Raw genomic sequence first — 100,930 nt, forward strand, 5'->3', positions numbered from 1 at the left:
GCTGTGGCTGTGGCTGTGGCTGTGGCTGTGGCTGTGGCTGTGGCTGTGGCTGTGGCTGTGGCTGTGGCTGTGGCTGTGGCTGTGGCTGTGGCTGTGGCTGTGGAAGCAAGGGTGGCAGGTCCTGCACCGGGATGTGCAGTGGGTCCGGCATGTCGAAGTCGTAGCGCTTCGGTAGGTGCGGGATGTGCGATCGCAACGACGAACCGGGCGGGTAGGAACGGCCCGGAGTGTCCTGCGGGTTCGGCTGCGAGCCTGGCGGTTCCGCGCCGTCGTCGCCGTTCTCGCCAGTGGTTCCGCCCGGCGGGTTGGGCGTACCGCCGCGCTCGGAGCGTGCTCCCGTCTCGGGGTTCTCCGACGACTGCGCGTCCGGCTCCTCCGTGGACTCGGTGTCTTCCTCGTCGGCCCGCGGCTCGTCGCGGCGGGCGGTTCCTTCCTCGGTTGGTTCGGCCGAGTCGTCCCGATCCGAATCCGATTCTCCTTCCGAGAGATCCATCCGGGGTCCATCCCGCTCGGAAGAAGCGCTATCGGAGTCCTCCCCCGCAAGACCGACACCATCGGACGAGCTGCGTTCGTCACCGGCGATAGGCGTGACATCCTGCCGCACAAGCGGTTCTGCGGCGGTACCCGAGTCCGGCCGATGCGGTTGCGGATCATACGGCGCGACCGTGCCCGCACCGCCTTCTTCCGGTTCGCTGTCGCCGCGGTCGGTCTCGGAGTCGGCGGGACGGCGCGGGCGCACGGATTCCTCCGGCGCATGCCGCGACCGGTCGGCGGCGCCCTGCGTTCCCTCGGGGGGCGCCACCTGCTCGACCGGTTCGCCAGCGCGCCGGGCCGCCTCCGTAGCTCCTTCGTCCTCCGCGGGTCGCGAAACAGGCTCGGGACCTGTGATATCCGCGCCCTGGATGCCGTCGGCACGCCTGCCTGACCCACCCGGCTCGATCGCCGAACGCGTGGGCTGCGCGACACCGTGCTCAGTCCCCGAATCCGATAGCAGACGACGCGACTCCACCGAACGCTCCGGCACGCCCTCCGGCTGGTTGGCAACACCGCCGGTCGGATCGGGGGGCGTCATCTGCTCGGCCGGCTGGCCGACGTGCGCGACAGGGTGCGTAGACGCGTCGTCCCCCGGCCGCGGAATACCTGCGGCGGCCGCCGTGTCCGTTTCCGGAGTGGCGTTCGGACGCGGGACCGGGTTGGTAACGGCGTCGTCCGGTGACGCGCCGCGCGGCGGATCCGAGGCAGCACGGCCGGTGGACAAAGTTTCTGCGGCAGCGTCTTCGGATAAACGGCGCGGGAGCGGCTCCGCAGAACCATCAGGAGCCGCATCCTCTCCCGGCATCTCCGAACGCGAGCGTTCGGGGCGTTGGTCCGCATGCGACACCCCATCCTCTGCTGGAGGAAGCGCGCTCGGCGGAGTGTCAGGCCGTGGCTCTGGGCTGGGCGGCGGCTCCGGTGTGTCCGCGCGGGGTGGGAGTTGGCGGTCCGGTGTGAGCGACGCGGGCGCGTAGGGGATTCCGGCGCGCCAGCCGGTCAGCGGTGGGCGGTTGGCATTCCAGTCCAGGCCGATCATGATGACGTGCTGGTTGGCGTCGCGCCAGGTGGCGGTCGGGTTGGCGCGCAGGTAGTTCGACTCGGCCGAGCCGTCCCGCAGCATCAAGATGTCCTGCGGCAGCGGCGCGCCCGCGATGAGCCGGTTCCATGCCTCGGCGACGTCGGCCACCGCGTCCAGCGGACGGCGGACCAGCACGCCGTCGCGCGGGTCGCGCATCAGGTGCTCGTCACGCATCAGGTGATTCTTGATCCGCTCGATCTCGTCGCGGGTGAACTCCGGCGTGCTGTCGGCGAGCTGATCGGCCACCGGCCGGGCAAGATCCGCGAGGTCGACCACGCCGGCGGCCTCGCGCAGCACGTCGCTGATGTCGGTGACCAATTGCATCGCGTCGCCCGGCTGTTCGTCGCGCAACTGACCGGCCAAGCCTTCCGCGAGCCCGTCGACGTCGAACTCGCCTCTGGTCGCGAGCTGGTGTGCGATCTGGGCAATGAGATCCCGTGCGCGCGCGGTCCGGTCGGCCTCGCGGTGCACGGCGAGGTTGTCGGTGATCGCATCGATGTCGCTGTCGTCGGCGCGGAAACGCTGGTACTCGCCATCGGCCCACTCCTGCACCCGCGCCCAGTTCTCCTGCGCCTCACGCTGTTTACGCAGGAACGGCTCGGTGAGGTTGCCGTGGTCCAGCACCTCATCGCGGACGTCCCACTCCCGCGCCATCGGTTGCACGTCGAGGCGCGGCGCCCGGAACCACGGATGGCCCTTGAAGCCAGGGCGGATCCGTCCGGGATGGTTCTTGTCGCTGAACCAGGTGAACCCGGACAGCTTCGCCGACTCCAGGATGATCCGCATCGTGTTGTAGAAGACGTCGGCGAATGGCAGCTCATAGGTGGGCACGCCCGGGTCCAGCGGCTTGCCACCCGGAATGACCGGCAGCAAGTCCGCGTTGACGCCGGGCCCATTGTCGACGAACGGATCGACCAGCGCTGCCTGGAACGGATCGACCGCCCACCCGCTGACGCCCTCGGGCAGATCGCGCGGGGAGAACTTCTTCGGCACGGTCCCCGAATGCCCGCGCTGCTCCCAGCCGGGCCGGTCCGGGTTCACCGGATGCCATTCGCCCTCGGCGTCCTGCCAGCGGGTCAGGTGGATGCCGGGGTCGCCGTCGCGCCACCGCGAGGTGACGAACTCCCGGCGCGGTGGCGCCAGATCCTCGGTGCGCCATCCCCCTTCGCGATCGGCGATGAGCTGCCGGTATTCGATGGTCGTCTCCGGCCGGGTGAACGCCTGCACGACGCCGGCATCGCGCCGCAACGCGTCGTGCAGCGCCGCGTCGTGATCGGCGCGCGAACTGTCCAGCGCGCCACGCGGACCGACGACGATGATGCGCGGCCGCTCCCCGTCGACGATGCCGACGCGATCGGTGATGCGGCGCGCACCCGCCTCGGCCAAGACGTCCCGGAAGGCGCCGCCCAGCTCGGCGATGCGGTCCTGGAGCCTGCCGATCTCGTTCTCGGCCCGGTTGACCCGTTCGGCCGCCTCGCGCAGCAACTCCAGATTCCTGGCCCGTTCGGCCACCTCATCGGCACGAATGGTGCGACCGGCCACCTCGTCGAGCGTGTCCGCCAGATCATGCGGACCCAGCCGGTCCGGATCGACGCGCAGGCGCGCGGCGATGTCGTCGCGCATCACCCGCCACGGTTTGATGCCGAGCACCAGGTCGGCGCGCTCGCGTCCGAGCCGGTCGAGTTCGGCGGCGACCTCCGCGGACAGCAGCGGCTGTTGCCGCGCGAGGTCGGCACGCAGGGCGTCGATGCGCCGATCCAGTTCCGCGAGCGCGACCTCCGGGTCGGCGAACTTGTCCTTGGCGTTCTTGATCTCGGCGCGTTTGGCGACCAATCGTTCCAGCTCGGCCACGGTCTCCGGGTCCGGAGGCCGATGCGGACCCGCGCCTGCCGCTTCCAGTCGCGCGATGCGCTGATCCAATTCCGCCAGCCGCTGGTCCGCCTCGTTGAACCGCTCCGCGGCGGCCTGGAGTTTGAAGATCGACGCCAAGCGCTGCGCGCGCTCCGCCTCGCCGACCACTTCCGGGATCTGCGTGTCGGTTTCGTCACCGAAACCGGCGACGTCCCGGACGCCGACCAGCTCCGCGGTCAGCTCCTCGATCATCGCCGTCGAATTGTCCTGGTTCAGTGCCTCGTCCGGGTCGTGGATCGTGCGGCCGGGGGTGTCGAACCGAGAGAACCGGTCATCGCGCTTCGCCCGCCAGAACTCGCGTTCCGAAGCCAAGGCGGCACGCTCACGCAGCAACGCGCGGTAGACGCCTTCGGGTGTTCCCGCCAGATACGTCGTCTCGATCTGCTCGTCCAGCGCGGCGACGCGCTCGTCCGCCTCGTGGCAGGCCCTGGCGGCGTCTTCCAGGGCATCGATGGCAGCGTGCCTGCGCGCCATGTCGTCGACCCGCATCGTCTTGCCGCGCAGTTCCGCCAACGTCGCGTCGAGCCGCTCGGGGGTGAGGTCGGTCCCGGAGTCGACCGGCAACAGTTCGGCGCACTGATCACGCAGGGCGCGTAGTTCCTCGCTGCGCGCGACCGCTTCCGCACGCTCGGCGCGCAGACGTTCGAGTTCGGCCCGTGCCTCGGGTGTGATCTGATCGGTGCGGGTGTCCTCAGGCGCGGAGGGCTGCCCGGCACGTGACGACTCCGCGTCCGGATCGTTTCCGTAGCCGGGCCGGGATTCTGGGGCAGGCAATGCGGTTCCGGCTTCCGCGCGAGGCGGCGGTGAAGGCGATCGATCCATGTCGGTCGACCGCTGATTTTCACGTGGCTGTTCGCCGCCGGACCGCTGACTCGGCTCGCCCGCGATGCGTGGCGGTTCGGACTGCGGCCGGGGCGCACGCGACTCGCCCTGCGCGGGGCCGGAACCGGGCGTATCCGGTGCGGGCCGCGCGGGCGATCGCCCCTCCTCGGGCGGCCGGATCGTGGTGACGTGTACGCCGTTCTCGTCCACCGTGACGAGGCGGAAGTCGATGCGCACGCCCTGATCGGTCAGTTGCCGCCTGGTCTCCTGCGCCAGCACCGGATCCGGCTCGGCCAGCGGTGAGGCCACCACCACCCGCTGCCCGTCCGGCAGCACACCGACGCCCTCGGCGACCATCCGCGCGCCCTCGGCGACCAGCACGTCGCGAGCGGCGAGGATCCCGGCCTCGGTCCTGGCGTTGTTCTCCTCGGCGACCGCTTGGTGCAGCCTGTTCAGGTCCGACCGGATGGCGCGGACGGCAGACGTGAGATCGGCGACGCGTCGCTCGGCCGCGCGAAGATCGTCGAAGTACTGCACCATCTCCTCACGCGGCACGTGCTCGCGGTTGCGCAGGGCCTCCGCGCGCCCGATCTCCGTCTGCATCAGCGTGTCGACCGCACGCGAGATCTCGTGCGGCATCATCCCTTCCGGACGCAAACCGAGCAAACGCGCGCGTTCGGTGATGCTTCGATCAACCGCCGCTCGGGCGGCCGCGGCGTCGGCAATCCGCTGCTGCAGCTGTGGCAGCGCGTCGCGCAGTTCCGGCGTGACGGGTTGGTGCGAGCGCGCCGGTCCGTCCTGCCGCCATCCACTCGGATCGAGCTCGGGCTGCGCCGCGCTCGGCGGCTCGTGCGGTGGATGCTGCGATCCACCCGCACCATGCGGTTCCGGCGCCACCTTCTGCTCCGCGCCATCGGGCGGCCACACCCGGATGTCACCGGGCTCGCCAGTGTGCCGAGACGCCGAATCCGGCTGCCGCGCAGAAGGTTCCTCGGCGTTCCCGACCTCCGTGCGCGCAATCGCGTCCGGTGTCCGCTTCCCGGGCTCAGTCTGCTCGCCCGCACGTCGTACAGGGGTGGGGTCGTCAGCGCGGATGGCCGTTTCACTTTCGTCCACCGGATCCGGGTGGGCGTCGTCGGTCTCGCTCGGCTCTCCGGGACCCATTGTGTCGCTGGTTCGTTCGGGCTGTGTGTCCGAAGAAGCGGGTTCCGGCGCAGGTTGCGCGGGTGTCTCCGCCGCGCTCCCGGGGGAATCCGCGCGCGGCGCGACCGGTGCACCGGGTCGCCAGGAGCGGGGCGACCCGGTGGAGGGTTTCCCGGCTCCAGGAGCGGATTCCGGTCCCCTTTGCGGGCCGAGTTCCGGTGTGGCAGGGCGTCCTTCGGTCGGTTCCGTGCCCGAGGGTTCCGGTAGACCCGCCATATCCCGCAGCCAAGCGGCGCGCTCGGCGCCCATGCGGGCTTCCCATTCGGCCTGCTCGACACGCATCCGCTCGAACCAGTCGTCCGGGCGGATCGGGAGCTCCGCATCCTCGTCGGCCTGCGACGAGGCGTCCGGACGGCCGGAGGACGATTCCGACTCGGGGACCCCTGGTCGGGGCTCGGCGGTCCGGCGGGCGGCGGCGAGATCACGCAGCTCCTGCACCCGCTGCTGCGCCACGCGAGCCGCCATATCGGCGTTCTCCGCGCGCATCCGGGCGGCGAACTGCCGCATCTCGTCGACGATCGTCGCGTCCGGCGGCAACGGCTGCTCGGCCATCTCGTGCAGCCACGCCGCGTGCTCGGCCGCCATCCTGGCGTTCCATTCGGCTTGCTCGATCTGCATGCGGAGGAACCAGTCCGAGGGTTCACTGGGCAACCCGGGTCGCGACGGTCCATCCTCGGGCGGGGGCGCCGGCGTCGGCGGCCCGCCGGGCGGCTTCTGCGCTCCACCACTCGCATTCGTCTCAGGGCCCTCAGCGGAACTCGACGGATCCTGCGTCTCGCCGGGTTCCGGCGACGGCACCCGCGCCTTCCCGGGCTCACCGCTCGCACGCTCCGGATCGCCGGACACATCTTCCCGACGACCGGTCGCGGACTGGTGCGGTTCATCAGGCCCAGCCGGCCGCCCGGACGAAGAGTCGGGCGCATCCGTGGTTTCCGGCTGACCCGGAGTTTGCCGCGACTGCGGCGGCCACACCCGCACATCACGCGGCTGGCTCGCCGAACGCGCCGGGTCCTCGGACGCGTCATCCCGACGACTGGTCGAAGACTCGGGCGGCACGCCCGGCTCGGTCTCGCCGGGCGCGGACTCGGGCGCCTGGTCCGGACGAATCGCCGGGGGTTCGTGCAGCGGAGTCTCGCGTCGACCCGTCGCAGGCTCCGGCGATCCGGCCGCATTCGGATCGGCGGGTTCAGGACGTCTGGTCCCGCCGGAACTCGGTGTGTCCGGTCGCGGTGGAAGCGCGGCAGGTCGCGTTCCGTCGGGCGGCGGCAGTTCAGGGCCGTCGGTTCCCGACGTGGGCGGCAGCCAGGCGGGATTCTGCGCGACCGGATCGACCGCATACGGGATGCCCGCGCGCCAATCGGTGAGCGGCGGGCGGTCCGCGTCCCAGTGGTAGCCGAGGCCGATGGCGTGCATGTTCGCCTCACGCCAGCCCGCACTGGGATTGGCGCGCAGGAACTCCGACTCGGCCGAGGCGTCTTGCAGCAGCAGCAGGTCTTGCGGCAGCGGCTCGCCCGCCATGAGGCGATTCCACGCCTCGGCGACATCGGCGAGCCGGTCCATCGGCCGCCGCACATACGCGCCGTGGGGGTCGGTGTAATCGCGCACCCGATGCTCGTCGAGCATGAGATGGTTCTTGATCTGCTGGAGCTGGTCGCGGGTGAACACCGGGACGTCCTCGCGCATGTGCTCGGCGAGGACGGCCGCGATGGCGTCGGGATCGGTGCCGAAGTACAGCAGTTCGCGAATGTCCTCGATGGTGTCGCGCACCGCGTCCCGGTCGTCGGAGGCGAAGCGGTCGGCCAGCCGCTCCGCCACCCGGTCGATCGCATCCTGCAGGCGCGACAGCTGGGCGTCGACGTCGAGCAGCGGGTTGACGCCGCGGTCCCCCGAGACCAGCTCGTCTCGGACGACGTCGACCACATCGCGCGCGGCCGCCTGCTGCCGTGCCCGCCGATGCGTCTCCAGCCCCTCGGCGATCCGGTCCACGTCGGTACCGTCGGCCAGGAACCGGTCGTATTCGCTGTCGGCCCATTCCTGCACGCGGCGCCAGTTGGCTACATCCGCATCCCATTCGCGCTGTAGGGATTCCGGGATCTCCACGCGGTCGGCGGGGTTGCCGTGCTCGGCCGGATCCCACGGCCGATGCATCGGCTGGATATTGCGCTCCGGCGGCGCGAACCATTCGTAGTCGCGGAAGACCGTGCCGAACGGCGGAATCTTCTGCAGCCACGGCCGCGCCTGCACCCACTCGCCGATCTCCGGATGACGCTGGATCCATGCCTTCACCGCGGGGTGGTTCGGCACCAACGCCGCCATCAGGATCAGGCGCGCGATGTTGTAGGAGTCGGCGCCCCAATGCTGCGCGAATACACTCATCCCCGGCGGCACATGGGAGGTGTCGTACTGCACCGGAGCCTGCGGCATGTGCACCGGCAGCGAGCTTTCCGGGATCTGACCCTGCGGAACATCATCGGTGGGCAGCGTGATGTCGTTGACGACGTCCTCCATCGCCCACCCGCTCACGCCGTCCGGCAGATCCTTCGTCTTGTACTTCTTCGGCAGGGTGCCGCCGTCCCGGTTGGTTGTCCAGGTGGGGCGGGTCGGGTCGACCGGGTGCAGGTTCCCTTCGGCGTCTCGCCAGGCGGTCATGTGCAGCCGTCTGCCGTCGTGCCAGCCGCTGCTGAGACGTTCCACCTCCGGCGGCGCCATGTCCGCCGTCCGCGCGTTGCCCTCACGATCGGCCAGCACCTGCCGGTATTCGACCGTCGTCTCCTCTCGCACGAAAGCCTGGGCAACCGCGGCGTCGCGGCGCAGCGCGTCGGCGAGGGCGCGATCGTGATCGGCGCGCGGCACCGCCGGATCGCTGCGGGGGCCGAGCACGATGATCCGCGGCCGCTCGCCTTCGACGATGCCGACCCGGTCGGTCACCATCCGCCCGCCCTCGGCCTCGACGAGTCGCCGCCACACACCGGCGGCCCGCGCCATCTCGTCCTGTAAGCGGCCGATCCGGTTGTGCGCCTGGTTCACATCGTTTGCGGCATCGGCCAACCCGTCGATCTGGAGCAGCCGGGCGGGCAGTTCGTCGACGCGCAGCGTGCCGTCGCGCAGTTCCTCCCGCGCCTGCGCGTGCAGCTCGTCTATGGTGTCGCGCAACCGGTCCGGGCCCAGCGCGGCCTCGTCTGGGTGGCCCGAATCGTTGGCCGCCCCGAGCCGGACGGCGAGGTCGTCGCGCATGCCACGCCGCGGTTTGATCCGCCGGAGCTCTTCGGCCCGCTCCCGCGCCATCCGGTCCAATTCGGCGGCCGCCTCGTCGGACGGCGGGCGGTGCCGCGCGACGCCCGCCTCCTCCAGCTCGGTGAGGCGCTGGTCCACGCGGCGGACCCGCTCGTCGAGGGTGGTGAACTCCTCGGTCGCGGCCACCATTTTGCGCAGCGTCGCCGTGCGCCGTTCCCGCTCCTCGGCGGTGACCGGCTTGCGCACCTGCCGGTCGGCTTCTTCGAGACCGCCGCTCACCTCGACGACGTCGGTTCGCGCGCCCGCGTGCAGCGCCTGGATCCGCTCGTCCCGCGAATCCGCGTCCCGGCGAACCCATTCGGTGGAATCGTCCAGGCCGAGATCGGCCGCGCGTTCGTTGGCCTTGGCACGGACGAACTCGCGTTCGCGAACGAGGTCTTGGCGCTGCCGAAGCAACCCGTCGTATTCCTCGATCAGGCCGATCCGCGCCGCGAGCTCGCCGACCTCGGCGGCCGCGCGCTCGAATTCCAGCACGAGCATGCGGAGTTCCGCTACCAGGGCGTCGTCGCCTTCCTGCAGTAGTTTCCTGCTGGACAAGTCGGCAACAGTCGCTCGAATCCGTTCGGGGGCAAGGTCTTCTGGTTCCACCGAGGTCCGGAGCGCATCGGCGAGTGCCCTGACCCGCGCGGCCAGCTCATCGCGCCGGGCGACCGCATCGGCATGAGCGCGAACCGCCTCCTCATGTGCCGAGCCGGGCCGCCCGCTGCCCGGCTCACCGGGTTCGGATGCGAACGACGCTTGCGGTTCCCCGGGGGGCTTCCTGGATCCGCCACCGGCCTCCGCTACGGGGTCGCCCGCGTCATCGGAAGCACGGTTGTCCGGCCGCTCGGGCACTGCCTCCGGCGGGACGAGTCCGCGGGACGCCTCGCTCTCGCGCATGCGAGCGACCCATTCGTCCAGCTCGGCGTACATCCGGGCGTTCCACTCGTCCTGCTCGGCGTCCATCCGCCGCTTCCACTCGGAGCGGTCGTCCCGCGGTTCGGGCGGCGGCGAGTCGTCCGGTGGGACCGCCATGTCGTCGGAGTCGATGCGTGGGGTCCCGGTTCCGGGACGTGGTGTCCCGTGCTGCTCCAGCGCGCGCAGCAACGCGGCGTTGAGGATTTTCGCGGGCTCGGAAGCATTGTCGCCGTTGAGTTCTACGTCGGCGAATCCTTCCGGTAATGCCTCCGAGTTGTAGAGGGCGTCGCGCGCGTCGAAGCACAGCCCGGGCATCTGGCGCAGCCACTCGTCGTAGCCCGCGGGCGTCGGATTCTCATGCGTCGCGGTGTAACGCCGCACCAGGTCCGAGTCGACGCGGAATCGGGTCAGCGGCGAACCCGAGGTGTCCATGGCGTGGCCGACCTCGTGGACGATGATGCTGTAGACGGGCCTGCGGTTGTAAGCCGGATTGAACCGGCCGTCTTCGACATTGAGCGCGACGGAACGGCGCAGCTTCGCCGGATCCGTCGCGAGTGTTTCATGGAGAATGATGGACTCGGCATACGGCGGGCGACCGTCGGCCGGCCGGTGGATCGAGACGGTCTTCGCGAAGATTCCGTCCTCCAGCGGTTCGATCCGCACGCTGTCCAGGTGGATCTGCGGGAACCGGATCAGGCGTTCATCGATCGCCCTGGCGAATTCTCTGAGGACGTCGACATCGGCCCTGGGGCTGTCGAACCCGATGACCTCGAGCCCATGCCGCTGTTCCAGCGTTCGCTGGATCTCGGCGGCGTCCATGCGCGACCATTCGTCGTCGAGTACGGGCTGCTCGTCGGGCGCGTCGAGGGCGTCGTCGTCGCGGTGTAGTCCGTCGTCACCTGCCTGCGGTGGTTGCTGAATGCCGCCTGGGTCAGCGAAATCCGGCCGCGGAGCGATACCGAGACCGTCCGGCGGCAAGCCCGCGGCGCGGCGCACCAGGTCGTAGACCAGCCGGGCGGGCTCGCTGGCGTTCGCGCCGCGCAGCACCACATCACGGAATGCCTCGGGCACCGCCTCTTTCGGGTCGAGTGCACCGTGCTCGTCGAAGCTGTAGCCGCTGAGCCGGCGCAACCACGCCTGGTAACCCTCGACGGTCGCCGGATCGTGGTTGGTGGTGTAATGCCGCAGCAGCGCGTCATCGACCACGTCGTGGACCGCCCGGCCGCCCGCGTGATCCATCGCGTGCCCGTACTCGTGCACGAACACGCTGTACATCGGGCGGTCGAGGACACTCGGGTCGAAGCGGCCGCGGTCTACATTGCGCTGCAAGCGATCCCGGAACGCGCCAGGATTCGACAGATCGCGGTCGCTGAGCACGATCGAGTCGGTGTAGGTCCGGCCGGTCGCCGGATCGATGGCCGAATACGCCCGTCCCGCGACCCAGCCGCGCAGTGGCCCGATACCGACCCGGCGCAGATCGACATCCGGATGAGCCGTGCGCATATCCGCGACGGCTCTGGCGTATTCGCGCACCGCTTCGGGATCCAGGCCCGGCAAGTCGAATCCGAACGTCTCGAGACCCGTCAGCTCGGTCAGGCGTTCGCTGACCTGCTCCGGATCGAGTCGCGACCATTCGTCCCGGATCGGTGCGTCGGTCCGGTCCGGCACGTGGCCCGTGCCGTCGTCGACCGCCATCTCATCCGGCCGGTTCGGGTTTGTGTCCCTGTCCGGGTTCCTGGCCTGCGGGTCCGGCAGAGCAGGCTTCTGGTCAGTCCGGGCCGACTCTGCGTTGTCATCCTGGCGCGATCCGAAGGGCAACCGATCCGCGACCCGGCCCAGCACACCACGCGGCGCACGGCGCTCGCTCAGGTCCGCCGAACCATCTTGCAGTAATCGGCCGATCCGGGCCGCAAGCCGTCCCGGGCTTCGGTCCGACAAGCCCTGGAAGTGACGCGCCAAGGCATCGGAGATCGTGCCGGAACCCCTCGGCGGCGGCACCAGCCACCCGCCGTTACCGTCGCTGAGGAGCTTGATCGGCAGCGATTCTCCGCGGGCCTTGACGTGTTCTACCACCAACCGCATGTCGGACGGTCGGCCGACTCCTGCTCCGCGGACCGGCATCATCAGCTGACGGGCGTACAACCGATGCGCCACCTCGGCGGGATGCGGCGGCCCGAGAGTCGGGTCGGCTCGGAACGCACGGTGGCCGACCGCCATGAAGTTCTCACGGAGCCTGCCCGCCGCACGCCAGGCCTTCAACGTCGGGCGGGCATCCCGCTCATCGGCCTTGGTATAGAAGGCATCCCCGTCGAGCTGTTCGATCCAGGCGTCGTAGCCGAGGTCGGTCCGGCCTTCCGCGCGGTAGCGCAGGTAATGCGCGAGCATTTGTGCGACCGCCTCATCCCGGTTCGGGCGGCGCTGCGGTCCCTCGGCCTCGCGTGCGGTGATCTCCTCCGTCACGAGCTCACCGTCGGGTCCGCTGGACACCTGCCGGTAGTCGAGCCAGTGCGTACCGTCCCACAGCGCATTGCTGTACTCCGGCCGGTTCGCCGCCAGCTCGCGCAAGGCGTCCAGGTGCCGCCCCTCGGTGGCCACGACGACCAATCGGGGGACTCTGCCCCAACCCTCCTGGCGCGGATAGGCCAAGACGTGGCCGGTCAGCGGCTCACCGCCGGGTTCGTGGCGCAGCTGCCCCTCGACGGCAGGGCGAACGAGGTCGGTGGCGTCGGACTCCGACAGCTGGGGCGTCGTGTGGGCCGGTTCGCGAATCGGGGCGCTGTCGGAGACGTTGGGCTCCTCCTGGCGGGGGTTCGCCCACCGAAGGCCCTCATTGTCGACCGAACGCGCGACGTCGAAGGCGATTTCGGCCGCCTCCGAGCCGACCTTGTCGATGTAGCGCCGAAGCGCCGCACGCCCGGCCTCGTAGGCGACCCGTTCCGGCGGCGGCGCGTCGGCCGAACGCGCGGCGGCCCGGCTCGCCTTGCGATACGCCTTGTCGTAGGCATCGGCGTACGCGCGTTCCGCGGGACTGATCGGGACGAACCGGCCCGCCTCGCGCAGCATCCGGAAGGTCTCGATATCCAGCGCGTAATCGCGGCTGCGCTGGTCCCGCATCGCGGGGGTGTCGCCGCGATGAGCCCGCGGAGCATCGGACGATGTCACGGCGTCCGGGCCGGGCCTGATGCCATGGGCCCGGTCCCACTCCGCCCCGTACCGCTGGGCGTAGTCGAGGCCGTCGACGAGCGGGCCGAGATCGCTCAGGTGCGCGCGCACCGCGCGGACACCGGCACGGTGCGCCGCCGCGTCGAGCCACTCCGCGGCGATGATGAACCGATTGCCGTAACGCCGCCTGCGGTAGATGTCACTCGCCGTCTGCCTGGCCTGCTCGTGCGCGGCCAGATACTCCCTCGCCAACGGGTCCGCCAGCGATCCGATGGCACCGGTGGTGTCCCGCAGCTGCCTGCTGAAGGCGAAACCCGCGGCCTGGGCCTCGGCCTGGCGGTCCAGCATCAGGGCCAGGTATTCGTCGCGCGACAGCGTGAACCGCTCCAGCGCGTGGCCTTCGGTCACGCTCAGCTGATCGGCCAGTACGGCCGCGTGCACCAAAGCTACCGCTTGCTGACGCGCATTGTTCGAGAGGTCGAGCACCACGGTGTTCGTGACCGGGTCGTAGCCGGCGACCCGGCCCAGGTCGAATCGGCCACCGTCGCTTCGCTGGACCCGCGCTTCCGGCTCGGTGCTGTACCGGATGCGCACCCCGTGCCGCTCCAGCGCGTCGGCCGCCCAGCGACCGAAATCGTTGGAGACAAGCAGCTTCCGGGTCCGGCCGAGCGCGTCTTCCGCTCGATCGGTGACGGCCGTCAGGTTGTTCGGCAGATCCGCTTCCGGTGGCGGCGCGACGTCGGCCGGTCCATCGGATCGCACCGGCTCCGCGCCGTCACGAGACACGAAGAGGACGCCGGATTCATCCACGTGGATCCGGACAGGTCCGGTCGGCGCGGGCGTATCGCGCTGAACGGCCGTGGAGATCGCGTCGATGATCCGGGTGCGCTCGGTTTCGGCCTGGGCATGCCGCCCGGCCAGATCGGCCAGCAACCGCATATCGACATCGGAGTTCCTGAAGACGACGAACCTGGAGCGATCCATCAGCAGGTCGAGCACGGCCTGCCGGTCCGGTCCGACCAGGTCGTCCGGAACGCCGAATCCACCTTGCAGGCGCCGCACGAGTCGATCCCATTCGGCATCGATCCGCGTCATCTCCCGCAGGAGAGCCGCGTGCTCGCGCACCAATTGCTGCAATATCCGGGCGGATTCCGGCGACGACGGGACATGCTCGTGCATGCCGTCCGGCGCGGTGTTGCGATGCTGGGCATCCCATTCCCGGCCCGCCACATCGCGGTGGCTGTGCCCCGCGGCCGGATAGTCCGGCGAATCGAACAGTTCGCTCGCCAGCAGGTCCGCCACACCGGCCTCGCGACCGATACGCCGCAGCCGATCGGCGTCGATGCTCGGATCTTGCCGGCGGGCGGCGGCGACCGCCGCGTCATAGGCATCGAGATACGTGCTTTCCAGCGCCCGGCGGTACGCCACTTCCGTCACGTCGGGCAGCGGCCCGGGTGCCGGATCGTAGCCCGCAGTGCGCAGTTCCCGGTTGAACTCGGCCTCGCAACCCAACGCGGCAGCCTCCGCACGCAGGTGCGCCGCGACATGATCCGCAAGATCCATTGCCCGGATCCCCGCCGGTGTCACCTCGACTCGACCGGCGAGCACCGCCTCGGCCAGCGCCGCGGCCCGCACCACCGCGGCGGCCTGAGCCAACTGGCTGCGGTCCCGAGTCCCGACGACGACGTCCATCGTTCTGCCGTTGAACGAATCCGGCCGCACCGCGCTGTCACCGGATTCGCCGAACCGAACCGCCGCCCCGGCCTCCCGCAATGTCGCCGCGGCGGCGCGGCCGACCTCGGTCTGGTCGAGCACCTGCCAGACCTGCGCTGCCTCCTCGTCCGGCGGCCTGCTCAGCCAGCTGTCCGGTGGTTCCACCGCCATGTCGTCGGAGTCGGAAGACCGGCCGCGCGGCACATCGAGATTCGGATCCGTGCGAGCTTCCCGGACCAGCAAGTCGTGCAGGACCCGCGCCGGTTCGCTCGCCCGATCGCCGTTGAACTCGACATCGAGGAAGGCGTCCGCCATCGCTTCCGGGGAGAAGAAATCGCCCCGCCGATCCTCCGAATCGCCGACCCGGCGCTCGTCCCGGTCTCCCGTCCGGTCGCCGGACCACACGGCATCGGAACCAGCGGGATGCAGCGGATTGCCCTGCGCGTCGTACAGGATCGCGGAGACGCGGCGCAGTTCCTTCGGCACGTGCGGCGGGAATCCCTCGCGGATACCGGCGCCGGGATCGGACACCTCCACGAAGAGCTCGCCGGTCTGCGGATGCCGCCGCACCGTCAGCACATAGGCGTGCGCGCCGACGCCGTGCTCGTCGGTCGGGCCCGCGTATTCGTCCACCACCAGGGCGCGCGCGCCCTCCTCGCTCCGCGCCAGCAGCGCGTCGGCGATCGGCTGGTGCCGCGGTTGGCCGGGCTCCGCCTCCGGGACGTCGCGCAGTGGAGCGCCCGACGCGTCCGCTACTTCGCTCCGCGACATGCCCGCGGGACCCACCGGCTCCTCCGGCACACGGATGACGTCGCTGCCGGTGCCCTGCTGGATCTCGTCGAGCGCCAACCTGGCGCATTCCCCCCGGTTGGCCGGATCGACGTGCGGCACCGCGGGTTCGGCCGTTCCGGTCGGTTCCGCGCGGGTGACACTGTTCGTGTCGCTGCCGGGGTCGGCCCGCGGCCCGCCACGCGAGGACAGACCCGCGCCGGTGTCCGCCGCAGGCAGCGGCGGGACGACCAGCAGACTCTCCGGCGGAATCGAGACATCCGGGTCCGCGTCCACCCGGGTTCCGAAGATGTCGACGGCGTCCGTGCGGCCACGGGCTTGCGCTGCGTCCGCGGACCGTGTCCGGGGCGCCTCGGAGTCGGCGACCCGCGCCTGTGTCGCTCCTTCGCGGGCAGCGGGCCCGGCGGCGCGCTCCGCGGAACCTGCGCGGCTTTCCGGCACGCCCGCCGGCCTGCGCGTCGGATCACCAGCTCCGGTCTGAGTGCGCGGCTCACTCGTAGCGGCTGCATTCGTGCGCGTATCGGAGGCCGCCTGCGTCGGGGTGGCGGACGGATTGTTCGCTGCACCGGCCGTGGCTGCTGCGGGTCCAATGGACTGCGTGGGCGCGGATGGCGGCGCGGCGGTGGCCGGTCCCTGCGGGGTGGGCGGACCTGCGGGCATAGCGTCCGTCCGCGGCACAGTGCCGTCGATACCGATGCCGTTGACGCGGGTCCCAGTGGACTCGGGACTGTGCGACGCCGTCGTCTCCGGGTTGCGCGTGGGAGCGGCATCCTGCTGTGCCGCGGCGATATTCGTGTCCTTCGGCGCGCTCGGTTGGCTCGCGCCTCGGTCGGGGTCAGCCCCAGGACGCGCCGCGTCGGAACTGGCCGGTTCCGATCGCCCCACCGAATCGTCGGCGCCGCGCGCCTGCATGTCACTCGCGGCTGGATGATCAGCCGCGACCTGGTCATCCGAACGCGTGCCGCCACCGTCATCCTGCGTCTGGGCAGCGGTGTCGTCGCCCGCTCCGCGTCCATTCGCGGTGCTGTCACCCGTCTGCCCGCTCGTGTCCCCGTCAGCGGTCCGACCGTTCGTGGCGGCGTCACCCGTGGTGCCGTTCGCGGCATTGCGATCGCCCACGGAATTGTCCCCGGCTACAGGCCCATTCGCGTCGCCGGCCCCGTGGCCATTGGCCGTCGCGTCCCCAGGCCCGCGCCCGTCCGCGTCGCCTACACCCCGACCGTTCGCGGTCGCGTCGCCAGCCCCACGACCGTTCGCGGTCGCGTCGCCAGCACCGCGACCGTTCGCCGTCGGATCTCCAGCCCCCCGGCCATGTGCCGTCGGATCTCCAGCCCCCCGGCCATTCGCATCACCCGCCCCGTGCCCGTTCGCCGACCCGTCGCCCGCGGCAGGTCCGCCGTTCGCCGGTTCGCCGGAGCCAGGCGCGATTCCGTTGCCGGCCGCGGGAGTGAGCGCACCGTCGTTACCGAAACCAGCACCATCAGGCCGAAATCCGATTCGCGGATCCGGAATGGGGGCGTTACCCCCAGGCGGCGTGTACCACTCCGGGTGCCGGGAGCGGTAGAACACATCCGCCTGCGCGCGGCTCGCTCCGGACATCGCGCCATTGGACACACCGGCCGTGATCATCCGCGGGTCGAACTCCGTGTTCTTCGCGTTCGCGACCGCCGCGTCCCAGCCGTCCTGCGCCCAGTCGATACCGAACTGGGTGACCACGCTGGCGCCGAATCCCGCGACCGCGCCCGCCCCGCCCGCGGAAGCACCGGTGATCGCACCGCGCAACCAGGGCCGCATCTCCTGGCCGAGCTTGTTGCCGATCCAGTCACCGAACGGGCTCGCCGCACCCGCGCCTGCCGCCGAGCTCACCGCGGTGACCGCGACCTGCTCCCAGTTGACCGCGTTCCGATGCCCCGCGTTCATTTGGTAGGCCTGGATGCCCAGGTCCTGCATGGTGCCGATGATCGTGTCGAGAGCGAGGTGGCGCACGAGGAAGGTGGCGAGCTTCTCGCCGAGGAATCGCGAGGTCCACTGGATGATCTTGGTCATCACGCGCTGGGCCAGCAGCCTGATCCCGATGCGCGTGAAACCGATCGCGGCCGCCTCCACCGCGGGCGCGGTCGGCGGGAAGATCCAGGCCGCGGCGATCTCCGCCGCGAGCAACGCCAGCGACGAGATCATCATGATCTGCGCGTATTCGATCTCGGTGCCCACTTGGTAGGCGCCCTCGCCGACGTTGTCGAACACCTCGGCCAGCTTCGCCAGCGACTGATCGCCACTGCGCAGTTCGCCGAACAACTTCATGGCCTCGTCGCTGCCCCGGCCGTCCGGATACGCCGCCAGCGTGGCGCTCTTGGCGGCGTCGATGTCGGCCAGGATGTCGCGCAGACCGTCCGCGGCGGTACGCCAGTCTCCGGCGAGGGCCCACATGCCGTCGGGGTCACCTGCCGGCCAGTCGGAGCCGGCCACCCATTCCAGCCACCGCAGATATCCGGGCAGCTCAGCCATGCGCAATTACCTCAGATCACCAGCTGGAATCGGTGACTCCGCGGTCCGTGGCCCCGTCGTGGTCGTAGGCCTCCACATTGCTGAATTGCATTGCGGTGCTGCCGTCGTCCGGACCCGCGGCACGCGCCTGTCGCTCAGCCGCTCCCGGCGGCGCGGTGGACGCTCTCGGCGGCTGCGGGATCTGACTTGCGAAGTCCGGCATGTCTTCGATCAGATCCGACAACTTCGGCAGCCGCGCCCGTCGATCGTGCAGCGGCGCCATCAACTGCTGTCCCTTGCGCGCGACGTCCACGGCCGCCGCTTGCGCGGCCTCGGTGATCGCCTTGGCGATCTCCGCATAGCTCAGATCTTCGATGCCGGGCCCGAACCGCGTCTCGATGACCGTGCCGTCGGCGTTCACGAACACGGTCACCCGTTTTCCGCGCGCCGAGGCGCTGCCGACCAGCTGGGCGCGCTCCTGCTGCACCTTGGCGACGGTGCGCAGCTGCTCCTGGACTTCCTCCAGCAGCGCGGCCATCTCCGCCTTGGCGAGTTCGTTCGTCATCGTCGGTGCCGTCTCGCCGATCAGCGGCGGAAACCGTCGGCGTTGCGGCGGTCCTGACGCTCCAGATAGTCGGCGGTCCGGGTCTGGTTGGTGGAGAAGTTGCCGAACGTGGTCGACATGTTCGTCGAGTTCGTGGTCAGATTCTTGCGCGAGGCCTGGTAGCCGTCATTGCCGTTGGGCCCGTTGTAGAAGTTGTCGCCTATCTTGTCGTTGCCCCACGGTGCTCCCCGACCGGCCAGCGAGGTCTGCAAGGTGGACATCACGGAGTTGATGCGGTCGCGGACGTGGCTGGTCTTCTGCGCGGCCTGCCGCAGCAGGTCGGGGTCGAGTTCGATCCTCTCCGCCATTGCCTCGCTCCTCCTGCGCTCGCGCGGGCCGGACCCGCCCACGCATTCGACTCGTGTCCTCCGACGATGACAGTCGAGGGCAACTCACCCGTAGCCCGGACATGAACGGAAAGTGCCGGTGCAGTGACGTGCGACGGCGGCGTACACCTATCGACGGCTACGTCGAATCGCGGTATCGCCGTGCGATTTTGGTAATCGGCGACACCCGGACCGCTTGGCGAGCCCGGTCAGCCGTTCACATCTCCACCATCAGGGTGACCGGGCCATCGTTCACCAGATCGATATGCATATGCGCTCCGAATTGCCCGGTGGCCACGCGGGCGCCGAGCTCGCGCAGCGCCTGCGCGAAAGCTTCGACGAGCGGTTCGGCGACGGCGCCGGGTGCGGCCGCCGACCAGGACGGGCGCCTGCCCTTGGTGGTGTCCGCGTACAGCGTGAACTGACTGACCACCAGAATCGGGGCCCGCAGATCCGCGGCCGATCGCTCCCCGTCGAGGATGCGCAACCGCCATACCTTGTCGGCCAACGCCTTCGCGGTGGCTTCGGTGTCGGAATGCGTCACGCCGACCAGGGCGACCAAGCCGTGCGGAACGCCGTCGGCCACCGGGTCGATGCGACCGACCACCCGGTCGTCGACGGTCACCTGCGCCGAACTCACACGCTGCAGAAGGGCTCGCACAAAGCTCGATCATGCCGCCCCGCCCAGCAGGGGCGACCACACGGGTGGCCACACGCCGTCTTACCCGATCGGCCTGGCCGGATACAGGTGCGCGCGGGCGGCAACCATGACAAACTCGGTGCGCAGAAGGATGTGTGCGCGGATGCCGTGCGGTGGCGGAGGATCATGCTGGAAACGAGGAGCGCGATGGATCTGGACGCGTTGGAGCGCCAGATCGCGGCGGATCGGTATGCGGCACTCGACCGTTCGGTCGATTCCGAGCTGCGTCTGGCCACCTCTCTCGGCGAACTCGCCAAGGGTTTGATCGCCACGAAGACCAACGGGTCGGTGCGCGACCGGACCAGGGAGGCGCTGGCGCCCGCCGAGGAAGCGGTGGCGATCCGCCTGCGCCTGCTGTCCCGGGGCCAGGTGCTGACCGCGCGCCTGGCCGGGGAGCTGAACGACGCGCTGCGCTCCTTCGAGCAGGCGGCCCGGCACAGCGGCCGCCGGGAACTCGCGACCACGACGATCCGCCGGGCCTGTGACGTCTACCGTCAAGTGGCGCGGGCGCATCCGGAAGTCGCGGGTCCGTGCGCGGACGGATTGTCCAAGTGCGGCGTATGGCTGGGCCGGCTCGACCAGGATGCCGCGGTAGCGGCCACCGAGGAGGCGGCCCGCATACGCGCCGGCCTGGCCGCGGCGAACCCCGAACTGTCCGGCAAGTACCTGGCCAGCCTGAGCACGCTGCTGCGGACACTCATGATCGGTCGTTCGCGCAAGCAGGCCATCGCCATGTATCGCGAACGGTACGCCGCGCTCACCTCGACCAGCATGTCGATCCGACTGCGCGCGTGCGGCATCCAGGACCTCGATCTCACCCCGAAGTCACACCGGGCGCTGGTCGAGCTGAACTGCCGCACCCTGGAGCAGGCCGGAAGGCTCACCCAGCAGCAGGTCATGTTCAAGTCCTCCGGCGATCTGTCCACCGTCGAAGAGATCAACTGGAAACTGGCCCTGGTCGGCCTGCGACCGCTCGCACCCGGCGCGGAGCCGGATCAGCCGTCGATGCCGGTGCGTATCGGCGCGACCTTCGGCGCGCTGAGCGTCTACTGCCCGGAACGGGATGCCATCGCCCAAGTGCGCGCCGCGATCATCGCGGCATACGCCATCGATGACGCCTACCCCCTCGACCGCGAGAGTTACCTCGGTAAGCACGAGTCGACGTGGAAGATCGGCGAACCCGACCTGAACACCTCGACCACCCTCGGCGACGACATCGTGCTGATCGATCAGCCCTACGGCGGCTGGGTGACGGTCATGAGCCTGAACTGGGAGCTCACCCCGGTGGCCAAACATCCACTGGCATTGCGCCTCTCCCAGGACTGGCCGGTGGCGGCCATCACGGTCACCGAGAACGTGGCCTACGAGCTGTGCTGGTACGAGCACGGCGCGGCCACCCAGTACGCCGCGCTCGGCCGTCCAGCCGGACAGGCTCCGCTCGACAAGCCGCTCGCGCCACTGGACTTCGAGACGCTGGCCCTCTACAACCCCGACCGGGCGACCGAGAGCAAACTGCGCGCGGCCTTCGGCAACACGAAGGTGTTCGCCAACCTCACCTATCTGCCCGACAGCGGCCTGCGCCAGATCAGTGTCAATACGCCGTTGTCCGAGCACGGCGACCGCGTGCTCTTCTTCCGCACGACCCCCTGAGCGGCCTCGAGAGGGCGCCCGGTCCGGCCGATCCGCGCAAAACGGCGCGCCGGTCGGATCGGCGGTGAACAAAATGCCGGAGGTCCGGCTTCCGGTTCTACACAGGTCATTTGACCAGGTATTACGTACTTCGACGTGGACACGGCACTTCCTGCCGGACCGTACCAATTACCGAAACTAACGGTAACTGGTACGTGGACAAAATTCTCGCGAACTAATTGAACGGAACGTTAATCTCCCACCATGGAGTGCTCTACTGAGACAGCGCCCAATGGTGAACCGGATCACAGCACTGCTGCCACATCACCAACCGGGCGCCTGGAGAAAAGTCACACGAAGTTACCCCGAGGGCCCCATGGACCAGCTGGCGTTGGCGGATACCCCGACCGCCCGATGCGCCTACTATCGACACACTTGCGATCTGCCCGCCGGAGTCCATCCGGAGATCGGCCGAATCACCGTCCGCGCCGGATTCGTCGGCGCGATCACGATGCCCGCCATGCTAGGCCGAAGAGTTCGCGATGATCTCACCGACCGCCTAATCGGACTGGGTCCGATCATCTGCCACGAACGGTCCAAACGATGGACCTTCCTGACCCGTCCTGATCTATCCGACGACGTCCGGCTGTTCGCTGAGCTGTTCCGCCACAACGTCTCGATCGTGCCATGCGGCGGCGAGATCGCACTGCCCTCGCCCGACGATGCCAACGCACGGTACCGGCACTGGATCGTTGCCCCACGCAATGGTTTCCGCCCCTCCGGCTCGTCCATCGTCGAGGCCATCCGATCCTGCGCGAGAGCGGGGAAGCGATGACGACCGGCGCCCTGCCCGCGAAGCACCAGGTGCTGCAAGCATGCCGAGGTGAACTCAAGGAAGGCAACCCGCTACTGCGCTGTGCACACGAGCTCACCACGTTGCACGAGCGCAGGCTCAGCGCGGAATGCGAGTCGTTGAACGAGATCGACGCGTTGCGCGCGAGGCTGGTTCGCGATATCGACCGCTGGATCACCGTGCAGCTGCCGCCCGCGCACGGCGCGGCCCACGTGCACACCGAAACCATGGGCGCGGTGATCGACCGCCTGGCCCAGCTCACCGCGCACGCCTACGCGGCACTGACCAGTTCCTCGGAATGGGACCTCTGGGACGCCTGGCAGCGCTTGGCCGAACTGGCCGTCGGCTACGACGACCTGGCCGCCGAGGTCTGCGCGGGCATCCGCCGGCTACCGGGCGCCTCCTAGGGTTCGGCCACGGCGTCCCATCCATAGGGTGGGCCGCCGCTGTGCGCCATCGGCCGACTCGCTACCTACGCACACGAAATATGCACTCCACGGCGGTTTCCGCCGCTGCAAGCGGCCCGCCGCACCGGCCGCACCGAATCGAACCGCGTGGTCCCCCAGGCGAATTCGAGTAGCGATCTACTCACGTGCCCCGCACCGGACCGGCCATACGCTGACGGCATCGTTCAGGACAGGTTCGGCACGAAGGAGGAACACATCCCGCACCGGCACCGCCGCGGGCATACCGCTTCGGACGGACGCACAGGACGCGGGTGCAAGGAACGACGTCACCGATCCAGCGCGAGCTGGGTATCGTCCGGTGGTCGCGGTCGGCGCATGGTGCCGAAACCGCGCACGCGGCGAGATCGACCAGGATGACTGGCGTCGGTGCGGCTCGGATCCTCGCCGCGCAGCGTCACCGAATCGGGACGTCCGACCGGCGACGGCCGGGCGCTACTCCGGACGCAGGGTCAGGATCCGCGGTCCGTCCTCGGTGACGGCGACGGTGTGCTCCCAATGTGCCGCACGACTGCCGTCCACGGTGACCACGGTCCAGTCGTCGTCGAGCACCTTGGTCTGGGTGGTGCCGAGCGTGAGCATCGGCTCGATCGCGAGAACCGAACCCAGCACCAGCTTCGGGCCCTTGCCCGGCTCACCTTCGTTGGCGAGGAAGGGATCGAGGTGCATTTCCCGGCCGATAGCGTGCCCACCGTAACCGTCGACGATGCCGTATGCCCGCCCGTGTTCCTTCTCGGCTGCCCGGGTGCCCAGTTCGATGGCGTGCGAGACGTCGGTCAGCCGGTTACCGGGCACCATCGCCGCGATCCCGGCCTCCATGGACAACTTGGTCGCCTCGCTGAGCAACCGGTCGGCCTCGATGATCGTGCCGACACCGAAGGTCCAGGCCGAATCACCGTGCCAGCCGTCGAGGATCGCCCCGCAGTCGATGGACACCAGGTCACCCTCGGTGAGAATCTCCTCGCCGGTGGGAATCCCGTGCACCACCCGGTCGTTCACCGACGCGCAGATGGACGCGGGGAAACCGTGGTAGCCCTTGAACGACGGCACCGCGCCCGCGTCCCGGATCACCTGCTCGGCGACCTCGTCCAGTTCCAGGGTGGATACTCCGGGTTTGGCGGCCGCGCGCACGGCGACCAAGGCCTGACCGACAATCGCGCCGGCGGCCGCCATGGCATCCAGTTCACCAGCCGTCCGGAACGGCACGACCTTCTTCTTGCGGTGGAAGACCATGCGGCCTCAGCGCTCCATCGTGAGCGGCATCAGTGGCCGAGCGCGCGCAATGCGCGCGTGTTGACGTCGTCGACCTCGCCGACACCGTCCACCGAGACGACCAGGCCGTCGTAGTGTTCCAGCAGGGGCTCGGTCTCCTCGCGGTACACCCGCAGCCGGTTGCGGATCACGTCTTCGTTGTCGTCGGCGCGGCCGCGGGCGAGCATTCGATCGACCACCGTGTCCTCCGGCACGACGAAGCACAGCACCGCGTCGAGCTTGGTGTCCATGTCCTTGAGGATCGTCTCCAGCGCGTCGGCCTGGTCGACCGTGCGCGGATAGCCGTCGAGCACGAAACCGTTCGCGGCGTCGGGCTCGTTGACCCGAGCCTCGACCATCCGGTTGGTCACGTCGCTGGGCACCAGATCGCCCGCGTCCATGTACTTCTGTGCTTCGCGACCCAGCGGCGTCTGCTGGCTGATATTCGCACGGAACAGGTCCCCGGTGGAGATGTGCGGAACGCCCAGCTTCTCCGACAGCAGGACAGCCTGGGTGCCTTTGCCGGCGCCCGGCGGACCGAGCAGTACAACTCTCACTTGAGGAACCCTTCGTAATTTCGATTCATCAGCTGGCTCTCGATCTGCTTCACGGTGTCCAAACCAACGCTCACCATGATCAGCACCGCTGTACCGCCGAACGGGAGGTTCTGCACGCCACCGGCGGAACCGATGTCGAGGAACACGTTCGGCAGCACCGCGACCAGACCGAGATAGATCGAGCCGGGGAGGGTGATACGGCTCAGGACGAAGTTGAGATAGTCGGCGGTCGGCTTGCCAGGGCGATAGCCCGGGATGAAGCCGCCGAACTTCTTCATCTCGTCGGCGCGCTCCTCCGGGTTGAAGGTGATCGCGACGTAGAAGTAGGTGAAGAACACGATCAGACCGAAGTAGATCGCGATGTAGACCGGGTTGCTCGGATTCACCAGGTATTTCTGGATGATGTCCTGCCACCAGCTCGGATCCGGATTGTTCTGCGACGAGGTCAGCTGCGCCACGAGGTTGGGCAGATACAGCAGCGACGACGCGAAGATGACCGGGATGACGCCCGCCTGGTTCACCTTCAACGGCAGGTAGGTCGAGGAGCCGCCGTACATCTTCCGCCCCACCACGCGCTTGGCGTACTGGACCGGAATCCTGCGCTGCCCCTGCTCGACGAAGATCACGGCGGTGACGATCGCCAGCGCGGCGACACACACCAGGCCGAAGACCAACCCGCCCCGGCTGTCCAGAATGGCCTTGCCCTCGGTCGGGATGCGCGCGGCGATACCGGCGAAGATCAGCAGCGACATGCCATTGCCGATGCCGCGCTCGGTGATCTGCTCGCCGAACCACATCACCAACGCCGCGCCCGCGGTCATCACGAGCACGATGATGATCATGCCGAAGATGCTGGTGTCGGCAAGAATGTCCTGTTGGCAGCCTTGCAGCAGCTGACCGCGGGCCGCCAGCGCGACCAGACCCGTGGCCTGCAGGATCGCCAGCGCGATCGACAGGTACCGGGTGTACTGCGTCATCTTGGTCTGGCCTGCTTGGCCTTCCTTGCGCAGTTCCTCGAACCGCGGGATGACGACGGTGAGCAGCTGGATGATGATGCTCGCGGTGATGTAGGGCATGATGCCGATCGCGAAGACCGACAGCTGCAGCAGCGCACCACCGGAGAACAGGTTGATCAGCTGGTAGATACCGGCGGATTCACCGCCGGAGACCAGGTCGATGCACTCCTGGACCGCCTGATAGTCGACGCCGGGGGACGGCAGCGCGGCGCCTACGCGGTACAACGCGACCAACCCCAGCGTGAAGAGAATCTTCCGCCGTAAGTCCGGGGTCCGGAAGGCCGATACGAAGGCGGAAAGCACTGATCCTCCTGGCGCGAACGACATGGTCATGACATGGGTTATTCAGCGATTATCCAGTCCCTGCTAGCACAGGAGGGACGCCGAAAACCATGACGAGGCTTGGCAGACAACAATTGAACTCTAACAGTGGCACCGGACGAGCCTTCACTCGTCCGGTGCCACTACTTGCAGAGTACCGTCAGCCCAGCTCGGTGACGGTGCCACCGGCGGCGGTGATCTTCTCCTTCGCCGCGCCGGTGACCTTGTCCACGGTCACCTGGACCGCGACGCCGATCTCACCGTCGCCGAGGACCTTGACCAGCCGGTTCTTCCGAACCGCGCCAGCGGCCACGAGCTCGGCCTTGCCGACCTCGCCACCCTCGGGGAACAGCTTGGCGATGGCGCCGACGTTCACGACCTGGTATTCCGTGCGGAACGGGTTCGTGAAGCCCTTGAGCTTGGGCAGCCGCATGTGAATCGGCATCTGCCCACCCTCGAAGGCGGCAGGCACGTTCTTGCGCGCCTTGGTGCCCTTGGTACCGCGGCCCGCGGTCTTGCCCTTGGAGCCCTCACCGCGACCCACCCGGATCTTCTCGGTCTTGGCGCCGGGAGCCGGACGCAGGTGATGCAACTTGATGGTCATGTCAGACCTCCTCAACGGTCACGAGGTGGCGCACGACGTTGATCAGCCCGCGGTTCTGGGCGTTGTCCTCACGGACCACGGTCTTGCGAATGCCACGCAGACCGAGCGTCCGCAGACTGTCCCGCTGATTCTTCTTGGCGCCGATCGAACTCTTGATCTGGGTCACCTTGAGATCTGCCATTACTTGACACCTCCGGCAGCCTGAGCGCGCGCACGCAGCATGCCGGCAGGAGCGACGTCCTCGAGCGGCAGGCCACGGCGAGCCGCGACCTCTTCCGGACGCTGCAGCTGCTTGAGGGCAGTAACAGTCGCGTGCACGACGTTGATGGCGTTGTCGCTACCGAGCGACTTCGCCAGAATGTCATGGATACCGGCGCATTCCAGCACGGCACGAGCCGCGCCACCGGCGATCACACCGGTACCCGGCGAGGCCGGACGCAGCATGACGACACCGGCCGCCGCCTCACCCTGAACCGGGTGGGTGATGGTGGAGCCGATCATCGGGACGCGGAAGAAGTTCTTGCGAGCTTCCTCGACACCCTTCTGGATGGCCGCGGGAACTTCCTTGGCCTTGCCGTAGCCGACGCCGACCAGACCGTTGCCGTCACCGACGATCACCAGGGCGGTGAAGCTGAAGCGCCGACCACCCTTCACGACCTTGGAGACGCGGTTGATCGCGACGACCCGCTCGAGCTGGTTCTTCTCGGCGGCACTCTCGCGGCGGTCACCGCCACCACGACGGTCGCCGCCACCGCGACGGTCGCCGCGGCCGCCCTCGGGGGCGCTGCCATTCTGTCCGGCGGGTCCGCTTCCGCCGTCACGCCTCTGACGTCCCGGCATCAGACGTTCCTTCCGTTCTTGTTGGTCACGATCATCAGAATTTCAACCCACCTTCGCGAGCGGCGTCGGCCAGTGCGGCGATCCGGCCGTGGTAGTCGTGGCCACCACGGTCGAACACGACGGCCTCGACACCGGCGGCCTTGGCACGCTCGGCGAGCAGCTCGCCGACCTTCTTGCTCTTGGCCGACTTGTCGCCGTCCAGCGCGCGCACGTCGGCCTCGATGGTCGACGCGGCGGCGATGGTCTTGCCGATCGAGTCGTCCACCAGCTGCGCGTGCAGGTGCCGCGAGGAGCGGTTGACCACCAAGCGCGGACGCTCGGTGGTGCCCTGGACCTTCTTGCGCAGACGGAAGTGACGGCGCGTCTTCGACAGACGACGCGTGGTGGACACGTCCTTGCCCCGCGGAATGCGCTTGGCCTTCTGGTTTTCGGTTTGCGCCATGATCACTTACCCGTCTTTCCGACCTTGCGGCGAACGACCTCGCCGGCGTAGCGGATGCCCTTGCCCTTGTACGGGTCGGGCTTGCGCAGGCCGTGGATGACCGCCGAAATCTGGCCGACCTTCTGCTTGTCGATTCCGGACACGGAGAACTTGGTGGGCGATTCCACCGCGAAGGTGATGCCCTCCGGCGCCTCGATCGGCACCGGGTGGCTGTAGCCGAGGGCGAACTCGAGGTTCTGGCCCTTGAGCGCGACGCGATAACCGACGCCGAAGATTTCCATCTTCTTCTCGTAGCCCTGGGTCACACCGACGATCATGTTCGACACGAGGGTGCGGGTCAGGCCGTGCAGGGCGCGGCTGCGGCGCTCGTCGTCCGGGCGGCCGACCTGGAGCTGGCCGTCTTCCTTGGCGACGGTGATCGGCTCGGCGACGGTCAGCGACAGGGTGCCCTTGGGCCCCTTCACCGACACGTCCTGGCCGTCAATGCTGATATCGACACCGGCGGGGATAGCGATGGGCTTCTTACCAATACGCGACATTAGTCCTGACCTCCCTTACCAGACGTAAGCGAGGACTTCGCCGCCCACGCCCTGCTTGGCCGCCTGCTTGTCGGTCAGCAGGCCGGAGGACGTGGAGATGATCGCCACGCCGAGGCCGCCGAGCACCTTGGGCAGATTGGTGGATTTCGCGTACACGCGCAGACCGGGCTTGGAGACACGGCGCACGCCGGCGAGGCTGCGCTCACGGCTCGGGCCGTACTTGAGGTCGACGATGAGCGTCTTGCCCACGGCCGCGTCCTCGGTCCGGTAGTCGGCGATGTAGCCCTCACGCTTGAGGATCTCGGCGATGTTCGCCTTGAGCTTCGAGTGCGGAGCCTTCACCTGATCGTGGTACGCCGAGTTGGCGTTGCGCAGACGTGTCAGAAAGTCTGCGATCGGATCAGTCATGGTCATGGTTCGACCTAGACACCTTTCTCGCCGCGGTTCCCATACAGCGCTGACATGCGTACCCGCAGGTCAGCGGTGGGCCTACGACAATTCGGATGGTCCGGCCTGCACTTGCCGACCGGATAAGGTATGTATCGCCCGAGCGCACGCACGCGGACATGCAGCTGCCCAGGCAACCGCTCTAGTGTAGGCAAGGGCGTCACCAGGACAAAATCGGGGTCCGTCGGCGGCCGCCTTCTTGTGCATCCCATGACCAGCAGAAACAGCCTGTGATCGACATAACATGTCACCATGTCGAGCCCAGGCATCCAACGACCCGACCTCCCCGAGACCATGACGTGGGAGGAACTCGAGCAACTGCCCGAGGAGATAGCCGAGCAGATCGAGCTATGGGATGGGCGGGTCGTGTGGCGAGAGCGCGGACCGGCCGAGCACCAGGAATTCACCAACCTCCTTTGGAGCGGGTTGCGCCGATGCCTGCGCGAAGCGGTGGTCACGGATCCACAGCAGTGCTGGAATGTCCACACTCGAACGGACGTCTTCTTCGACGCTTCGGAAAAGTCCGACTTCATGACGCCGGACATCCTGATATGCCGCAACTCCCGAGGCCCCTACCAGGATGTTCGCGCCGACGATGTGCTGCTGGTCGGCGAGGTGTTGTCACCAAACCCGCAGACCGACCTGGCGGCCAGCAAAGCGCGCTACGCGAAGGCGGGCATCACTTGGTACTGGGAAGTGGCGCTCGAGCGCGAGAGGAGCTCCATCGAGATAGTCCGCGCGTTCGCATTGGAAACCACCCACGGCGAACTACCGCAAGGCACGCGCCCGCTCTACCCGGCCAACTATCTACTCATCGACAAGTGGTCGCCGAAGGATTCCGACGCCATCGAGATCGACTTCCCATTCCCGATCCACATCCCTTGGTCGGAGTTGGCGTTCTGAATCGGCAAAGGTGGCAGCATCGACAACCAAGAGCTTCGCCGGAGTCCTTCTTGTGGCGGTATCGCCGACGCTCTCACGCGGGACCTTGCATGAGGGCCGCAAACATGTCGTCAACGACATATAGACTGTCGAGGTGGAGTCGCTGTACTCGATCGAGATCGAGCCCGAAGTCCGGGCCTGGTTGGAGTCACTGCCCGCCAAGCACTTCTTGAAGGTCGAGGAATACGTGTCCCTACCAGCCGAACGCGCCACCACACTCGGCGAACCCTTCTCCCGCTACTTGGGTGAGGGCGTGCGTGAACTCCGACCCACCCTCGACGGAGCGGCCACGCGGATCACTTACTGGTTCCGATCCGACCGCACAATCGTATTGCTGACAACATTCCGCAAGACCAAGGACCGCGAGGACGCCGAGGTCAAACGCGCTATCGAAAGCGCGAAGAACCTGCGAGGCCGAACACGGCCCCGCTCACGAAGAGTTCCTGCGCACTATCGAAAAGGGAGAGCTGTGATGCCCCACAGTCGATGGAAGACGAGGAAAGACGGCGAGCTGACCGAACCCGAGGCCGTCACCGAAGCGCGGCATGAGATCCGACTGGCCATGGAGCTGGCCGCCGCCGTCTACAACCGCCGAACCGAGCTCGGACTCACCCAGGCCGAACTCGCTGCCAGGGCAGGTCTGACTCAGGCGAAGATCTCCCGGATCGAAGGATCGGACGCCGTCCCCACCCTCCCTCTGCTGACCAAGCTGGCGCGAGCCTTGGATGCTTCGCTGAACATCGCCATCGATGCCGACGACGCCCGCGTCAGCTTCACACCACACAGCAGCGCTGCATAGGGCTGGCGAATCGGGCTCACGCGAAATCGGGCGGCGCGGGCACGGCGCCGAAGTCTTGATCGGTGGAGGATTCGAGGGTCGAGGCCAACGCGCGGTCGGCCAGGGCCTCCGCGGTGTGCCGCCAACTCTCGATGACCTCCGCGACCGGCACGGGGTCACCAAGCGATTCCCCCGCACGCAACGCGGTTACCAGCTCGAGCACGAACTCCTGGACCTCTTCGCGTGACAGGAATGCCACCCACGGGAAGACCTCCGGAAGAACAGAGTTCACGCCCAGAGTTGACTCGCACGAGCCAAAATTCAGCAAGTCAAGCAGGGCACGTGCATGTTCCGACAGATCGACCCGGCCGTCACGGTTCGAGAAAGAGACGCTCACAAGGCAATCTTGCCAATCCTATTGCGCTGCCCGGAATCACGGCGATGTCGTCAGCGGCTCGAACAGCGCACCACTCGCGCACGAACCGCATGGCGGCGGTGCGGCAAGCCGCGAAGTCCAGGCTGATGCCGCCGAGCAGGACGCGAACGTACACGTCGGGCTCGTGAGGCACGGGCTGGTCATGGTTCCAGATCGTTCGTGCCCCCGCTCCGAATGGGCGTGCCGCGCGATGCCGCGCGGAATCCGCAGCCGCACACCCCCAGCCGCCACCGCTTTCACCATGGCGTTGAACCCGTCCCAGTGCCGCACGTGATGGAGCACTTGGTCTTCGGTGATTCCGCCGGGCTGCCGCTCCTCACGCCGGCATCGCACAAAGTCCGCGGTGAGCAGGCTCACCATCTCCCCATAGGAATAGGCCATCTCATGAACATCGGGGCCGGGCTGGTAGCCGTGCAGGCGTGCCGCTGAAACCATGTCCTCGATATGCCGGTCGATTGCCCAGATATGCAGATCCATCAGATCCGCGAGCCACGGCTCATCGGCCGCCCCAGCCGCCTGTTCTCGTAGTGCCGAACCCACACTCCGAGCAGTCCCACCGCCGCCACCATCATCGCGTCAGCGGGCTCGGTACGACCGTTGAAGAGGTCGAAGAATGCGCGAGTGCCGGGCAGACGCAGCTGAGCTTGTTGCATTCCGACCCGGCCATGCGGCCGGTCATCGTTGCTCGTCTTCGACCCGCCGAATGATCTCGCTCGCCGGTACCGACTCATCCGGATTGCCGTCCAGGTCGATCAACCACGGCAACACCCAAAAGAGCAATATCAGTATCCCGGCGACCGCAGCGACGACGACCAAGACAACCGCAAGTTCGGACATGCGCAGAACCCCCTTGACGCGATGTGGCGTGGACAGCCCGGCGCCGGGAACAGGCTCGAGAGTCGCACTGGAGGCGTCGAAAAGACCATGGAACTTCCGGATCGAATCGCCGGAAGTGCCATCTCGAATGTCTTGGGGGATATCAGTATTCGAGCTTGACTCGGTCAGCCAGCTCTCGCATCTCCCAGGTCAGCGTCCGCCTGGTTGTCACGATCTTGCCGAGGATGTCGCGCGCATAGCGCTGCTGCACAAGCCATTCCGGAGCTGCCCTCTGCACACCCCACAATCCGTCCAGGGCTTCGCTGAATTGACCGCGCTGCACCTGAGCATTGGCCACGTCCAGGCGATGCCGAAGCCTGCTGGCCCCGTTCGGTTCTATCGTCGGTGCAGGGACTTGGCCAGCAATGGCGAGCGTCTTCTCTGGCTCACCGGCAATGGCAAACGACTCGGCCGAGATATACGCGACCTCCAGCGGCCCAAAGGTTCGGCCGAGCAGTCGTTCTATGTAGATTTCACGGCCGATCCGATACGCGGCCGCGCGCGCCATAGACATCGCGTCTTCGGCCTCGCCCGGCTGGTTGTCGCGCACGGCAGCGTTGGCGACCTTCAGCCACAGTCGACCCCACATCGCCACCGTCGACACGCTCGCCCGCGAGAATCGCGGCTCGATATCGTCGGCCCACTTGGTCGCCAGTGCCCGAGCGTCGTCCAGGCGCCCTTGCCGGAGCAATGCCCACAGCATGGTGTCGATGACCGTGGCCGCCTCGATGTGGGTCTCGGCGGCATCCATCGCGCGCTCCAGGACGGTGTCGGCGGCCTCGAACTGCCTGGTCTGGGCCAGCAGCGAGGCCGTCATGTGCAAGACGCGGAACCGGATCAAGCGCCCGTCTTCGACGCTATCGGCGTCCCTTATCAGGCCGGGGAGCAGCGCAGTGACCACGCGGTACTTGTCGGCGCTGATCATCGCTTGCACGGCGTCGAGCGTGGCCTGTACCCCGGCGGCCGTCGCTGGCTCGTCGGCCGCCGGGGAACTCCCGAACAACGCCGGCCACACGGGTTCCCATTGCGCTTCGGTGTCGGTATCAGCGACCTGGTAGTCGGGTTGATCCTGCAGCTGCGAAGTACGCACCTTCAGCACCACCGCCAACTTGCGCAGCGTCTCCAGGCGAGGCTCGTAGTCGCCTTGCTCGATCTTCCTGATCTGCGACAGGGACACACCCGATGCGTTGGCCAAGTCGCGTTGAGTCATACCGGCCCGCTTGCGGGCATTCTTCAATCGGTCCCCACCGTCCATGCTCATACCCCGAGGCTACGACTGATCGGTTCGCGCACACAGAGATTCGGAACAACTGCCCAGGCAGGAGCGCGTCCGAGCGAACTCTCACAGAGGCACAGATCACGTGTCAGCGACACCGGGGAGCCGACGCGCCCAGCACAGTTCATCCCGACAGACGACCTCCGTCGTTACTTTTGCAAGTCCCTCAGCGCCCCATGAGCTCGTGCAGCTCAGTTAGACCTCGTCGCGCATTGGGTGATATTTCTGATTCAGCGATTGAGGATGCAGCCGCCAGAACAGGGAACTCTCCGAAATTGTCCAGATCACTGAGCCGGTTCGCGATGTAATCGACATCAGCGTCGTCTCGCCGACCCAACTCCTCGAGAACCGACAGCAGACCCAACTCTCCGCCATGTCGGACCAGAGCCTCGGCGGCTTCGATTTGCATCGTGACTATGTCATCATCCAGCATCTCCACGAGGCGTCTGCGCGCCTGGGCATCGGAGATCCAAGCACTCAACTCCGAGATGGAGCGAAGCCGTATTAGCCCCTCGTTACTTCGGGCACGCTCCAATGCTGCGCGCAGGTCGACATGCCCAGTTCTCATTGGTCGCGCGGAGCCAAATAGCCGAAAAGCTGCTCGATCTGATTTATACCTTCGCTCACGTCAGACGGAGGGGACTGACTCAGAATTTCACGCGCGTTCTGCAAGATCGGGAGTTGGTCATTGGTCTGCAGTTCTTGCAAACGATAGGCGATATAGTCCGAATCGGGGTCATCCACTCGTCTCCCTAGTTCGCCGAGGATAGCGACCAGTCCAGCGTGGCCACCGAATCGCGCCAGAACCTCGGTTGCCTCCAACTCGACCGCCATATTCTCATCACCAAGGAGCTCGGCCAGTCGGTTCATCGCTTCGTCCGACGGCAGCAGTCGACCGAGTTCAATGGCCGCACTCTCTCGGACTTTCCAGTCCACTGAGCGCGAATCAGCGAGTGCCTGCGTCAATTCCACGCTTCTCCTATCACGGAATCTCATCCGGCGTGGCCGGACGGACTTGCTTCGTCAATTCTCGCACGTACACTGTCCCGTCCGGCGCGACGTCGTGGACGATCTCAACTACATGCGGTGTCGGCACGGTGCCGTGCGGCCGACCTGTCAGGTCAACCCGCTTGATGCCTCGCCCGTTTTCGTCATACTGCACATAATTTGTAATGTTTCCATTGGCATCTTTCTTCACGACGTAGCCGTTTGGCGGACCGTGCGCAATGTCGATTTTGCGATCAGTCGTTACGGTAGCATTGTCCAGTTCCTGCCGCAGAGACTTTTTCGGCGGTTCCGGGGAGTCATCGACCTTCTTCCGCAACCGATCACGAAGGTCGGTAACCACCTTCCTCGCTTTGACAACCGCGTCTTTGGCATCCTGCTTGAGGCCAGCGATCTGGAGCGCCTTGCGGGCTCGCCAGGCGATGATGCCGTCTTTGATCTTCCCGGCCCAGTGGTGAAGCGTGTGGACAGCCTTGGCGGCGGTGACCGCGCCAGCGCCGAAGCTTATCAGCGCGAGCCCGACCGTGATCGCGGCGTCGATGGCGAGGTCTTTGGCGAGACCCTCTAGAAAGACCTTGATCTCGGCGCGGAGCTCGTTCAAGGCGTCCCGGTATTCGATGCAGGACTGGCTGATCTGCTTGCAGGCGGTCAACAGTTGATCGATGGAGTTGGCCAGGGATTTGAGATCGTCTCGGATGTAGGAGGCGTCGTCGGCCGTGACGGTGTCGAACAGTCCGGCGGAGATGGTGATTTTGTCGCGGGCGTTTGTGTTTTGGTAGATCGTGCCGAGCCGGTCCCAGGCGTCGGCCGCCTTGGCGAGCTTTCCGGTGTCACCATCGGGGATCGGTATGCCGATGTGGCTGGCGATATTGATGCCCTTGTCGACGATGCCTTGTCCGGGACCGCCTGCCGAGGCGGGGACCGAGAACGGCCCGAAGACCGGCATGCCGGGAGTCGTTGGCTTGTCCGGCTGCGGCGCGCCCTTCATCGAGGCGTCGGCTTGGGCGTGCGTGAAGCCGATGTCGTTGAGGGCACCGCCATATGCGTACAGGGTCGAGTGGACATCCTGGAAGAACCCCACAGCCTCGAACGCGGAGGTGTTGTACGAGCCCGCCCACTGTTGGCCGTTCTCGTCCACACCCGCCATCGACCCGCAGTCAGACAACTCCGCGAAGATGTACAGAAAACTGTCACGCAGCGCCGACGCGGCATCGAAACAGTTGGTGGCCGCCTGGTAGTAAGCCTTCGGATCGACAGCCAGAGTCATATGCCGAGAATCCGCAAGCCCTCGGCTACAGCGCCGGTGTAGCTTTCGTGGGCCTGTTTCACCGCGTCCTCCAGGGCCGTGAGCCCTTCCCGGATATCGGTTGCACCCGCCAGCCACTCGCCGTGCGCTTCGCGGTAGGCCGCCATCACCGCACCGGCCGAGCCGGCATCGACTTCTTTGGCCTTCTGGTCGATTGCCGCCAGCTGGTCGGCAAGCAATCCGGCGAAACCGCGGATTCGGGCAGCGAGGTTATCGAGCTTGTCGAGATCGACCGAAAAAGCTTCCGCATCCGCTGACATGAGATTTCCGTCCTCGCTCAGGGCAGATCGAGCGAGCTGACGCCGGTGGCGAAGGCTTGATCGGTCTGACGCACGGTATCGGCGGTCACCCCCAGCTTCTCCGCCAACTCGAACAGTGCGTCCCACACCTGCACCGCCCCTTGGTGGAACTCTTCCCAACCGGTTGAGAACGCGCGGGCGTTATTTCCCGCCCAGCTCGCCAGCATGTCCCGAGCATCGGTCTCCAAAGCCGAGTAGCCATCACGGCATTGCGTCGCGACATCGAATGCCAAGCGCCCCAAGGCTTTGACATCATCGGTGTCGACCGACAGCGATGGCACTTCCCCCGCCAACCCGGCCCCCTCTATCACAGAGTAGTTCAGCCACAAACGTACCCGAAGCCTGGCGGCAGCGAAACCTGCAGCTCTCCTTCCCTACGACGCTTCGGGAGGGAGCTCCATGATCTATTGTTCCTCAAGACTTTCCGTATGTCCCGAAGTCCGCGAGGACGCGGAGGCTGGACACGCTGTCGATCGCCGCCGCTGACCGAGACCCCATCCGCCCGACGCTTCATGCCCTAGCGTCGACGCAGGTCGTCGTACTTACGCGACAGCGAATCCATCTTCCAGATATGCCAGCGCTCCCTCAGCCCGAGCCCGGCGCGCCGCTGCCACGCGCCGAGTCAACACATCCGGCAGTCTTTTCGCGGCCTCAACGTCATCGCACCACGCCCAGCCCCGAAGCTCCTCAGTCTGAAGGTGAACCGCCCCCATCCGCTTACGAGGCAGTCTGGCGATATCTTCAGCTCGTTCGGACTCCATGGAGCACAACACTATCCGTGGCACATCACCTCAGGACCAACGTCCTGCGTTCGATGAGCCCGCCTATGAAGGAGCCCAGGCGCATGACGGTGCACAGCCGATACTGGGGCGTTCGTTAGCCACCTCGCGGGTGGGGCGGCGCGGCACCGGGCGATTCGGGCGTGAGGCTCACGTATCGCCGTCCGGACTAGCACGCCGCCGTTCCAGGGCGGTGAACGCGGTGATCGCCTCGGGTGACTCGAATGCCCGGTTTCGGCGGCCGACATATGCCACCTCCTTATTTAAGGTTAGCGTTCAACCTTAAATAAGGACGACTGGAATAGAAGCGCCATTTCACACAGGCACACGCGCCAGAGGCCGAACTGGCGGTACACCGCGTGCGTGCTGCCGCACCGCTGGCGGCAGGTGTAGGCGCGGACCCGCGAACTCAGGCTTGGCGTTGGCTAGGTTGACCAGCGCTTTCTCCTTGAACGGGAAGCCGTGGTGCCCGAGCAGGGCACGTCCTTCTTCGTTGTTGGTCGCGGCGGTCACCATGCTGATGTCCGTACCGCGCGGGCGCTCGATCTTGCGCGCCGCCGACCTCCACGCCGCCCGTATCGGCGACGTTCACGCCAACTCAACTGATCACGCAATCCGGCTGGAGTATCAGATTGCTGGACAACTCCGAGACGCACGGGCAGACCGAGAACGCACCGAACGATATCGGCATGCTCGCCCCGGAGCAGTGCGTCTTGACAGCGCCGAAACGAAAGTTTCGGGCAGTCGCCCGATGTGGCGGCGGGGCCGGCGACAGCATTCGCTCTCAGTTTGCCGAACCATCATGTCGGCAGCGAAATATCCTGCTGCTCAATCGGTTCCACATTGTGGACAATGTCACAAGGTTTGCGTTGACGATCGTGTAGTCGCTACCAATAGTGCGTTCGGTTCACACGATACGACGTTCGAATCGTCCACGTCGGGGGTGATCGGGGGTCGGGAGGGAGAATGAATTCAATGTTCTATCGCGCTGCAATGCGTATTGGTCGTAAGGCGCTCATCGGTGCGCTGCCGCTGGCCGTGGCGACTACGTTCGCCGGTGCCGGAGCCGCATCGGCCACCAACTACGCCGATCAGCAGGCGAAGTTGGCCCAGGCGATCTCGACGTCAGGCACGTCCGCGGACATCGGCTACCACACCACGGTCGCGCCGGACCTGCGCAGCGTGTCCGCCACGCTGGATGCAGGCACGTTCCAGCTCGGCGAGGCCTCGATCAAGGTCGTGGACAAGGTCGGCGCGGCGGTCACCGAGCTTCCGCGCACGCTGGCCACGCCGTCCGGTACCACCATCGCCCTGGATGCCAAGGTGTCCGACGACGGCCGCACGCTGTCGGTGACGACACCTGAGGTCTCGGCCGCGACGGGCGCGGAGCTGAAGGACATCGCGACCAATCCGGGGGCGCAGTACCCGGATCCGGTCATGAACGGTGCGGCCGCGGGCGCGGGCGTCGGCGCGATCGCCGCCCTCATCACCTGCATTCCGACCGTGGCCGCCTTCGTCGTCGGTTACGTGCTGTGCGCCGCGGTCGGCGTGGTGACCACCGCCATCCTGGGTGCCGTGGTCGGCGCGGTCGTGGGTACGGTCGCGCCCGATGTCATTCCGCAGGTGCTGCCCTGACGATCAGCGATTGACCTGCTGAGCTGAAGTCGCGAAAGGCGCTGCGGCGGAAACCATCCGCCGCAGCGCCCTTCTTCGCTCGACTGCGATTCGCTACTTGGCGCAGGCTCGGTGGTCACACCGTCGCCGCGCGGGCTCTGTCGCGTCCGCAATTGCCGGTGGCTTCAGGAAGCTGGCGGCCCAGGAATCCCTCGCGCTGGTGCTGGTGGCCAGATCGGCCCAGTGATCGACATCGGTCGAGGAGGTCGCCAGATTCCTCTTCCGGCAACCTGTCGGTGCGACAGCGCCCGGCGTGCCATACGCCAGCTGCGGAATCAACGGGAAGATCACATCGGGTACACCGGGTGCTTGCGCGGGTTGAACTCCGGCTTGACCGGCGGCTTGTCCCGCAACAGGCGCAGCGCGTTCCGGATCTCCAGCCGGGTGCGCGCCGGTTCGATGACCGCGTCGATGTAGCCGCGTTCGGCGGCGATCCACGGGGTGGCGATCGTCTCGTTGTACTGGTTGATCATGAACTCGCGCGCCGCTGCCCGATGCTCCTCCGGCACCGCCGCCAATTGCCGCTTGCCGATGAGGTCGACCGCGCTGTCGGCGCCGATCACAGCGATCCGGGCTGTCGGCCAGGCGAAGCTGATATCGGCACCCACCTGTCGGGCCGCCATCATGCCGTAGGCGCCACCGTAAGACTTGCGCACGACCAGGTTGATGATCGGGACCGTCGCCTCGATGATCGCACGCGGGACCCGCCCGCCGCGGATGATCACACCGTTGGCTTCCTGCTCGAGGCCGGGCAGCACGCCCGGGGTGTCCGCGACGAATACCAGCGGGATATTGAACGCGTCGCAGAGCCGGATGAAGTAGGTCGACTTGTCCGAGCAGGCGGCGTCGATGGAACCACCCAGCACCAACGGCTGGTTGGCGATCACACCGACCGGATAGCCGTCGACCCTGGCGAACCCGGTGATCAGATTCGGGGCGAACGCGGCGCGGATTTCGTGAAATTCACCGTCGTCGAAGATCCGCAGCAGGATCTCATGCATGTCGTAACCGGCGCGATCGGAATCCGGGATGATCGTGTCGAGCTCTCGATCGGTAGCAGTGATCTCCGGCTCGAGGCCGGGGTTCACAATCGGCGGCTGCTCGAGACAGCTCGTCGGCATGTAGCTCAGGTAGTTGCGCGCCCACTCGTAGGCTTCCTGCTCGGTGTCGGCCACGTAATGCAGGGTGCCGCGTTCGGCCTGTACCTCGGCGCCACCGAGCTCCTCGGCGGTGACGTCCTCACCGTTGACGGCTTTGATCACCTCCGGCCCGGTGACGAACATGTAGGAATCCCTGGTACCGATGAGCACGTCGGTGTTGATCGGTCCGTACACCGAACCCGCCGCGCACTTGCCGAGAATGATCGACACCTGTGGCACATACCCGGACAGTTTCTCCAACACCCGGGAAATATCACCGAACGAAGCGATCGAACCCACCGCGTCCTGGATACGCGCACCGCCGGAATCATTGATCGTCACCACCGGGCATGCGTTGTCGAACGCGAGTTGCAGCGCCCGCATGAACTTGCGGGCCGATGTGATACCGACCGACCCGCCGTACACGGTCTGATCGTGGGCGATCACCACCACCGGACGGCCCCCGATCAGACCGCGACCGGTGACCAGCCCGTCACCGTAGAGAGCATCCGGTTGCCCGGGCTGACGAGCCAACGCACCGGTCTCGATGAACGTCCCGCGGTCGAGCAGCATGTCCACACGCTGGCGAACGCTCGGAACGCCCTTCTTCTCCCGCTTGGCGGCACCGGCCTCACCCGCCGGTTCCGCAGCGATCGTCAGAATCTTGACCAGTTCATCAAGCTTCGCCTCGGTACCTGTCACGCTCGCCGCCACCTTCCGAACCAACTGTTGTGCCCCCGCGACGTTAAGCGGTATCGACACAGAAAGTGTCATCGAACCGGATATCCGGGACAAATCACAGCCGAGGCCGGTCGCACATCACATCCCCAAGAGTGCGAACACAGTCAGCGGAAGGACTGGCAAGACGCCGTTCCAGTGCCGGAAGCGAGTCAGACCGTCGATGTAGCCTGTCGCTCCATGTGGCGCGGATCGGGGACACGGGCGCGCCGCCGCGTTCAGCTACACCGCGGCGGCGCAGTACCAGATGGATCAACGCTCGACCGGCTGGAGTCCGCCGGTCAAGCCGGTGACCCGAGCCAGCGGCTAGCGAACCAAGTCGGCGAAGCTGATATCGCCGAGCACCACAGGCTCTAAGCGAAGGAATCCGTCGCGGTGCAGCCGATGCAGGCGATATTCGGCGGCGTGGGCGTCGAGCCGGAATTCCCGCACCTCCTCGATATCGAACTTCGTGTCGAGGACGACAACCAGGTAGAGCGGAATACCTGCTCGAGCGTACTGAACCTTTTTGTCCAGCAAGTCTTCGGCGGCAGTGGACGGCGAAGACACCTCCACGACGATCAGCGCGTCGCCGGCCTCCGGCTTCGCTCCACGTTCGGGCAGGCAGCGATACACCGTCACATCCGGTCTCCGAAAGGTGAACTTCGGTATCCGCCAAAGGACCACATCTATATCGGTCTCGACTCGAATGCACGGCTCGGTGCTCGGCAAGTCCTCCATGGAGCCGGCCAAGCGGCGTGCCACGCGATTGTGCTCGGGCACCGGCGATTCACAGACGATCACATGCCCGTGCACAACCTCGATCTCGCGCGCGACACCCTCGGGCAGCTGCCGGTACTGCTCCTCGGTCATCTCGTGCGGCAAGTGGGCCGATGCCTGGATCGTCATGACCGAAGCCTACCTAGACCGCCGTTGCGAGCAGTCATCGTGAATGCGAACGAGGGCACGGACTCGACAGGAGTCCGTGCCCTCGTTCAGGTGTTCAGTTGGGGACGCTCAGAAGAGCGTCCGGCTCACCAGGAGCTCTTGTGCACGCCCGGCAGCTCGCCCCGGTGCGCCATTTCGCGCAGGCACACGCGGCAGAGGCCGAACTTGCGGTAGACCGCGTGGGGGCGGCCGCACCGCTGGCAGCGGGTGTAGGCGCGGACCGCGAACTTCGGCTTGGCGTTGGCTTTGTTGACCAGTGCTTTCTTTGCCATGTGCTCAGTTCTCCTTGAACGGGAAGCCGAGGTGCTTGAGCAGGGCACGGCCTTCTTCGTTGTTGGTCGCGGTGGTCACCACGGTGATGTCCATGCCGCGCGGGCGGTCGATCTTGTCCACGTCGATCTCGTGGAACATCGACTGCTCGCTCAGGCCGAACGTGTAGTTGCCGTTGCCGTCGAACTGCTTCGGCGACAGGCCGCGGAAGTCGCGGATACGCGGCAGCGCGATGGACACCAGGCGGTCGAGGAACTCCCACATCCGGTCGCCACGCAGGGTGACCTTGGCGCCGATCGGCATGCCCTCGCGCAGCTTGAACTGGGCGATCGACTTGGTCGCCTTGCGGATCTCCGGCTTCTGGCCGGTGATCAGCGCCAGGTCGTTGACCGCGCCGTTGATCAGCTTCGCGTCGCGGGCGGCGTCGCCGACACCCATGTTGACGACGACCTTCACCACTCCCGGGATCTGCATCACGTTGGCGTAGTTGAACTCGTTGTTCAGCGCGTCCTTGATCTCCTCGCGGTAGCGCTGCTTCAGCCGGGGCTGCACTTTTTCGGTCGTGGTCATGTCAGATGTCCTTCCCGTTCTTCCGGGAGATCCGGACCCGCTTGCCGCTCTCCTCGTCGGTCCGGTAGCCGACCCGGGTCGGCTTGCCGTCGGAGTCGACGACCATCACGTTGGACACGTGGATCGGAGCTTCCTGGGTCACGATGCCGCCCGAGGAGGCGCCGCGCTGGGTGGCGGAGTTCGCGACGTGCTTCTTGATCCGGTTCACGCCCTCGACGAGAACCCGGTTCTCCTTCGGGTAGGCCTGGATGACCTTGCCCTTGGCACCCTTGTCCTTGCCTGAGATGACGAGCACGGTGTCGCCCTTGTGCACCTTCATGTCAGAGCACCTCCGGGGCCAGCGAGACGATCTTCATGAACTTCTTGTCGCGCAGCTCGCGGCCGACCGGGCCGAAGATGCGAGTGCCGCGCGGGTCGTTGTCCGCCTTGATGAGCACGGCCGCGTTCTCGTCGAAACGGATGTAGGAACCGTCCGGACGGCGGCGCTCCTTGGTGGTGCGCACGACGACGGCCTTCACGACATCACCCCGCTTGACGTTGCCGCCGGGGATGGCGTCCTTCACGGTAGCGACGATGACATCGCCGATACCGGCATAGCGACGCGACGAACCACCGAGAACGCGGATGCAGAGGATCTCCTTCGCACCCGTGTTGTCGGCGACGCGCAGTCGCGACTCCTGCTGAATCACTTCAGCGTCCTCCTTGACCTGGACGTTTAGCACGCCGGATTGCCGACCCGACGGGCATGGTCGGTTGCCCTCCGGACGCGCGCCTGCCAGCGGTTTTCCTCGATCTGAGCGATAACGCGGAACCAACCACTGGGGGTTCACTGCCGGATTGCGGGCATAGCTCCCGCAGGCAACCGGTCTAGTGTATGGGAATCCGCAGGTCGTTCCCAAATCGGGCGGTCGCCGCGGCGCGGGCGGCCCCCCCGGGCCACGTTTCCGGGCTGGACCGGCGCCGCGCCGGTAGCCTCGGTGTCCTGCAAGGCTGCCTTTACGTACATCTGCGGCAACGCCGCGTCGGGGAGAGGACTCTCGTGACATCAACCGGTCGTCCAGGCAAGCTGGACCGTCGTGCGTTTCTGATCGCGCTCGGGGCGGTCCCGGCCGCCGCCGCGCTGGTCGCCTGCTCGAACGACACCGAACCGGCGAGCCAGACGCGCACCGGGGTGGACATGAGCGGAGCGGACGAGACGATCCGGCCGCAGGACGACCTGTACCGGCACGTCAACGGGAAGTGGCTGCGGGAGTACCAGCTGCCGCCGGACAAAGTCGCCTTCGGCTCGACCAGCGAGGCCGCCGAGCGCACCCAGCAGCAGTTGCGGGAGATCATCGAGGGCATCCAGGACCCGAAGCCCGGCTCGGAAGCCCAGCAGATCAAGGACCTGTACGACGCGCGCCTGGACTGGGACGAAATCGAACGGCTCGGCATGACCCCGCTGGCGGGGCTGTTCGCCGAGATCGATGGCGCCGCGACCAAGCCGGACCTGGCGAAGGTGATGGCCGAGCTGCCGATCGGCGGGCTGATCGGACTCGGCATCGGCGTCGACCGGAAGAACTCCGACGCCTACATCCCTTCGGTCGGCCAGTCCGGCCTCGGACTCGGTGAGCAGTACTACCGGAAGCCCGAGTACGCCGAGGTGCTCGGGCAGTATCGAATCTTCCTCGAGCGCATCGCGGCGGGCGCCGGGTTCGCCGATCCGGCCGGTATCGCTCAGCGCGTGTTCGATCTGGAGAAGCGCATCGCTCCCGCGCACTGGGACAACGTGCGCAACCGCGACACCGACGCGACGTACAACTTGTACAGCTGGGCCGATATGACCGCACTCGCGCCGGGATTCGACTGGGACCCGTGGCTGGCGGGGAACACCGACCGCCCGCGCGAGCTGTTCGCGTCGATCGTGGTCAACCAGCCGTCCTACCTCACGGCGGCGGGTCAGCTGTGGACCGAAGTCGACATCGCCACGTGGCGGGATTATCTCAAGCTGTACGTGCTGCGGGAATTCGCGCCTTACCTACCCAAAGCCATCAACGACGCGAATTTCGATTTCAGGGGCAAGGTGCTCAACGGTCAGGACGAGCGGCCGGAACGCTGGAAGTACGGGGTCGGCATCGTCGACGAACGGCTCGGCGAACAGCTCGGGAAACTGTATGTGGACAAGCATTTTCCGCCGGAGGCCAAAGAGCGTGCCAAGGAAATGCTCGGCGACGTCATCGCGGCCTACCGGGAGAACTTCACCAACTCCACCTGGATGTCGCCCGCGACCAGGGCGGCGTCGCTGGCGAAACTGGACAAGATCGATCCCAAGATCGGCTATCCGGACAAGTGGATCGACTACTCCAAGCTGAAGATCACCAAGGGCAAGCTGATCGAATCTTTGCTCGCCGCCAATGATTTCGAGGTCAAGCGTGCCTTCGCGCGCCTGGGCACCCCGGTCGACAAGACCGAATGGGGTATGTCGCCGCAGACGGTGAACGCCTACTATTCGGCGACCTCCAACCAGATCGTCTTCCCGGCCGCATACCTCCAGCCGCCGTTCTTCGACAAAGACGCGCTGCCCGCGGTCAACTTCGGAGCGGTCGGGTCGACCATCGGCCACGAAATCGGCCACGGCTTCGACGACCAAGGCTCCAAATACGACGGCGACGGCAACCGCCGCGACTGGTGGACCCCCGAGGACCGAACCGCGTTCGACGCCAAGGCGAAGCAACTGGTCGAGCAGTACAACGTGCTGGTCCCCGAAGGCCTCGAGCCGAACCAGCACGTCAACGGCGAACTCACCGTCGGCGAGAACCTCGCCGACCTGCGCGGCCTGCAGATCACCCTGGCCGCCTTCCGCATCGCCGAAAAACGCCGCGGGATCGACAACCCCGACTACCGCACCATGTTCCTGTCCTGGGCTCGCAGCTGGCGGGAAAAGCAGACGAAGGAACTCACCGTCCGCTACCTCGCCGCCGACACCCACTCCCCCGCCGAATTCCGCTGCAACCAGGTCGTGCGCAACCTGGAGGAGTTCTACAAGACCTTCGAGGTGAAGGAAGGCGACAAGCTCTTCCTGCCCGCCGACCAGCGCGTCACCTTCTGAGTCCGGCTGGGCGCAGTTCGAGCCTGCTCATGGCGGCAGGCTCGAACGCGACCCTGGTCACGAGAGCAGGCCCGTGATCAGGGCGCGCAGACCGAGTTCGTAGGTGCTCTGGGCGGCGAGGGTGAGATAGCCGGGGCCCAGGGTCGCCAGGCGGGGGTAGGTTTCGGCGTCCAGGTCGGCGAAGACCTGCGCGCGGAAGGTGGGGCGGTTCTCGGCGGCGCGGCGCGTGGATCTCGCGCGCACGATGAGGTCGCCCGCCGTGTAGTGCCAGATGTGCAGACGATCATCTTCGCCAATGGCCGAATCGCCGAGGTGTACCCCTTCTACTGGGACACCGCGGCAATCGCGGCAGCATGTGGAGTGCTGGACTCGTAGCCGAGGGCCGCGACCGCTTTCGGCCATTCGTGAGCGAGTTCGAGCAGATACCGCAACTCCGCCGCACGATCGCGGGGCTCGTGCACCGTGCCCCCGAGCGGGGAAAGTAGTTGCTGGTGCGTTGCCTGCACGCTTCGCCCGCACGGCTTGTGCCAATTGGCGTGTGTAGCCGCGCACGTCGGTCTCGATCGCGACGGGCGAAGGGGATAACGCCGATAACGCTGCGTAAGTGAGTCTTTCGCGTGTCGACTCCCGTCACGAAAGCAGACCGGCGATGAGGGCGCGCAGACCCAGTTCGTAGGTGTTCTCGGCGGCGAGGGTGAGGTAGTCGGGGTACCCGCCAAGAACCCGTCAGCGCGGGCTGACCAGCCGACCCTGTTTCCCGCACTCGCTTTTGCGTACGCGAAATAGGGCAGTATGGCCTCCAGCGACTTTCGGCCATTCACGGGCGAGTGCCAGCAGGTACCGTAGCTCCGTCGCTCTATCACGCGGCCCCGCCTGCGCAGTGCTCCAAGTGGGAGAGGCAGGGGCAGGCGCGTGGCCGTCGAGCTTCGCTCGCATGGCCCGCGCCAGCTGGAGTGCGTCGTCCCGCACGTCGTTGTCCATCTCGGCGGCGCCCGGCTCTGGCGATTCCGGCAGGTACGGCTTCAGGTGCAGCAGTGCGTCCCAGATCTCCACGGTCATTCGGTACAGCCGGGCGGATGATTCCGGTGGAGCTGAATGATCATGGAGCAGAACGACTTCCGGCACCGCCGCGGTCAGGTCTTGCCACAGCGGTCGCAGTCGACGGCAGGCGCGACCCGTCCGATCCCATCCCGTCCGCGCGAGCAGCACCACGATCAGCGGGATCGCAGTGAACAGGGTCACCGCCAAAAGCATGAGGAAGGCCAGGACAGCCCACACCTTTCCGGGCTCGCTCGGCCGCGTACCGGCGATCGAACGGACGATCACGATCACCGACGCGATCGCCCAGTAGACCGCGAACGCCAGTAACACCGCATAGGCGAGCCGTTCCCTGGTCGAAGAGCCCGCGACGCGCAGCTCGCGAGCACTCGCCCGGCCGAAGAGAAGACCGCCATAGATGGCCGGCAGCATCGACAGCGTCCAGATGAATTCGGCATAGTCGAACCGAAACGCGCCCTGGATAACCGGTGTGCCCAGCACCACGGAAACGCCTACGGCAGCGAATGCCGAATCGTATCCGCGCTGACGCCGGTAGGCGGTCTCCGCATCCGCATCGGCATCGGCATCGCCGACGAGCCGGGCCAGCCCATAGAAACTGGCGGTGCCCATCAGACCGACACCGAGAAACAAGCGCCGCGCGAGATCGGGATGATCCAACACGGCCGCGGCTTCGTACAGCAGGAGCGCGACCAAGGTCCAGCTCCACGTTCGGTTGATCAGTCGGTCGGCAACCGTCTCGTTGACGAAAAGCCACCGGCCGACCGTCATCAAGGCGAGGCAGACGGCAGCCGCCACTACTACCGAAGTCGGAACAGTGCTCATCGCGGTCGACAGTAGGTCGTCGAGCGGGACAGGCCAACTCCCCGCTTCGGCCGATCCGTTCATCGCCGATCAGAAGACCTACGACGAGCTCTCCAAGGTCGCTCCGACCCGGCCCGGTCCGTCCGCGGGGTCGGTCGCGCCGTAGCAGGAACAGGTCACCACCCTGGGCAGGGTGCTGCACGAGCAGGACGCGGCGACCGAGGTCATCGCGGATGTGGCCGGCAAAGATCGGTGCGATCGAGCGCTGGCTGGCGAGGTTGCGCCGATGTATCCGATCGGCCCGGTCCGGCGGCTCGACCGGGCCGGGTCAAGCGGTCGCGTCGACCAGCCAGCCGTCGGTCGTCCAGCGGGCCGACTCGCCGGTGCGGAGCAGCCGCACGCCCGGGAGGAACGGCACGGTGACGAAACGTTGTGCGGTCTCGGCGGGTTCGGCGTATCCGTGGGCGAGCGAGACGCCACCGAGATAGATCTCACCCACCATCCCGGGTGGCACGGGGTGACCCGCGTGATTCAGCACCAGCAGCCGGGCACCGGGGATGGGTCGCATCCGGCCGGTTCCGTCGAGCGGGCCGCGGGCGGCGGGACCGGCGTATTCGGGCAGTCGATACGCCGCGCGGGCGGTCGACCGCGGCGACAATGCGGTCAGCAGCCGGGAAAGCGAAGCGGGACATGCGGTTCCGGCGACATCCCAGCGCCGGACCGTCGGTAGCGTGGTGACGCCGATGTCGTCGAATGCGGCCAGCATGCCCAGGTCGGCGACCACGTGGGTCACCGAGTGTTCGGCGATCAGTTCGGCCAGGGCGGCCGGATCGGCGTGCTCGTCGTCGGTGGCGACGACAAGGGTCGCACCGTCCGCGATCGCCGCGAGCAGTTCGATCAGCAGGTCGTGACCGGCCCGGGGCGCGGCGAGCAGCCGGATGTGCGCCGAACCGGTTGCGCGGTCGGTGTTCTCCCAGCATTCCGCGGCGACGGACCGCCGGTCGGCGGCGGCAGCGGCCAGGGCGCCGGCGCCGACGAGCACGGTTCGGCCGTGCGGTGTCGGCACAGGCAGGGGTGCACCGGCTCGCACTGCCGCGGTTGCGGCGGCCACGCGCGGCCAGATCCCTGCGCGCTCGCTGCAACCGGCCACGGCGGTGCGTCGGTCCAGCGACTCGAACAGCTCTCCGTAGCTGACCGTCGTCCCACCGCAGCGCAGCGCGGTCCGGTGTGCCGGGACGAAGCGGCCGCGCTCCAGCACCTCGGCGATGCCCGCGACCTCTGTTGGTTCGACACCGGTCGACCATTCAGCGACCAGCCGGGCCAGCTCCGCCTGCGGTATCGACTGCTTCCTCTCGTGCCGGGCGCGGACAGCGGCCGTCGGCCGGTGGACCGGACCGTGGACTGCGCCTGCGCCCAGGAGTCCAGCGCTCACGTCGCGCTTCAGCACCTCATTCCTCCGTTCCGACACACCCGCTCTCGCGCCTTTGGCAATGCTAACCTAAGCGTTCAAATATTTAGGGTAGCCTCACCTACCGTACTTGGGGTGCCTCCACGAAAGAGAGTTCAACGATGAAGTCGGTTCGAATGTCCCGTAACTGGCGGCGGGTGACGGCCGCGGCACTGGCCTGCGTCGCCACCGTCGGCCTGGCCGCGTGCGGATCATCCGCCGACGAGCCGAGCTCGAGCGGTGCGGCCACCACGATCACCCACGCACTCGGCGAGACGACGATCCCCGATGTTCCGCAACGGGTCGTCGCCCTGGGCAACCAGTGGCTGGACGCGGCCCAGGCGCTCGGCGTCACCCCGGTCGGCTACCTGGACAACATCGCGGCGCTCACCAAGAGCCGGCCCGCCTGGGAGCCCGCGTCGCTGGCCGAGTCCAAGGAGCTGACCAGCGAAGGGCTGATCGAACAGGTTGCCGCGCTGGAGCCCGATCTGATCCTGGCCGACGGCTTCGTCTACCTCAGCGATCGCAAGATCTACGACAACCTGTCCCAGCTCGCCCCCACGCTGCCCGCGCTCGGCAAGGAAGTGGTCACGCCGTGGCGGGACCAGGTGACCGCGCTCGGTAAGGTGCTGCACAAGCAGGACAAGGCCACTGAGATCATCGCCGGCGTGGACAACCGGATCCAGGCGCTCGCCCAGCAGTACCCCGGACTGAAGGGTAAGACGTTCGCCAGCACGTGGCTCTACAGCGCCGCCCAACTGATGGTGCTCAACGACCCGAAAGACGGTTCCGCCGAGATCTTCACGCAGCTGGGTATGAGCATCCCGCAGAACCTCGTCAGCCTCCCCAACACCGGCGGCCGCGTTGCCCTGTCTCCGGAGCGCACCACCGAACTCCAGGCTGATTTGCTGCTGGCGGCGGCCTCCCCCGGCTTGGACCAGATGTATCGCGAACTGCCCGGCTACCGCGAGCTTCCCGCGGTGCGGAAGGAGTCGGTGGTGTCGATGTCCACCCAGGACATCAGCGCCGTGAATCAGCCGAGCGCGTTGAACGTTCCCTACATCCTGGACAAGATTCAGCCCGCACTGGCCAACGCCGCGAAGTAGCCGTCCGTCATCGAGATCGGAAAGCGAAGGTCCCCGGTTTGCGCACCGCAACCTATCCCGACCAGACCCGATACGCCTGGCGTGCGGGCGCAACCTGCCTCACGGTTCCCCGCGGTGCCGTGCTGCTCAACCCGCCGCACAGCGAGAAGTTGACCGGACTGGGCGCGGCACAGCTCCAGATATTGCGGACGCTGAACCGGGGGCCTTCGACTTTTCCGGAACTGTCCTCGGCGCCCTCCGACGAGGTCGCCCCACTCCTCGACCGGCTGGCCGCCGGTGGCTGGCTGACGATCACCGTCCGCCACGACAACCGCGACCTCTACACCATCCAGCCGTTCGGCATCCCGGCCACCCAGCCGGGAATCGCCGCGGCGACACCGCCGAAACTGTCGAAATTCTCGGTGCTGCATCGCGATTCGGCAGACTTCGTGCTCGAAAACCCGATGTCCTGGTGTGACCTGCGCATTTCCGACCCGCGGATCGTCGCTTTCCTCGGCGGTCTCGACGCCGCCGCATCCGGTCTGCCGGACGACATCGCGGCCCGCATCGCCACGGATCTGGTGTGGTGCGGCTTCGCACCGGCCGCGCCGGCCGATGAGGAACAGCGGTTCGCCACGCGGAGCTGGAGCGCGCCCGACCTGTGGTTTCATCGTCGCAGCACACTCGGCCAACGAACGGTGACCTGGGATCATTTCGGTCCCACGAAATGGGCGAAGGGCAGCTACCCGCAACCGCCCGCCCGCAAGGCGGTCTACCCGGGTGCCGCGATCGAACTGGCGGTTCCGGACCTGACGGCACTACGCGCCACGGATCCGACCCTCGCCGCGGTGCTGGAGGACCGGCGCTCCTGCCGGGCCTTCGACGACGCCGCGCCCATCACCGGAGACCAGCTCGCCGAGCTGCTCTACCGCACCGCCCGCACCCGAGAGGTGCGGCCCGCCGGCGAGGGCGAGGAACTGGTGTCCCGTCCGTATCCGTCGGGCGGCAGCGTCTACGAACTCGAGTTCTATCCGGTGGTGCGGCACGTCGACGGTGTGCCGCAGGGCATGTACCACTACGACTCGTTCGACCACGTGCTGCGCCCGGTCGCCGCCGCGGATTCGCCCGAGGTTCAGCGACTGTTGCGCGCCACCTCCGCCACCCTTGCCGAGGGCGCCGAACCGCAGCTGCTGATTGTGCTCGCGGCTCGCGCGGGACGGATGATGTGGACCTATGAGCAGATCGCTTATGCGACGATCCTCAAACACGTGGGTGTCGTCATGCAGACGGTGTATCTGGCCGCGACCGCGATGGGACTCGGCGTGTGCGCACAGGGCTTCGGCGACACGGCGGCCTTCGCGCAGGCGGCGGGCGTCGACGAGCTCGAGGAATGCAGCGTCGGCAGTCTCATCGTCGGTTCACCCGCACCGCACTGACCGGCAGAGCCGGAACAGACCGAAACAGCGCGGGCCGGAGGCGATCCCTCCGGCCCGCGCTTTTCCTCTCACTGCTCCAGTGCCGCGGCCAGTGCCGCGATGCAGCGCTGCCACAGTGCCGCAAGCCGGTCCGCATCGGACGCAGAGAGCAGGGCGTCACTCCAGCGCCAGTTGGTGATCAGCTGCGGCCCCTCGGGGGTCGCGCCGATCGCCGCGATCACATCGAGGGCGTAGCGCAGCGGTAGTTCCGGCTCGGGGTCGAGGGGCAGCGCGTCGGCGAGCGCACCGGTGAGCAGGGACCAGGCTCGGCCGCCCTGGCCGCTCAGATCCACCCGGCCCAGATAGTTGAACTCGACCTGCGGGTGCGGCGCCGACACCAGTTCGGGAACCTGATGGACATAGCGCAGGAGTCCATAGTCCAGCCCGTCGTGGGGAATCGCCGCAATATACTCGGCGACCGATCGCAACAGCGCCCTGGCCGCACCCGGATCCGACTCGGCACGCTCGACGTCGACGCCCACTGCGCCGCCACCGAGACGCACCGGGAACACGCTGGTGAACCAGCCGACGGTGCCGGTCGTGTCCGTGCCGAGCGCGGCGTCGGCCCGGCCGTGGCTCTCGAGGGCGATCAGTGCACCGGAACCCACCTTGCCCTGTTCGCGCCGCCAGCTGACCAGTGTCATCGTCAGTGCGGCGAGCAGGAATTCGCGCACCCCTTCCGAGGTGGTCAGGCCGGCCAGCATCCGCTCGGTGACCGCCACCGACGTCGGCGCCGGGGTCACCCGCAACGACGACCAGGTATCGGTGACCGGATCCGGGACCCGGTGCCCGATCGGAGGATCCGGTTCGGCCAGCTGCCGTAGCCAGTAGTCGCGCTGGGTCAGCACCTGCGGCTCGTTCGCCCGCCGCCACATGGACTGCGACCACTCCCGGTACGAGGTGACCTCGCCGAGCAACCCGGGCGCGGCGCCGGCGGTGACCGATGTCCACGCGTCGTCGAGACCGGCCAGGAGGATGTGCCAGGACACCACGTCCACGGCCAGGTGATGGATGGTCAGCAGCAGAACCTCACCGACGTCTGCGCCCGCGAACCACACCGCCCGGACCATGTCGCCGGTGCGCGGATCGATTTCGTCCAATGCCCGGCGCGCGGCGGACTCGACCGCGGCGCCGAGATCACCCGCGCCGCCGGCCTCGACCCGGGTCAGGATGTCCACGGCTCGAACACATCCGGGCGCACGTGTGGCCAGCCGCGGGCCGTCGGGCGTGTCGGCCAGGATCGACCTGAGGACGTCGTGGCCGTCGAGCAGCGCCTGCAGGACGGCTTCCAGGTCGGCGGCCGTGATTGCGGCGGGGATGCGGAGCAGGGCCGTCTGGGTGAAGCGGCGGTAGCGACCGTACTCGTACATCCAGGACACGATGGGCAGCGGAAGCACCGCACCGTAGGCGCCGGAATCGGCGGCCGATCCGGTGACGGTGGCGGTATCGATCGCCGCGGCGAGCTCCCGGATCGTCGGCGTGCTCAGCACCATTCGCGGATTCAGCGGCAAGCCGCGCCGCCGGGCCTTGTTGACCAGGGAGATCGCCACGATGCTGTCGATGCCGCGGGTGGCGAGGTCTTCCTCGACATTCGGCGCCTTACCGTCGAAGAGCTGTGCGAACACCTCACACAGTGCCCGCTCCGTGGGCGTTTCCGGCGTGGCCGCCTGGGTCGGGTCGCTGCCCGATCCAGGCGACAGCGCGCCCTCGGCGAGCCGGCTCAGCTCGTGGCCGTCGAGCTTGCCGTTCACGGTCACAGGGAACTGCGCCAGCACCATGATCCGGGCTGGGATCATATACGCCGGAAGGTGATCCGCGAGCGCCGCCCGCAACCGTGCGGGGTCGACCGCCCGTTCGCGACCGGGGATGACGAACCCGACCAGGGTGGCGCTGTCCGCCCGGCGGACGACAGTGACCGCGGCGGCGTCCACGCCGAGCAGACGCCGCATCGCCGTCTCGATCTCGCCGATCTCGATGCGGTAGCCACGAACCTTCACCTGAGCATCAGCGCGACCGAGATAGGCCAGGCCGCCATCGGGCTTGCGGCGCACCAGGTCTCCCGTGCGATACATCCGCTGCCCGGGCCGGAAACGATCGGCGACGAAACGATCCGCGGTGACACCCGGCTTGCCGAGGTAACCGCGGGCCAGTTGCGCACCGGACAGATACAGCTCGCCGACCACTCCCATCGGCACGGGGCGCAACCTGGAATCCAGGGCGTAGCAGGACATTCCGGCGGTCGGACCACCGATGGTCGGCGTGGCCGCGGCGCAGACGGAGGCGATGACGGCTTCGACCGTCGTCTCGGTCGGTCCGTAGCAGTTGTACACCGCGGTGCCGGGGAGGGTTCGCAGCCGCGCCCACAGTGCCGCATCGATGGCCTCACCGCCCAGTGCGAGGACCGCGAGGTCGCGATCGAGCAAACCTGCCGCGGTCAGCTGCGCGAACATCGACGGTGTCGTGTCGATCATGTCGATGGAGTGGACGGCCATGCCGTCGACCAGGCGGTGCGCGTCGCGCATCTCCTCGCCGTCGAACAGGTGGATCGCCTGCCCGTCGAGCAGACCCACCATCGGCTGCCAGGACGCGTCGAAGCTCAGCGACCACGCGTGCGCGATTCGCAGCGACCGCCCGAGGCGGCGCATCGCCGGTCGGTAGAACCGGTCACGGTGATCGGCGAAGTAGCTGGTCAGCGCGGAATTCGTGCCGACGACGCCCTTCGGTTCACCCGTCGAACCGGAGGTGAAGATCACGTATGCGCTCTGCCCGGGGTGACGTCGCACCGCCGGTGCCGCGGCGGGCCGCCGCGCCATCCGCGCCGCGACGGCGGGATCGTCCAGCACGAGCAGCGGCACAGCCGAGTCGTCGATCAGGTCACGACAGTGTCCGATGGTGACGATTACGGTCGGCCGCGCCTGCCGGATGACCGAGTCGATCCGCGCCTTCGGCAGCGAAACATCCACCGGCACATAGGCTCCCCCCGCGCCGAGCACACCGAGCAGCGCGATGACGGCCTGGGCCGACCGGGGCAGCATCAGGCCGACCACCGTTTCCGGTCCCACCCCGAGCTCGTGTAGTTCGACCGCAAGTCTGCCGGCCGCGGAACGCAGTTCCCGGTAGGTGAACCGGTCCCCCGCGCCGGTCGTCAGCGCGACCGCCTCCGGAGTCGCCGCGGTCTGGCGGTCGAACAGCTCCCAGACGGTGCACTCGCTCGAGGTGCCGGACTCGGCAGGCAGGGTGGCGAATTCCTGCCGTTCGGCGGCGGTCAGCAGATCGAAGGCGTCCGGGGTGGCGTCACCGATATCCGGCAGCTGACGCAGCACCGACAGCATGCGCTCGCCGATGTCCGGTCCGGCGAAGTGCGGAACCGACTCGGGAATGACCTCGACCACCACGATGAGCTGGTCGCCGTGCATATGGGACACCACGGTGACCGGGTAGTGGGCCAGGCTCTCCATCTCGATCGGACGGAACCCGACGCCGTCGTCGGTGACGACCGGGCTGATCGCGTCGTCGATCGGGGCGTTCTCGAAGACGAAGAGGGTGTCGAACAGCGCGCTGTGCCCGGTCGCGCGTTGCACAGCGGACAGGCTGAGGTAGCCGACGTCACGCATGGCCGCGGATTCGCGCTGCAGTCGCGCGCACTGGTCGAGCACGCTCACCGCGCCGTCCAGGCGATGGACGACCGGCACCGTGTTGATGAACAGTCCGATCATGCGTTCGACACCGGAAAGGTGTTCGGGGCGACTGGAAATCGTGGTGCCGAACACCACGTCGCTGCGATCGGTGAGGCGCCCGAGCACCGTTGCCCAGGCGAACTGGACAGCGGTGTTCAGCGTGAGCCCGCGTTCCCGGGTCCATCGGCGTAATCGGTCGGTTTCCGCCGCCGACAATGTGAGGAAGGTTTTCTCGGGCGCGGCCGTGCCGCGGGCGGCCCGCGTGCCATCGGCGATCATCAGCGGTGCGCTGACCGCGCCGAGGTATTCGGCCCACGTGCGGGCCGCCGCGGCGGTGTCCTGGGCGCCCAGCCACCCGATGTAGTCGCGGTAGGGTCTCGGCTCGGGCAGCCCGTCGGTGGACCCGCCCGCGCGATACACCGCGAAAAGCTCGCCGAAGAACACCGCGACGGACCAGCCGTCCATGAGGATGTGGTGTGCGGTGAAGATCATCCGCCGGCGCGGTTCGGCGCCGGGGACCGTCACCAGCACGATGCGCAGCGCGGGACCGCGGGCCAGGTCGAAGGGGCGACGCCGCTGTGACTCGGCGATGGCGTCGAACTCTGCGGGCGTCGCCTCCTGCTCGAACCACGGCAGCTCCGCGTGCGCGGGCACGATCTGCACGGGTCTCGGCACATCTTGATGCCAGAACGACGCGCGCAGGTTCGGATGCCGGTCGAGCATGGCCTGCGCGCTGCGGCGCAGCAGTGCCACATCCAGCGGTCCATCGATGTCGATGATGAACTGCATCGTGTACAGGTCGATTCCGTCGCCGGCCAGCTCCGCCAGCGAGAACAGTCCCTCCTGCAGCGGACTCAGTGCGAGCACATCCTCGATCTGCCCGGCGTCGATCGCGCTCATGAGCGGGCCTGCCACGACGCGGCCAGCGCGGCCAAGGCGGCGTCGTCCAGACCGGATGCGCTCATCGGTGCGTGCCGCCGGTCGCCGGATGAATCGTCCACCTTCGGTTCCGGCTCCTGCTGGTCGGCGACCGTGTCGAGCGCGGCCGCCAGCTCGGCGATGGTGGGGTGCTCGAACACCAGCTGCGGAGTCAGCGGCAGGCCGGCAGCGGTGGCGCGGGCCGACCACTGGATCGAGATTACGCTGTCGCCGCCGAGGGCGAAGAACCCGTCGTCGGCGCACACACCGCTGATGTCGAGCAATTCCTCGAGCAACGCGATCAGCGTCTGTTCCGTCGCAGAACCCGCTGCGGCGGTTGTGGTCCGCGCGTCGGCCGGACCGGAAGCCGGTCGGGCGAGCAACCGGGCCAGCTGCGGTTCCGGCAGCACCTCGAGACCGGCGACGGGTCGATCGGGTTCGGTCGCGAAACCATCCAGCGCCGCCACCAGCGCGTCGGCGATGAGTCCCGCCGTCTCTGGTTCGTACAGGTCGGAGTTGGCCACGAGCCGCACGTCCATACCGCCGTCGGCCCGGACGTTCAGGCTCAAGTTCAGATCCATGAAGGCGACATCGAAGTCGACCGGCAGCGCAGTCACCGTCGTCGCACCGGAGGAGGTGAGATCGACCGGCTCCGGCACCCAGTCCGCGCCCCGGAAGTGAATCATGTTCTGGTACAGCGGATGCCACGACCGCGACCGCGCTGGGTTGAGCACCTCGACCAGCCGTTCGATGGGCAGCTCCTGATGCCCGTACGCGTCGAGCACGACATCGCGGCCGCGGGTGACCAACTCGCGCAGCGTCGGGTTGCCGGAGAGGTTGTTGCGCAGCACGACCATGTTGGCGAACAGGCCGATCAGGTTCTCGACGGACCGGTCGACGCGCCCGGTGATCGGCGTGCCCAGGGCGATGTCGACACCGCCGCCGATCTTGTGCAGCAGGGTCGCGACCACGGTTTGGTACAGCATGAATTCGCTGGCGCCGCAGCTCTTGGCGAGCGTCTCGAGCGCATCCCGGGTCGTCGGGGACACCGTGCGGACCACCACCTCGCCCCGCTTGCCGAGCACCGGTGGGCGGGCGCGATCGTGCGCCACGGCGATCTGGTCCGGCAGCCCGCTCAGCGCGGTGCGCCAGTGTTCGACCAGCGCCTTGCCGTAGTCACTGGCGGGTCGTCCGGTCTGGTCCGGATCGAACACCTCCCGCTGCCACAGCGAGTAATCGATGTACTGGATCGCCGGCGGGGCCGCTTCCGGAGCCCGTCCCGTCTCGATGCGCGCCCGATACGCCGCGGTCAATTCGGTGAGGAATACGCCCAGCGAGGCGTGATCGACGACGATGTGGTGCGCGACGACCGACAGCACGTGCGTTTCGGCATCCAGCACGAACAGCTCGACCCGCAGCAACGGTTCACCGTCCAGCTCGAACCGGTGGTCGGCGGCCTCGGCCAGCCGCTGGGTCAGCTGGTCCGCCGTCGTCTCGGTGACGCGGACCGGCACCGCCATGTTCGGGTGCACCAGCTGGTACGGAATCCCATCGTGTTCGGGAAACGTCGTGCGCAGCGCCTCGTGGCGGCCCACCACATCGCCGACCGCGGCGGTCAGCGCCGCGAGGTCGAGCGGACCGTCCAAGCGCACGGCGAAGGGCAGATTGCCGATCGGGCTCGCGCCCTCCATCCGGTACTGGAACCACATCGGCACCTGGGCGTAGGACAGCGGGATGCGTTCCGGACGGGATTGGCTGCGCACCGCGCGCCGGACGCCGGACCCGACGACCGGCGCGGCGTCATCCAGCTCGGTGTCGTCGGAAACGTCGTCGAGCCCCATCAGGTCGAGATCGATATCGAATTCGTCGCGGAACTTGGCCACCAGGCCCGCGGCCAGGCCGGCCGGGGTCGGGGTCTCGAAGGCCGCGCGCACCTCGAGTTCCACACCGAATTCCGCCCGGATCCGGGCCACGAGCCGGGCGGCGAGCAACGAGTGGCCGCCGAGTTCGAAGAACGAGTCGTCCGCGCCGACCCGCTCCACGGCGAACAGCTGGGCGAAGATCGCGCACAGGCGCCGCTCGGTCGGGGTCTCCGGTTCACGGTAGCTCCGCTCGGCCGTCGGCGTCGGCAGCGGCAGCGCGCGCTTGTCGAGCTTGCCGTTGACGGTCACCGGGATCCGGTCGATCACCGCGAACGCGCTCGGCACCATATGCTCCGGCAGGCTGGTCGCGGCATGGGTGCGCACCTGGTCGAGATCCACCTCGGCTGCGGCGCCGTCGCCGCCCGCCGCGACGACGTACGCGGCCAGCATCGGCCCGGCAACCGCGTCCTCGGCGACCACCACGACGCACTGCGCGACCTGCGGGTGCGCCGCGATCACGGACTCGACCTCGCCGAGTTCGATCCGGAAACCACGCACCTTGACCTGCTCATCGGCCCGGCCGATGAAGTCGAGCTCGCCGGATTCGTTTCGGCGAGCGAGATCTCCGGTGCGGTACAGCCGCGCGCCCGGCGTGAAGGGATCGGCGACGAAACGCTGAGCCGTCAGGGCGGGACGGCCCAGATATCCCCGCGCCAATTGCGCGCCACCCAAATAGATCTCACCGACCACCCCGTTGGGCACGACCTGCAGAGCCTCGTTGAGGACATAGGCGTGGACGTTTCGGTTCGGGACACCGATCGGCACGATTCCGGTGCCCTGCGGTCCGGACACGACCGTGTGCGTCGAGCACACCACGGCCTCGGTCGGGCCGTAGTGGTTGCGCAGCTCGGCGTCGAAGATCTTCGCGAACCGGTCGGCGACCTCGCCCGGCAGTGCCTCACCGCCCACCGGCACCCGGCGCAGCGAACGCCAGTCCCGCACCTCTGGCAGCAGCAGGAAGGTACTCAGCATCGAGGGCACCATCTGCAGCGCGGTCACTCGGTGCCGGGCGATCAGATCGGCGACGTACCGCACGTCCCGAAACGCATCCGGCTTGGGAACGACCAGGCACGCGCCGGACGCGAGCGTGACGAAGATGTCGCCCAGCGAGGCATCGAAGCTCACCGACGCCGATTGCAGGCAACGCTCGTCGGCCGTCAGCCCCCACTCGGCGGCGAAGGTCGAGACATGTTCGGCGATCGCCGCGTGCGACACGGCGACACCCTTGGGTTTGCCGGTCGAACCCGACGTGTAGATGACATAGGCGAGGTGTCCCGGCGCCAGCGGCCGGACCCGGTCGTCGTCGGTGGGATCGGACTCCGGCAGCTGGGCCGCCGCCGTTTCGGCCGCGTCGAGCTCCACCGCGCCCAGGACCAGACCGGGACATGCGTCCTCGATCAGATAGTCGATGCGGTCGTCCGGATACGCCGGGTCGATCGGCAGATAGGCCGCACCTGCCTTCAGCACACCCAGGACCGCGACGATGAACTCGATCGATGTGCGCAGTCGCAGCCCGACGATGTCCTCCGCGCCGATCCCGGATCGGATCAGCCAGTGCGCCAGCCGGTTTGCCCGCCGATTCAGTTGCTCGTAGGTCAGTTCGGCGGTATCGGACAGCAGCGCGCACGCTTCCGGCGTCGCGGCCACCCGCTCCTGCAGCAGAGCGACCAGCGTGCTGGGCGGACTGTCGACGGAGGCGCCGCGCGAGAGCTCCAGGATGGCGGCGCGATCGGTTTCACCGAGCATGTCCAGTTCGCTGATGCGGTCGTGCGGCCGGGCCAAACCGCTGTCCAGCAGCTGGACGAAGTGCGCGAGCAGGTGCTCGATCACCGGCCGAGTCAGCTCGTCGACCCAGTATTCGGCCTCCACGTAGGGCTCGCTTGCATCCTGGACAACGGTCAGCGCCAAGGGGATCTGCGCGGTCGGCGCCGCGAAGTCGAGCCGCCGCACGGCCATTCCAGGCAGGGCGAGACCGTCGACGTCCTTGCGCACACTGAAGCCGAGACGCACCAGCCGCTCGGCGCCGTCGCGGCCCGCCGTCCGGTCCGGCCGCAACTCACGGACGACGCGATCGATCCCCACACCCTGATGGGCGAAGGCGCCCGCGCACATCTCCCTGGTGGATTCGACCAAAGTCGCGAAGGTGTCGCCGGGCCGCACGGTCTGGCGGATCAGCAGCGTATTGCCGAAATATCCGATGAGCCGGGCCGCCGCGGCAGTGCGCCGATCGGTCACCGGCACCGAAACCAGGAAGTCGGACGCCGCCGTGTAGCGCTGGACCACGGCCCCGAATCCAGCCAGGAGCACCATGAATGGGGTCGCCGCGTGCTCGCGCGCGAATCGTTCGACGCGGTCGAACAGGTCACCGCTCAGCCCGAGCGCGCAGCGATCGGCCTGCTTCGACGGCGCGACCACCGTGGGACCCGGCAATTCCAGGGGCTCGGGAACCGGGCGCAGCACCGTGCGCCAGTAGTCGAGGTCCGACTCGGCCGGTTCGGCCGGTCCGTCGACCACTTCGACATCGACGAACTGCGCGGTCGGCGCGGGAGCCTGATCGGTTCCGGTGTAGGCGGCGTTCAGCTCGGTGAAGAACACCGCCCATGCGTCGTCGTCCCAGCAGATGTGGTGGACCACGAGGATCAGCACGAACTCTTCGGCCGCGCCGCGCGCCAGCGTGATGCGCAGCGGCAGCTCTGTGGTCAGGTCGAACGGACGCCCGAACTCCCGGCGCGCCAGCACCTCCACCCGCCTGGCCCGGCTGTCCTCCGGCAGGTCGGAAAGATCGTGGTACTGCCACGGGATCTCGACATCGTCGCGGAAGACCTGGTAGGGCTCACCGTCGTCGTCGGCACCGTAGGTGGTTCGCAGGATGGCGTGGCGGGCGAAGACCGACGCGACGGCGGCACGCAACCGCGCCTCGTCGAGCGCGCCGGTGAGCCGGTAGGCCACCCCGATGTTGAGCGTGGTGTCCGCTGGATCGCGGGTCTGGACGAACCACATCCTGCGCTGCCCGGACGCCAGCGGCGAATGCTCGCCCGCGGACACGCGGCGCATCGGCGCGGACGTCGATTTCGAGGTGGTCAAGCCACTTTCGATCATCCGTCGGCGCAGCAGCTCGCGGCGGCGGTCGAACGCGGTCGCGTCCGTCTTCCCGGCATCGGTGTCTGACATGAATCTGGCCCCTCAGCCCTAGTTGGTTTTCTCAGCCATCAGCAGCACGACGTCGTCCAACGACGCGCCACCGAGAATTTCCACGACGGGGATGTCGCGATCGAGCTCGGATTTGATCCGCTTGCGGAACTCCAGCGCCTGCAGCGAATCCAGCCCGAGCGCCACCAGCGGAACGGAGCTGTCGAGCAGTTCGGTCCCGTCGGACCCGATGACCGTCTCGAGCTCCGCACGGACTCGCTCGGCCAACTGCCCGTCGGCAGCGTCCGCACCAGCGCTCACCGGCGCCTGCCGGATGGGCGTGGCCTCGGGCCTCGGCGGTTCCGACGGCTCCAGCAGCGCGGACAGCACCGCGCCCTGACCGAAGGCGCCGAACACCTCGTGCAGGTATGCCCAATCCGCTGCGGCGACCACAGCGTCGCCCGGACGACCGTTCAGGCCGACCGCAAGGGCGTCCGCCGGATCCATCGGGATCATCCCGGTTCCGTTGATCCGGGCCAGGCCGTCGTCGTCGAGCACGCCCACCACGCTCCACAGGCCCCACTGCACCGAGGAACAGCCGACGCCCTGGTCACGCAGCCGACGCGCGGTGACGTCCAGCACCCGGTTCGTCACCGCGTACAGGATCTGCCCGCGACCACCCAGTGTCGCCGCGATCGACGAACACAGCAGCACCCGGCAGTCCGCCGTCCGCGGCACCGATCGCAGCACAGCGTCGAGACCGAGAATCTTCGCATCGGCAGCCTTTTCGACTGACGCGGCGGTGATCTCGGCCAGCTCCAGGTCGACGTAGTTGATCGCGGTGTGCACGATCACATCGGCGGGGCGGCCCGCGCACGCGGCGGCGAAGCGGCGGACGTCCTCGTCGTCACTGACATCGCAGCGCACGGCAGCGATCTCGGTGTCGGTGCCGCGGCGAATACGATCCAGCTGTGCGGCAACGGCATCGGACTCGCCCGTCCGGCTCAGCAGGGTGACTCGGGCGGCTCCGGCGTCGGCGTAGTACGCGCAGAACTGCATGCCCAGCTGACCGGTACCGCCGACGATCACGACATGGTCCGGCGCCGGTTCGCCCCCGGCACGATCGGGGGCCACATCGGGGACGAGCCGCTTGACGTAGACCGTACCCTCGCGCAAGGCGAGCTCGGGCTCGCCGACGGTATGCAGTGCGCCGATGATCATGGCGGGTTGGGCTTGCGACGCCTCGGCCGGAAGATCCAGATGCCGGAACAGCACGCCCGGCTGCTCGACACCGATGCAGCGGAATCCCGCGGCGGCGCCCGCATGGACCATCTGCGGCGCCGGGTCGTCGGCGGTCACCGCTTCACCACCGGCGGTCAGCAGCCAGCATTCGCCACCGGGACGCAGGCCGGCGAGCACCGGCGACCACGCACGCTCGCCGAAGAACTCGGTGAGATCGGCGACCGCGCCGGGGCCATCGGTGTCTGGCAGCGGCGGCAGCACGATGACCACGACGTCTGTCTCGCCCAGATCCGCAGCGCCCGAAGCCAGTTCGGCAAGCCGGACGGCATCCACCATGGTGGCGGTGGCGCCGTGCTCCGCCGCCGCGGCGCACAGGGCGGCGGTGAGCTCACCGCACCGTCCCGTGTGATCGACCAGTGCGATCCTTCGCGGCATGGCAAGCGACCGCTGCGCCAGCGGGATCCAGCTCTCCACCAGGCGGCGTGGCTTCGCCGAGCCTGCCGCCGCAGCAGCAGCGACAACGAGGTCGGCCCGGCCTGACCTGTATGCGGCCCAGAGCTTCTTGGTGTCCATCTGCGAATGCGGGAAGTCGCGCAACGGCAGGGTCACCGCACCGTCGCCGGTGCCCACGCGCAGCACATCCCACGGATAGTTCGCGTCGTGTACCGCGACGGCGGCGAGGTTGCGGGCGAATTCGCTCAGATCCGTCGCGGTGCGCACCGAGGTGCCGACGACCCGGACATCGGGCTTCCGCGTTGCCCGCTCGGCCGACAGCCCGGCCAGGTTGTCCTGCATGGCCAACTGCAGGGCGGGGTGATCGGAGATCTCGATCAGCGTGTCGATGCCGTCGCCTACCGCGGCGGCCACCGCCCGGTCGAACCGAACCCGATTGCGCAGATTCCAGTACCAATAGTCGCGCTGCCGCAGCTCGGGGTCAATCGTGGCGCCGAGTGTCCCGCCGTAGCAGGCGATCTCGGTCCGAGCGAACACCGCATCGCCCAGTTCCTCGTCGAGCACGGTCTCGAAGTCCGCGCGGAGGTCGACGATGAGTGAGGTGTGCGCGGGATAGTCCACCGCGATCTGTTTGGCGAACTGCCCCCGCGCGGTCGCCGACGCCACGACGCCCTCGACCGCCGCGTGCTCCCCCGAGACCACGACGATGTTCGGCGCGTTCACCACCGACAGTTCGGCCCAGCCCGACTGCCGAGCCAGCAGCGCCTCGCACTCGTCTCGATCCATGCCGAGCACGGCCATGGTGTATCCGCGCTCGATCCGGTCGACCAGCCGGGCGCGATGGGTCACCACCAGCACGGCCTCACGCAGCGTCATCGCACCGGCGACGACCGCGGCGGCGAGTTCGCCCTGGCTGTGCCCGATCGTCGCGGCGGGACGCACACCGGCCGCCTGCCACATCGCCGCAAGACCGAGCATGTGGAACATGACCGCGGGCTGTACCTCCCACACGGCGTCGTCGTAGCTGCCTTGGTCACCGAGCAGGTAGTGCAGCGGCTGCGCATGGCCGAAGCGGTCCAGATGGATTGCGGCGCACTCGTCGACGATCGTCCGGTACTCGGGTGCGGCGTCGTAGTACAACCGGCCCATCCCCGGCCGCTGACCGCCCTGACCGGGGAACACGAAACCGACCCGCCGGCCGGTGGCGCGGTCGGCCGACACCACGGCCTGGTGTGCCGAGCCGGAGCGCACGGATCGCAACGCGTCACGCAGGTCGTCCTGCGGGCGCACCATGACCAGCACCCGGTGCCGGCGTGCGCTTCGGGTCCGGAACAACATGTCCGCCACTCGATCCGGCGTCACCCGGGGATGATTCTCGAGGTAGTCGACCAGCGCGGCCGCCTCGGCGCGCAATCCGTCGGCGCGATCGGAGGACACCAGGACCGCGACGGTGCCGTCCGGAAGTCGGTAACTAGACATCGGCGTCCTCCTCCACAACCGGCATCCCGACGATGACGTGCGCGTTCGTCCCGCCGACGCCGAAGGAAGACACCGCACCGTACCGAATGCCGTCCACCGGGTCCCATGGCTCGAGCGCGGTCGACAGCCGCATGCTGGTCGACGTCCAGTCGACCGCGGTGGTCGGAGTGTCTGCCCACAGGCTCGGCGCGATGTGGCCGTTCGCTCCGCACAGCAGCATCTTGATCAGTCCGAGCACGCCGGAAGCCGCCTGCGCGTGACCGAAGTTCGTCTTGACCGATCCGAGCCGCGGTCCGCAGCCGTCCCGATCCGCCGCCCCGTAGGTCCGCATCAGGGCGGTCAGCTCCAGCGGGTCGCCGACGGGCGTGCCGGTGCCGTGCCCTTCGATCAGCCCGATCAGGTCCGGAGCGAGGCCAGCGGCGGCCAGCGCATCGCGGATCAGGCGCTCCTGCGCGCGTGCGCTCGGCACCGCGATCGGAGCGCCTTTGCCGTTGTGGTTGACCCGCGACCCGAGCAGTCGGCCGTACACCCGATGGCCGAGCCGGCGCGCTCGCGACTCATGTTCCAGCACGATCACACCCGCGCCTTCACCCCACAGGGTTCCCGTGGAGCCCGCGGCATAGGCGCGGCAGTGACCATCGGTAGCGACGGCATTGTTCTTGGCGAAGTCGTAGAACGGTCCCGGCGCCCCCATGACGCACACTCCGCCGGCGAGCGCCCACTCGCATTCCCCGCCGCGGATCGCCGCCGCCGCCTGATGCACCGCGGTCAGCGCGGACGAACACGAGGTATCCACGCTGATCGACGGACCGATAAGGCCGATACTGTGCGAGATCCGACCCGCCACCGCGCCGAGCGCACTGCCGGAAAGACGGTAGCCGCTGTATTCGCTGATGCTCGCCATCAGCGGCCCGTATTCCAGCCCCGACACACCCATCCAGCACCCGCCGGGATCACCGTCGAGCGCACCGGGATTCATTCCGGCGTGTTCGAGTGCCCGCCAGGCCACCCGCATCGCGACCCGCTGCTGCGGGTCCATCGCCGCCGCCTCACGAGGCGTGACGCCGAAGAACAATGGATCGAATTCGGCTGCCCCGTCGAGGAATCCGCCCGCATCGCACAGCCGTCCCCATCCTTCGATGCGGTCCAGCCTGAGCAACTCATCGATAGGCCAGTCTCGGTCGCGGGGGAAAGGTCCGATCATCTCGCGTGATTCGGCAAGCACCGACCAGAAGGCAGGCAATGTGTCGACACCGCCGGGTGCCTCGACCGCCATGCCGACGATGACAATCGCGTCGTCCATTTCGGATGTCCTCATCATGTTCTGCCCGCGATGGTCACGCGGCCGTGCGGGTTTTCAGCTCTAAGAGCTCCGCGATGGCATCGATGTGATCGTTCAGATAGAAATGCCCGCCGCTGAACAGGGACAGCTGGGTCTGCGCGCGGCTGTGCGCCTGCCAGGCGTAGAGGTCACGGACGGCGACGAACGCGTCGTCATCGCCGCCGAGCACCTGGATCGGCGCCGCGATCGCGATATCGGACCGACACGAGTACGCGTCGAAGGCCCGGTAGTCGGCCTTCAGCACGGGCAACGCCAGCTTCATGACCTCGCGGCTGGATATCACGTCGGCGGACGTACCGTTGAGCGCCACCATGTGCTCGAGCAGTTCCTCGTCCTCGGTGGGATGGCCTGGCAGCTGGGCGATCCTGGCCGGCGCAGCGGCCGAGGAGGCCGCGAGCAGGCGAACGGTCAGGCCGTGCTCCTCGGCAAGCCGAGCGAATTCGAAGGCGACGATAGCGCCCATGCTGTGCCCGAAAACGGTGATGGGACGCCCGGTATGGTGCGCGGAGGCGCGGAATGCCTCGAACGCGCCTGCCGCGAGTTCCGTGATGGTCGCCGCCGCCGCCTCCCGCGACCGGTCCTGCCTGCCCGGGTACTGGGTGACCACGACATCGAATTCGACGGCGAGACGGTTGGACAGCGTCCGATAGGCCGAGGCGCCGGCACCCGCGTGCGGAAGGATCACCAGCGGCGCCGACGCTGCGGAACACGGGGTGTGAAATTGCCTGATCCAGCCGAGTTCCTTGGGCATTTCCTACGTCTCTCCTGTACACCACCGGTTCGCGCCGGCCGCCTTCTCACCTGATCGCCAGCCACGCCGGGTCGACGGCAGCAGCACAAGCGGCCGAAGCTTAGCATAGGCTACCCTTATTGAACTGTGGGCAAGGTTACGACCGAACGGAGCCGAATCCGATGAATCCGACCGACATGGAATACACCCTCGCGCGCGAGTTGACCGACCTTCCCGACGAGGTCCGCGCCGCGCCCGCACCGGTGATCCCGGACGTATCGGAACCATTCGGCCTTCGCCTGGTCGATTCCGCGGGCGACGACCCGGAGACCATCGCCGAATGGATGTCCCGGCCGCATCTGCTCAGCACCTGGGAGCAGCCGTGGCCGGCCAGTCGCCGCCGGGCCGACTGCCGCGCGCAGCTTGCCGGGACCTATTCCCGGCCTTGCATTCTCAGCTTGGACTACGCCGCGATCGATCGTCCCGAACTCGGACGCCGCGACATCGGCTACCTCGAGCTGTATCGCGCGGCCAAGGACGAGATCGCCCGGCTCTATGTCGCCGATCCCCACGACATCGGTTTCCATATCGCGACCGCGGATCCGGAACTGCTCGGCCGAGGGGTGATTCCGGCAGTGATGATGCAGCTGATGGCCGCGATCTTCGCGGCGGATCCCCGGTGCCGCCGCATCATGGGCGATCCCGACCACCGCAACGCCGCCGTACTCCGCGCCGCGGAAAAGGAAGGCTGGCAGCACCTCGGCCTCTTCGACGTCCGACCCGATCGCAGAATCGCCCTGGTCACGCTTCCACGCACGCCACAGGACATTCCGTCGATCCGGTAACGGAACCGGCGACGCAGTCACCGCGCGGTCCGCGCGCCCGCCGCCGCATCGAGCCGGCGCGCGGCAGGGCGCGGACCGAACGAATCCGGCTGCAAGATCCGGTCCGAAAGTTCACCCAGGCAGCTCAGATTGGGAAATCCCGGCCCCTGCGCCAGTGCGGCCAGGTTCGGCAGATACAACTTCGACCGCAAGCCGGACACGGCCAGGTCGTACCCGATCGACGATTCGATGCGCGGCAGGGTGGGCGGCGCACCGAGCGCGAGCTCGAGCAGATCCATCGCACCGGCGTCGAACAAGTCGAGGAACCACAGGGGCTGCCCACCGGTCGCATCGACAACCAGATCGAAGGTGTGCAGTTGATCGGGACGTAGGTCATTGCGCAACGTCACCGTGACACCGTCACCCGCGTCGGCGACCCGCACCACGCGACCCTGCAGATGGTGCACGCGATTGTCGTCCAACAGATTTGCCTGCACGCGGACGGAGAAAACACCCCGGTCGGTACGCCGGATCACCTCGCGGCGCTCCTGCGGACCCAGCGCGCCCCACTTGTCCGGATCACTGAACAGCGAGTTCTCGAAATAGCTCTCACCGCGGGTGTAGATCGTCGCCATCGGCGAGATAACCGAAATGGTCAGCATGTCGTGCCGGACCAGCTCGTCGAGTGCCGAGCCCGCTGTCTCACCACCGCCGATCACCGCGGCACGCGATGCAGGCGGGAGCTCACGCCGACCGGCCAGATCCCAGAACTCGGCAATGCTGAGCACCCGGGGATGCTCGGCCATGGCCTGCCTGCTCTGCCCCGGACCGGTGATCATCAGCCGATCCGCGTCGAACTTCGTGCTGTACCCGCTGTTTTCGGCAACCGACACTCGCCAGCCGTCGGGCGCGACGGAAATCGACCGGACCGTGCCCATCACCAGTTCCAGATCGATCGCGCGCCCAACCCACTGGAGGTATTTGGCCCACAGGTGATGTCGCGGGTTCGGACGGCCCCGATCCACCCATTCGGCGTAGGTTCCGTGCTCAATGAGGAAGGAAGCCCAACTGTAGGACCGCATCGCCTCGTTGATCGCACGATTCCGCCCGCGCGCCCACGTGGTGCGGTAGGGAAAGCCGAGATCCTTCTCCGGACTGGTACCGAGCCGATGCTGACCATCGGTCCAGCCACCGCTCGGCAGCCAGTTTCCACCCACCGCCTGCGCTTCGACGACCACAACCCGCGGGGCGGGCAGGCCGAGCTCGCGCAGCACTCGCGCTTTCGCGGCCACGGCAAGGGCTTTCGGTCCGGCTCCGACAACCAGAAGCGTCTCCACGGTTCTCCCACTTTCTCGCAAGCGCTGTGGCTCGCCACCGGCGTGCTCCACAGCCGTCCCGGCGACGCCGCGTACCGACCGCGGAACCCATCTGTCTTTGTATAGGCTTACCTTATATTGACCCACCGCTCGCGGATCGCACTATCGTTAGGCTAACCTAATCTATATGGGTAAAGGTTATGAAGGCTTCATGCTCAAGGTGTTCCGAGCAGACGACTACCGGCTGACGGTCACCTCGACCGACGCGATCACGGACAACTACCTCCGGCTCGGCTTCAAGACCAACGGCCTGCTCGCCGACCATCCGGTTCATCCCACGCAGTGGATCCGCCTGTGGATACCGGACCCCGACAGCGACAAGCTGCACCACCGCGGCTACACGATCATCGACCAGAACCCGGAGGAGGAGACCTTCGCGATCGAGTTCGCCCTGCACGGTGGTCCCGCCTCACAGTGGGCGCAGCGCGCGACGATCGGCGAGGAAATCGACGCGACCGTGCTCGGGTCCGAATTCGCCATGCCCGACACGGCACCCAGCGAATACCTGGTCTTCGGCGACACCGCCTCCCTGCCCGCCATCAACACCCTGCTGGACGCCATCGGCGACGCGCCCGCCCGGGTCTGGCTGGAATGGCAGTACGAATCCGATACCACGCTGCCCGTCCACAACAAGCCGCACCACCAGATCACCTGGCTGCAGCGCGTCGACGACGGCCACCTGCTGCGCGAGCAGGCTACCGAGATGGACTGCCCGAAGGACGCGTTCGCCTGGGTAGCCTGCGACGGCCACACCACCCGTTCGATCGTGAAAACGCTCAAGTCGGCCCACGGACTGCCCAAGACCGCGATCAAGGCCCGCGCGTACTGGAAGTGACCGCTGACCGGCGAAGAGAATCGTTTGACGTACCGGCCGCCGCCCGTCACCGCGGCGGCCGCGTCCCCTGACCGCGGTCAGACCGCCGCCGCCTCCAGGCGCCAGCCGGCGGCGCGCGACCGCTCGTTCCAGAAATCGGCGTAACGGCCACCCAGCGCAAGCAACTCCTGGTGTGTGCCGCGCTCGACGATCCGGCCACCATCCAGGAACAGGATCTGGTCCGCGTACGCAATGGTGGCGAGCCGGTGCGCTACGACGATCACCGTCTTGTCCTTGGTCAATTCGTGCACGCCGCGGATCACCACCGCCTCGCTGTGCGGGTCCAGCGCGCTGGTCGCCTCGTCCAGCAGCACGATCGGCGCGTTCTTCAGCAGCGCCCGCGCGATCGAAACACGCTGCCGCTCACCGCCGGACAATGCGGTTCCGCCTTCGCCGACGCGGGTGTCGAATCCGTCGGGCAGGCGCTCGACGATCTCGTCGACGCGCGCCGCCTCGGCCGCGCGACGGACCTCGGCGTCGGTGGCATCGGGCTTGCCGACCTTGATGTTGTCCGCCACCGACTGATCGAACAGGTAGACGTTCTGGAAGACGAGGGACAGCTGGCTCAACAGGGTTGCCGACGGCTGCTCGCGCACATCGTGCTCGCCCACCACCACCCGGCCGGACTCCACGTCGTAGAACCGGGCGGCCAAGCGCAGCAGGGTCGTCTTGCCCGCACCACTCGGTCCGACGATGGCCGTGGTGGTGCCCGCGGGCACGCTGAACGTCACGCCGGACAGCACCGGTTCATCGGGCCGGTATCCGAATGTCACGTCGTCGAAGACCACCGAAGGCGCTCCCGGCGTGACCGGTGCGCCTGCCTCCGGCAGGACCGGTTCGGCCAACAGCTCGGTGATCCGTTCGGCGGCCGCCGCGGCCGATCGCAGCGCGTTGCCGAGCTGCGCAGCCTGATTCAGCGGTTCGACGAACCGCGAGCTCACCGCGATCAGCGCGATCGCGGCGGCCGCCGAGATGGCGCCACCGGTCACCCGCGCCACCGCGACGTACACCAGGACCAGAAACACCGCTTGGACGAACAGCGTGAACAGGATCAGCCCCGGCACACTGACGAAGACCATGCGCGACCCAGCCGTACGCTGCCCGGCGAGGGCGGCGTCGAGCGCACGGTTACCCGCGCCCACCGCGCCGAACGCACGCAGCACCGGCTGTGCCTGGGCGAATTCGATGACGCGCGAATCGGCTTCGGCCGCCGCCGCGTGCATGCGCTGGTCGGCGCTGGTGTAGGCGCGGTTGGCCAGACCGTTCACCAGGTAGAGCACCAGCGCGGCGACCAGCATCGCCAGCGCGATGCGCCAGTCGACCAGCAGCATCCCGACCGCTACCGCGAGCGGGACGATGCTGCCGGTGAGAATCTTGGCCAGCAGATACGCGACCAAGCCCTGGAGGTCGCGCACGTTGTCGACCATCAGCCGTCCGAGCGGACCGGCGTCGCGCGTCTCGAACCAGCCGAGGGGAAGCGCGTTGAGATGATCGCCGAGCCGCGTTTGCAATCCGCGCTGCATGCCGACACCGATACGCAGGCCGATCGCCGCGTGCACGTAGCCGAACACCACCACGCCCGCGGCGGCGGCGAGCATACCGAGCGTCCAGACCCAGGCACGGCCGAGGTCGTCGGCGAACAGCGCCGTCAGAATCGGCACCAGCAGCAGATAGGCGAGCGCCTGGCTCAGCGACTGCGCCACGATAGCGGCGATCAGCTTCGGTGTCAGATGGCCGAATTCGGCCGGAACCAGGTCGAGTACCTTACGAATCATCGAACGCCCTCCACGTTGTCGACGAGGGCGATCTCGCCGAGCGCCGCCTCGTTGATTTCCCACAGTCGCTGATAGGTGCCGCCCGCGGCGACCAGGCTCGCGTGATCGCCCTGCTCGACCAGTCGCCCGCGCTCCAGAACCAGGACTCGATCCACTCCGGTGATGGTGTGCAAACGATGGGCGATGACCAGGACGGTGCGGCCTGCGACCAGTACCGCCAGCGCGTCCTGCACGGCCGCTTCGGATTCCGGGTCCGCGAAGGCGGTCGCCTCGTCCAGCACGAGCACCGGGGTGTCGGCGAGCAGGGCCCGCGCGATCGAAAGCCGCTGTGCCTCACCGCCGGAGAGGGTCGCATCGACGCCTATCTCGGAGTCGTAGCCGCGCGACAGCGCGATGATACGGTCGTGGATCTGCGCGGCGCGGGCGGCCGCTTCCAGCGCCGCGTCGTCCGCGGCGGGCCGAGCCAAGCGCAGGTTCTCCCGAATGCTGCCACGAATCAGCCGCACGTCCTGGAAGACGAATCCGACAGTTCGGTAGAGCTCCTCGCTCGAGAAGTCGCGAATGTCGCGGCCGCCGATGCTGATCCGCCCCGTTCCCACGTCGTAGAAGCGGGGCAGCAGCTTGGCCAGCGTCGACTTGCCCGATCCGCTCGGACCGATCAACGCCGTGATGGTGCCGGGCTGGAGTTCGAGGTCGATGTCGTGCAGCACGTCGTGGCCGCGGCGGTAGCCGAAGCCGACGGCCTCGAACCGGACCAGACCGGCAGGCGCCGGCTCCGGGTCAGTGGATGCCGCAGCCGCGGTACTCAGTTCCGGAGCCTGCTGCAGGTCGTGCAGGCGCTGCGCCGCGACCGCGGCCGCTCGCAGCGCCTGCGCACCGTAGCCGAGACTGAGCAACGAGCCGCCCACGCCGAGGCCGACCAGCAGAAACGGCAGCACATCCAGCGGCTCGACCCAGTCGAGACCGACCGCCGCCAGTCCCGCGACAATCACGACCAGCATCACGAAGACCGGAGTGACGACGATGTCGGAGGCCACCTGCACCTTGATGATCGGCGTCTTCAGCCGGTCCACGCTGCGCGCCTGATGCTCGACCGCGTCTTGAAAGACACTGTGCGCCTTGCCCGCCTGACCGAACGCGCGCACCACCTGGATGCCGTCGATGAACTCGATGGCCGCTTCCTTGGTGCGCTGCTCGGAGCGCGTGTAGACCACGAATCGGTCCCGGCCGTCGCGGTCCATCATCCGGCTGTAGAGCACGGCGTAGGCCAGGATCGGAAGCAGCAGCACTACGGCGAGCCGCCACTCGACGGCGGTCAGGTAGCCGAGTGTGACCAGCGGAACGGCGAGCGCGCCGACGAATTCCAGCCGGGCGTGGGCCACCAGGTAATGCAATGCCTCCACGTCGTCCTGGAGATACTTCTTGACCTCGCCGGAGGTCCGCTCGCCGAACCAGCCCAGCGGCACCCTGGTCAGCTTCGCCGCCAGCGCACGGCGCACGGCCAGCTGATATCCGCCGTCGACCAGATGCGTCCAGGTCAGCGCCCCGGCTTGGAGGAGCGCACGCGCCACCAGGATCGACACCGCGATCGTGAGCAGGCGCCACACCCGGTCGGCGTCCGCCTGGCCGAGCAGTTCCCGGCAGGCCTCGACGATCAGGACGAAAGGCACAACCGCGCACACCGACGCGACCGCCATGACGATGCTCGCGACGGTCAACGGACCGCGCACGGGCGCGAGGATTTCCCTGCGCGCCTGCGCCTCCCGCCGCTTCCGTTCTTTCAGCACCGCCTTGGGCGGCTGGTTCCCCGCGTCCGCCACCGGCGATGGCGCGACCTCCATCGTCATCTGACCTCGTCTCTCCCGTTCCGGCGTCCCTCACTGGAATCGGCACATCCTCACACAGAAGGACAGCAGGAAGAAAGGTTAGCCTAAGTTATCTTCGGGCGAGTATCGGGCTGCGCCTGGGGACCTCGACGACAGCGGACCACCGTCGGCCTCTTGGGCCATCCTCAGCGGACATCCCCCGCAGCATGCAACCGCAGCACACCAACGAGCGCGAAGCCGGACTATCGACTCACCGGCTGTTGTCCTGCGTGACTTATTTCGTCAATGTGCGAAAACTATTCCGAATCCATGGTTTTCGAGCTACCGCCGAGTCGGGGAAGCCTCCGTTAACGGTGCCGAATCGTGGTCCGATAGCGCATGTACATCGCTAACTTCGACGGAAAGCAAACCAATTGACCACATAGGAGTACCGAATATGTATGGCACCGATGTTTTTTCGATTCTGTCGAACTGCACGCGTGATCCCGGCGAACTCACCGCGGGCCAAGCGCACCGGACCATGCAGGTGCACCTGGATTGCAGCGTCGAACTGTGCCAGGTCCGGCGTCGCGCGCGCAGGACGCTGGTCGAGGCCCGATTGATGGTGCTGGACGAGAGGGCAACGCCGTAATGACGTCCGCGATGCGCGCCCCGCGGTCGTGCGCTCGGGTACCTCTGCGGGCCACGGCAGGCTCGCATACACCGAATTGGCTTTTCTGTCCCGAGCGGAATCGTCCCGGGTGCCGTGGTGTTGTCTCTGCCATGACCACAACGGCATCCGACCGATCCGCCCCCGTCGTCGACACCGAGACCGAGTTCGGTACGAAGGTAGCCGAACGCCTGAACCGCGAATCCGTCCTCTGGCTGACCACCGTCGGCCCCACCGGAACACCGCAACCGAACCCTGTCTGGTTCCAGTGGCGCGACGGTGAATTCCTGATCTTCAGCAAGCCCGGTCAGCCGAAGATCCGCAACATCCTGCGCAATCCCCGGGTCGCGCTGAACCTGAACAGCACCGTCACCGGCGGCGATGTCGTCGTGCTCACCGGCGTGGCGCGCGTCGACGAACAGCGGCCCGGCGCGGACGAAATCGCCGCCTTCACCACGAAATACACCGACGGCCTTCGCTCGATCGACCTGACCGGCGAGCAGTTCTACGCCGAGTACTCCGTGGTGCTGCGCGTCACCCCGGATCGGCTGCGCGGGTTCTGATCGGCGATGACGTTCGCGCCGCCGCCGTCCACCGCCGCCTGGCGGCATCGGACCGCACGCGAAGGGTTCGAGGTGGCCTATTTCCGGGTCACCGAGCTCGGCGTGCTCATCGACGGCTGCACGACGGCCGTCGAGGACGGCGCGGCATGGGTGGTGGACTACCGGATCGCGCTCGACACCGAATGGCGGACGCGCCGGGCCCAGGTGGCCATCCGCAAACCAGGGGGCTGGAACACGCTGGTACTCGAGTCGGACGGCGCGGGGTCGTGGTTGCTCGACGCCATGCCCGCGCCGCTGCTCGACGGCTGCCTCGACGTCGACCTGGAGTCCTCCGCGCTGACCAACACGCTGCCGGTGCATCGGCTGGCGCTGGATATCGGCGACGGCGCGGACGCACCCGCGGCATACGTGTACGCGTCCGGGGCCGCGGTTGCCCGCCTGGAACAGCGCTACGTCCGCATCGCGGACGGCGAGCACGGACCACGGTTCGATTACTCGGCACCCGAATTCGACTTCACCTGCACCCTCGAATACGACAAGTCCGGACTGGTGCTCGACTACCCCGGGATCGCGGTCCGCGCACGGTGAACCGGCGGCCTCGGATATCGCCTGTTCACCCCCTACTAGGGTCGTTACCGATGAGAAGGCGGCAACAACCGCCGTTGCCGAAGCGGCACGGCTTGGACCCGGCCCGGCTGCGACTACCGGAGCAGGGCCACTGGGCGACCATTCGGGACCACCTGGTGGAGCGCCTGCCCCGGGTGCCCGCCGCGCGGATCGACGAACTGCTGCGCACGGGCGGCATCGTCGACCTGGACGGGCCGATCGCCCCCGACGCACCGTACGTGCCGGGCGGCGCGGTGTGGTTCCACCGCGATCTGCCCGAAGAGACCGTGGTGCCGTTCGACATCCCCATCGTGCATCGCGACGACGACCTGCTCGTGGTCGACAAACCGCACTTCCTGGCCACCATCCCGCGCGGCAAACACATCGTGCAGACCGCGCTGGTGCGGCTGCGCCGGGAACTCGATCTCCCCGACCTGGTCCCGGCCCATCGGCTGGACCGCGTCACGGCGGGCCTGATCCTGTTCGTGATCAATCCGGCCCGGCGCGGGGCGTATCAGACCATGTTCCACCAGCGCACCGTCCGCAAGGAGTACGAGGCGATCGCCCGGTTCGATCCCAGCTTGGCGCTGCCGCGCGTGGTGCGCAGCCGGATCATCAAAGAGAAGCACGTGCTCGCGGCCCAGGAGGTGCCGGGCGAACCCAACGCGGAAACCGAGATCGAATTGCTGGAGCACCGCGACGGGCTCGGTCGCTACCGGTTGCGCCCGCATACCGGCCGCACCCACCAGTTGCGGCTGCACATGAACAGCCTCGGCATCCCGATCCTCGGCGACGACTTCTATCCCGTACTCACCGACAAACCGGTCGACGACTTCCGCAGGCCGCTCCAACTGCTGGCCGCCTCGCTCGAGTTCACCGATCCGGTCACCCGGGAACCACGCCGCTTCGACACGACCCGCACGTTGCAGGCCTGGACCGATCCGCACGGATGGGCCGGATAATCGATCCGGCGTCGCATGAGATGCGGCGTCTGCTGGATGACCGGTCCAGCTCCGCGTCGCGCGATGTGCGGCTTGTGACTGCGCGGAGGTCGGCGGTCGGCGGAGACGAGGGGAAATGTGACCTGTCTGGCAGTGGGAAGCATGGCCGGTAGCGAGCCGATTACCGATTCGTACACTGGTCCGGATGTCTGAGCAGGCCCGAGCAGCAGCAGCGCCCCATCCACCCCACAAGATGCACGCCTACATCGACGTCGCCGTCGTAGTGGTCGTCCTGGCAGGCACCAATCTGGTCGCGCACTTCACCACGGCGTGGGCGAACATCGTGACGGTGCCGGTTGCCGCGGTCGTGCTGCTCGCACTGATGCGCAGGCGCGGGCTCGGCTGGTCCGAACTGGGCCTTTCGCCGCGGCACTGGCGGCGCGGTTCGCTCTATGGTCTCGCGGCGGTGGCGCTGGTCCTCGCTGTCGTCGCGATCGGCGCGGCGCTGCCGGTCACTCGTCCGTTCTTCCTGGCCGATCGGTATGCGACCATCTCCGGCGCGTTGATCGCCTCGATGATCGTCATCCCGTTGCAGACGGTGATCCCGGAGGAACTGGCTTTCCGTGGTGTGCTGCACGGCACACTGCACCGCGCGTACGGTGCGCGCGGCGTCTTCGCGGCGGGCTCGCTGCTGTTCGGACTCTGGCACATCGCGTCCTCGCTCGGGCTCACCTCCGGTAACCGCGGCCTCACCGGATTCATCGGCGGCGGTGTCACCGGACAGGTCATCGGGATCCTGCTCGCCGTCGTCGCGACGGCCGCGGCCGGCGTGGTGTTCACCTGGCTGCGCCACCGCAGCGGCAGCCTCCTCGCCCCCATCGCCCTGCACTGGTCGGTGAACGGTGCGGGAGCGTTGGCCGCCGCTGTCGTGTGGCACACCACGCTGACCTGATCGGCCCATCCGGCGTGGCCGGGCAGGTCATCGGAATCTGTGCACCGCGGAACTCGATATTCTTTGCCGCGCCCGCCGGTTCAGTGGCCGGAGACCGAAACGCGACACAAGAGAATTCCGTCCCGGAATGACGTGTGAATTCGAACTGAGTTTCGACACGCGGTTGCTTCGGCAAAAGGGCCGCTCACCCGGATATTCGGGCCGGACCGGGATTTTCGGCGCCTCGGCGTGTCGCCCATCGGCTCCCGCCGACGACATTGACCACGCGCAGCGGTCGGTTTAGTCTCACTCCGATCACACATATGTTCGAGCACTCATGTCTCCACCACCCGACATGACACCTGCTCTCGGGAAGGCTCGCGATGTCCGACGCACTGTCGAACGGTAGTTCCGAGATTGCCGCGCTGGCACAGCAAGTCGAGACCGCGCGCGGCAAATTGCCCCTGCAGTACGACCCGGCACTGCTGGAAGTGCTGTCCGAGCGGGAGATCGCCGCGGAACGCGAACTCGCGGAGTGGATTCGCGCGCAGCGACGCCAGCAGCGGCGCAGGGAGATCGAAGCGGAGCTGGCCGCCGAGCAGCGCGACCGCAAGTCGTCCGCCGCGCTGCGCCGCGCCGACGAGGCCGACGCGCGCTGGCATCGGCGCGCACTGGCGGCGCGGCGGCGGGTGTCCAGCGAGGATGCGCGACTTGCGCAGCTCTACCGGCGGGCCGAGTGGTCATCGCGCGCGTTGATCGCGGTGGTCGTGCTCGGCATGGTGTGGGCCGGAGTCAATGTGCAGCACAATCTGGTGCCCAGCGGTGACATGTCGGATCCGCTGTACTGGTTGAGCTACGGCATCGAGGCGATGATTTCGATCCCGATCATCACCATCATGGTGGCGGCGACGACCGCGGCGCGATGGGGCCGCGAACTGGCACGCGGCAAGGTGATCTTCTTCGAGGCGGCGCTGCTCGGCACGACCGTCGCGCTCAACACCGGACCGCATCTCGCCGCGGGCGACCTCGGCCGCGCCGCCGAGTACGCGATCGCGCCGGTGATGGTCGGCGTGGTGATCTGGCTGCACGCTTGGGTCTCGGCCCGGTACGCCGTCCTGATCGACGGTGCACCGGTGGTCGACCGTGACACGCCGATGGTCCGGATCGACGCGGAACCCGTCTCGGGGAGGTCCGATTATCACCCGCTCGACAACAGGGACGATCCGGCGAACGGCGGTCGATTTCGTTGGGAGGCAGGTTCTGACGCGCCGCGACTGAACGGCCACACTGTCCCACCTCGATCCAACGGACGCGCATTCCCGCATGCCACGAACGGGCACGCGGTTGAGACCTCGGCAAACGGCCGCGCTCACAACCTGGTAGATGGGCACCCCACTGCCACAACCACCGGTCGCACCGCTGACACCGGCAACGCAGATACCTACCCGGACGACGAAGTCCGCGACATCTCCGCTGCCTCGGGCCGATCCGATGGGCCCTCGACCAACGGATACCCGGTCACAGCTCCCAACGGCCGTGTATTCCCCCAGGCCACCAACGGGCACAGAGTCGAGACCTCCAGCCACGGGTACGCTCACGACATTCCGGTCAATGGGCACCCCACTCCGCCGAGCACCACCAGCAACGGGCACAACGTTCCGCCCGATCGGCCCACAGCCGCATCGAATGGAAGCGCTGCACCCTCGGTCGTTGCCGGTCATAGTGCAACCCCCCTGCCTGAGGATCGCCCGGCATCCTCGATCGTGCCTCCCGCCAATGCGCGCACCACCCAGTCGGCCGATGATCCAGCGGTACTGCCTTACTCGGCTGATGCGGAAGATTCGAGCCCCGCAGTCGAGTCTTCCTCCGCCAACATGGTGAACCACCCGGAAGCATCCATCGCAGGCACACTCGAACCGCATCGCGAAGCTGCGAAGCAGCCTGCCGCGCGACAGATCTCGATGGAAGATCTGCACGGAGACTTCGTGCTCCGGTCCGGTGCGCCGAGCAACGAGGCCACCGCGAATACTCCTGTGGCGCAGCAGCTCTCGAGCTCCGAACCAGGTGGACGTCCGATCGAGCGACGATATGGCGGATTCGACAGCACGGGCCGTCCGAGCATCGGCACCACCGAGCCCACGCGTACACCGACCGCGGCAACCGCCGACGCTGCCGCTCAGGCGAATCCGAAGGCCACCGCACCGCGCGGGGCGAAACGCGGAAAGTCACTGTCCGCCGAGCATGGCGACCGCTCCTCCGACGCGGAGAGTGAACAACTCGCGCTCGACGAATCCCCCGAACCTGTGCGCCCACACCTGCGCGCCGAACCGATGCCGATCCTCGACGAAGACGACGAGGATGACGAATTCTCCACCGAGACCGACGAAGCCGACACCGACGACGACGAAATCTCGGCAATCGCCCGGGCCATCACAGGCCGACGGTTGTCGAGCCTGCCGATCGAGGAGGTCAGGGAGATCCTCACGCTCGCCGACCAAGGCGGCGCGACGCCTGCCATTGCCAACGAACTCGGAGTCTCGCGCGCCGCGGTCACCCGCGTCCTGGATTCTGCGATCAGAGTCCACCGTCCCTACCTCGTCATCGGCTGACCCGACAGCTCGGCGACAGCTCCAGGTCGCGCAGCTGGCCGCGCCGACGCGGTACCCCAGCGGTGCAGCCAACCCGGTACCTGGCGCGTACACAACGCACAGAGTGCGCTGACTCGGTGCCGCGGACTCAGCTGCTGCCTCCTCCGCAACCGCTACCCCCACCACAGCTACTGCCGCCTCCGCTGCCGCCGTCGCCTCCGGAATCACTCCCGGAATCGCCGCCACTGTCCCCGGCGGCCCAACCATCGCGCCGGCGTCGCTGCTCGCTGCCGGACCTGTTGGCATTGCCGGCGATCACGGCGATCACGATCACCAAGAAGGCGACGCCGAGCAAGAACTCCATGACCGAACGTTATCCGCCCGGCCGTCGACGCGCACCGCTTCCAGTCCGAAAAAGGGCCGTGCACTCGGCGAATTCCGAATGCACAGCCCTTGATCTACTTGCCCGCGTCAGTCGCTCATGTTGAACCCGCCGCCTCGAAACCCACTCTTCCCGGCTGTGGCCGTGCCCTGGTGGTAAGCGGGATCGTCGTACTTCGCCGACCGCAGCTCACCTGGCGCCGCACCATCGGAGGTCCGATCGCCGTGCCCTGGCCACCACGCCTTGTGCCCGATCATGGCCGTGAGCGCGGGCGTGAAGAACATCGCCATGACGAACGCGGCGATCGCGATACCCACCGAGATGGCGAAGCCCATCTGTGCGAGCACGTTGTTGCCCGCCAGCATCATCGACGCGAACGTGCCCGCCAGGATCACCCCGGCGGCCGCGATGGTCGGTCCGGTGTGCCGAACTGCCAGGGCGGCGGCCTGTTTCGGCTCGTTGCCCTCGCGCGCCTCCTCCCGCAGCCGGGCGACCATGAGGATGTTGTAGTCGGTACCGAGTGCGACCACGAACAGATACATGATCACCGGGAGGGTGAAGATCAGGCCGGACTCGCCTTGGATGTTCTGGAATACCAGCACCGCGGCGCCGAGCGTGGCCGCGAACCCGAGGAACACCGACGCTATCAGGTACCACGGCGCGACCAGGCTGCGCAGCAGCCACCCGAGCACGATCATGATCAGGATCGCCGCCACCGGGAACACGATCGCGTAGTCGCGCGCCATCGCGTCCTGGAAGTCGACGAAGACCGAGGTCAACCCGCCGACCGCCGCCGTAGCCCCAGCGGGTGCGGCCGTGTGCGCGACGTCCCGCAGCGGCCCCTTGACCGTGTCCAGGGCGGCATCCGACTCCGGCACGTCGCTGAGTGTCACCACGAAATCGGCGATCGTCTTGTCGGCGGACAGCTTCGGCTCGGCCACGTCTCCCACGCCGGGCACCGCGGCCAGCGCGCTTCGGTAGGTGCTGAGCTGCTCTTCGGTCAGCTCGCCACCGCCGGAGCGCAGCAGGACATCCGAGGGCTGTGTGGTCCCCGCGGGCATGCCCTTCACCAATTCCTTGCTGTAGACCACGGATTCGGACGCCTCCGAGGTCGAGCCGGAGCTGAGGTCGAAGGTCGGGTGGAAACCCAACGCGAACGCCCCCAGCGCGATCAGCACACCACCGGACACCACCGCGAAAGCGCCGGGCCGCCTGCCGAGCGCGTTGCCGACCGCGGTGAACCGCGCACCCTTCGGCTCGCTCCGCCACGCCTTGGACGGCCAGAACACCTTGGTGCCCAAGAGCGAAACCACCGCAGGCACCAGCGTCAGCCCGGCCACCAGCGCCACCGCGACCGCGATTGCCAGTGCCGGCCCCATGGCCCGGAACATGCCGAGTGTGGACAACACCAGTGCCATGAACGCGATGATCACCGCGCCCGCCGCGGAGGTGATGGCCTCGCCGACGCGGGTGACGGCACTGACCATGGCCGTCTTCGGATCTTCGCCCGCACGCAGCCGCTCCCGGTAGCGGAACATCAGAAACAGGATGTAGTCGGTGCCGACACCGAACAGCACGACCACCAGGATGGCGTTGATCGACGCATCGATCTGCAGGTCGAAGGCCTTGGCCACCATGGCGATCAACCCACCGACCATGCTGGAGATCGCGCCGATCACCACGATCGGCAGCAGCGCGATCACCGGGCTGCGGAAGATGACAAGCAGCAGTACCAGAATCAGCACGATGGTGGCGACACCGATGATCGCCATGCCCTTTTCGCTGGATTCCTGCTGGTCCAGCACCTGAGCCGCCTGACCGGTGATGCCCGCCTTCAGGTCGGTACCCGACACACGTTCCTTCAACTCCGAGCGCAGTGCCTTGACCGCGTCACTCTGCGTGGTGTCGTTCGGATTGGTCACCTTAGATATCCGACGATACCGGGCGATATAGGTTCATCTGCCAAAACACCACCTCCAGCGCGTCCTACTCCGACACGCTGTGACCCCAGTAACACACCCCGGCTGTACGCATATGTGGCAGCCGACAGCCGCTCACGGCTGACCACCGCAGGGGGGACACCCTGCCTACTCCCGAGGGGAAATCATGACCGGTCCGCAGTACCCGCAGCAGCCCTACGGCCAGCCGTACCCGCAGCAGTATCCGCAGCCACCGAAGAAGCGGAAAGTGTGGCCGTGGATTCTGCTGGCCGCTGTCGTGCTGATGTTCGGTGGATGCCTGGCCCTCGTCGGCACCGCGGGCAAAGAGGTGTCCGAAGCCATCGACGCCGCAGCAACGTCCATCCAATCCGCAGCCGAAGCGCCACCGGAGTCGATCCCGCCGCTGGTCCCGAAGGCCCCCACCGGCAAGGGCAAGACCGTCGTGTACGAGATCATCTCCGACTCGGACCTGAACTCCGTCACCTACTGGGACGCCAACTCCGAGATCCAGCAGGAGACCGGCGCGTCCGCCCCGTGGACGATGACGATCACCAACACCTCCACTGCCGTTATCGCGGGCGTGGGTGCGCAAACCAACGGCTCCAGCGTCACATGCCGTGTCACGGTCGACGGGCGGGTGAAGGACGAGAAGACCTCGACCGGGAAGTATGCGGTCGTCAACTGCACCGGATAGACCGAACGCAAGAAAGCCGCCCCGGACTCCATCGGAATCCGGGGCGGCTTTTCCTTCGCGATCAGTCGACGACCGACAATCTCCCGAGCACGTGGTCCCGGACCCGCTTGGAACCGGTCCGCGCGGTGTTCACGATGTGCACCGCCTCGCGGCCGGTCAGCCCCAGCCGCTGCGCCAACTCCACCGGTACCGTCTCCGCGGCGCCCACCAGGTCCACGAGCAGCCGGTTACGCGCCTGCTCGGCGGCGTGCAACTCCTCCCGCGCCTGCTTGAACCGATCCGACCTGCTCGGCGGCCGACCGCCCTCGCTGCGCGCGAACGCCTCGCCGGTCGCCAGGATGGCGGCGCGGGCGCGCTCGATGCGCGCCATCACCTTGCCCTCACGGTCCTCACTCACACAGCCACGATATCCCGGGCAGCCAACCTCAAGTCCAGCTCCCGCACAGCCAGCGACCCCGACCACGGCGCCAGCCGGGCGCGCCCATCCCGGATCGCGTTCGACAACCGCGGTGACCGGTTACGGGCGGTCAGGTCCGCGGCCTGCGCGACGGCGGCCGCCGCCTCGTCGATATCGCCCAGCTGGATCAGCGCCCTCTCCAGCTCGAGCAGGGTCATCGCGAGATCCCGGGTGCGGGTCGGCTCGATCGCGGCCACCGCCCTCCGTGACGCCTCCACCGCCTCTGCGGCATCGCCCAGCAGCGACAGACACTGCCCCCGGTAGGACTCCAGGAACGCTGCCGACACGTAGTAGGCGCGGCTGTCCGCCGGTGTCAGCTCCTCGGCGACATGCTCCATTGCACGAGTCGCGTCGTCCAGTGCATCGAGGCAGCCCCGCCGCTGTCCAGCGGTGGCGCACGCCTCCGCGGTGCGCATCGCCACATAGGCACGCAGCCCATGGTCCCGAGACTGCGCCACCCAGCTCGTCGCTGCCACCGCGTGGTCGACAGCGATGCGGGGTTTGCCCTGCCAGATCGCGAGCTGACTCAACCCGGCGAGCATGTACCCGGCGCCGTCGCCGTCTTCCGCCTCATGTGCGAGATCCCGGGCCCAGTTGTACAGCCGGGCTGCGGTGGTGTAGTCGTTCTGGTCCCACGCCAACGCGCCAGCCAGCCCGATCCACTCCGCGTACAGCGACATCATCGAAGGCCGAAGTGAGTCTGGGCATTCCCGCAGCATCGCCTCAGTGACCTGCTGTTGCGCGATCACCATCCCCTGTGCCGCCGGAGAACCGAGCGCGTCATCCAACAGCATCGCCTCGAACAGCGTGGCGCGAATGCGTTCTAGCGCCCATTCATCCGGCCTGCCAGCTCCGGACAGTAGCCATTGCGCGCGAGCCACATCTCCCGCCAGCCCCAGGGCCGCAAGCCCACCCAACGTTGTCATCATGAATCCGCGGCGGTCCACATCATCCTCTTTCTGAGTGTCGTGCAGCTGCTTGAATGCGCGCTCGACGTCTTCGGAGGCGTTGGCCAGCACCGTTGCTAGAGCTGCGGCCATCTCGTCACCGATCGGGCCGCCCTTTTCCCACCGTCGAATAGTCCGCTCGCCCGCACCGAGCTTCGCTGCAAACTCGGGCTGCGTCATGCGTAGCGCCTTCCGCAATGCGTAGGCAGCAGACCCAGTCCAGTTCACTACGACGGTAGCCATCGGACCCCTCCAGGCAGAAGTGATTGAGCAGACGATAGCCGGTTCGTGGCCGGTTTTGGCCGGTAGTGGCCGGTCCGTTAGCGGGATGGTATGTGCAGCACCCGATGTCGGGCTGAACCCGACCCCCGGCATCGGGTGCCCCTTCAACACAACACGCGCACACGCACAGGGGGTACCAGATGCCCGAGTATCTGCCCGTTTTCGTCGTCGGTTTCGCCTTGCTGATCCTGATGGTGATTGCCTACCTAGTGGCCTATCTGTGGCCCGAGCCCGGCCCGCGCCGCACGGACAGGACCGTCCGGTGACCACTCTGGCCGACGCCGAGATGTGGCGTCACTTCCACCGACACTGCCACTACGACGGCGCGTTCCGATCGTTCAATGAGGCGGAGTTCGTCGTCAACGTCCACGGCGGCCACGGACCCTCCTGCCTGCAATACCTCTCGGCTAGCGCCTACATCTGCGGATCGGGGGATGTGGCAGACCATGACTGACGAACTGATCGAACCGGAATTGCCTGTGCGCGTGCCGTTCACCGGCCCGCCGGCGGACTACACGGGCGCGCCGATCGAGACGGTCGAGGCGGTCGCCGAAGCCATTCGGGAGTGGGCGGAGCGGTCATGATCGGCTACTACGAATCCCTGATCGACGGGAAGATCTCGATCGTCGGCGACGACGGGCACATCTACACCCGCGAGGAGTACGCCGACATGCTCGAGGACGCGGTCCGCGACGCCCATGGGCCGTCTGATGACCCCGACCGAGCCCCGAGCCGAATGCGCTAGTTGCCGCTTGTGGTCTGCCAAACTTCCTGTTCAACAGGGACGAGCGAGAGGGGTAGGGCATGAGTGTCCGGAAGGCGAGCAATGCGGAGTTGCGTCGGCGTGAGAAGCACCAGCGGAACCCTGCGTATGTGGAGTGGTTGGGGCGGATGGACGCCGAGATCATCCGGTTCTTCGCCGAGGACGCACCGGCCGTCGGCGCGTTGAAGAACCCGTGGACCGAGGACGGTTTGCGCATCGCCACCGAAACAGCGCGATCCATGTTCCCCGACTACCGAGCCGTGTTGGAGCCGCAGAACGCTGATGTGGTCGAGCGATTCGGCCGCTACGTCGGTGAGGTCTTCGTGCGCGCATTCGAAGGGCGTTGGTGGAACGTCCCCGAGAACGGACCCGACAACGCCCCGTTCTGGGCGTGCGTAGGCAATGTGGCATCAATTGCGTACTTGGAGCCGTTCGTTCACGTCAAAGCCGCTGTCGCGGAGGGGCGTGTGAAAGATGTCCCGGTACACCCGGGCGGCACGCTCGTCTGGCTGTGGGGAAATTGGCGAGAGAGTTACGACGAGTGGATCGCTGCCGGTCACCCCTCGGGTGCCGAGTGGTTCGACATCAAATTCGGAAGAAGCTAGCAACACATCTCGTGGGGGATGAATGAGCTCCGATGACACGCCGGACAACCTGAGCCCGGCTGAGCGTGAGCAGTACTTCAGATACGCCGCAGGCAAGTACGGCCGCGACGAAGCGGTGAGAACTCCGTTCGGATGGCGGGACAAGTCTGCCGAGATGCGGACGCAATGGATCGCCGGTAAGGCAGTGCAGCTGGGCTTAGGCCAGATCTACGGCATGGAAGCGCTCGGTGCGAAACCGGAAGTTACCGTCAAAGCGGGCGAACAGACCATCCGTGTGGATTGGCGCATACCCGCGCGCGACCTGGTCGTCGCGATCAACATCGAAACCAAGGGCGGCAGATTCGACCAGCAACGCGACCTGGTACAGCTCCAGGGATATGCGGCGCTTCTGGCACAAGGCCAGAAGGTCGTCTACTTCATCCGCGCCAGCAAAGAGCCGAAGCTTTCCAAAGACGTTCGCGAACAGCTCGCCAAGTTGGAGAAGCAGTATCCGAAGACGTTCACTGTGCAGCGAGCGAGTGAGAAGGTCTTCGCGCGCGTGTTCCAGGCCGGCATGAGGCAAGTTCAGAGGGAGCATCAGCAGAAGCTGCGGGAAAACATCGCGAAGCTTCCGGCTCGCGAAGCCAACGCCTTGACCGTGGAGCAGATCGCCCGGGACTACCTGCGGGAGATTCAGCAGGCCAAAGCGGAGGGTCGCCCGATCGGCATCGACCAGTTGCGGTTCATGCATGAAGCGTTGCGGGACTTGTCCGGTGCACAAGGGAAACTCGACCGAGAGCAGGCAGATCGGGACCGTCAGGTGCTCGGTTTGCGCTATCACGAATCGCGGGAGGTCGAGCAGTTCCTTGCGCTCAAGGCGCAGGACCAGCAGGACCAGCGCGGCACGGCTATCGACCGGATTACGCACGAGTTGCTTGATCGCGACCGCGAGGAGCTTGCGAAGGCCGCCAAGGAGGTTGCCCAGCAGATCGCGGAGGCACAGCAGCGTGGCGCCACCCTGGAGGTGGAGCAGCTGCGGCAACAGCACCTTGCGCTGGGCAACGCGCTCGGCAACGTGCAGAACGTAGAGCGTCAGATGTTCCAGGACATCGCGAACAGTGAAGTCGCGAAGGGGCTGCCGGAGAAGGAAGCCAAAGACTGGCTACTGGCGATGGACCTCATTCAGAAGGACCGCGACCACGGCACGGCGCAGCAGATCGACAACATCCGCGAGGCGGCTGAGCGTGAGGAGAAGGCGCGTGAGGATGCGCGCGTGGCGGCGGAGCAGGCGCGGGAGGCCGCTCAGCGGCGGGAAGCTCAGCTCCGTGAGCTCGGCCAGCGTCTTCCGCCGGAGGTTGTGAAGCTGTTGGGGGATGGTCAGGCGCAGCCGCCGGATTCTGCGGTCCGGCACCGTCCCGATGACACCACTCCGCGGGTCGCGCGTAGTGGGCGCCATGGGCCGGAGCAGAGCCGGGGACTCGACCGCGGCCGATAGAGTTTCGTGCAGTCTGCTTCCTGCACGAGAGCAGCCCGCCCCGATCCCCCGCACCAGGATCGGGGCGGTTCTGTGCCCGGACACGAAAAGGTCGCCCCCGTAGATCCGGAGACCTGCGGGGGCGTTGTGCGAGTAGTGGACTACTCAGATGAGAGAATCGAAGCCATGAGCGACGGCACCGCTGGCATGCGTGAGGCCGAGTCCGGTGACCCAGGCTTCGTCTACCGCAACGGCTGGACGCACTTCGAATGTGGCGACTGCCATGAGGTGATCTACGACGGCCGCTGGATCAGTTCGGAGGATACCGAGGAGCTGAAGCGGATACACCGCGCCGCGTGCACGGGCTAGCGGACGGCGTCGAACCCCACGAGCTCAGTCCTTAGTGTCCCGTCGTTCGTTGACACGCACTGAAATGACATCTTCGCCATCTCCCCGCCTCTGGGGTTGCCCCTCCCCTGCGCGGTGCCCGTGACCGTCCATCGGCCGCCGGCCTCCACCACCTTCACGTCGAACATCTGCACCGGACGCTGGTCGGCGACGTACTTCTCCTCGATCCGCCCGCGGCACAACTCCACCGCGTAATCACGATCCAGTGGCCGGTTCGGGTCGAATGACTTCGGCGCCACACCCTCCCGGCCACCGGAGGATATCACCCGGTATTGACAAATAACTTTGGTCATCTGCACGGCAATGATCTGAATCAGCCGGTTCTCCGAGGGCGGCACCGGCTGGATCGCGGTGACGTCCTTGATCCGCGCGCCGAGCAGTTCGGTGCCGATCGATGCGACCGAGGCCGAATCACCCTCGGTAAGCGCCGCCCCGTCCTGCCTGGCGAACACGATGATCGCCGCGGGCGCAGAGCTCTGTGGAAATGCCTCCTGCTGCATCTCCAATGCCTGAATGGACTCGTAATGCGGAGGCAGGAAGGCGGATTGGTCGGTCGTTGATTTCAGTTCCGGCGCCGAAGCCACCACCGCGATGGCGAGCAGCACCCACAGGCCGATCACCTTCCACGGATTGTGGACGACCACGGCCCCCAGTCGTGCGAACATGTGCGAAGAAATCCTTTCCGGATTCGTAAAAGCTGAGAGATCTCAGATCTGGAGGTCTTGCGAACTCGGGTTCTCGGCCACGTCGACCACCGTCCGGTAGATGTGGGCCGGAATCCGGCCCTCCAATTCGGCGGGCGTATCCACGATTTCCACCGTGTAGTCACCCCATTCGCGGTCGGCGCCGGTGAACCCGACCAGGACGCGCCCCCAGTTCTTCCAGTCGGTCCAGTCGGTCGCCGCGGCCATCTCGCGCCAGTTCGATTCCTGCCGGTGCACCACGAACTTCCCCTTGCGGCTCACATAGACCCGCACCACGTCCATCCCGACCTTGGTGTACTCCCGCGATTCCCCGAGCAACGTGCCGAAGAAACGCTGCCTGCGCACACCTCCCGGCCCGACCTTCAGGACGATCTCGCGAAAATCCTCCACCCCACCCGGCTCGGTGTCCCCTTTCGTGAAGCTCACGCCACAAGCCGCCTCGTCCACGACGTCTGCGCTGGTCAGGTTGTTCGGATCGCTGGTCATGACAATTCCCCGTTTCATAGGTGAATGCGCATGCAAGCATGCGTCTACCGCCAACGGCCCCATCGCGGATCCCGTTGCACCGGAGTCGATTTGATGTTGTCCGCGACGCTGAACCCACAGCGTCCCGCTGGAACTCACTATAAGTAGATGTATACGTATAACGCAAGACCTATCCGAGACCACCCGGCCGACGAGCACGAGGACCGCACCGCCCGCTGACACTGGTCGGGCTCCGTCACCGACATCGATCGGCTGAACCGTTTGCCATCGGGTCACCTTCGCCGAATGCGGCCAGGGCCACCGCGCTGTCACTGTCCCGAGCTGACCAACCTCTGGCTCGTGCCATGCGGCCGTGCTGGCGTCCTTCCCGAACGGGCGGTTTCAAGGGGGGATTCACCTGCAGGGCAGGTCAATTCAGAGCATGGACCACGACCACCACTCGCGGGCATGAAAGTGCATCGTGCGGAACCTGACAAACACAACAGCTTCAAGGAATTCATGCAGTCGATCCTCGAACTACTGAAGAACCGCCCTGACACACCGTGGTGGTAGGCAGCGACGATCTCCGAAGGCGAATGCAGACGACCCCACGCCGAAAAGCTGGGGTGACGTTTACCCAGAATCGCCTCGCATTTTTGATAAGCGCTGCATAGGGCCGGAGAGCGAGCGTCCGTGCCGGTTCAGGTCGGCCCACGGATCGCGCTGCCCGGCCATTCGCTCGAGCACGTCGCGGATCGTGAAGCGGTCCGGCCGCATGCCACCGCTATCCAGTTCGTCCCATTCGAGCGGGGTGGCCACCGGTGCGCCAGGGCGGGCCCGCACGGCGTACGGCGCGACCGCGGTCTGCGCGTAGGCGTTGCGCATGACGTCGAGATACAGCCGACCGCCGCGCTTGTCCTTAGGCACCTCGACGGTGCGATGCGCAGCATCGTCGTCGACGACCAGCTCGGCGACTTCGCGTGCGAACTGCCGGGTTGTGTCGAAGTCGGCGTCTGCTCTGAGCGGTACCACGACGTGCAGCCCCCGCGATCCGGTCGTCTGTACTTAGGGGACCAGGCCGAGATCGTGCAGAGCGTCACCGAGGGCGCGCGCCGTCGCTCGCACCGTTGCGAAGTCGCCGTCGGCCGGCTCCAGATCGAACACGAGTCGGTCAGGATTGTCCGGCCGACGCTGCCGTGCCAGCCAGACATGCGGGGTGATGCAGTCCCTGGTTTGCCAACCACTCGAGTGCCTCGCGCCGCTCGGCGAGGGCGTGCATTACGGTGCCGCCCTCTGCCCGCTCCATCCAGTCCGGCAGTGAATCGGCGAAATCCTTCTGCACGAACCCCTCCTCCCCGATGCCGCGCGGAAACCGCTGCAGCATCAGCGGTCGGTCCTTCAGGTGCGGCAACATCACCGCGGCTATCCCGGAGTAGTAGTCGACCAGGTCGCCCTTCGTGATGCCATCGGCCGGGAACAGCACCCGGTCCGCGTGTGTGATCTCCACATCGATGCTCGCCATCAGCGTGTCTCCCACACGACCCCATTTCCGCGCCTGCCGTCCGGTGGGTCGGAGCTGCGGCCGGACCGCCCCTTGCTCCTCCGGTATTCCTTCCGGGTCATATCCAAGGCCTACCCGCCGACCAGGGCCGAAAACGCAACCGCCGCGACCGCGCAAATGCATCGTTCGATCCGCCTGGGGCTTGGATGAGGAGCCGTGCCGCACGAGCAGATCGCACCGGACAGCAATCTCGGCAAGCGCCCGTCAGTTCATTACGGCGCTGAGCTCAGATCGTCTGGCAGGATCCGGAACGCGGGGTACCGACCAAGAGGACGCAACGCCCGGAAATCACGCCTGTCCAGGGTGAGGATGGCGTCAGTGTCGAATTCGTCAGCCAAGGTCACACAGACCGCATCCACCAAGTCGAGATCCAGGCTGCCATAGCGCGCGCGGACACCGAGTGCGCGATGCAATTGCGCCGCATCGACGCTCGCAATCACTATGCGGGTTGAGGCGACTCGTCCGGCAAGCAGAGACAAGATGCTGTCGGCCACTTTGCGGCCTGCCCGAACGCTTGCCACATGGTGCACCTCGGTGAGTGCCAGCGGGCTGACCACAATGGCACTTGCCCAATCCGCAGCTCGACGCACTCCGAAATGCTCGGGGTCCGAACGATTGAACAGCGCCAGGATTCCCGAGGTATCGGCAACGACGATCATGCGGGCCGATTCATCGCGTTGCGGATGTCGTCCTTATCGATAGGCCCACCCAGATCAAAGGTCTCGTCATCGCTGAGCAGCGGAGACTCCCATTTGCGATGCCGCATGAGGTACGCCCGAACTGCGTCGCGGGTGATTTCGTGCTTCGAGCGCCCCTCGGCATCGGCTTGCGCGTTGAGCGCCGCCTCTTCGTCCTCGGGCAACCGCATCGTCCAGGCCATACGTTTATGATATCAGATTTGATACCACTATGTTCGACTCATCGAGCGACGACTGCCTACCACCTCGGGTCCGGTGGCCAGACCGAGTTCGCGCTCACGCAGGCCGTGTAGATGCGCGCGATCTCGTGACGAACGAGGCCACCCTCCTCTTCGGTGAGCTCGCGGAGCTCTGCGTCTCGGCTCACGAGCCGCCGGACTTACCGCCGCCCTGGTGCCAGGATGGGGAGATGCGCGTCCTCGTTACCGGTGCGAACGGCTACCTCGGCCGGGCGGTCGTCGCGGCACTCGAAACAGCCGGACACGAGCCGATCGCGATGGTGCATACCGCCGAATCATCGATGCACACAGCAACTCGGGTCGCCGATGTGCTCGATGAGGGCGGCCTCCGACAGGCACTCGACGGAGTCGATGCGGTATGCCATCTCGCGGGACTCACTCGTACTCGGAAGTCGGCAGTCGAGCCGCTCCGATATTTCCGGGTGAACGCGGGCGGGACAATCACACTGCTCGCAGCTATAGCCGCTGCTGAGGTGCCGCGGATCGTATTCGCCTCCACCGGGTCGATATATGGCACTCCTGAGCGCCAGCCGATGACGGAGGATCTGCCCGACGCGCCACAGCACCCGTACGCGGCAAGCAAGCTCGCGGCCGAGCTGGCGATTCACGCACAGGCGGCAACCGGGAACTTGTCAGCCGTGATATTGCGCCTGCTGAACGTGGCGGGCGGTGTCGACCCCGATCCGACGCGTCTTGTTCCCAGGGCACTGGCTGCCGCGAGGGACCGATCTGCGTTGGAAATCAACGGCGACGGCAGCACGGTCCGGGACTACCTGCACATCGCCGATGCTGCCGCGGCTTTCGTCGCTTGCGTCGATAACATGCCGCGCTTGGGCAAGCCTACGCGGTACAACATCGGTAGTGGTCACGGCACGAGCATTCTCGACGTCGTCGCTGCGGTCGAGCGGGTGACCGGCCACCACATCCGCCTTGTGCATCGCCCGCCGGCATCCGAGCCCGCAGCACTGATCAGCGATCCCGCCAAGGCGATAGCCGAATTATCTTGGTATCCAACCCATTCCGATATCGAATATATCGTTCGCGACACCTGGCACAACCTGGAACGACCGGAATCGCGATACCGATGATCTGGGAACTCGAATCCCCTGAGCTGTCTCCTGATTTAGGTGTGCCGGTGACGCCTCCAGCAAACGACGCCGTCCGAAGTATGCCCGGATGATGTCACGACCTGCCCTCCAGCACCACATCTCGTCCGGGTGCACCACCGGAATAACGAAGGCCCGCCTCCCGAAATGTGAAGCGGAGCAGGAAGCGTCTTCGGCGCTCTCGTCGCGGCCCCAGCGCCGCGCGTCGCTCCACCCTATCGGCACAACCAGCTGTCTACTCCGTATGCACCAGTGCGTGAATTGCTTTCGCAACGGCCTGTGCGTCAGTCAGGTCATCAAGTATCAGGTCAGCGTCGGCCAAACTCGATGCGGGCGTGCCTCCGGCGGCGACCGCGATGATGTGCGCCCCGCCTTTGACCGCGGTCTCGATGTCGCCGGGACTGTCGCCGATGAGAACGGTGTTCCGCTGGTCGAACTCGCTCGCGTACCGGGAGGTGGCGCGAGATTGTGCTATGGAAACCAACTCGGGTCGGTGCCCGTTGTCGTCGCCGTATGCGCCGGTTTCCAGATCGAGGAAAACGTGCAAGCCGAAAGTTTCAAGTTTTATCCGAGATACCGCTCGGGTGTTTCCGGTCAACACGGACTGCCGCACACCGTAGACACCGGCCAGGTGAGTCAACGCATCTTTGGCCCCGGGCATCACGCAACCGTGCCGACGTAGTTGGTCCTGCCGCGCACGATAGGCCGCTGCGAGACTGTCGGCGAAGACGCTGAACGGCGGCGGCCGGTGTATTTCGTGCAGTTCGGCGCTCGCCGCGTAGATGTCGGGTTCGGTGCGGCCGGTGATGTGCGGCATCTGTTCAAGGGCCCGTCCAGTCACCTGTTCGAAGGCGGCAGCGAACGCGGCACGGCCGACGCCACAGGTCTCGATCAGAGTGTGGTCGATGTCCCAGAGCACCAGCACGCTTTCGGTGTCGCAGTGCGCGTATTCCATGCGAACCCGTACCTCCCGGTCCTACTGTGACCTGCATGACCTTGTCGCCGCTGTCGAATGACGATATCGGTGCCCGGATCCGGCTGCATCGTGAGCGGAGCGGGCGTACGCAGGCGGTCATTGCTGGGTTGGCGGGTATCAGCACCGACTATCTCGGCCAAGTCGAGCGTGGTCGTAAGACCCCCAGCGCGGGGGTGTTGCGATCGCTGGCATCGGTTCTGGGCGTCCCGGTAGGGATACTGCTCGGCGATTCCCCTGCCGAAGTACCCAAATCGGTATCCACCAGCGGCGACCGTTTGGCCTTTGCGCTCATGTCCGGCCGCGGGAGCGTCGTCGATCTCGGCGAACTGTCCGACCGGGTTCAACATGCCTGGCAGATATGGCTGACAAGCAGTCACCGTTACAGCGAGTTGCTCCCGGTGCTGCCCGAATTGATCGGAGATACCGAAGCGACCCTGCGCGGTCTAAGACGAGCACCGCAGCGCCGACAGGTCGCGGTGATCGCAACCGACCTGTACGGCCTGCTTCGGACTGTCACCCGTCGAGTCGGTCGTACTGACCTGTCGAATCTAGTCGCTGACCGCGGCTTACGCGCCGCTGAGGATGCCGACGACCCGATTCGGGTGGCAATAGCGCGTTGGAATCTCGGCCACACGTTGCTGATGTCGAACGAGTATGAGGCGGCTGTCGAACTTGCTGTCGTTGCCGCTGAGGAGGTGGTGGCTGAGTCCGGTACCTCTGCGGCGTCGATCGCGCTGGCAGGTGCGCTCAATCTCGTAGCTACGGTCGCCGAAGCACGGGCAGGTCGGCATTGGGCAGCGCGGAACCGCTTGAACACCGTATGTCCTCTCGCGGTGCACGCCAAAGATGCGGGCAATGTTGGCCACACGATGTTCAGCCGATTCAATGTGGGGCTCCACTCGGTGTCGATCGAGCTGGAAGCGGGGGACTCGACGGAAGCACTTCGAATCGCGGACCAGCTCGATGCGTCCGAATGCCTCTCGGTGGAAAGGCATTTCACCCTTGCTCTGGACCTCGCGCGGGCATATGAGTTGCGCCGCGAGGAAACCGGAACGTTGCTGCATCTACTGAACGCCGAGCGTGTGGCGCCCGAGGATCTCGACCGCAATGTCGGCGCACAGGAAATGGTGCGCCGTCTGTTGCACAGCACACGCTCGGCCAACCGCGCCCAAGCCGTCGTCCTGGCCCAACGGCTCGGCATCGACACCTGACCCGGACCGAGGGGCGACCCGGTCTCCGAGACCAGGTCGTCGCGCTCACACCTTCTTAGCGTTATCCCGACGCCTGGAGTCGGTTGTGCTGCAAGCCAACTCACCATATCGGGAGCTGTAGCGGCTGAAAGGATCGGCACTGACAGCCCGGCTCCAGGCGCCTACCACGATCGAACAGGGAGGCGCTAGGGATGCAGTTGGAGAAGTTCACCGCGAGCGGACCGAGCAGAGACAGGATCGTCACCCCACCGGCGATCTGCAGGTTCGCCGATGCCGAGTTGGCACACCAGCAGATGCGAAGACACCACGAATGCCGCATCGACCGGTGTGCGTGGAAGCGGGTGGCCTATCAGACGCTGGTCCACTTCGGCAGGATTGTGCCGCCAGATATGAGCCCACGGCTAATGGCCGCACTGGCTCCCGGACTTGTCGCATGCGGCGGTAGCGCCGTGGATAAACGAGAACAAGACGACGGCCGCCAGTCCAGCTCGAGCTGCCCTGTACAACCCATGCACGATCCCCGACGACGCCATCCGCGCGGCCGGTGTCGATCCGGCGAGCCAGGAAAGTGGGATCGGTGGGGTACCACAGTCCGGGTGGGAGATCTGCGCCTGGAAAGGGGACCAGTACGCGATCACGGTGTACTCCTCGGCGCGCAGCATCGACGACTACCGCGGTAAACCAGGAAACGTCGAGTTCCAGAACGTGACGATCGCCCGCCGCGCTGGTGAGCAGTTCCGGGTGGCCGGTGGCTCCAAAGACCTCAAGTGCGATGTCGTGTTCACCACGGCGCAGGGCAGTGTGCAAATCGCATTGGTGAATCTGCCTGGAGTGGACGGCTTGCCTGATCCCTGCAAGTCGCTGCCTGCGGTCGCTGCTCAGCTGATCCCCCATCTGCCCAAATAGGAACCGACCGAACTGGGAGGGGCACATGGCCGACGACCAAGCAACGCAGTGGTCGAAGTTCGCCGAGCAGGCCAGGTCTGGCGAACTCCACCTCGACAACGAGGCCGTGGCCCGTCAATGCCTCAATGCGTGCACGCAGCGCATCGCCGATCTACAAGACTCCTGTTCCTGCTCGTCGACCGAACGAAGAACGTTTCCGGCTTCGGCGATTTCGACATGGCGAAAGCGCTCCAAGGAAAGTTCATCAGCCAGGGACATGACCTCGATACCGCGATCCGCGAGGAAATCGAGATGGTCAAGGACATGCAGGAGGTCATGCGTCTGTCTCTGTCCAGGCTCGTCGGCCAGGATGTCGACAACGCGGGCAACATCGTGTCTGGCACGCAATCGCTCGAATAATTGCTCGGCGAATCGAATTCCAGTCATCGGGGATCGGCGGCTCGGAGGCTCCGATGACGAAGGCCCGCTTCCCGAAACGGGAAGCGGGCCTTCGTTGTTCGACTTGTCAGCCGTGGAGCAGGCTTACTTCGCCTTCTCCAGGACCTCGACCAACCGCCAGCGCTTGGTGGCCGACAGCGGGCGGGTCTCCATCAGCTGGACGCGGTCGCCGATGCCGGCGATCTCGTTCTCGTCGTGCGCCTTCACCTTGGAGGTGGTGCGGATGATCTTGCCGTAGAGCGGGTGCCGGTTACGGTCTTCCAGCTCGACGACGATCGTCTTGTTCATCTTGTCGGAGACAACGTAACCGACACGCACCTTGCGGGTGCCGCGCTGCCCTTCTACTTTGTCGCTCATGCGGCGTCTCCCTTGCCAGCGGGTCCGGTGGCCAGACCGAGCTCACGCTCACGCATGACCGTGTAGATGCGCGCGATCTCGTGACGGACGACGCGCAGGCGACGGTTGTTGTCCAGCTGACCCGTCGCCATCTGGAAGCGCAGGTTGAACAGCTCTTCCTTGGAGTCGCGCAGCTTGGCAACCAACTCCTCTTCGGTGAGCTCGCGGAGCTCTGCGGCCGGTGTTCCGGTAGCCATCAGAACTGCTCCTCCCTGGTCACGATCCTGCACTTCATCGGGAGCTTGTGCATCGCGCGGCGCAGGGCCTCACGAGCGGTCTCCTCATTCGGGTAGCTCATCTCGAACATGACCCGACCGGGCTTCACGTTCGCGACCCACCACTCCGGCGAACCCTTACCCGAACCCATGCGGGTCTCGGCGGGCTTCTTGGTCAGCGGACGATCCGGGTAGATGTTGATCCAGATCTTGCCGCCACGGCGGATGTGGCGAGTCATCGCGATACGCGCCGACTCGATCTGCCGGTTGGTGACGTAAGCAGGCTCCAGCGCCTGGATGCCGTACTCGCCGAACGCCACCGAGGTGCCGCCCTTGGCCATGCCGGAACGGCCCGGGTGATGCTGCTTGCGGTGCTTCACCTTACGAGGCATCAGCATGCGTCAGCCCTCCTGTGTCTCTGCCGGAGCATCGGCCACCGCGGTGGCGGCGCGCCCGGCCTCCGTGCTGGTCGCCGTGGTGCCGGAGGAACCGGACCGACGCGGGCGGCTCGGCCGCTCCCGGCGCGGACGCTCGGGCGCGGCGGCAGCGGCGGCCAGCTCACGCTTGCCACCGACGATGTCGCCCTTGTAGATCCAGACCTTCACGCCGATGCGACCGAAGGTGGTCTTGGCCTCGTAGAGGCCGTAGTCGATGTCGGCACGCAGCGTGTGCAGCGGCACCCGACCCTCGCGGTAGAACTCCGAGCGCGACATTTCCGCGCCACCGAGACGGCCCGAGCACTGCACGCGGATGCCCTTGACGTTCGGCGAACGCATGGCCGACTGGATGGCCTTGCGCATCGCGCGACGGAACGCCACACGGTTGGACAGCTGCTCCGCGACGGCCTGCGCCACCAGCTGCGCATCCGACTCCGGGTTCTTGACCTCGAGGATGTTCAGCTGCACCTGCTTGCCGGTGAGCTTCTCCAGCTCGGCGCGGATGCGGTCGGCCTCGGCGCCGCGGCGGCCGATCACGATGCCCGGACGCGCGGTGTGGATGTCCACCCGGACACGGTCACGGGTGCGCTCGATCTCGACCTTCGAGATGCCCGCCCGCTCCATGCCGGTGGCCAGCAGCTTGCGGATCGCGACGTCTTCCTTCACGTAGTCCGCGTACTGCTTGTCCGCGTACCAACGCGACTTCCAATCGGTGGTGATACCGAGGCGGAAGCCGTGGGGGTTGATCTTCTGTCCCATTTACTTTGCCCCTCCCTTCCGGCGGTTACGAGTGGATCCACCGGCGGTGGGGATGCTCTCGACCTCGATGGTGATGTGGCTGGTGCGCTTGCGGATGCGGAACGCACGGCCCTGGGCACGGGGCTGGAACCGCTTCATGGTGGCGCCCTCGTCGACGTAGGCCGTCGAGATGACCAGGGTGGCCGGGTTCAGGCCGAGGTTGTTCTCGGCGTTGGCCGCAGCGCTGGCGACGACCTTGGCGACCGGCTCGCTCGCGGCCTGGGGCGCGAACTTCAGCAGGGCGAGGGCGTCCTCGACGCGCTTGCCGCGGACCATGTCCACGACACGGCGCGCCTTCATCGGGGTGACGCGAACGTACTTGGCGGTCGCGCGCGCAGTCGGGTTCTGAGTCTCAGTCGTCATCGCCGCTTGCTCTTCCGGTCTTCCTTGACGTGGCTCTTGAACGTCCTGGTCGGCGCGAACTCACCGAGCTTGTGCCCGACCATGGACTCCGAGACGAACACCGGCACGTGCTTGCGGCCGTCGTGGACGGCGAAGGTGTGCCCGATGAAATCGGGGATGATGGTCGAACGACGCGACCAGGTCTTGATGACCTGCTTGGTGTTCTTCTCGTTCTGCACGTCCACCTTCTTCAGGAGGTGGTCGTCGACAAACGGGCCTTTCTTGAGGCTGCGTGGCATTTCTTACCTCCTCCTTCAGCGCTTCTTGCCGGTCTTGCGACGGCGGACGATGAGCTTGTCGCTCGGACGGTTGGGCTTGCGGGTGCGGCCTTCCGGCTGACCCCACGGCGAGACCGGGTGGCGACCACCGGAGGTCTTGCCCTCACCACCACCATGCGGGTGGTCGACCGGGTTCATGACGACACCACGGACCGTGGGGCGGCGACCCTTCCAGCGCATGCGGCCGGCCTTGCCCCAGTTGATGTTCGACTGCTCGGCGTTGCCGACCTCGCCGACGGTGGCGCGGCAGCGCACGTCGACGCGGCGGATCTCACCGGAGGGCATACGCAGCGTGGCGTAGGGGCCTTCCTTACCCAGCAGCTGGATGCTCATACCGGCGGAACGAGCCAGCTTGGCGCCGCCGCCCGGACGCAGCTCCACCGCGTGGATGGTGGTACCGGTCGGGATGTTGCGCAGCGGCAGGTTGTTGCCCGGCTTGATGTCGGCCGTCGGGCCGGACTCGATGCGGGTGCCCTGCGTCACGCCCTTGGGGGCGATGATGTAGCGCTTCTCGCCGTCCACATAGTGCAGCAGCGCGATGTTCGCGGTCCGGTTCGGGTCGTACTCGATGTGCGCGACCTTGGCCGGGATGCCGTCCTTGTCCAGGCGACGGAAGTCGATCAGACGGTAGGCACGCTTGTGGCCGCCACCGCGGTGGCGGGTGGTGATCCGGCCGTGGGCGTTGCGGCCGCCGGACTTGGACAGCGGGCGCAGCAGCGACTTCTCCGGGGTCGACCGGGTGATCTCGGCGAAGTCCGAGACGCTGGCGCCACGACGGCCCGGCGTTGTCGGCTTGTACTTACGGATTGCCATGAGTTCTTCTCTGCTTTCTGGAATCCCGGGCGCTTACGCGACCGGGCCTCCGAAGATCTCGATGGGCTTGCTGTCGGCCGAGATGGTCACGAGCGCGCGCTTGGTGTTCTTGCGCTTGCCGTAACCGAAGCGGGTCCGCTTGCGCTTGCCCTGACGGTTGGCGGTGTTGACGCTGGTCACCTTCACACCGAAGACCTTCTCCACGGCGATCTTGATCTGCGTCTTGTTGGAGTCCGGGTGCACCAGGAAGGTGTAGGTGCCTTCCTCGATCAGTCCGTAGGACTTCTCCGAGATGACCGGCGCCAGCAGAATGTCGCGGGGGTCGGCGATGGTGGTCACTTGCTCTCCTCCTGTGCAGCCTCGGCCGGGCCGTGCACGAACGCGTTGAGCGCCTCGACGCTGAACACCACGTCGTCGCTGTAGAGCACGTCGTAGGTGTTGAGCTGGTCCGGAGCGATCGGGTGCACGTTCTGCAGGTTCGCCAGGCTCTTCCACGCGGCGACGTCCTCGCGGCCGACCACGACCAGGAACTTCTTGCGGTCCGACAGCTCGGCCAGGAAGGTCTTGGCGGTCTTGGTGGACGGGGTCTGACCGGCCACCAGTTCGGTGATCACGTGGATGCGCTCGTTGCGGGCCCGGTCGGACAGGGCGCCACGCAGAGCGGCGGCCTTCATCTTCTTGGGCAGGCGCTGGCTGTAGTCGCGCGGCTGCGGGCCGTGCACGGTGCCACCGCCGGTGAACTGCGGCGCGCGGGTCGAACCCTGACGGGCGCGACCGGTGCCCTTCTGCCGGTACGGCTTCTTGCCGCCACCGCGCACCTGGCCACGGGTCTTGGTCGCGTGGGTGCCCTGGCGGGCCGCGGCCTGCTGGGCCACGACGACCTGGTGCATCAGCGCGACGTTGGCGGTGACGTCGAAGATCTCCGCGGGGAGCTCGACGGTGCCGTTGGTCTTGCCGCCGATCTCCTTGACCGGCAGCGTGAGGTTGGCCTTCTTCTCGAGGCTGGTCATGCGTGCGCACCACCCTTCACGGCGCTCTTGACGATCACGACGCCGCCCTTGCGACCCGGGATCGCTCCCTTGATCAGCAGCAGACCGTTCTCGGCGTCCACCTTGTGCACCGACAGGTTCTGCGTGGTGACCCGGTCGTTACCCATCCGGCCCGACATGCGCATGCCCTTGAACACGCGGCCGGGGGTGGCGCAGCCACCGATCGAACCCGGGCGGCGGTGCACCGCCTGCGCACCGTGCGAGGCGCCCTGACCACGGAAGCCGTGGCGCTTCATGGTGCCGGCGAAGCCCTTGCCCTTGCTGGTGCCGGTGACGTCGACGTAGCTGCCCTCTTCGAACACGTCGGCGTTGATCTCCTGGCCGACCTCGAAGGTGGAGGCGTCCGCGACGCGGATCTCGGCGACGTGGCGGCGGGGCGTGACACCGGCCTTGGCGAACTGGCCGGAAACCGGCTTGTTCACCTTGCGCGGGTCGATGGCACCGAACGCGACCTGGACGGCGCTGTAGCCGTCGCGCTCCTCGGTGCGGATCTGGGTGACGACGTTCGGCCCCGCCTTGATGACGGTCACGGGAACGACGCGGTTCTTGTCGTCGAAGACCTGGGTCATACCGAGCTTGGTGCCCAGGATGCCGGCGGCCGGCCTGCTCTTGTTGTCAGTCATTTCTCGAGTCCCCGTCACTGAATGTTGACGTCGACGCTGGCCGGCAGGTCGATGCGCATGAGCGCGTCCACCGTCTTCGGCGTCGGGTCGAGGATGTCGATAAGGCGCTTGTGCGTGCGCATCTCGAAGTGCTCGCGCGAGTCCTTGTACTTGTGCGGCGAACGGATGACGCAGTACACGTTCTTCTCGGTGGGCAACGGCACCGGGCCGACGACGCGTGCCCCGGTGCGGGTCACCGTCTCCACGATCTTGCGCGCCGATGCGTCGATCGCCTCGTGGTCATAGGCCTTGAGCCTGATGCGGATCTTTTGTCCCGCCACGCTAAGTGTCCTTTTCTCCGCTTTCCTTCGTGATCCGGAAGCCGGCTAGCCAGCTATCTGGACCACCCTCAATTTGCACAGCCCGAACACACGAAGACGTCTCAGTCGAGAGACCGCGACCGGGCATGCCCGGTCCTCGCCGCTGTTCATCTGTCATGGTTCTCCGGTCCACGCGGTCGGGCGTGTCGCCCGTCCGCTCATTCCTCGGCTCTGGATCGCAAAGCATCTCAGGCCTGGAACACTGTCCCGGACGTACCCACGCCAGAATCCCGGCGAGGTACACGATGGGGTACTGCTCGCCCTGCCCGACCACCCGTTTCACAGGGAAACAGACACGGCCCGGTGCAAGGCAACCCGAACAGTATGCCCGACGCCCCGCCGACACTTCAAATCAGGTGCGCACAGTGAACTTACTTGCGAGTAAGATATCGCCCATGGCGAACGAGACCGCGACCTATCGCGGCTGGAAGAAGCTGCCGGACAACCGGCTGGGGCACACCCTGTTCTCGCTGGGGATGGTGGCTCGGGTGCCGTACTTCGGCACGGTGCTGCCGAACGTGGTCCGGCTGGAACCGGGGCTGTGCGAGGTGACCTCGCCGAAATGGTTCGGCATCCACAACCATCTGGGCACTTTTCATGCCATCGCGGCGTGCAACTTGGCCGAGGTCGCGATGGGCATGCTGAGCGAGGCGACCGTTCCCGCGACACACCGGTGGATTCCGAAGGCGATGAATGTGCAGTACCTGGCCAAGGCGGAGACCGGTCTGCGCGCGGTCGCGAAGCTGGCGCAGGTGCCCGACTTCGCGACCTACGCCGAAGGCCGCGAGCTGGTGGTGCCGGTGTCGATCTACGACAAGCACGGCCTGGAGGTCGTGCACGCCGACATCACCACTTGGGTGACACCCATATAGCCGAGATGGCTGCCGATCGGGTCAGCGCCAACGCAACGACCCGGCCAAACCCCCGCTTTCGAGCGCAGCGAGACCGTGCATTGCCCGTTCGCGGCCCGGGGGGGCGCGCCGCGGGGCCGCCCGCCCCGCCGGCCAAGGGCCCCCCGGGGGGGCGGCGC

The 100,930-nt window shown here is 67.1% G+C and carries 87 protein-coding genes and 5 pseudogenes; 30 read left to right on the plus strand and 62 right to left on the minus strand.

Annotation, left to right across the window (positions count from 1 at the left end):
- The 4 genes and pseudogenes from AB0M45_RS17790 to dtd form a co-directional block, all read right to left on the minus strand.
- Window positions 1-17,908: pseudogene (locus AB0M45_RS17790) on the minus strand (hypothetical protein); the annotation flags it as partial.
- A gap of 16 nt (window positions 17,909-17,924) precedes the next feature.
- Window positions 17,925-18,452: a YbaB/EbfC family nucleoid-associated protein gene (locus AB0M45_RS17795; protein WP_364329704.1), complete on the minus strand. Its 528-nt coding sequence runs from the start codon at window positions 18,450-18,452 to the stop codon at window positions 17,925-17,927.
- Window positions 18,453-18,472: 20 nt separating this feature from the next.
- Window positions 18,473-18,799 (minus strand): hypothetical protein, encoded by a 327-nt coding sequence (locus AB0M45_RS17800; RefSeq protein ID WP_364329707.1) that lies wholly within the window; start codon window positions 18,797-18,799, stop codon window positions 18,473-18,475.
- A gap of 235 nt (window positions 18,800-19,034) precedes the next feature.
- Window positions 19,035-19,478 carry a D-aminoacyl-tRNA deacylase gene (dtd, locus tag AB0M45_RS17805; RefSeq protein WP_364329710.1) on the minus strand — a complete coding sequence of 148 codons (444 nt, stop codon included), beginning with the start codon at window positions 19,476-19,478 and terminating at the stop codon, window positions 19,035-19,037.
- A 165-nt stretch (window positions 19,479-19,643) separates the two neighbouring features.
- On the opposite strand from dtd, the gene AB0M45_RS17810 reads away from it, so the two are divergent.
- The 3 genes from AB0M45_RS17810 to AB0M45_RS17820 all read left to right on the plus strand — a co-directional run bounded on the left by AB0M45_RS17810 (window position 19,644) and on the right by AB0M45_RS17820 (window position 22,406).
- Entirely contained in the window at window positions 19,644-21,167 is a 1,524-nt protein-coding gene (locus AB0M45_RS17810) for a hypothetical protein (RefSeq protein WP_364329713.1), read from the plus strand.
- Window positions 21,168-21,522: 355 nt separating this feature from the next.
- Window positions 21,523-21,981, plus strand: coding sequence for a DNA-directed RNA polymerase subunit beta (locus AB0M45_RS17815; RefSeq protein ID WP_364329716.1), 459 nt, complete (start codon window positions 21,523-21,525; stop codon window positions 21,979-21,981).
- Complete coding sequence (locus tag AB0M45_RS17820) at window positions 21,978-22,406, plus strand: DUF4254 domain-containing protein (RefSeq protein WP_364329719.1); 429 nt, start codon at window positions 21,978-21,980, stop codon at window positions 22,404-22,406. The genes AB0M45_RS17815 and AB0M45_RS17820 overlap by 4 nt, the downstream gene beginning before the upstream one ends.
- A 492-nt stretch (window positions 22,407-22,898) precedes the next feature.
- Here the strand turns inward: AB0M45_RS17820 and map are convergent, their stop codons facing one another.
- The 9 genes from map to rpsH all read right to left on the minus strand — a co-directional run bounded on the left by map (window position 22,899) and on the right by rpsH (window position 28,447).
- On the minus strand, window positions 22,899-23,696 hold the full coding sequence (gene map, locus AB0M45_RS17825) for a type I methionyl aminopeptidase (protein ID WP_364329722.1): 798 nt from the start codon (window positions 23,694-23,696) through the stop codon (window positions 22,899-22,901).
- A 29-nt stretch (window positions 23,697-23,725) separates the two neighbouring features.
- Window positions 23,726-24,271 (minus strand): adenylate kinase, encoded by a 546-nt coding sequence (locus tag AB0M45_RS17830; protein ID WP_364329725.1) that lies wholly within the window; start codon window positions 24,269-24,271, stop codon window positions 23,726-23,728.
- The gene (gene secY / locus AB0M45_RS17835; RefSeq protein WP_364329945.1) at window positions 24,268-25,590 is read right to left on the minus strand and encodes a preprotein translocase subunit SecY; all 1,323 of its coding nucleotides are present in this window, start codon (window positions 25,588-25,590) and stop codon (window positions 24,268-24,270) included. The genes AB0M45_RS17830 and secY overlap by 4 nt, the downstream gene beginning before the upstream one ends.
- Before the next feature lie 178 nt (window positions 25,591-25,768).
- Complete coding sequence (gene rplO / locus AB0M45_RS17840; RefSeq protein ID WP_364329728.1) at window positions 25,769-26,212, minus strand: 50S ribosomal protein L15; 444 nt, start codon at window positions 26,210-26,212, stop codon at window positions 25,769-25,771.
- Window position 26,213: 1 nt separating this feature from the next.
- Window positions 26,214-26,393, minus strand: a complete 180-nt coding sequence (gene rpmD, locus AB0M45_RS17845) for a 50S ribosomal protein L30 (protein ID WP_039795559.1) — start codon at window positions 26,391-26,393, stop codon at window positions 26,214-26,216.
- Window positions 26,393-27,052: a 30S ribosomal protein S5 gene (gene rpsE, locus AB0M45_RS17850; protein ID WP_040774339.1), complete on the minus strand. Its 660-nt coding sequence runs from the start codon at window positions 27,050-27,052 to the stop codon at window positions 26,393-26,395. The genes rpmD and rpsE overlap by 1 nt, the downstream gene beginning before the upstream one ends.
- Window positions 27,053-27,086: 34 nt before the next feature.
- Entirely contained in the window at window positions 27,087-27,494 is a 408-nt protein-coding gene (gene rplR / locus AB0M45_RS17855; protein WP_364329733.1) for a 50S ribosomal protein L18, read from the minus strand.
- A 2-nt stretch (window positions 27,495-27,496) separates the two neighbouring features.
- Complete coding sequence (gene rplF, locus AB0M45_RS17860; protein ID WP_364329736.1) at window positions 27,497-28,033, minus strand: 50S ribosomal protein L6; 537 nt, start codon at window positions 28,031-28,033, stop codon at window positions 27,497-27,499.
- Between the two features lie 15 nt (window positions 28,034-28,048).
- A complete protein-coding gene (rpsH, locus tag AB0M45_RS17865; protein ID WP_067464156.1) occupies window positions 28,049-28,447 on the minus strand; it encodes a 30S ribosomal protein S8 in 399 nt (132 codons plus the stop codon).
- A gap of 285 nt (window positions 28,448-28,732) precedes the next feature.
- Between rpsH and AB0M45_RS17870 the strand changes: the two genes are divergently transcribed.
- Window positions 28,733-29,383, plus strand: coding sequence for a Uma2 family endonuclease (locus AB0M45_RS17870; RefSeq protein WP_364329740.1), 651 nt, complete (start codon window positions 28,733-28,735; stop codon window positions 29,381-29,383).
- 133 nt (window positions 29,384-29,516) lie between these two features.
- Window positions 29,517-30,221: a type II toxin-antitoxin system RelE/ParE family toxin gene (locus AB0M45_RS17875; RefSeq protein ID WP_364329743.1), complete on the plus strand. Its 705-nt coding sequence runs from the start codon at window positions 29,517-29,519 to the stop codon at window positions 30,219-30,221.
- A 16-nt stretch (window positions 30,222-30,237) separates the two neighbouring features.
- Here the strand turns inward: AB0M45_RS17875 and AB0M45_RS17880 are convergent, their stop codons facing one another.
- The 11 genes and pseudogenes from AB0M45_RS17880 to AB0M45_RS17930 all read right to left on the minus strand — a co-directional run.
- On the minus strand, window positions 30,238-30,492 hold the full coding sequence (locus AB0M45_RS17880) for a hypothetical protein (RefSeq protein ID WP_364329746.1): 255 nt from the start codon (window positions 30,490-30,492) through the stop codon (window positions 30,238-30,240).
- A 141-nt stretch (window positions 30,493-30,633) separates the two neighbouring features.
- Complete coding sequence (locus AB0M45_RS17885; RefSeq protein WP_364329749.1) at window positions 30,634-31,176, minus strand: hypothetical protein; 543 nt, start codon at window positions 31,174-31,176, stop codon at window positions 30,634-30,636.
- 135 nt (window positions 31,177-31,311) lie between these two features.
- Entirely contained in the window at window positions 31,312-31,473 is a 162-nt protein-coding gene (locus AB0M45_RS17890; protein ID WP_364329752.1) for a hypothetical protein, read from the minus strand.
- Window positions 31,474-31,615: 142 nt separating this feature from the next.
- Window positions 31,616-32,773: a helix-turn-helix transcriptional regulator gene (locus tag AB0M45_RS17895; protein ID WP_364329755.1), complete on the minus strand. Its 1,158-nt coding sequence runs from the start codon at window positions 32,771-32,773 to the stop codon at window positions 31,616-31,618.
- A gap of 181 nt (window positions 32,774-32,954) precedes the next feature.
- On the minus strand, window positions 32,955-33,269 hold the full coding sequence (locus AB0M45_RS17900; protein WP_364329758.1) for a hypothetical protein: 315 nt from the start codon (window positions 33,267-33,269) through the stop codon (window positions 32,955-32,957).
- 83 nt (window positions 33,270-33,352) lie between these two features.
- Window positions 33,353-33,760, minus strand: a complete 408-nt coding sequence (locus AB0M45_RS17905; RefSeq protein WP_364329761.1) for a HEAT repeat domain-containing protein — start codon at window positions 33,758-33,760, stop codon at window positions 33,353-33,355.
- Window positions 33,761-33,770: 10 nt separating this feature from the next.
- Window positions 33,771-35,060, minus strand: coding sequence for a polymorphic toxin type 24 domain-containing protein (locus AB0M45_RS17910; RefSeq protein ID WP_364329764.1), 1,290 nt, complete (start codon window positions 35,058-35,060; stop codon window positions 33,771-33,773).
- Window positions 35,057-35,359 (minus strand): WXG100 family type VII secretion target, encoded by a 303-nt coding sequence (locus tag AB0M45_RS17915; RefSeq protein ID WP_364329767.1) that lies wholly within the window; start codon window positions 35,357-35,359, stop codon window positions 35,057-35,059. The genes AB0M45_RS17910 and AB0M45_RS17915 overlap by 4 nt, the downstream gene beginning before the upstream one ends.
- 17 nt (window positions 35,360-35,376) lie before the next feature.
- Window positions 35,377-35,691: a WXG100 family type VII secretion target gene (locus tag AB0M45_RS17920; RefSeq protein WP_364329770.1), complete on the minus strand. Its 315-nt coding sequence runs from the start codon at window positions 35,689-35,691 to the stop codon at window positions 35,377-35,379.
- 755 nt (window positions 35,692-36,446) lie between these two features.
- Window positions 36,447-36,615, minus strand: a pseudogene (gene rpsN / locus AB0M45_RS17925) (30S ribosomal protein S14).
- A gap of 6 nt (window positions 36,616-36,621) precedes the next feature.
- A pseudogene (locus AB0M45_RS17930) lies at window positions 36,622-36,726 on the minus strand (50S ribosomal protein L5); the annotation flags it as partial.
- 444 nt (window positions 36,727-37,170) lie between these two features.
- Between AB0M45_RS17930 and AB0M45_RS17935 the strand changes: the two are divergent.
- Complete coding sequence (locus AB0M45_RS17935) at window positions 37,171-37,812, plus strand: hypothetical protein (RefSeq protein ID WP_364329773.1); 642 nt, start codon at window positions 37,171-37,173, stop codon at window positions 37,810-37,812.
- Window positions 37,813-38,138: 326 nt separating this feature from the next.
- Here the strand turns inward: AB0M45_RS17935 and AB0M45_RS17940 are convergent, their stop codons facing one another.
- The 6 genes from AB0M45_RS17940 to rplN form a co-directional block, all read right to left on the minus strand.
- A complete protein-coding gene (locus AB0M45_RS17940; protein WP_364329776.1) occupies window positions 38,139-39,692 on the minus strand; it encodes an acyl-CoA carboxylase subunit beta in 1,554 nt (517 codons plus the stop codon).
- A gap of 342 nt (window positions 39,693-40,034) precedes the next feature.
- Window positions 40,035-40,616 carry a Uma2 family endonuclease gene (locus AB0M45_RS17945; protein ID WP_364329779.1) on the minus strand — a complete coding sequence of 194 codons (582 nt, stop codon included), beginning with the start codon at window positions 40,614-40,616 and terminating at the stop codon, window positions 40,035-40,037.
- A 125-nt stretch (window positions 40,617-40,741) separates the two neighbouring features.
- Window positions 40,742-40,927, minus strand: coding sequence for a type Z 30S ribosomal protein S14 (locus AB0M45_RS17950; RefSeq protein WP_014981705.1), 186 nt, complete (start codon window positions 40,925-40,927; stop codon window positions 40,742-40,744).
- Between the two features lie 4 nt (window positions 40,928-40,931).
- The gene (gene rplE / locus AB0M45_RS17955; RefSeq protein ID WP_364329783.1) at window positions 40,932-41,495 is read right to left on the minus strand and encodes a 50S ribosomal protein L5; all 564 of its coding nucleotides are present in this window, start codon (window positions 41,493-41,495) and stop codon (window positions 40,932-40,934) included.
- A 1-nt stretch (window position 41,496) separates the two neighbouring features.
- Window positions 41,497-41,814 carry a 50S ribosomal protein L24 gene (gene rplX, locus AB0M45_RS17960; protein WP_040774295.1) on the minus strand — a complete coding sequence of 106 codons (318 nt, stop codon included), beginning with the start codon at window positions 41,812-41,814 and terminating at the stop codon, window positions 41,497-41,499.
- A gap of 1 nt (window position 41,815) precedes the next feature.
- Window positions 41,816-42,184: a 50S ribosomal protein L14 gene (gene rplN, locus AB0M45_RS17965; protein WP_014349098.1), complete on the minus strand. Its 369-nt coding sequence runs from the start codon at window positions 42,182-42,184 to the stop codon at window positions 41,816-41,818.
- A gap of 350 nt (window positions 42,185-42,534) precedes the next feature.
- Between rplN and AB0M45_RS17970 the strand changes: the two genes are divergently transcribed.
- Window positions 42,535-44,583, plus strand: coding sequence for a M13 family metallopeptidase (locus tag AB0M45_RS17970; protein WP_364329787.1), 2,049 nt, complete (start codon window positions 42,535-42,537; stop codon window positions 44,581-44,583).
- A 57-nt stretch (window positions 44,584-44,640) separates the two neighbouring features.
- Here AB0M45_RS17970 and AB0M45_RS17975 read toward each other — a convergent pair whose 3' ends face one another.
- The 4 genes from AB0M45_RS17975 to AB0M45_RS17990 form a co-directional block, all read right to left on the minus strand.
- Entirely contained in the window at window positions 44,641-44,826 is a 186-nt protein-coding gene (locus AB0M45_RS17975; protein WP_364329790.1) for a hypothetical protein, read from the minus strand.
- An 80-nt stretch (window positions 44,827-44,906) separates the two neighbouring features.
- Complete coding sequence (locus tag AB0M45_RS17980) at window positions 44,907-45,089, minus strand: hypothetical protein (RefSeq protein WP_364329793.1); 183 nt, start codon at window positions 45,087-45,089, stop codon at window positions 44,907-44,909.
- 220 nt (window positions 45,090-45,309) lie between these two features.
- On the minus strand, window positions 45,310-46,464 hold the full coding sequence (locus AB0M45_RS17985) for an MAB_1171c family putative transporter (protein WP_364329796.1): 1,155 nt from the start codon (window positions 46,462-46,464) through the stop codon (window positions 45,310-45,312).
- Window positions 46,465-46,771: 307 nt separating this feature from the next.
- Complete coding sequence (locus AB0M45_RS17990) at window positions 46,772-47,875, minus strand: AMP-binding protein (RefSeq protein ID WP_364329799.1); 1,104 nt, start codon at window positions 47,873-47,875, stop codon at window positions 46,772-46,774.
- 137 nt (window positions 47,876-48,012) lie between these two features.
- On the opposite strand from AB0M45_RS17990, the gene AB0M45_RS17995 reads away from it, so the two are divergent.
- Together AB0M45_RS17995 and AB0M45_RS18000 are read left to right on the plus strand one after the other, a co-directional pair.
- Window positions 48,013-48,996 carry an ABC transporter substrate-binding protein gene (locus tag AB0M45_RS17995; protein ID WP_364329802.1) on the plus strand — a complete coding sequence of 328 codons (984 nt, stop codon included), beginning with the start codon at window positions 48,013-48,015 and terminating at the stop codon, window positions 48,994-48,996.
- Window positions 48,997-49,034: 38 nt separating this feature from the next.
- On the plus strand, window positions 49,035-50,411 hold the full coding sequence (locus tag AB0M45_RS18000) for a SagB family peptide dehydrogenase (protein ID WP_364329805.1): 1,377 nt from the start codon (window positions 49,035-49,037) through the stop codon (window positions 50,409-50,411).
- Between the two features lie 68 nt (window positions 50,412-50,479).
- Here AB0M45_RS18000 and AB0M45_RS18005 read toward each other — a convergent pair whose 3' ends face one another.
- Genes AB0M45_RS18005 through AB0M45_RS18025 form a run of 5 tightly spaced genes read right to left on the minus strand, consistent with a single transcriptional unit; the run spans window position 50,480 to window position 65,363 of the window.
- On the minus strand, window positions 50,480-55,027 hold the full coding sequence (locus AB0M45_RS18005) for an amino acid adenylation domain-containing protein (protein ID WP_364329808.1): 4,548 nt from the start codon (window positions 55,025-55,027) through the stop codon (window positions 50,480-50,482).
- A complete protein-coding gene (locus AB0M45_RS18010) occupies window positions 55,024-60,138 on the minus strand; it encodes an amino acid adenylation domain-containing protein (RefSeq protein WP_364329811.1) in 5,115 nt (1,704 codons plus the stop codon). Before AB0M45_RS18010 ends, AB0M45_RS18005 begins: the two co-directional genes overlap by 4 nt.
- Before the next feature lie 18 nt (window positions 60,139-60,156).
- Window positions 60,157-63,270 carry a nocobactin polyketide synthase NbtC gene (gene nbtC, locus AB0M45_RS18015; protein ID WP_364329814.1) on the minus strand — a complete coding sequence of 1,038 codons (3,114 nt, stop codon included), beginning with the start codon at window positions 63,268-63,270 and terminating at the stop codon, window positions 60,157-60,159.
- Window positions 63,263-64,573, minus strand: a complete 1,311-nt coding sequence (locus AB0M45_RS18020; RefSeq protein ID WP_364329817.1) for a polyketide synthase — start codon at window positions 64,571-64,573, stop codon at window positions 63,263-63,265. Before AB0M45_RS18020 ends, nbtC begins: the two co-directional genes overlap by 8 nt.
- A 34-nt stretch (window positions 64,574-64,607) precedes the next feature.
- Window positions 64,608-65,363, minus strand: a complete 756-nt coding sequence (locus AB0M45_RS18025; protein WP_364329819.1) for an alpha/beta fold hydrolase — start codon at window positions 65,361-65,363, stop codon at window positions 64,608-64,610.
- 161 nt (window positions 65,364-65,524) lie between these two features.
- On the opposite strand from AB0M45_RS18025, the gene AB0M45_RS18030 reads away from it, so the two are divergent.
- Entirely contained in the window at window positions 65,525-66,187 is a 663-nt protein-coding gene (locus AB0M45_RS18030) for a GNAT family N-acetyltransferase (protein WP_364329822.1), read from the plus strand.
- A 17-nt stretch (window positions 66,188-66,204) separates the two neighbouring features.
- On the opposite strand, the gene AB0M45_RS18035 is transcribed toward AB0M45_RS18030, so the two are convergent.
- Window positions 66,205-67,503, minus strand: a complete 1,299-nt coding sequence (locus tag AB0M45_RS18035) for a SidA/IucD/PvdA family monooxygenase (RefSeq protein ID WP_364329825.1) — start codon at window positions 67,501-67,503, stop codon at window positions 66,205-66,207.
- 166 nt (window positions 67,504-67,669) lie between these two features.
- Here AB0M45_RS18035 and AB0M45_RS18040 point away from each other — a divergent pair, with 166 nt between their 5' ends.
- On the plus strand, window positions 67,670-68,377 hold the full coding sequence (locus AB0M45_RS18040) for a siderophore-interacting protein (RefSeq protein WP_364329828.1): 708 nt from the start codon (window positions 67,670-67,672) through the stop codon (window positions 68,375-68,377).
- A 77-nt stretch (window positions 68,378-68,454) separates the two neighbouring features.
- Here the strand turns inward: AB0M45_RS18040 and AB0M45_RS18045 are convergent, their stop codons facing one another.
- Both AB0M45_RS18045 and AB0M45_RS18050 read right to left on the minus strand, forming a co-directional pair.
- Window positions 68,455-70,191, minus strand: coding sequence for an ABC transporter ATP-binding protein (locus tag AB0M45_RS18045; RefSeq protein ID WP_364329831.1), 1,737 nt, complete (start codon window positions 70,189-70,191; stop codon window positions 68,455-68,457).
- Window positions 70,188-72,038: an ABC transporter ATP-binding protein gene (locus tag AB0M45_RS18050; RefSeq protein ID WP_364329834.1), complete on the minus strand. Its 1,851-nt coding sequence runs from the start codon at window positions 72,036-72,038 to the stop codon at window positions 70,188-70,190. Before AB0M45_RS18050 ends, AB0M45_RS18045 begins: the two co-directional genes overlap by 4 nt.
- Window positions 72,039-72,453: 415 nt before the next feature.
- Between AB0M45_RS18050 and AB0M45_RS18055 the strand changes: the two genes are divergently transcribed.
- The 6 genes from AB0M45_RS18055 (at window position 72,454) to AB0M45_RS18080 (ending at window position 78,316) form a co-directional block, all read left to right on the plus strand.
- On the plus strand, window positions 72,454-72,648 hold the full coding sequence (locus AB0M45_RS18055) for a hypothetical protein (protein ID WP_364329837.1): 195 nt from the start codon (window positions 72,454-72,456) through the stop codon (window positions 72,646-72,648).
- 131 nt (window positions 72,649-72,779) lie between these two features.
- Window positions 72,780-73,229 carry a TIGR03667 family PPOX class F420-dependent oxidoreductase gene (locus AB0M45_RS18060; RefSeq protein WP_364329840.1) on the plus strand — a complete coding sequence of 150 codons (450 nt, stop codon included), beginning with the start codon at window positions 72,780-72,782 and terminating at the stop codon, window positions 73,227-73,229.
- A gap of 6 nt (window positions 73,230-73,235) precedes the next feature.
- Complete coding sequence (locus tag AB0M45_RS18065; protein WP_364329843.1) at window positions 73,236-73,817, plus strand: putative glycolipid-binding domain-containing protein; 582 nt, start codon at window positions 73,236-73,238, stop codon at window positions 73,815-73,817.
- Window positions 73,818-73,867: 50 nt separating this feature from the next.
- Window positions 73,868-74,797: an RluA family pseudouridine synthase gene (locus AB0M45_RS18070; RefSeq protein WP_364329847.1), complete on the plus strand. Its 930-nt coding sequence runs from the start codon at window positions 73,868-73,870 to the stop codon at window positions 74,795-74,797.
- A 184-nt stretch (window positions 74,798-74,981) separates the two neighbouring features.
- On the plus strand, window positions 74,982-75,728 hold the full coding sequence (locus AB0M45_RS18075; protein ID WP_364329849.1) for a CPBP family intramembrane glutamic endopeptidase: 747 nt from the start codon (window positions 74,982-74,984) through the stop codon (window positions 75,726-75,728).
- Window positions 75,729-76,090: 362 nt separating this feature from the next.
- The gene (locus tag AB0M45_RS18080; RefSeq protein WP_364329852.1) at window positions 76,091-78,316 is read left to right on the plus strand and encodes a hypothetical protein; all 2,226 of its coding nucleotides are present in this window, start codon (window positions 76,091-76,093) and stop codon (window positions 78,314-78,316) included.
- A 450-nt stretch (window positions 78,317-78,766) separates the two neighbouring features.
- Here AB0M45_RS18080 and AB0M45_RS18085 read toward each other — a convergent pair whose 3' ends face one another.
- Entirely contained in the window at window positions 78,767-80,599 is a 1,833-nt protein-coding gene (locus AB0M45_RS18085; protein WP_364329855.1) for an MMPL family transporter, read from the minus strand.
- 184 nt (window positions 80,600-80,783) lie between these two features.
- Between AB0M45_RS18085 and AB0M45_RS18090 the strand changes: the two genes are divergently transcribed.
- On the plus strand, window positions 80,784-81,311 hold the full coding sequence (locus AB0M45_RS18090) for an MmpS family transport accessory protein (RefSeq protein ID WP_364329858.1): 528 nt from the start codon (window positions 80,784-80,786) through the stop codon (window positions 81,309-81,311).
- 61 nt (window positions 81,312-81,372) lie between these two features.
- On the opposite strand, the gene AB0M45_RS18095 is transcribed toward AB0M45_RS18090, so the two are convergent.
- A complete protein-coding gene (locus AB0M45_RS18095; protein ID WP_364329861.1) occupies window positions 81,373-81,708 on the minus strand; it encodes a hypothetical protein in 336 nt (111 codons plus the stop codon).
- Window positions 81,705-83,090 carry a helix-turn-helix domain-containing protein gene (locus AB0M45_RS18100; RefSeq protein ID WP_364329863.1) on the minus strand — a complete coding sequence of 462 codons (1,386 nt, stop codon included), beginning with the start codon at window positions 83,088-83,090 and terminating at the stop codon, window positions 81,705-81,707. Before AB0M45_RS18100 ends, AB0M45_RS18095 begins: the two co-directional genes overlap by 4 nt.
- A gap of 47 nt (window positions 83,091-83,137) precedes the next feature.
- On the opposite strand from AB0M45_RS18100, the gene AB0M45_RS18105 reads away from it, so the two are divergent.
- The 7 genes from AB0M45_RS18105 (at window position 83,138) to AB0M45_RS18135 (ending at window position 86,187) form a co-directional block, all read left to right on the plus strand.
- Window positions 83,138-83,263, plus strand: a complete 126-nt coding sequence (locus AB0M45_RS18105) for a hypothetical protein (protein WP_364329866.1) — start codon at window positions 83,138-83,140, stop codon at window positions 83,261-83,263.
- Window positions 83,260-83,451 (plus strand): hypothetical protein, encoded by a 192-nt coding sequence (locus tag AB0M45_RS18110; RefSeq protein ID WP_364329869.1) that lies wholly within the window; start codon window positions 83,260-83,262, stop codon window positions 83,449-83,451. Before AB0M45_RS18105 ends, AB0M45_RS18110 begins: the two co-directional genes overlap by 4 nt.
- On the plus strand, window positions 83,444-83,581 hold the full coding sequence (locus tag AB0M45_RS18115; RefSeq protein ID WP_364329872.1) for a hypothetical protein: 138 nt from the start codon (window positions 83,444-83,446) through the stop codon (window positions 83,579-83,581). Before AB0M45_RS18110 ends, AB0M45_RS18115 begins: the two co-directional genes overlap by 8 nt.
- Window positions 83,578-83,742, plus strand: a complete 165-nt coding sequence (locus AB0M45_RS18120; protein WP_364329875.1) for a hypothetical protein — start codon at window positions 83,578-83,580, stop codon at window positions 83,740-83,742. Before AB0M45_RS18115 ends, AB0M45_RS18120 begins: the two co-directional genes overlap by 4 nt.
- A 59-nt stretch (window positions 83,743-83,801) precedes the next feature.
- Window positions 83,802-84,365: a hypothetical protein gene (locus AB0M45_RS18125; RefSeq protein ID WP_364329878.1), complete on the plus strand. Its 564-nt coding sequence runs from the start codon at window positions 83,802-83,804 to the stop codon at window positions 84,363-84,365.
- 22 nt (window positions 84,366-84,387) lie between these two features.
- Complete coding sequence (locus AB0M45_RS18130; RefSeq protein ID WP_364329881.1) at window positions 84,388-85,839, plus strand: hypothetical protein; 1,452 nt, start codon at window positions 84,388-84,390, stop codon at window positions 85,837-85,839.
- A gap of 165 nt (window positions 85,840-86,004) precedes the next feature.
- Window positions 86,005-86,187, plus strand: a complete 183-nt coding sequence (locus AB0M45_RS18135; RefSeq protein WP_364329884.1) for a hypothetical protein — start codon at window positions 86,005-86,007, stop codon at window positions 86,185-86,187.
- Here the strand turns inward: AB0M45_RS18135 and AB0M45_RS18140 are convergent.
- The 5 genes and pseudogenes from AB0M45_RS18140 to AB0M45_RS18160 all read right to left on the minus strand — a co-directional run bounded on the left by AB0M45_RS18140 (window position 86,184) and on the right by AB0M45_RS18160 (window position 89,836).
- Window positions 86,184-86,831 carry a hypothetical protein gene (locus AB0M45_RS18140; RefSeq protein WP_364329887.1) on the minus strand — a complete coding sequence of 216 codons (648 nt, stop codon included), beginning with the start codon at window positions 86,829-86,831 and terminating at the stop codon, window positions 86,184-86,186. The genes AB0M45_RS18135 and AB0M45_RS18140 overlap by 4 nt on opposite strands.
- Window positions 86,832-86,933: 102 nt before the next feature.
- Window positions 86,934-87,416 (minus strand): EXLDI protein, encoded by a 483-nt coding sequence (locus AB0M45_RS18145; RefSeq protein WP_364329890.1) that lies wholly within the window; start codon window positions 87,414-87,416, stop codon window positions 86,934-86,936.
- Window positions 87,417-88,028: 612 nt separating this feature from the next.
- Window positions 88,029-88,917 (minus strand): annotated as a pseudogene (gene ligD / locus AB0M45_RS18150) (non-homologous end-joining DNA ligase).
- A gap of 251 nt (window positions 88,918-89,168) precedes the next feature.
- The gene (locus tag AB0M45_RS18155) at window positions 89,169-89,615 is read right to left on the minus strand and encodes a PIN domain-containing protein (RefSeq protein ID WP_364329893.1); all 447 of its coding nucleotides are present in this window, start codon (window positions 89,613-89,615) and stop codon (window positions 89,169-89,171) included.
- Window positions 89,612-89,836 (minus strand): CopG family transcriptional regulator, encoded by a 225-nt coding sequence (locus AB0M45_RS18160; protein ID WP_330233091.1) that lies wholly within the window; start codon window positions 89,834-89,836, stop codon window positions 89,612-89,614. Before AB0M45_RS18160 ends, AB0M45_RS18155 begins: the two co-directional genes overlap by 4 nt.
- A 227-nt stretch (window positions 89,837-90,063) precedes the next feature.
- Here AB0M45_RS18160 and AB0M45_RS18165 point away from each other — a divergent pair, with 227 nt between their 5' ends.
- Entirely contained in the window at window positions 90,064-90,981 is a 918-nt protein-coding gene (locus AB0M45_RS18165; protein ID WP_364329897.1) for an NAD-dependent epimerase/dehydratase family protein, read from the plus strand.
- 253 nt (window positions 90,982-91,234) lie between these two features.
- Here the strand turns inward: AB0M45_RS18165 and AB0M45_RS18170 are convergent, their stop codons facing one another.
- Entirely contained in the window at window positions 91,235-91,954 is a 720-nt protein-coding gene (locus AB0M45_RS18170; protein ID WP_364329900.1) for a haloacid dehalogenase-like hydrolase, read from the minus strand.
- A gap of 35 nt (window positions 91,955-91,989) precedes the next feature.
- Between AB0M45_RS18170 and AB0M45_RS18175 the strand changes: the two genes are divergently transcribed.
- From AB0M45_RS18175 to AB0M45_RS18185, 3 genes are all read left to right on the plus strand, one after another.
- The gene (locus AB0M45_RS18175) at window positions 91,990-93,186 is read left to right on the plus strand and encodes a helix-turn-helix transcriptional regulator (RefSeq protein ID WP_364329903.1); all 1,197 of its coding nucleotides are present in this window, start codon (window positions 91,990-91,992) and stop codon (window positions 93,184-93,186) included.
- A gap of 426 nt (window positions 93,187-93,612) precedes the next feature.
- On the plus strand, window positions 93,613-94,092 hold the full coding sequence (locus tag AB0M45_RS18180; RefSeq protein WP_364329906.1) for a DUF3558 domain-containing protein: 480 nt from the start codon (window positions 93,613-93,615) through the stop codon (window positions 94,090-94,092).
- A 129-nt stretch (window positions 94,093-94,221) separates the two neighbouring features.
- A complete protein-coding gene (locus tag AB0M45_RS18185) occupies window positions 94,222-94,491 on the plus strand; it encodes a hypothetical protein (protein ID WP_364329909.1) in 270 nt (89 codons plus the stop codon).
- A gap of 123 nt (window positions 94,492-94,614) precedes the next feature.
- On the opposite strand, the pseudogene rpsQ reads toward AB0M45_RS18185, so the two are convergent.
- From rpsQ to rpsJ, 11 genes and pseudogenes are all read right to left on the minus strand, one after another.
- Window positions 94,615-94,863 (minus strand): annotated as a pseudogene (rpsQ, locus tag AB0M45_RS18190) (30S ribosomal protein S17); the annotation flags it as partial.
- A gap of 20 nt (window positions 94,864-94,883) precedes the next feature.
- Complete coding sequence (gene rpmC, locus AB0M45_RS18195; protein WP_040864843.1) at window positions 94,884-95,123, minus strand: 50S ribosomal protein L29; 240 nt, start codon at window positions 95,121-95,123, stop codon at window positions 94,884-94,886.
- A complete protein-coding gene (gene rplP / locus AB0M45_RS18200; protein ID WP_067464324.1) occupies window positions 95,123-95,539 on the minus strand; it encodes a 50S ribosomal protein L16 in 417 nt (138 codons plus the stop codon). Before rplP ends, rpmC begins: the two co-directional genes overlap by 1 nt.
- Before the next feature lie 3 nt (window positions 95,540-95,542).
- The gene (rpsC, locus tag AB0M45_RS18205) at window positions 95,543-96,337 is read right to left on the minus strand and encodes a 30S ribosomal protein S3 (protein WP_364329914.1); all 795 of its coding nucleotides are present in this window, start codon (window positions 96,335-96,337) and stop codon (window positions 95,543-95,545) included.
- On the minus strand, window positions 96,338-96,739 hold the full coding sequence (rplV, locus tag AB0M45_RS18210) for a 50S ribosomal protein L22 (RefSeq protein WP_364329917.1): 402 nt from the start codon (window positions 96,737-96,739) through the stop codon (window positions 96,338-96,340). It abuts the gene before it with no gap.
- A complete protein-coding gene (rpsS, locus tag AB0M45_RS18215) occupies window positions 96,736-97,017 on the minus strand; it encodes a 30S ribosomal protein S19 (RefSeq protein ID WP_195129049.1) in 282 nt (93 codons plus the stop codon). Before rpsS ends, rplV begins: the two co-directional genes overlap by 4 nt.
- 15 nt (window positions 97,018-97,032) lie before the next feature.
- Window positions 97,033-97,869, minus strand: coding sequence for a 50S ribosomal protein L2 (gene rplB, locus AB0M45_RS18220; RefSeq protein ID WP_364329921.1), 837 nt, complete (start codon window positions 97,867-97,869; stop codon window positions 97,033-97,035).
- Window positions 97,870-97,902: 33 nt separating this feature from the next.
- A complete protein-coding gene (gene rplW, locus AB0M45_RS18225; RefSeq protein WP_011207266.1) occupies window positions 97,903-98,208 on the minus strand; it encodes a 50S ribosomal protein L23 in 306 nt (101 codons plus the stop codon).
- A complete protein-coding gene (gene rplD / locus AB0M45_RS18230; RefSeq protein WP_364329925.1) occupies window positions 98,205-98,879 on the minus strand; it encodes a 50S ribosomal protein L4 in 675 nt (224 codons plus the stop codon). The genes rplW and rplD overlap by 4 nt, the downstream gene beginning before the upstream one ends.
- On the minus strand, window positions 98,876-99,541 hold the full coding sequence (gene rplC / locus AB0M45_RS18235) for a 50S ribosomal protein L3 (RefSeq protein ID WP_364329928.1): 666 nt from the start codon (window positions 99,539-99,541) through the stop codon (window positions 98,876-98,878). The genes rplD and rplC overlap by 4 nt, the downstream gene beginning before the upstream one ends.
- A 14-nt stretch (window positions 99,542-99,555) precedes the next feature.
- On the minus strand, window positions 99,556-99,861 hold the full coding sequence (rpsJ, locus tag AB0M45_RS18240; RefSeq protein ID WP_003938093.1) for a 30S ribosomal protein S10: 306 nt from the start codon (window positions 99,859-99,861) through the stop codon (window positions 99,556-99,558).
- Between the two features lie 434 nt (window positions 99,862-100,295).
- Here rpsJ and AB0M45_RS18245 point away from each other — a divergent pair, with 434 nt between their 5' ends.
- A complete protein-coding gene (locus AB0M45_RS18245; RefSeq protein WP_364329933.1) occupies window positions 100,296-100,772 on the plus strand; it encodes a hotdog fold domain-containing protein in 477 nt (158 codons plus the stop codon).
- The last annotated feature ends 158 nt before the right edge of the window (window positions 100,773-100,930 follow it).

The organism is Nocardia sp. NPDC051787 (assembly GCF_040681325.1).
In the GTDB taxonomy this organism is placed as follows: Bacteria; Actinomycetota; Actinomycetes; order Mycobacteriales; family Mycobacteriaceae; genus Nocardia.

Bases quoted from the DNA above. Each gene is read 5' to 3' on its own strand.
- rplV (WP_364329917.1), bottom strand. From the start codon at position 96,739: ATGACGACTGAGACTCAGAACCCGACTGCGCGCGCGACCGCCAAGTAC.
- AB0M45_RS18070 (WP_364329847.1), top strand. From the start codon at position 73,868: ATGAGAAGGCGGCAACAACCGCCGTTGCCGAAGCGGCACGGCTTGGAC.
- rplF (WP_364329736.1), bottom strand. From the start codon at position 28,033: ATGTCGCGTATTGGTAAGAAGCCCATCGCTATCCCCGCCGGTGTCGAT.
- AB0M45_RS18090 (WP_364329858.1), top strand. From the start codon at position 80,784: ATGACCGGTCCGCAGTACCCGCAGCAGCCCTACGGCCAGCCGTACCCG.
- AB0M45_RS18175 (WP_364329903.1), top strand. From the start codon at position 91,990: ATGACCTTGTCGCCGCTGTCGAATGACGATATCGGTGCCCGGATCCGG.
- AB0M45_RS17935 (WP_364329773.1), top strand. From the start codon at position 37,171: ATGCGTATTGGTCGTAAGGCGCTCATCGGTGCGCTGCCGCTGGCCGTG.
- rpmC (WP_040864843.1), bottom strand. From the start codon at position 95,123: ATGGCTACCGGAACACCGGCCGCAGAGCTCCGCGAGCTCACCGAAGAG.
- rpsH (WP_067464156.1), bottom strand. From the start codon at position 28,447: ATGACCATGACTGATCCGATCGCAGACTTTCTGACACGTCTGCGCAAC.
- AB0M45_RS17810 (WP_364329713.1), top strand. From the start codon at position 19,644: ATGCTGGAAACGAGGAGCGCGATGGATCTGGACGCGTTGGAGCGCCAG.
- AB0M45_RS18160 (WP_330233091.1), bottom strand. From the start codon at position 89,836: ATGGCCTGGACGATGCGGTTGCCCGAGGACGAAGAGGCGGCGCTCAAC.
- rpsC (WP_364329914.1), bottom strand. From the start codon at position 96,337: ATGGGACAGAAGATCAACCCCCACGGCTTCCGCCTCGGTATCACCACC.
- rplO (WP_364329728.1), bottom strand. From the start codon at position 26,212: ATGACCATCAAGTTGCATCACCTGCGTCCGGCTCCCGGCGCCAAGACC.
- AB0M45_RS17995 (WP_364329802.1), top strand. From the start codon at position 48,013: ATGAAGTCGGTTCGAATGTCCCGTAACTGGCGGCGGGTGACGGCCGCG.
- rpsE (WP_040774339.1), bottom strand. From the start codon at position 27,052: ATGCCGGGACGTCAGAGGCGTGACGGCGGAAGCGGACCCGCCGGACAG.
- AB0M45_RS18045 (WP_364329831.1), bottom strand. From the start codon at position 70,191: ATGATTCGTAAGGTACTCGACCTGGTTCCGGCCGAATTCGGCCATCTG.
- map (WP_364329722.1), bottom strand. From the start codon at position 23,696: ATGGTCTTCCACCGCAAGAAGAAGGTCGTGCCGTTCCGGACGGCTGGT.
- AB0M45_RS18100 (WP_364329863.1), bottom strand. From the start codon at position 83,090: ATGCCGGGGGTCGGGTTCAGCCCGACATCGGGTGCTGCACATACCATC.
- rplP (WP_067464324.1), bottom strand. From the start codon at position 95,539: ATGCTGATGCCTCGTAAGGTGAAGCACCGCAAGCAGCATCACCCGGGC.
- AB0M45_RS18055 (WP_364329837.1), top strand. From the start codon at position 72,454: ATGTATGGCACCGATGTTTTTTCGATTCTGTCGAACTGCACGCGTGAT.
- AB0M45_RS18165 (WP_364329897.1), top strand. From the start codon at position 90,064: ATGCGCGTCCTCGTTACCGGTGCGAACGGCTACCTCGGCCGGGCGGTC.
- nbtC (WP_364329814.1), bottom strand. From the start codon at position 63,270: ATGTCTAGTTACCGACTTCCGGACGGCACCGTCGCGGTCCTGGTGTCC.
- AB0M45_RS17820 (WP_364329719.1), top strand. From the start codon at position 21,978: ATGACGACCGGCGCCCTGCCCGCGAAGCACCAGGTGCTGCAAGCATGC.
- AB0M45_RS18060 (WP_364329840.1), top strand. From the start codon at position 72,780: ATGACCACAACGGCATCCGACCGATCCGCCCCCGTCGTCGACACCGAG.
- rplC (WP_364329928.1), bottom strand. From the start codon at position 99,541: ATGACTGACAACAAGAGCAGGCCGGCCGCCGGCATCCTGGGCACCAAG.
- AB0M45_RS18105 (WP_364329866.1), top strand. From the start codon at position 83,138: ATGCCCGAGTATCTGCCCGTTTTCGTCGTCGGTTTCGCCTTGCTGATC.
- rplR (WP_364329733.1), bottom strand. From the start codon at position 27,494: ATGGCGCAAACCGAAAACCAGAAGGCCAAGCGCATTCCGCGGGGCAAG.
- rplE (WP_364329783.1), bottom strand. From the start codon at position 41,495: ATGACCACGACCGAAAAAGTGCAGCCCCGGCTGAAGCAGCGCTACCGC.
- AB0M45_RS18120 (WP_364329875.1), top strand. From the start codon at position 83,578: ATGATCGGCTACTACGAATCCCTGATCGACGGGAAGATCTCGATCGTC.
- AB0M45_RS18010 (WP_364329811.1), bottom strand. From the start codon at position 60,138: ATGTCAGACACCGATGCCGGGAAGACGGACGCGACCGCGTTCGACCGC.
- AB0M45_RS17915 (WP_364329767.1), bottom strand. From the start codon at position 35,359: ATGTCAGCGGATGCGGAAGCTTTTTCGGTCGATCTCGACAAGCTCGAT.
- AB0M45_RS18125 (WP_364329878.1), top strand. From the start codon at position 83,802: ATGAGTGTCCGGAAGGCGAGCAATGCGGAGTTGCGTCGGCGTGAGAAG.
- AB0M45_RS17870 (WP_364329740.1), top strand. From the start codon at position 28,733: ATGTCGAGCCCAGGCATCCAACGACCCGACCTCCCCGAGACCATGACG.
- AB0M45_RS17800 (WP_364329707.1), bottom strand. From the start codon at position 18,799: ATGGCGGAGAGGATCGAACTCGACCCCGACCTGCTGCGGCAGGCCGCG.
- AB0M45_RS18050 (WP_364329834.1), bottom strand. From the start codon at position 72,038: ATGACGATGGAGGTCGCGCCATCGCCGGTGGCGGACGCGGGGAACCAG.
- rpmD (WP_039795559.1), bottom strand. From the start codon at position 26,393: ATGGCAGATCTCAAGGTGACCCAGATCAAGAGTTCGATCGGCGCCAAG.
- AB0M45_RS17890 (WP_364329752.1), bottom strand. From the start codon at position 31,473: ATGTCCGAACTTGCGGTTGTCTTGGTCGTCGTCGCTGCGGTCGCCGGG.
- AB0M45_RS18020 (WP_364329817.1), bottom strand. From the start codon at position 64,573: ATGGACGACGCGATTGTCATCGTCGGCATGGCGGTCGAGGCACCCGGC.
- AB0M45_RS17795 (WP_364329704.1), bottom strand. From the start codon at position 18,452: ATGACGAACGAACTCGCCAAGGCGGAGATGGCCGCGCTGCTGGAGGAA.
- AB0M45_RS18040 (WP_364329828.1), top strand. From the start codon at position 67,670: ATGGGTAAAGGTTATGAAGGCTTCATGCTCAAGGTGTTCCGAGCAGAC.
- rplD (WP_364329925.1), bottom strand. From the start codon at position 98,879: ATGACCAGCCTCGAGAAGAAGGCCAACCTCACGCTGCCGGTCAAGGAG.
- AB0M45_RS18075 (WP_364329849.1), top strand. From the start codon at position 74,982: ATGTCTGAGCAGGCCCGAGCAGCAGCAGCGCCCCATCCACCCCACAAG.
- AB0M45_RS18130 (WP_364329881.1), top strand. From the start codon at position 84,388: ATGAGCTCCGATGACACGCCGGACAACCTGAGCCCGGCTGAGCGTGAG.
- AB0M45_RS18005 (WP_364329808.1), bottom strand. From the start codon at position 55,027: ATGAGCGCGATCGACGCCGGGCAGATCGAGGATGTGCTCGCACTGAGT.
- rplB (WP_364329921.1), bottom strand. From the start codon at position 97,869: ATGGCAATCCGTAAGTACAAGCCGACAACGCCGGGCCGTCGTGGCGCC.
- AB0M45_RS17895 (WP_364329755.1), bottom strand. From the start codon at position 32,773: ATGAGCATGGACGGTGGGGACCGATTGAAGAATGCCCGCAAGCGGGCC.
- AB0M45_RS18030 (WP_364329822.1), top strand. From the start codon at position 65,525: ATGAATCCGACCGACATGGAATACACCCTCGCGCGCGAGTTGACCGAC.
- rplX (WP_040774295.1), bottom strand. From the start codon at position 41,814: ATGAAGGTGCACAAGGGCGACACCGTGCTCGTCATCTCAGGCAAGGAC.
- AB0M45_RS18145 (WP_364329890.1), bottom strand. From the start codon at position 87,416: ATGACCAGCGATCCGAACAACCTGACCAGCGCAGACGTCGTGGACGAG.
- AB0M45_RS18025 (WP_364329819.1), bottom strand. From the start codon at position 65,363: ATGCCCAAGGAACTCGGCTGGATCAGGCAATTTCACACCCCGTGTTCC.
- AB0M45_RS17945 (WP_364329779.1), bottom strand. From the start codon at position 40,616: ATGACGATCCAGGCATCGGCCCACTTGCCGCACGAGATGACCGAGGAG.
- AB0M45_RS17950 (WP_014981705.1), bottom strand. From the start codon at position 40,927: ATGGCAAAGAAAGCACTGGTCAACAAAGCCAACGCCAAGCCGAAGTTC.
- AB0M45_RS18115 (WP_364329872.1), top strand. From the start codon at position 83,444: ATGACTGACGAACTGATCGAACCGGAATTGCCTGTGCGCGTGCCGTTC.
- AB0M45_RS18245 (WP_364329933.1), top strand. From the start codon at position 100,296: ATGGCGAACGAGACCGCGACCTATCGCGGCTGGAAGAAGCTGCCGGAC.
- AB0M45_RS18155 (WP_364329893.1), bottom strand. From the start codon at position 89,615: ATGATCGTCGTTGCCGATACCTCGGGAATCCTGGCGCTGTTCAATCGT.
- AB0M45_RS18170 (WP_364329900.1), bottom strand. From the start codon at position 91,954: ATGGAATACGCGCACTGCGACACCGAAAGCGTGCTGGTGCTCTGGGAC.
- AB0M45_RS17985 (WP_364329796.1), bottom strand. From the start codon at position 46,464: ATGAGCACTGTTCCGACTTCGGTAGTAGTGGCGGCTGCCGTCTGCCTC.
- rpsS (WP_195129049.1), bottom strand. From the start codon at position 97,017: ATGCCACGCAGCCTCAAGAAAGGCCCGTTTGTCGACGACCACCTCCTG.
- AB0M45_RS18135 (WP_364329884.1), top strand. From the start codon at position 86,005: ATGAGCGACGGCACCGCTGGCATGCGTGAGGCCGAGTCCGGTGACCCA.
- AB0M45_RS17910 (WP_364329764.1), bottom strand. From the start codon at position 35,060: ATGACTCTGGCTGTCGATCCGAAGGCTTACTACCAGGCGGCCACCAAC.
- AB0M45_RS17815 (WP_364329716.1), top strand. From the start codon at position 21,523: ATGGACCAGCTGGCGTTGGCGGATACCCCGACCGCCCGATGCGCCTAC.
- AB0M45_RS18065 (WP_364329843.1), top strand. From the start codon at position 73,236: ATGACGTTCGCGCCGCCGCCGTCCACCGCCGCCTGGCGGCATCGGACC.
- AB0M45_RS18080 (WP_364329852.1), top strand. From the start codon at position 76,091: ATGTCCGACGCACTGTCGAACGGTAGTTCCGAGATTGCCGCGCTGGCA.